The organism is uncultured Xanthomonas sp. (assembly GCF_964278005.1).
Lineage (GTDB): Bacteria > Pseudomonadota > Gammaproteobacteria > Xanthomonadales > Xanthomonadaceae > Xanthomonas_A > Xanthomonas_A sontii.
This window is the reverse complement of sequence record NZ_CAXYKF010000006.1, coordinates 1-112,841: the sequence shown is the minus strand read 5'-3', so window position 1 is coordinate 112,841 and position 112,841 is coordinate 1. Positions and strand designations below refer to the sequence as shown.

The window sequence follows — 112,841 nt, the reverse complement described above, 5'->3', positions numbered from 1 at the left end:
ATCTGCGAGCGGAACATTTCCGACGGGCCGCCACGCAACTGCTTGAGGAAACCGACGGTGCCGTGGCCCTTGCCCTCGACCGCAAAATCGCCGAAGCGTGCGCGGCGCAGCGTGCCGCTGTGGATCGCGTCGAAGCGCAGCGTCCAGCCCTGGTCGCTGGGCGGCGGTGGCGGGATCATCTCCTCGACGCGGTCCATCTCGCCGATCACGTTCACCGCCTCCATCCACGGCAGGCGCACTTCGCGATGCAGCAGCGGCAGCAACGCGATGCGCGCGCTGGCGCGGTCGGCGCGCACCTGCCAGACGTTGCGCTGCACGTGGCCGCGCATGCGCACGTTCCAGGCGGTGATGAAGCCGGGCAGCACGGTGACGGCCGGCCCGGTGTGCATGCGGAACTTCTCCGGCTTGCGGTTGGTGGCCAGGTCGAACAGCGGCGTGTTGAGGAACACGTTGCCGGCCAGCAGATACAGCAGGTAGGCGATCAGCAGGCCGCGCAGGAGCAGGCGCCAGCCGCGCGGCAGACGCCGGTAGCGAGCATGGACGGCGGTCAGTGGGCGGGCGGAGAGCGGCACCGCCGCACTATCGCCGTGGCGCGGCGTGGAACGCGTGAAAGCGACGGTGGCACGTACACGGCACTGCATGCGCGCTGCGTCCTGTCATCACAAGGCAGACCCACCAGGAGAAGGGAGAAGCCAGAGCCCCTCTCCCACCGGGAGAGGGGTTGGGGAGAGGGGTTGGGGTGAGGGTCCGGCGCGCGAAGCGCCGCACACATCGCACAGACCGTGGCGAACATCCTCATCGCTGCGTCCGTTGCGCCCGCATGCGCCGCCACGCGACAGGCGCAAAAAGTGGGGACGCGCCTCAACGCGGGCCTCGGCCCGATCCGCGATAATTGCCATCCCCTTCCCACGCCATGGTCGCCGCATGTCCGCCGAACGTATCCTCCATCCCCGCCTGCGCGAACGCATCGTCAGCGCCGAGGCCGCGGCGGCGTTGATCCAGCCCGGCGAGACGGTGGCGATGAGCGGCTTCACCGGCTCCGGCTATCCCAAGGCGGTGCCGATGGCGCTGGCGCAGCGTATCGAGGCGGCGCACCTGCAGGGCCAGTCGTTCAAGATCCAATTGCTGACCGGCGCCTCCACCGCGCCGGAGCTGGACGGCGCCCTGGCCAAGGCCGACGGCATCGCCCTGCGCATGCCGTTCCAGTCCGACCCGGACGCGCGCCAGCGCATCAACGCCGGCACGCTGGACTACATCGACATCCACCTCAGCCACGTCGCCCAGCACGTGTGGTTCGGCTTCTACGGGCAGATCGACACCGCGGTGGTAGAGGTAGCCGGCATCCGCGAGGACGGCAGCCTGATTCCGTCGACCTCGGTCGGCAACAACAAGACCTGGCTGGACCTGGCGAAGAAGGTGATCGTCGAGGTCAACGACTGGCAGCCGGCCGGCATCGACGGCATGCACGACGTGTACTACGGCACGGCGTTGCCGCCGCACCGCAAGCCGATCCCGCTGCTGCATGCCGACGACCGCATCGGCGAGCCGTCGCTGCGCTGCGACCCGGACAAGATCGTGGCGGTGGTGCGCACCCACGGCCCCGACCGCAACAGCCCGTTCACGCCCGCAGATGCCACCAGCCAGCGCATCGCCGAGCACCTGATCGCGTTCTTCCAGCACGAGGTCGGCAAGGGCCGGCTGCCGCCGAACCTGCTGCCGCTGCAGTCCGGCGTGGGCAACATTCCCAACGCGGTGCTGGCCGGCCTGGCCAGCAGCGGCTTCCGCGACCTCAGCGCCTTCACCGAAGTGATCCAGGACGGCATGCTCGACCTGTTGCGCAGCGGCGTGCTCAAGGTCGCTTCGTGCACCGGCTTCGCGCTGAGCCCGGAGGCCAACGAGGAGTTCAAGCGCAACATCGACTTCTACCGCGAGCGCATCATCCTGCGCACGCAGGAGATCTCCAACCATCCGGAACTGGTGCGGCGGCTGGGCTGCATCGGCATGAACGGCATGATCGAGGCCGACCTGTACGGCAACGTCAATTCCACCCACGTGATGGGCAGCCGCATCATGAACGGCATCGGCGGCTCCGGCGACTTCGCGCGCAACGGCTTCCTGTCGATCTTCCTCAGCCCCAGCACGGCGAAGCACGGCAGCATCTCCTCGATCGTGCCGATGGTCAGCCACGTGGACCACACCGAGCACGACGTCTCGATCATCGTCACCGAGCACGGCCTGGCCGACCTGCGCGGCCTGCCGCCGCGGCAGCGCGCGCAACAGTTGCTCGCGCACTGCGTGGACCCGAGCTACCGCGCGCAGTTGCAGGACTATTTCGACCGCGCCCTGCACGCCAGCTACGGCAAGCACACCCCGCACCTGCTGCCCGAGGCGCTGTCCTGGCACCAGCGCTGGCTGGATACAGGGACGATGCACGCGGGCGGCTGAGCGGCGCCGGCAGCGGGTATGCTGCGCCGATGCTGACCACCCTGGCGGTTTCCTCCTATCGTTCCCTGCGCGAGCTGGTGCTGCCGCTGGCGGGGCTGACCCTGATCACCGGCGCCAACGGCAGCGGCAAGTCCAACGTCTACCGGGCGCTGCGCCTGCTCGCCGACACCGCCCAGGGCGGGGTGATCGCCGCACTGGCCCGCGAAGGCGGCTTGCCGTCGGCGCTGTGGGCCGGCCCGGAGACGCTGAGCCGCGCGGTCCGGCGCGGCGAGCATCCGGTCGAGGGCACGGTGCGGCAACAGGCCATCGGCCTGAAGTTGGGCTACGCCAGCGACGCATTCGGCTACGCCATCGACCTGGGCCTGCCGACGCCGTCGGCGTCGGCCTTCGGGCTGGATCCGCAGATCAAGCGCGAATGCATCTGGGCCGGCCCCTGGCTGCGCCAGTCCAACCTGCTGGTGGAGCGCAACGGGCCGGCGGTGCGCCTGCGGACCCAGGACGACGGCTGGACCGATGCCGGTGCCGGCATCGCCAGTTTCGACAGCGTGCTGGCGCAGTTCTCCGATCCGCGCGCGGCACCGGAGATGCATGAGGTCCGCGAGAACATCCGTCGCTGGCGCTTCTACGACCACTTCCGCACCGATGCCGCGGCACCGGCACGCATGGCGCAGATTGGCACGCACACGCCGGTGCTGAGCAACGACGGCGCCGACCTCGCCGCTGCCCTGCAGACCATCCTGGAGATCGGCGACGCCGACGGCCTGCATGCGGCGGTGGACGATGCCTTCCCCGGCGCGCGGTTGACGATCGAGGTGCATGCCGGGCGCTTCGATTTGGCGATGCACCAGCATGGCCTGCTGCGGCCGCTGTCGGCGGCCGAGCTGTCCGACGGCACCTTGCGCTACCTGCTGTGGATCGCCGCCCTGCTGAGCCCGCGCCCGCCGGAACTGCTGGTGCTCAACGAACCGGAAGCGAGCCTGCATCCGGACCTGCTGCCGGCGCTGGCGCGGCTGATCGGCAGCGCCGCGCGGCAGGCGCAGATCATCGTGGTCTCGCATGCCAGCCGGCTGATCGCGGCGCTGGAGCAGCAGCCCGATTGCCTGCACCACCTGCTGATCAAGGAACACGGCCAGACCGACGTCGCCGGCCTGCGCGCGTTGGATCGGCCGGCGTGGCATTGGCCCAATCGCTGAGGCGGGGTGTGCATCGGGTGTGTCTGCTGCGTACAGCGGCATGCCCGATGGAGCGGTTGTCGCGTCGTTCGGGTTCGTCGCGTCGGGACTGAAGTCCCTCCCACAGTGCAGTCCTCTTGCATCCGAAATCCGCGCGAATGTGCAGCATCGTCGTAGGAGCGGCTTCAGCCGCGACGGGCTTGCCATGGGTCGCGCTTGAAAGCGCTCCTACAACGGCTGGCAGTGGTCCTGTTGGGGGCTCGCCGAGCAGTTGCGGGACAGCGCGTCGGGACTGAAGTCCCTCCCACAGTGCAGTCCTCTTGCGTCCAAAATCCGCGCGAATGTGCGGCATCTTCGTAGGAGCGGCTTCAGCCGCGACGGGCTTTACCGGTCACGCCTGACGCTGCTGAAGCCACTTCTACAACACCCCTGCGGATTCGGCGGTCGCTTGAAGGTTGTCGGCGTCAGATGCGGTCTCGGGCGCGGTCAGGAACGCCAGCTTGCGGCCGCGCGGCAACTGCTTGAGCACGTACTCGGCGCGCGAGGCGGCGGCACGGTCGGGGTAGGCGCGACTGGCCAGCAGGCGCAGCGGCGGGTTGGCGCGGGTGTACTTGGCACCGGCGCCGCGCAGGTGCGCCTGGAAGCGTGCCTGCAGGTCCGGGGTGATGCCGGCATAGTAGCTGCCGTTGCGGCATTCGAGCAGGTACAGGAACCAGGGCGAGTCGGCGGCCATGCAGCATTATCGACACGGTGGCCGGTTTCGCCAGCCACAGCCTCCGCCCAAGCGCTCATGCGACACGTCCGTTGCCTGCTGGCCAGACCATGTCGCGCTTGCACCTGGCGCGCATGAAAAAGGCGGTCACCGCTGCGTCCCGACGCTCGGCAATCCGCTCCGGAAGCGCGCCTCCAACGTCTGCTCCTCGCGTTCGTACTGAACAGGCGACAACACGCTTTAACGCACTGCGAACACCTTGCCAGCCGCTGCCACACACCGGCATACCGTGGTCACCGGATGGGCGGATAACGTCATCACCGGCACGCAGCCGTCGATACCGAAGCTCTCTCCCTTCGCATTCGGCGGCGCGTCCGGCCCCTCTTCCGGGCCTCCCCCGCCCCCACGCACGCAGCCGGTCAGGCTGCGTACGTTTCTCCCAGCAGCCCCCTCAGGCCGCCTGCGCCACGCGCGCCTGGCGCCGTGCGCGCACCGCCTGCGCCAGCCGCTCGAGCACCTGCACCGAGCTGTCCCAGTCGATGCAGCCGTCGGTGATGCTCTGACCGTAGACCAGCGGCTGGCCCGCGACCAGCTCCTGGCGGCCGCCACGCAGGTGGCTCTCCACCATCGCGCCGACGATGCGGGACTGCCCAGCCTCGAGCTGGCGCGCGATGTCCTCGATCACCTTGGGCTGGTTGTCCGGGTTCTTGCCGCTGTTGGCATGGCTGGCGTCGACCATCAGCCGCGCCGGCAGGCCGGCCTTCTCCAGCACCTGCGCCGCCGCGGCGACGCTGTCGGCATCGTAGTTGGGCTGGGTGCCGCCGCGCAGGATAACGTGGCAGTCCGGGTTGCCGGCGGTGGCCGCCACCGCGGTCTGCCCGTCCTTGGTCACCGCCAGGAAATGGTGCGGATGCGAGGCTGCGCCGACCGCATCGACCGCGATCTTGACGTCGCCGCTGGTGCCGTTCTTGAAGCCCACCGGGCACGACAGGCCCGAGGCCATCTCGCGGTGCACCTGGCTCTCGGTGGTGCGCGCGCCGATCGCGCCCCAGGCCACCAGGTCGGCGATGTACTGCGGCGAGATGATGTCGAGGAACTCCACGCCGGCCGGCAGACCGAGGCGGTTGATGTCGCGCAGCAGGCCGCGCGCCAGGCGCAGGCCCTTGTTGATGTCGAAGCTGCCGTCGAGGTTGGGGTCGTTGATCAGGCCCTTCCAGCCGACCGTGGTGCGCGGCTTCTCGAAGTACACCCGCATCACGATCTCCAGCGCATCGCCGTAGGTCTCGCGCAGCGGGCGCAGGCGCTGCGCGTACTCCATCGCCGCGACGGGGTCGTGGATCGAGCAAGGACCGATCACCACCGCCAGGCGGTCGTCGCGGCCGTGCAGGATCTCGTGCAGCGCCGCGCGCGCGGCGGCGACGGTCTGCGAGGCCTCCTCGTCGCAGGGCAGCAGCGCCTGCAGTTGGGAGGGCGGGGTCAGCGGTTCGATCTTGCGGATGCGCAGATCGTCGGTGTGCGGGGCCATGTGCGTGTCTCGTCGGGGGGCTGGGTGGGGGCCAGATCCGGCGGCATGAAAAAAGCCGCCAGGTTCGCTGGCGGCTTTCGGGATTGCGGCTGAAGTGTCCTTCAGGGTGAACGCGATCCTTCCTCCGCCAGCGGCATCGGAAAACCGTAATACCAAAAGTAAAAGCTGCGGCAGGAAGCGTTCATGGGACGTAGTGATAGCACAGGGTTTGCGGCAGCGCCACAGTTGCATCAGCAACTTGTGGCGCCGGGAAATGGGAACCGGGAATGGGGAATCGGAAAAGCGGTTCAACGCGGCGGTAGGGCCATGATGTCGCCGTCATCGCGTAGGAGCCTTTGACGCGTGGGTTCTTACGTGGCGCTGCGCGCTCCGGACCCTCACCCCAACCCCTCTCCCGGAGGGAGAGGGGCTAGTGCGCATCCCGAATCCCCACTCCCGAATCCCGGCCTCTCAGAAATCCAGCACATATTCCATCGCCACCTCGCGGCCGATCGCGTCGTACAGGGTGGTGTTGTAGAACTGGTAGCCGTAGTAGCGCTCCTTGTTGTCGTAGCCGACGGTATCGAGCACGTTGTTGATGTACAGGTTGACCTTCATCTTCGGGGCGATGCGGTAGCCGGCGGTGAGGTTCCAGTACAGCGCCGGGCCGACGCGACCGAAGTAACGCGTGGTGCTCTCGCCGAAGTGGCGGTTGCCGCTGTCGGTGACGCGGCAGGCGTCGGAGGGGCTGGGCTGGTAGCCGTCGTCGAAGCGGGTGCAGGTGCCCCAGTTCACCGCCTGGGTGGAGCCGAAACGCTTGGCATAGAGAGTGAGATCCAGCGGACCGCCGTTCTCCCAGTGCACGCTGCCGCGCAGCTTGCTGCGGATCTTCTGGTCGCGCAGGTTCTTGTCGTCGTCGGTGCGATAGGTCTGCTCGTGGTAGCCGATCAGGTTGTTGTAATCCAGGGCGAAGCTGAAGTTGCCCCAGCGCGCGGTGTTGAGGCGGTACTTCAGCGAGGCGTCGACGCCGGACACGTGCATCTGCGCGATGTTGATCGGCCCCTGCTCGATGCCGGTGACGCGGCCGGCGGCATCGCGCGCCACGCGCGAAAGGATGCGCGCGCAGTACTCGGCACCGCCGGGATTGACCCACACGCCGCCGGCGGTGGTCAGGCCGGTGCGGCAGCCTGCTTCGGCGCTGAGCACCTCGTCGCGGTTGAGATCCTTGATCATGTCCTGCAGCCGGATCTTGTAGTAGTCCGCGGTCAGCGACAGGCCCTCGGCGATGTCCCAGACGAAGCCGGCGGTGACCGAGCGGCCATGCTCCGATTCCAGGTCCGGGGTGCCGCGGCGATTGACCTGCATCAGGTAGAACACGTCGCTGTTCTCGGCACTGCAGCCGCCGGTGAGGTAGTAGCCCTTCTGGATGCAGCGGTACTGGTCGATCACGGTCTGCTGGGTGGAACTGGGTTCGCCGAGCACGTAGTGCATGTCCGGGGCGCGGAAACTGGTGGCGACGCTGCCGCGCAGCAGCAGCGTGCTCAGCGGCCGCCATTCCAGGCCGGCGCTCCAGGTGGTGTCGCGCTGGGTGCCGATCGCCGCGCCCAGGTCGCTGCCATAGGCACGGTAGTCGCCGTAGCGGTCGTGACGCGCGGCCAGGCTGGCGTTGAGCGTGGACAGCAGCGGCACGTCGAACTCGATGCCGCCGGAGTAGCGCAGGCGCTCGCCGCCGCCGTAGTCGACCACGTCCAGCGGATAGCAGGTGTTGGCACAGGGATCGGGCGACAGCCGATAGCCCTGCTTGGCCACTTCGCCGACCGCGGCGAACTTGATCGGCCCGGCCCAGCCCTGCAGCAGCTCGCCGGTGATGTTGGCGCTGGCCTGGTTGACCCAGGAATCGGCACGGTTGTGCGCCTTCACTGCCAGGTCGTTGTACTGCGCGCCGGTCAGCGGCTGGTACCAGCGTGACTCGTCGAGATCGTAGATCGGCGTGCCGTCGGCGGTGCTGCCCAGTTGCGGGCCGAGGAAATAGGCGGTGGCCTTCTGCGTGTCCACGGTGCGCACGTATTCGTCGACGGTGTAGCGTGCGCGGCCCACCGCCAGTTCCCAGTCGAAGCGATCGGCGAGGCGGCCCTTGAGGCCGGCGCTCAGGTCCCAGGACAGTTCCCTGGTGGTGTTGGCCAGGTTCTTCCAGCCGCCGGATTCGTAGCGGGTGAGCTGGCGGATCGCGTACAGGTCGCGGTCGCTGCCGGTGTCGTGGAACGGGCCGAGGTAGACGTAGGGCGGGTCGTAGGTCCAGTAGCCGACGCTCTTGGTCGTGGACAGCGTGCTCCAGGCCTGCACATCGTTGTCGAAGTCGAAGGTGCCGTACAGATACGCCGAGCCGCTGTCGCCGCCGCTGGCGGCCAGCCAGTCGGCGTAGTCGTGGGCCATGCCGCAGTAACCGCCGAGGTTGCGCACGGTGTCGCTGTTGTAGTCGTAGCTCAGCCGCTGCGCGTCGACGAACTGGCCGCCGAAGCGCGCACAGGTGCCGCTGGGCGGCGCCAGGCGCGTGTTGTTGCCGGCGTCGACCAGGCTCAGGCCGGTGAATGGATTGAAGCCGTACTTGCGCGCCTGCGCGGTCCAGTTGCTGTAGGACTCGTCGTCCTGGTCGTCCATCTTCGGCCGCTCGCCGACCGAGAGCGGATCGCGCCGGGTCCACTGCAGCGCGTAGGTCAGGTTCCACTTGTCGCCGCTGCGCCCGCCGACCCAGGACAGGTCGACCACGTCGCGCCCGCCGGCGGTGGCGGTGCCGCCGCGCAGGCGCCCCTGGTTGCCTTCGTAGCCTTGCTTGAGGATCACGTTGATCACGCCGGCGACCGCGTCCGAACCGTAGATGGCCGAGGCGCCGCCGGTGAGGATCTCGATGCGCTCCACCGCCGCGGAGGGGATGTTGGCGTAGTTGGCGAAGTTGCTCTCGCCGGCGTAGGGCTGCGGGTAATCGGCGACGCGGTGGCCGTTGACCAGCAGCAGGGTACGCCCGGGGCCGAGGTCGCGCAGGCTCACCGGCGAGGCGTTGGGCGTGTGCGAGCCGTACTTGGTGTCGGCTTCGACGCTGCCCTGCTGGTTGAGCGTGCTGAGCACGTCGTAGACGGTGAGGAAACCTTCCTGCTGGATCTGCTGCGCGCTGATCGTCAGCACCGGCTCGGCGCCCTCCACTTCCGAGCGCTTGATCCGCGAGCCGGTGACCACGACCTGACCGAGGTCGGTGGTGGCGGCCTTTGGCGTGGCGGTGTCGGCGTCCTGCGCGCGCGCCTCGCTGGCGCCGTACAGCGCCAGCACGATGCCGAACGCGAGGGTGGTGGATGAGCGAAGTGGCATGCGGTGTCCCCGGCAGCGGATGGAAGCAGCGCCGTGCGAACACGACCTGCGGCGCCCTCTTCGCTGCGCCGCGCCCACGACCGTGCTGCGCATGCCGCAGGCACGCGCCACCCTGCGCCGGCCGCGGCGCAAACAAAAGGACGAACATGCGGGCGTGCAGATCCCCTGCGCCCGTGAGTTTCTAACCTGCATGGCGCTGACAACACTGTCAACACGCTGCCATGCATCGCTCGTAGACGTTTTTTGGTTGTGCGCGATTCGTTGCAATGCACGCGGATTCCCGCCGCATCGTCGCAGCGGGACCGCGTGTGGCGCCGCTCAGCTGGACGGCAGCGCCAGCGCCGCCTGGCGGCCGCTGGCGAACGGACCATGCACCGCCAGCACCGTGTCCGACTCGTCGCTGTTGTCGGTGACCACGATGCGGTACTGCGCGCCGCCCGGCTCGACCCGTATCACGACGTGGCCATTGGTGCTGGTCATCTCGCGGATACGCTTGTTGGCGACCACGTTCTCCGGCTTCATCGCAGTGGCGTAGATGTCGCGCGGGCCCGGGTACAACCGCTCGCTGAGCATGTTCTCCAGCGGCGACACCGATGGGTGGGCCGAGTCGTTGGTGAGGATGACGAACGCGCGCGCACGCAGCGCGCGCACGCAGGCCGGGCCCATCGCATCCGCATACGCATGATGGTTGGCCACCGCCACGTCGACCGAGCCGACCATCTGCGCCACCGGAGTTTCCACGTCGCGCCAGGGATCGTCGCCGTAGTAGTTGATGCTGTTGGAGAGGTCGCCGCCGCTGTAGTAGGTGAAGGCGCCGTAGTGCAGGCGCAGCGCGGCCGAGCACTGGTTCTCGGTCGGCACGGCGCCTGGCGGGAACAGTGCGCGCGTGCGTTCGCCATCGCCGGTCCACAGCTCGCCATTGACCACCAGGTTGCGGATGGCGAAGTCCGGGTACGCGGCGGCATCGCGACGCAACCGCAACTGGTCGGCGGCGCCGGCACGGAAGCGTTCGACCCGTGCGCCATGCCCGCGCTGCTGCTCGATGAAGGCGCGGTAGTTGCGCTGGTTGGGATCGTCCAGCGCTTGCGGATACGCATAGTCCGGGTAGCCGCGATCCAGATAGCGGCGGATCGGCAGCCACTGCGCCACGTCGGTCACGCCGGTCAAGGCGTAGTGCCCGCCCGGCGCCAGCGGCGTGTCCGGCAGGCACTCGCCCATGTGGTCGCGGTGAAAGTGGGTGAGCACGAAGTCGTCGAGTTCGTGGCGGCCGGCCTGCGCCAGATGGCGGTGGGCATAGCGGCCGACCCACTCGCCCGGGCGGCGGCTGGCGTTGGGCAACTCGTCGATCAGGTACTTGTCCAGGCCGTCGATGGCGCCGGCGTCGATCATCATCGCGGTGCCGTCGGGGCACACGATCAGGGTCGCGTTGCCGCGGCCGGTGCCGATGTGGTGGATGTCGAGCATGCCCGGGGTCCAGCCGCCGAGCGGTTCGCGGATGCGATCGACGGATGCGGCAGGGGCGGCCGCGGCGCGCTGCGCCCACCCCGGCAGTGGCAACATGCCGGCGGCGAGCGCCGTGCCGAGGCCACCGAGGAAGCGGCGGCGCGTAAGGTGCGAAGAAGGCATCGAAGGGTCCTGGCAGATCAAGGAAAGCGGCAGGCGTGACGTCGCCGCGCGCTGGCGGCGACGCACGCATGGCGCACGGCGTGGTTCACCAGGCCCATTGCAGCGAGGCGACGTAGCTGCGGCCGAAGATCGGCCGACCCACGGTCGCGTCCGCTTGCACCAGGTCGCCGGACACGCCGGGCGCGCGCGCATTGCCTTCGGTGAGACCATGCGCATCGGTGACGTTGGTGCACAGCAGTTGCGCACTGAGGTTGGCGTCGAGCTGCAGATGCAGGCCCAGGTCCAGCGTGCGATAGGCCGGCAGCACGCTGGCGTTGGTGAAGTCCTGGAAGCGTCGACCGATGCCGAACCAGGTAGCGTAGGCGCGCGCTTCCACCTCGCCGACCTGGAAGCGGTAGCTCGGCTGCAGCGACCAGCTGTACTTGGGCACGCGCGGGATCTCGTTGTCGACCAGGGAAGCGCCGGACAGCCCGCTGAAGGTGTCGGCGCCGCTGATGCGCGGGTCCTGCAGCGTCACCGAACCGGTCAACTCGACGCCGTCGAGCGGCCGCCACGTACCCTCGAATTCCACGCCCTTGGTGCGCGTGTCGATCAGCAGCGGTACGTTGACCAGCAGGCCACTGGCATTGGCGACGTAGGTGCTGGAATTGAGCGACTTGAAGTCGCTGTAGAAGCCGATCAACACCAGCTCCAGCGGCCGCGAGGCGTACTTCACCCCGAGTTCGGCCTGGCGGATCGGCGTCACCGGCGTGGCGCGGCCGTCGGGCATGCGTCCACCGATGCCGGCGACCACGTTGCCCCATTGCTCGCTCAGCCGCGGGAAGCTGAAGCTCTCGGTGTAGCGGGCGAAGGCATTGACCGGGTCGGCGATCTTGTAGGAGGCGCCGAGCGTCCACGAGGTGCCGGGCATGTCCTTGCTGTAGGGCACGCTGCCGACCAGGCCGGTGACCGTGCGCGCGGCCAGCGGGCCGCTGCCAGCGATGGTCTGGGTGCCGATCACACCGCGGTTGCCTTCCTCGCGCCGCCACACCCGGCGGATACCGGCGTCCACCTGCCAGGCGTCGTCCAGCTTCCAGGTATCGGCCGCGTACAGCGCGGTGGCGGTGCCGTGGCTGTCGCCGATCAGGTCGCCGCTGCCGTACGCGGTGAAGCCGTTCTCGGTCAGGCTGCCCAGCACCTGCCCGGCGGCGTTCAGCGCCTGGATGTCCAGCGCGTCGGGATTGCTCTTCACGTCGGTCAGCAGTGCGTTGCCGAGTTGCGCCTGGCGCAGCGTGAAGCGGCTGACGCTCAGGCCCATGGTGATGTCGTGGCTGCCGCCGCCGGCCAGGTCGAACAGCCGGCCCAGGCGCAGGTCGTTGACGAGGTCGCTGTAGTGGGTCTGCGTGCTGGACCAGGTGTTGATCATCGCCAGGCCGGCGGTGGAGGCCGGATCGAACGGCGTGTTGCTGCCGGCCAGCACGTAGCGCAGCGACGCAGTGCCCGGGAAGGCCGCGCGCGCCGCGCCCAGCCGCGAGGCGAGCAGCGCCGCCGCATCGGTCGGCGCGCCGTTGAACAGCGCATTGAAACCGACGTCGCCGTTGACGTAGCGCGCCCTGTCGCTGAGTCGCCAGCCGTTGGCGAATTCGGTGTCGCCGCCGATGGTCAGGGTGCGCGTGACCGGATGCACGCCATCGGCCAGGTCGCGCGTCTCCACGCCGTTGCCGCCAGCGCCGTCGAGGGTGCGGAAGGCGACGTGGCGGAAGCTGGCGCTGTTGAGCGTGCCGGTGCCCGGATCGATCAGCGCGCTCAGCGACTGGCCATTGCGGGGGTCGGCAAGCGGGATCGCGCTGTAGAACACGCCGCGGTCGTTGAGATACTTGAAGTCGGCGAAGATCTTTCCGAAATCGAACTTGTAGGTGCCGCCGACCTTGAACTGCACGCCCTGGTTGCCGTTGCCGAAGCCCGGATCGCGCAGGCCGTCGCCCTGTCGGTAGAAGCCGCTGACCGCGTACTGCAGCGCGTCGTTGCCCTTGACCGGACCGGAGGCCACGCCGTCGATGCGGGCCAGCGCATCGGCGCCGCCGGTCAGCTTGACCGCGCCGCTGGGCGTGTCGGTGCCGTGGTTGGTGATGAAATTGAGCACGCCGCCGGATGCATTGTTGCTGTAGATCGGCGCGGTACCGCCCCGCACCACTTCGGCATCGGTGGTGCCCAGGTCGAGTCGGTAGACCTCGTCGATCTGCAGTTGCCGCTCGTAGTTGGATTCGAACAGCGGCAGGCCGTCCTCGAGCACGTCGAGCAGACGGAAGCCGGACCACGGCAGGCCGCGGATCACCACGTTCTCGCCACCGGCCTCGCCGCCGGAATTCTCCACGGTCACGCCCGGCACCGAGCGCAGCAGGTCGACCACGCTGCGCGGCGCCTGCCGCGCGATCGCCTCGGCGCCGACCGTGGACACCGCGTACGGCGCCAGGAACTTCGGCTGCTGGGTGGCGGTGCCGGTGACCACCACCCGGTCCAGGTCGATCGCATCGGCGACGGCGGGCGCGGGTGCGGCGACGCTGGCCGCGGGCATCGCGGTGGCCTGCACGATCACTGTGTCGCCGTCCAGGCGGAAGCCCAGGTCGGTGCCGCGCAGCAGGCCGCTGAGCGCCTGCCGCGGGTCGCCGGCGACGCTGCCGCCGGGGCTGCGCTTGTCGCGCAGCAGCGCCGGATCGGCGATCACCTGCAGGCCCGTGGCGCGCGAGAACGCGGCGAGGGTGGCGCCGAGGTCGCCGGGCGGCAGGGTCGCGGCGGCCGGCGTCGCGGCGGCGGCCGACGGTGCGATGGCGGGCAGCGCCACCAGCGCCGCCAGGGCAGCGGCCAGCGCGGTGGCGCGCGGAGAACGGAGGGCACTACGGAAGGAGCGGCGGGGCGGCATGAGCAAGGTCGTCGTCGGGTCGCCAACGTGGCGTGGCAAAGGACAAAGACGCCGCGACGCGCCGATCCCGACAGGGGATTGCATGAATTTTTTGTGACGCGTCGCAGCACCGCACGGTCGCGTGCCCGGCGAACCGGCCGCGAGGACAGGCGCCGCGCGCCGTCGCGTGCAGCATCGCGTTGCCCTGACGACGCCGGCGCCGGCAGCCAGACCCGGCACGTCGCGCCTGCCCGCGCGCGCGACGCCGCGACGGCAACGGCAACGGCAACTACTGTGGCGCGGCGGCGCGTTCCACGCGGATGCCGTCGGCGCGCCGCTGCAGCTGCAGCGGATACAGCTGCGCCAGATGCATAAGGGTCTGCTCCGGCCGGTCCAGGCGGAAACGCCCGGACACCTGCAGCGCACCCAGCGCGGGATCGGCGAGCACGATCGGCTGCGGCGAGCGCCGGTTGAGCCGCTCGATCAGCCGCGCCAGCGGAATGCCGGCGGTCTGCAGCCAGCCCTCGCGCCAGTCGCCGGCCTGCGGATCAAACCGCGTCAACGCGCCCAGGCCGGTGCCGGCCGTGTCGATGCGCATGCCGGCCGCCAGCACCTGGTGCGCGGCGCCGTTGTCGATCTCCACCCGCCCCGAATACACCGACAGCTCGCTGGTGGCGCCATCGCGCGCCAGGTTGAAGACGGTGCCCAGCACCTGCACCCGCGCCGGGCCCAGATTCACCTGGAACGGGCGCTGCGGATCGTGGGCGACGTCGAAGAACACCTCGCCGCGCTCCAGCGCCACCTCGCGCCGCTGCGCGCGCAGTTGCACCCGGACCCGGCTGGCACCGTTGAGGGTGAGCACGCTGCCATCGTCCAGGCGCAGCACCCGGGTCTGTCCGGGCGCGGTCGTGGCCACGATCGGCGCCGGATCCGGGTGCAGCCGCGGCCACAACAGCACCGCCAGCAGCGCCAGGCCGGCCGCCCATGCCGCCAGCGGCCGCCAGCCGCGACGGCGCGGACGCTGTGCCGCGGGCACCGGCGCAGCGCCGGCAGACGCTGCCACCGCGCGTGAAGCGGGCACGCGGGCGGCGGCCGGCGCAACGGTGGCCACGGCCGGCGCGTCCGTCGGCGCGGCGTAGGCGGCAAGCGCCTCCAGCAGCGCCGCATCGTGGGCCAGCGCCCACAGCGCATCGAAGGCGGCGCGGTGCGCCGGATCGGCCGCCAGCCACTCGGCCAGGCCCGCTGGATCGCCGCCCGCCGTGGCCAGGGCGCGCGCGACCCAGTCAGCCGCGGCATCCTGCACCGCGTCATCGGCGGCGGCGTTGCCCTGCCTCATGCCGCATCCTCCGGGCCACGCCGACCCGCCGCGGGCGGCGGCACCGCGTCGCCACGCGCCACCGTCTCCTGCAGCCAGCGCAGGCCGCGGCTGACATGCTTCTCCACCGCCGCCTCGCTCAGGCCCAGCGCCTCGCCGATCTCGCGATAGCTCTGCCCGCGCAGGCGGCTGCGCACGAACACCTCGCGGCGCAGCGGCGGCATGCCCTGCAGCGCGCGGGCGAAGGTCTCCACGCGTTGCCGCTGCATCGCCGCCTCCTCCACGCCCGGAGCCGGGCTGGGCACTTCGTCGTCGATGGGCTCGGTGCGCTGGCGCTGGCGCCGGCGCAGGTGGTCGTGCAGCAGGTTCAGGGCGATCGCCCTGGCCAGCGCGGCCAGGTCGGTCACCGCGTGGTCGCGTGCGTACACGACCACGCGCAGGAAGGTCTCCTGCACCAGGTCCTCGGCCAGCGACCAGTCGCCGGTGCGGCGGAACAGGAAGCGCTGCAACGCCGGCCGGTGCTGGTCCAGCCGATGCGGATCGAGTTGGCAGACCGGGGCGACCATGACCGCTCGCAGAGGCTGGGCGAGCGCAGCTTATAGCGCATCGGCATGCCACCGCGATGACCGGCATGCGGTGCGGCCGCCGCCGGCGCGCGCGTAAAACGCGCACAAAAAAAAAGAGCCCCGCATCGCTGCGGGGCTCCTTTCGACTGCGTGGAACGGGTCGACCGAGGCCGGCTGGATCAGAAATCCATGCCGCCCATGCCGCCCATGCCGCCGCCCATGCCGCCCGGAGCGGCCGGCTCTTCCTTCTTCGGGGCCTCGGCCACCATCGCTTCGGTGGTGATCATCAGGCCGGCGATCGAGGCGGCGTTCTGCAGCGCCGAACGGGTCACCTTGGTCGGATCCAGGATGCCGAACTCGACCATGTCGCCGAACTCGCCGTTGGCGGCGTTGTAGCCGAAGTTGCCGCTGCCTTCCTTGACCTTGTTGAGGATCACGGACGGCTCTTCGCCGGCGTTGGTGACGATCTCGCGCAGCGGCGCTTCCATCGCGCGCAGCGCGATCTGGATGCCGTGGGTCTGATCTTCATTGGCGCCCTTCAGCTCGCCGATCGCGCTCAGCGCGCGCACCAGCGCCACGCCGCCGCCCGGGACCACGCCTTCTTCCACCGCCGCACGGGTCGCGTGCAGGGCGTCTTCGACGCGCGCCTTCTTTTCCTTCATCTCGATCTCGGTCGAGGCACCGACCTTGATCACCGCCACGCCGCCGGCCAGCTTGGCCACGCGCTCCTGCAGCTTCTCGCGGTCGTAGTCCGACGAGGTCTCTTCGATCTGCGCCTTGATCTGCTTGATGCGCGACTCGATCGCCGAGGTGTCGCCGGCGCCGTCGATGATGGTGGTGTTCTCCTTGGAGACCTGCACCTTCTTGGCGCGGCCCAGGTCCTTGATGGTCGCCTTCTCCAGCGCCAGACCCACTTCCTCGGAGATCACGGTGCCGCCGGTCAGCACGGCCATGTCTTCCAGCATCGCCTTGCGACGGTCGCCGAAGCCCGGGGCCTTGACCGCCACGACCTTGACGATGCCGCGGATGGTGTTGACCACCAGGGTCGCCAGCGCCTCGCCTTCCACTTCCTCGGCGACGATCAGCAGCGGCTTGCCGGCCTTGGCCACGCCTTCCAGCACCGGCAGCAGGTCACGCACGTTGGAGATCTTCTTGTCGTGCAGCAGCACGAACGGGTCGTCCAGGTCGGCCTGCTGGCTCTGCTGGTTGTTGATGAAGTACGGCGACAGGTAGCCGCGGTCGAACTGCATGCCCTCGACCACGTCCAGCTCGTTCTCCAGGCCCGAGCCTTCCTCGACCGTGATCACGCCTTCCTTGCCGACCTTCTTCATCGCGTCGGCGATGATGTTGCCGATCGACTCGTCGGAGTTGGCGGAGATGGTGCCGACCTGGGCGATGGCCTTGTCGTCGGCGGTGGGCTTGCTGATCTTCTTCAGCTCGGCCACGGCGGCCACGACGGCCTTGTCGATGCCGCGCTTGAGGTCCATCGGGTTCATGCCGGCGGCGACCGCCTTGGAACCTTCGCGGATCAGCGCCTGCGCCAGCACGGTGGCGGTGGTGGTGCCGTCGCCGGCGTTGTCGGAGGTCTTGGAAGCGACTTCCTTCACCATCTGCGCGCCCATGTTCTCGAACTTGTCGGCCAGTTCGATTTCCTTGGCGACGGAAACGCCGTCCTTGGTGATGGTCGGGGCGCCGAAGCTCTTCTCGAGCACGACGTTGCGGCCCTTCGGGCCCAGGGTGGCCTTGACGGCATTGGCGAGGATGTTGACGCCGCGCACCATGCGCGAACGGGCGTCTTCACCGAAACGGATATCTTTGGCAGCCATGTTGAGTTACCTCGGGAATAGGGAATGGAGAACAGGGAATAGGCAGATCAAGAGCGGGCGGTCGGGACGGGACGGAAATCGCGGGCGACGAAGGCGCCTGACCGATTCCCGATTCACCATTCCCGATTCCCGCGATCGGCGGCGCTCTTAGCCGACGATCGCCAGAACGTCGTCTTCGCGCAGCACCTTGTACTCGACGCCTTCGGCCTTGTAGCTGGAACCGGCGTACTGGCCGTAGATGACCTTGTCGCCGACCTTCAGCGCCGGGGCGCGGACGCTGCCGTTGTCCAGCGGCTTGCCGGCGCCGACGGCCACGACTTCACCCTTGGTGGACTTTTCCTTGGCCGAATCCGGGATCACGATGCCGCCGGCGGAGATTTCGTCGGCTTCGATCGGCTTGACTACGACGCGGTCGTGAAGCGGCTTGATGCTCATTGAGTGAGACCTCTTAAGTGATTGATTGGTCTAGGAAAGGCCGGCGATGTTAGCACTCGCCCATGACGACTGCCAGCAACGCTCGCGAAAAAACCCGGTAGCGCCGGGATGCGCCTGATGTAGTGCCGCGGCCAGGGCTTTCAAGGGCGGGAGGCAAAAAATTTTTGCCAGGAACGTGCATTCGGTGGCAAGCAGTGACCGAATCCCGTCACAGTGTCACAGAGGCAGGCTAGGCTGAGCGCGGACCCAGGGGGGGATCCGTCACCAAAAGGAGTTGTCGATGAAGCCATCCGCCGTTGCGCTGCCGCTGGCCTGCCTGCTCGCCCTTGCCGGGCCGGCCCAGGCCGCCGTATTCATCAATGAATTGCATTACGACGATGCCACCGCCGCCGGCGACACCGGCGAAGGCGTGGAGATCGTCGCCACCGCCGGGGAGAGCCTGAGCGGCTACCGCGTCTACCTGTACAACGGCAGCAACCCGGGGTCGGCCACCGTCTACGCCAACAGCGCGGTGCCGGCCGGCAACCTGGTCAGCTGCGGCGGGCAGGTGCGCATCGCCACCGTCAGCTACGCCAGCAACGGCATCCAGAACGGGCCCAACGACGGCCTGGCGCTGGTCGACGGCAACGGCAAGGTGGTGCAGTTCCTCAGCTACGAGGGCGCCATCACCGGCGGCGGCGGCCCCGCCGCGGGCATGACCAGCCAGAACCTGCCGGTCAGCGAGAGCAACAGCACCCCGGCCGGCACCTCGCTGCAGCTGCGCGGCAACGGCAGCGCCGCGGCCGACTTCAGCTGGAGCGACAGCGCCACCAGCACCTTCGGCGCCTGCAACAACGGCCAGACCTTCGCCGGCGGCGGCGGCGGCAACGCCGCGCCGACCGTGACCGCCACCACCCCGACCCAGGGCGCCACCGACTTCCCCGCCGCCGGCGACCTGGCGGTGACCTTCAGCGAGACGGTGAGCCTGGCCAGCGGCGCGTTCGGCCTGAGCTGCCAGCAGTCCGGCAGCGTGGCGCTGACCTATCCCAGCAGCGGCACCCAGTTCGCGCTGTCCACCAACACCGCGCTGAAGGCCGGCGAGAGCTGCACCCTGAGCATCGTCGCCGCACGCGTGAGCGATGCCGACGGCGCGCATCCGGCGCAGGATCGCAGCGTCGCCTTCAACGTCGCCAGCGGTTCGGGCGGCGGCGGCAATGGCGCCGGCACCTACTATTCGCGGGTCAACACCTCCAGCCCCAGCCAGTTGCGCTGCTCGCTGCACGAGACGATCAAGGGCCACACCGTCTATCCGTACAGCAGCAGCTCCGGCACCGATACCTGGGCCATCCTGGAGATCGCCGACGAGGATCCGAACAACGGCCAGCGCGTGCTCGACGCCTACCGCAACCGCAGCTATGCCAAGGGCACCGACCGTGCCGGCAGCGGCAGCGGCCTGAAGTACAACCGCGAGCACAGCTGGCCGAACTCGCTGGGCTTCGGCACCGCCACCGGCAACAAGGGCCTGCCCTACGCGCCGTACACCGACACCCACATGCTGTACCTGACCGACGCCACCTGGAACGCCGACCGCGGCAACAAGCCCTACGCCAAGTGCGACAGCAACTGCGGCGAGCGCGCCACCGAGGCCAACGCCGGCTTCGGCGGCGGCAGCGGCCGCTACCCGGGCAATTCCAACTGGGTGCGCACCCCGGACGGCAACAGCGGCACCTTCGAGGTGTGGGACCACCGCAAGGGCGACATGGCGCGTGCGGTGATGTACATGGCGATCCGCTATGAGGGTGGCGTGGATGCCAAGACCGGGCAGTCCGAGCCGGACCTGGAGCTGACCGACGACCGCAGCAAGATCGTCAAGACCTCGTCCTCGCCGGCCTACATGGGCCTGCTGTCGACCCTGATCGCGTGGAGCCAGCAGGATCCGCCGGACGATGCCGAGCGCGCCCGCAACGAGGTGATCTACAGCTTCCAGGGCAACCGCAACCCGTTCATCGACCACCCGGAGTGGGCGACCTCGTCGCTGTTCACTTCCGCCAAGCCGGCCAGTTGCCAGTTGCTCAACTGAGCCGTGGTGCCTCGCCCGCTGCATTTGCAGCGGGCGGGGATGATCAGCCATTCGACTGCTGAAAAACCCGGGATTCGGGATTGGAGATTCAGAGCGGCGCCGGCTTTCCCCGCGGGCGCCGCCAAAGCGCGGCCGGCATCCCTATACTGTCGGCCGCATGTCCGCGCCCGCCCTCCGCTTGCTGCTCAGCACCTGCCCCGATCCGGCCAGCGCCGCGCGGGTCGCCCAGGCGCTGGTCGACGAACGCCTGGCCGCCTGCGTCAGCGGCCTGCCCGGCGTGCAGTCCACCTATCGCTGGCAAGGCGAGGTGGAACAGGGCGAGGAGGTGCTGCTGCTGATCAAGACCGCCGCCGACCGCCTGCCCGCGTTGCGGCAGCGGCTGTGCGCGTTGCACCCCTACGAGGTCCCCGAACTGGTCGAACTCGAGGTGACAGGCGGCCTGCCGGCCTACCTGCAGTGGGTGCATGCCGAAACCCGTGAGGAACCGTAAGCCGATGACCCTGCTGCACCGCCTCGCCGCCCTGTGCCTGCTGGCCGTGGCCGCCTTCCCCGCCCTGGCGATCAGCGAAAAGGACCTGCTGCCGGTGGACCAGGCCTTCGCGCTGAGCGCACAGGCACCCGAACGCGGCCGCATCGCGCTGCACTGGGACATCGCCAAGGGCTACTACCTGTACCGGCACCGCATCGCGGTGAAGGTGATCGGCGGCTTCAAGCCCAACCCGACCCTGCAGTTGCCGGCCGGCCACAAGAAGACCGACCCGTACTTCGGCGAGGTGGAGACCTACCGCGACGAACTAAACGCGGTGCAGAGCGGCGTCGCCGATCCCGGCACCAGCCGCGTGCAGCTGGAGGTGCGCTACCAGGGCTGTGCCGATGCCGGCGTGTGCTATCCGCCGCAGAAGCGCCTGCTCGAGGTGACCCTGCCGGCCGCCACGGCCGCCACCGATCCCGCACCGGCACTGCCGCCGCCGGCCGCGACGGGCGGGCTGCCGGGCAGCGGCCCGGGCGCGGGCAACGGCGCCAAGCCGCTGTTCGGTCCCGGCCCCGGCACCGCGGCGGTGCAGGGCCTGCCGCTGCCCTCGGACCAGGCATTCCAGTTCGAAGCCATCGTCGGCGACGGCAATACCCTGCTGCTGCGCTTCACCCCGGCGCCCGGCTATTACCTGTATCGCGACCGCACCGCGCTGGCGCTGGAGGGCGCGCCCGGCATCCGCACCGGCATGCCGCGCTGGCCCAAGGGTAGCTCGCACCAGGACGAACACTTCGGCAACGTGGTGGTGTACTTCGACCAGACCGAGGTCACCGTGCCGCTGCAGCGCCAGCGCGCCGACGCCACCACCGCGACCCTGGTGGCGACCTTCCAGGGCTGCCAGACCGACGGCATCTGCTACCCGCCGATGACCCGGCGGGTGAAGCTGGCGCTGCCCAAGGGCACCGTCACCCCGGCCGACCAGGCCGAGGTCAGCCCGCTGCTGGTGACGCCGCTGGACAGCCGCCAGACCGACGCCAACGACGCGGCCGCGGCCACGGCCGCCGATGCCCTGCCGGCGACGCCGGACGCCTCGGCGCACAACGCCGCGCGCAGCGCCGCACCGCCGCCGGCCACGCAGAACCTGCTGTGGATCCTGCTGCTGGCGCTCGGCGGCGGCCTGCTGCTGAACCTGCTGCCGTGCGTGCTGCCGATCCTGTCGCTGAAGGTGCTGGGCCTGGCGCAGAGCGGCGAGAGCCGCGGCCGCGCCCGCAGCCATGCGCTGTGGTACACGCTGGGCGTGCTCGCCTCCTTCGCCGTGGTCGGCGGCATCGCCGTGGCCGCGCGCCTGCTGTGGGGCTTCCAACTGCAGCGCCCGGGCTTCGTCGCGGTGCTGGTGTACCTGATGTTCGTGGTCGGGCTGAGCCTGTCGGGCGTGTTCACCCTCAGCGCCAACCTCGGTGGCGTCGGCCAATCGCTGTCCACGCGCAGCGGCCCGGTCGGCGACTTCTTCACCGGCGTGCTGGCCTGCGTGGTGTCCAGCGCCTGCATCGGCCCGTTCATGGGCCCGGCGCTGGGCTATGCGCTGACCGCGCCGCCGGCGATGGCGATGCTGGTGTTCCTGACCCTGGGCCTGGGCCTGGCGCTGCCGTTCCTGCTGATCGGCTTCGTGCCGTCGCTGGCCAGGCGCCTGCCCAAGCCGGGCGCGTGGATGGAGACGCTCAAGCAGGTGCTGGCGTTCCCGATGTACCTGAGCGCGATCTGGCTGCTGTGGGTGCTGGGCAAGCAGCGCGGCGTGGACGCGGTGGCGCTGCTGCTGATCGGCGCCACCCTGCTGGCGCTGGGCCTGTGGTGGTTCGAGCGCGCGCGCTGGCGCGACCACAAAACCGGCATGCGCCTGGCCGCCGTGCTGCTGCTGGCCGCGCTGGTGCCGGCCTGGGGCGTGACCCGGCTGCCGCCGCCCAGCGCCAGCGTCGAGCGCAACACCGTGGCCTATTCGCCGCAGATGCTCGACCGCCTGCGCACCGACAACCGCGTGGTGTTCGTCAACATGACCGCCGACTGGTGCGTCACCTGCAAGGCCAACGAACGCAACGTGTTCGACAGCGACGCGTTCCGCGACACCATCAAGCGGGTGGACGCGGTGTACATGAAGGGCGACTGGACCAACGAGGATCCGCGCATCAGCGCCTTCCTCGCCGAGCACAAGGCGGTGGGCGTGCCGCTGTACGTGGTCTATGGCCCTGGCGCGCCGCCGACGGTACTGCCGCCGGTGCTGAGCCAGGCGGTGGTCGAGGACGCCCTGCTGCGCGCGGCGCGATGACCCCCGCCAGCGCGCGCCTGCTGGCGGTCGCCGCGGTGGCGGCGGTGCTCGGCGTGGCGGCGGCGCACTGGTGGGAACGGCGGACGCCGGCGCTGGCCCCGGCAACGTCCGCCACGGCCAGCGGCCATGCGGGCGCGCCGCCGGTCGCCGCGGCGCGCCCGGGCGATCCCGCCCCGGCGCTGCGCCTGCCCACGCTCGACGGCGGCCACCTGACCCTGGCGCAGTTCCGCGGCCGGCCGCTGCTGGTCAACGTCTGGGCGAGCTGGTGCGAACCCTGCGTGCGCGAGATGCCGGAACTGGACCGGCTGGCCCGCGCGCAGCCGGCCGACGGCCTGCAGGTGCTGGGCATCGCCCTGGACCGTGCCGAAGACGCGCGCGACTTCCTGCAGCGGGTGCCGATCGGCTACCCGATCACGCTGGAGACGCCCGGCCCGGCCGACGCCAGCGTGCGCCTGGGCGACACCCAGGGCCTGCTGCCGTACAGCGTGCTGATCGACGCCGACGGCCGCATCGTCAGGCAGAAGCTCGGCCCGTTCGCGCCGGGCGAAGTGGAGGGCTGGGTGGGCGGCGGCGCGCAGCCGTCACGCTAGCCGGCGAACGCTGGACGCGCTCGCGCAGGAGCGGCTTCAGCCGCGACCAGGCATTACCGGTAACGCCCGGTCGCGGCTGAAGCCGCTCCTACGCGGGCAGTGCGGGCAGCGCACGCGTGCGGATCCGGCACTAGAACGCCAGCCGCTGCGGCGCATCGCCACTGGCGCCACCATCGGCGGTCCGCGCCTGCGCCAGCGTCGCCAGTTCCTCGGCCAGGCGCTGCGCGGCGGCGCGCAGTTCCGGCACCGCGGTGATTTCCCACAGGCCGCCGCGCAGCAGCGGCCCCAGGCAGTACAGGCCAGCGACCGGCGTCGCGTACCCGCAGCCGCGGATCGACGACCACCCCCAGGCCCAGCGGATCGGCCTGCAGCAGGCCGGCCTCGCGCAGCGCCGCGACCAGCGGATGGCTGGTGCGGGCGACATCGGTATCCAGCCCGGTGGCGCGGATCAGCACGTCGAACTGTTCGGTGCGCGCGCCGCGGTCGGCGCGGTCGCGGATCACCGCCTCCACCGCGTCCTCGCCCAGGCGCGCGCGCAGCAGGCGGCCGGCGCGGATCCGCAACTGCCCCTGCTGCTGCATCTGCGCCAGCGCGGTGGCTGCGGCCGGCGCCAGGCGGTGCCGCGCCACCTCCCAGTACGGCCGCAGGTGGCGCAGGAAGCGCGCGCGTGCCGCCGGCGCCAGGCCGCTCCAGAACGGCTGCAGATGCGGACGCAGCGCATCCACCACGCAGCGCCAGTCCTCCACCACCGTGGTCAGTTGCCGCAGGCTGCGCACCAGGCCGCGCAGGTCATGGCCGCGCAGCGCCTGCACCACGCTGGGCGGCAGGCTCACCGGCGCGCCCGGCTGAAGCAGATGCGCCTGCGGCGCCAGGCCGCGCCGCGACAGGGCGGTGATCGCGCCGCGGTGGCCGCGCCGGCGCAGGGTCAGGGCCACGTCGGCCATGGTCAGGCCGGTACCGACCAGCAGCAGCCGCGCCTGCGGCGGCACCGTGTCGAGCACGCCGTCCTGCCACGGCCAGCCGATGTAGCGCCGGTGCACCGCCAGGCGCGGGCCCACGCCCGGCAGCGCCGCCGGCGGCAGTGCGCCGATCGCCAGCACCACCACGTCGCTGACGAAATCCTCGCCATTGGCCAGGAACACGCGGAAGCCGTGCGGATCGCGCTCCAGCGCCACCGCCTCCTGCGCCAGCGGCACCACCTCGGCGGCCGAGTCGGCCAGGGCGGCCGCCAGGTGCTGCTCCAGGTACTGGCCGTACTGCAGCCGCGACAGGAACGCCATGCCCTGCGCCGCATCCAGGTGCAGCGCCGCGGCGAAGCCGCCGGGATCCTGCGGATCCACGCCCAGGTCCTTGGCGCGCACGTTCAACAGGTGCTCCGGCCGCGCCGCGCCATAGGCGACGCCGCGGCCGAAGGTGTCGGCCATGCCGACCAGGGTGATGCGGCTGGCGGTGCCCTGGCGGGCCAACGCGGCGGCCAGCACGTTGCCGCAGAATCCTGCGCCGATGATCGCAATTCGCATGGCACGCACCTTGGCCGCTCGGGGCATCCTTTGTGCCTGGGATGCGGCGCGCGGGTGTAAATCGCAGGTTAATGCGTGCGCTGTGCGGCATGGCGATCGGGCATCAGCACATGGGCGATGCCCATGAGCGAGCCGGGACACCGGCGCGCGGACCGCGCCGATCCGCCGCGGCCCGCCGTCTCGCTCGCTAGCGCGCCGGCGGGCTTTCCACCAGGCCGGGCGCATCGGCGATGAAGGTATCCAGCACGCCGTCGGCGACCTTGACCGGGCCGCCGAAGCGGGTCGCGCCGGGAATGGAGGGAATCGCCTCCGCTTGCGCGGCGAGCTGCCTGGCCGCAGCGAAGGCCTGCCCGGCCGCCGGATCGGAGGCCAGTGCCTGGTTCAGCCCGTCCACGCTCCGGCGCAGCGCGCGGCCCCACAGCGCGGTCGCGTCCAGCCATGGCGCTGCCTCGGCCACGAACGCGCCGGTGGTGGTGCCGGCACGGATGCGCTGCGGTGCCGCCACCAGGTCGTCGGCGGCGCGGCCCAGCGCGGCCAGCGCCGCACTGCGGGCGGCCGGATCGCCGTCGGCCAGCGCGTCGCGGGCGGCGTCGATCAACGCCTTGAGCCGCGGCGCCTGCGGCTGCCAGGGCAGATGGCCGAAGGTCGGTGCCAGGTGCTGGGTGTCGAAGAAGGTCAGCAGCGCGTCGGCGACCTGCACATCGCCGCCGGCCAGGTCGCGCGCGGCCGCGCGCCAGGTGCGCGGCGCGTCGTAGCCGCGGTCGTTCCAGGCGAAGGCGAGCAGCCCGGCCACCGCCGGCCGGCTGGCCACTTCCTGGTTCATCGGGTTGGACACGATGCCGCTCAGCTCCGTCGACAGCCCGGCCTGGCGGCGGTCGTACGGCGCCAGCAGCAGGCGCCCGGCGGTCTCGGCGAAGTCGTTGACCGGATAGTTGTCCCACAGCAGGGTCTTGCGCCCGAACGCCTTGGTGGCGTTCTTCGCGTCGCTCACCGAGATCGACGCCGGAACCACGTCGGTTCCGGTCCACTGCACCACCACGCGCGGATCCAGCGCCTTGCGCAGCGTCGCCTTATACGGCGACTCGGTGACGTTGAAGTACTCGGTCGGCACCATGATCAGCGCGCCGTGGCCGGCCGCGGCGATGTCCGCCTGCACCGCGTTGAGCAACCGCGCCTGCGCGGTAGCCGCGGCCTGCTCGCCGGCCGGGCCGAATGCGGTGGCGTCGCCGGGGCAGTTCCACTTGGTGTATTCGATGTCGTCGAAGGCGATGTAGAAGCTGCGCACGCCGCGCGCGCGCAGCGCGGCGAACTTGCGCCGGATCGCCTGCAGGTCGGCCGCATCGCTGTAGCAGATCGACGGCCCCGGCGAGAGCGCGTAGACGAAGTTGATGTGCTCGCGGTTGGCGACCGCGGCCAGCTTGCCCAGCGCCGCCAGCGTGGCCGCCGGGTAAGGCGCGCGCCAGCGGTCGCGCGCGAACACGTCGTCCTTGGGACTGTAGATGTAGGTATTGGCCTTGAACCGCGCCAGGAACGCCAGGTGCGCGGCGCGCTCGTCCATGCTCCAGGGCTTGCCGTAAAAACCCTCGATCGTGCCGCGCACCGGCATCGCCGGCGCGTCGGTCACCGCCACCGCGGCGATGCGCCCGGGCGCGACCAGTTGCCGGAAGGTCTGCGCCGCGTGGTACAGGCCGGCGCCGTCGCGGCCGGCCAGCACGATCCGCGTGCCACCGCCGCTGGCCACGCTGCCCAACGCATAGCCTTCCGCGCGTTCCGGCACGTCCAGGTCGACGGCGGCCAGCGCATCGCGCACCGGCGCCGCGTCGACGGTGCCGAGCACCACCGACACCGCCTGCGGGTCGTGCGGCAGCGTGCTGGCGCGGCGGATGCGGGAAACCCCGGCCTCGCGCAACACCGCGCGCACCAGCGCGTCGGTGGCCGGGTCGGCCTTGCCGGCCTGCACCAGCACCACCGATGGCCCCAGCGGCAATTCCGGCCCGAGCAGGCGCAGCGCGGTCGGCGCCGGGTACACCGCCGGCAGCGTCGCCGGCACCGCCGCCAGCGCGGGTGCGGTCGCCCCGGCCAGCAGCGCGAACGCCAGGATGTGGCGGCCAAGGCCGCAACGGCCAATACGCTCGGTTCGCATGCGCCTACCCTCGACTGGTATTTCAGTGATTTTGAAATGGTATATACCACTTCCACCGGCGCGTCGACGCGCGGTGGCGATGGCGCTGCACTGTGGCCGTCCCATGCTGCAGCGACACTTGCATGGTCCGCGCAAGATGCGACATAACCGCAGGCAGTGGCGCGGCCCGTTGTCCGCACGCCATGCCCGGCCGACGCGACGCAGGCCGGCGAAAAATCAAACATTTGTTTAAAACACCCGCAACTTCGCCGAACTGGACAGCAATGCCGGCTTCGCGCAGACTGCCGCCCTTTCCGCTGCTTTGTTCCCGATGGCGCGACTGCTGCTGCTGCATGGCCCCAACCTCAACCTGCTCGGCACCCGCGAGCCGGGCGTATACGGCCATGCCACCCTGGCGCAGATCGATGCCGCGCTGCTGGCCCAGGCCAGCGCCGCCGGTCACGCGCTGGAGAGCCTGCAGTCCAACGCCGAGCACGTGCTGGTGGACCGGGTGCAGGCCGCGCGCGGCGACGGCACCGCCTTCATCCTGATCAACCCGGCGGCCTTCACCCATACCTCGGTGGCGCTGCGCGACGCGCTGGCGGCGGTGGCGATCCCGTTCATCGAGATCCACCTGTCCAACCCGCACAGCCGCGAGCCGTTCCGCCACCACAGCTATTTCAGCGACCACGCGGTCGGCGTGGTCTGCGGCTTCGGCGCCGACAGCTACCGCTATGCGATGGACGCGGCGCTGACCCGCCTGGGAGCGGCCGCATGAGCCGCGCCCACGCCCGACCGGCACCGCATACCCCCGTCTGAGTCCCCGGGCCGCGCGCCCGGTCTTTTTCAAAGTCACCTCACGAGGCCGTTATGGATCTCCGCAAAATCAAGAAACTGATCGACCTGCTGGAAGAATCGAATCTCGCCGAGATCGAGATCAAGGAAGGCGAGGAAAGCGTGCGCCTGGCGCGCACCCCCAAGGGCATGACCGCCAGCGCGCCGCAGTACGTGGCCGCCGCCCCCGCGGCCGCGCCGGCCGCCGCCGCGCCGATGCCGATGAGCTCGCCCACCGAAGCTTCCACCGGCGGCAGCGCCAAGCCCGGCAACGCCCTGCCCGAGGGCCACGTGCTGCGCGCGCCGATGGTCGGCACCTTCTACACCTCGCCGGCCCCGGACAAGCCGGCCTTCGTCAGCGTCGGCCAGGCGGTCAAGGCCGGCGAGACCCTGGCGATCATCGAGGCGATGAAGATGTTCAACCCGATCGAAGCCGACGTCTCCGGCACCATCGTCGCGATCCTGGGCGAAAGCGGCCAGCCGGTGGAGTTCGACCAGCCGTTGTTTGTGATTGGCTGAGACGCCGGGAATCGGGAGTGGAGAATGGGGAATCGTCAAAGCGACCGCACGAGCGGCTCGACGTCTGGCGCGACTCCATGGATCTGGTGGAAATGATCTATCGCCTCTCCGAGACGTTTCCGGCGACGGAACGTTTCGGGCTGACGGCGCAACTGCGCCGTGCAGCGGTCAGCATCCCCGCCAACATCGCCGAAGGCGCGGCGCTCCACTCCCGAATACCTGCGTTTTCTGTCGATCGCACGTGGCTCGCTGTCCGAGGCCAGCACGCACCTGCAGATCGCGCGCCGACTCGACTACACCCCCGACATCGCGGCACTCGACGGATTGATCGATACGATCTTCGCCAAACTGACCGCATTGATGAATGTTCTGAGCAAGCGCGGAGATTGACGATGCACGCCGTCCTCCATTCCCGATTCTCCATTCCCAATTCCCGGCCTTCCCATGCTCGATAAAGTCGTCATCGCCAATCGCGGCGAAATCGCGCTGCGCATCCTGCGCGCGTGCCATACGCTCGGCATCCGCACGGTCGCGGTGCATTCCACCGTGGACCGCAACCTCAAGCACGTGGCCATGGCCGACGAGTCGGTGTGCATCGGCCCGGCGCCCTCCTCGGAGAGCTACCTCAACATCCCGGCGCTGATCGCCGCGGCCGAGGTCACCGACGCCCAGGCCATCCACCCCGGCTACGGCTTCCTGTCGGAGAACGCCGACTTCGCCGAGCGCGTGGAGCAGTCCGGCTTCATCTTCATCGGGCCCAAGGCCGACACCATCCGCCTGATGGGCGACAAGGTCGAGGCGATCCGCGCGATGAAGGCCGCCGGCGTGCCGTGCGTGCCCGGCTCGGGCGGCCCGCTGGGCGAGGACATCGTCGCCAACACCAAGATCGCCCGCGAGATCGGCTACCCGGTGATCATCAAGGCCGCCGGCGGCGGCGGCGGCCGCGGCATGCGCGTGGTGCATTCGGAGGCCGCGCTGAAGGCCGCCATCGAGACCACCAAGTCCGAGGCCAAGGCCGCCTTCAGCAACGACCAGGTGTACATGGAGAAGTTCCTGGAGAACCCGCGCCACGTGGAGATCCAGGTGCTGGCCGACGGCCAGGGCGGCGCCATCCACCTGGGCGAGCGCGACTGCTCGATGCAGCGCCGCCACCAGAAGGTGGTGGAGGAAGCGCCGGCGCCGGGCATCACCGAGGAACTGCGCAACGAGATCGGCAAGGTCTGCGTGGACGCCTGCATCCGCATCGGCTACCGCGGCGCCGGCACCTTCGAGTTCCTGTTCGAGAACGGGCGCTTCTATTTCATCGAAATGAACACGCGCATCCAGGTGGAGCACCCGGTCACCGAGCGCATCACCGGCATCGACCTGGTCTGCGAGCAGCTGCGCATCGCCGCCGGGCACAAGCTCAGCATCAAGCAGAAGGACATCGTCCTGCGCGGCCATGCGATCGAGTGCCGCATCAACGCCGAGGACCCGGAAACCTTCATGCCCAACCCGGGCCTGATCACCGGCTTCCACCCGCCCGGCGGTCCCGGCGTGCGCGTGGACACGCACATCTACAGCGGCTACAAGGTGCCGCCGAACTACGACTCGATGATCGGCAAGCTGATCGTGCACGGCCCCGACCGCGAGACCGCGATCGCGCGCATGCGCGTGGCGCTGAGCGAGATGGTGGTGGACGGCATCAAGACCAACATCCCGCTGCAGCAGCGCATCATGCGCGACAAGGGCTTCCAGGCCGGCGGCCAGAACATCCACTACCTGGAAAAGCGTCTGGCCGAGCGCAAGAACAAGTCGATTGCGTTGGTTTGACAGCCGGGAATGGAGAAACGGGAATCGGGAATCGGCAGTGCCGGCTCCCGATTTTCGACGGAGAAGGCCGCGACCTCGCCGCAGGATCGGGACGGAACGAATAGGTCCCGGGAGCGAATGGGCTTCGATGCAGCGCGTCGGCGCCCGTCGCCGACATCGTTGCGACAACCACCGCGCAGTGCAATGAGGGGCCGGGAACCCGCTCTTGCGATTCCCCATTCCCGGTTCCCCACTCCCGGCTACTTCCCCTGCTGGGTTCCCGCCACCGGCTCCGCGCCCAGGCTCGAGGTCGGGCTGACGATCATCACCGTTTCGGTGGAGCCGTCCGGCCAGACGATCTGGAAGGTGCTGCCCGGGGCCAGGGTGGAGAACGGCATGCCGCTGTTGGCGCGGTAGATCGCCGCCACCTGCGCGGCGCCGGCGCGGCGCACGTCCGGCGCGGCGTGCGCGGTGGTCAGTTCGACCTTGGACAGGCCGCGGTAGCGCTGCTCGGCGGTGTCGATCAGCAACAGGCCCGCCGCCGCCGCCGAATAGGCGACGAAGGCCAGGACCCAGAACCAGAATTTGGCGCCGTGCAGCCATCGCCGGTAATTCATGAGCCTGCTCCCTTGCTGTCCACCAGTCGATTGACCATGTCGTTCATCGTGTCCGTGCCTTGCCGCGGCACCGCGGCGTCGTAAACAAAACTGCTGAAGTCCTGGGTGGGATCGCGCGAGCAGATCCCGCCGTTGGCGCAATAGCGGGTCATCAACTCGCTGTCCGGGCCGCAATCCAATCCCAGCCTGCAGGCGGCCAACTGCCAGGCCAATTCGGAAAACTGGGTGCCGGCCACGCTGCCGCCCAGGCTGTCGTCGCCGCTGGCGGCCAGGCCCATCGCCGGCGCCAACGCCACGTAGGCATCGGGATCGCCGGAGGCGCGCACCCGCGCGACCAGGTCGCGCTTGTACTCGGCACCGGCATGCAGCGGCTGGCCCAGCGCCAGCAGCGCCGCTTCGGCGGCCAGGTTGCCGCCGCGCGCGGCCTGCACGCGCTGGGCGACGATGGCCTGGCGGGTCAGGCCGTCGCCGGGCGCGAAGCCGGCGCAGCGGCGGCCGACGCGGGCGCGCGCCTGCACCATCTGCGCCGAGGTCGGCAGGCGCGCGTCGGCGATGGCGCGGGTATCGGCCCCGTAGCCGACCGGGTCCATCGCATAGCCGGCGCAGTAGTCGTAGATGCGGCTGAGCCGCCAGGACGCCTCGGGGTCGCCGTGCGCGGCGGCGATCGACAGTTGCTGCGCGGCACGGTAGAGGTCGGCGCCGCGTTCGCCCTCGGCGTCCCCACGCAGGCGCGCCGGCGTGGACGCCGGCAGCGACGCGGTGGCCGACGCGACGGGCGCAGGGGCGGCAGCGGCCACCACCGCGGTCGCCGGCACGGACGCCGCCGGTGCAGCCGGCAGCGACAGCACGCGATAGGCGACCACGCCCAGCAACAGCGCGGCGGGCGCCAGCAACAGCCAGGTTGGACGGGACACGACGGGCATGCGCGAAAGAGCCGGACCACGGGCGGAAGCGCAGCCGGACCCCCTGTCGCCCGGCCGCTGCGAGCCGGCAGTCTACCCCAGGCCACGGCCGCGGCATGCGCCAAATGCGTGCCGCGATCCCGGCGCATGGACGTGCGGACCGGCGGCACGGACGAACGGCACGACGCCACGGGCGGCGCGGTGCAGATCGCAGTGCCGGTGCTGGCCCGGCAGCGTCCGGACGCATTGCTGGGCCCGGCGCGGCCAGCGCGACGCCGCGTACCGCCGTCGCGTGTCGCATTCCGAACGGCGCCGGCTGGACGTGGTTCGCAACCGGCCGAAATGCGTGCCGTACCCCGCTCCGCCGCAAGACAGTCTCCAGCGCGACGCCCGCCGCCCGTCTAAGATGCGCGCTTCCCCTTCTTGCCCCGCCGACCGATGCCGTTCCTCGAACTGACCCTGCGCTGCACCGATGCCACCCAGCCCCGCTACGAGACCGCGCTGGAGGATGTCGGCGCGCTGGCGGTGACCCTGCTCGATGCCGACGCCGACACCAGCAACGAACGCGCGATCCTGGAACCGGGCGTGGGCGAAACCCCGCTGTGGGGCACGCTGGTGCTCACCGCGCTGTTCCCCGAGGAGCAGGATGCGCTGGTGCTGCTGGCCGCGCTGGAGGCCTTCGACCCCGGGCTGGACTGGACCCAGGCCACCTTCCGCAAGGTCGACGACCAGGACTGGGAACGGGCGTGGCTGGACCAGTTCCAGCCGATGCGCTTCGGCGCGCGCACCTTCATCGTGCCGTGGAACCACGAGCTGCCCGAAGACGCCAGCGGCGCCGATGCCGCCGTGGTGCGCCTGGACCCGGGCCTGGCGTTCGGCTCCGGCACCCACTCGACCACCGCGCTGTGCCTGCGCTGGCTGGATGCGCTGGCCACCGACGGCGTCCTGGCGCAGGCGCGCGTGCTCGATTTCGGCTGCGGCTCGGGAATCCTGGCGCTGGCCGCGCTGAAGCTGGGCGCCGCCGCCGCGGTGGGCGTGGACAACGACCCGCAGGCGCTGCTGGCCAGCCACGACAACGCCGAGCGCAATGCGGTGGGCGAGCGCCTGGCCGTGTACCTGCCTGCCGACGAACCGGCGGCCACCTATCCGGTGGTGGTGGCCAACATCCTCGCCTCGGCGCTGGATGCGCTGGCGCCGACCCTGGCCGCGCGCGTGGCGCCGGGCGGGCGCATCGCCCTGTCCGGCATCCTGCATGGCCAGGAACAGGAGCTGCTGCAGCGCTACGCACCGTGGTTCACCCAACTGCGCACCGAACAGGACGGCGACTGGATGCGCATCGACGGCGTGCGCCGCGACTGAACCGGGGCACGGCCACGCCGGGGCGTGGCCCACCTCAAGGCCAGCCGGCCCATTGCGCCAGGGACAGTATCGCTAACATTTCACTGATGGATAGCGCTGCGAACCAAGCGCGGCGGCCGGCGCGGCTATATCTCGCCTCCCCTGCGGAGGTGCGTGTGAACAGCAAGCTGTACGAACGGGTGCGCGAAGCGCGCAAGCTCACCGGCCTCACCCAGGAGGCCCTGGCGCTGGACCTGGGCGTGACCCGCAGCGCCGTGGCGCAGTGGGAAATGGCCGAAGGCACCGCGCCAGCGCTGGAGCACCTGATCGCCCTGGCCCGCCGCAGCGGGCTGCATTTCGAGTACCTGGCCACCGGCCGTGGCGAGCGCGTGTTCGGCGAACCGATGGCGGTGGACGCCGCGGCCATCGGCGAGCTGCCCAGCCACTACCAGTTCACCGACCAGCAACTGCGCCTGCTGGAGCGCTTCGACAGCCTGAGCCCGCGTCAGCGCGCCGGCTTGCTGGACCTGCTCGACACCCGCAAGTCGCGCTGAGTACGCCGCGGGCCCCTCGCTCCGTAGAGCGTCCAGCGCTGAGAAAGGCCGCGATCCGCCGGCAGCGCACTGCAGATCCCGCCGGCGCGTGCTTGAATACGGCTCTCGCCGTCGTCGCCCGCGCGCATGCCCGATCGCACTCCGCCCCGCCCCAGCCTCGCCACCTTGCTGCGTCAGCCCGATCCGTCCGCCACACAGGGCGACACCCCGGTCGCGCCGGCGGCGGGCGGTGACACGTCGGCACCCGCGACGCCGCTGACCGACACTGCAGCGCCGCCCGTGGCGTCGAGCGTCTCACCAGCGCCTGCGAACGTGAAGCCGGCCGAGGAAGAGACCGCCGCACGCGACGCAGCACCTGACGCGGGCGACCTGGAAGCGCTGCCGCCAGCGCCCGCGTCGGCGAGGGATCCGGCACCGGCACCGGCCACGGTCGCGACTCCCGCGATAGCCCCCACCTCGCCAGTGTCCGCCGCCGCGCCCAGCTTCCTGCATGGCCCGCGCGAACGCCGCCCGGTGCTGCGTGCCGCGCCCTGGCAGTGGATCGCGCTGGCCGGGCTGGGCCTGCTGCTGGCGCTGCAGATCCTCATCGCCGATCGCCAGCGCCTGGGCGCCGACCCGCGCTGGCGGCCGTGGGTGGCCGGGGTCTGCCAGGTCCTGCGCTGCAGCGTGCCGGCCTGGCGCGAGCCGGCCGCCTTCACCATGCTCAGCCGCGAGGTGCGGCCGCTGCCCGGCCATGCCGGCACCCTGCAGGTGCAGGCGACCTTCCGCAACGACGCGCGCTGGGCGCAGGCCTGGCCGCTGCTGCAGCTGTCGCTGGCCGACGCCGACGGCCGCACCATCGGCAGCCGCGTGCTGCGCCCGCAGGAGTACCTGGGCCGCGCGCGTCCGGACAGCGTCACGCTGGCACCGGGACAGAGCGCGCAAATCGCCTTCCAGGTGCGCGAACCGGCGGCCGAGACTGCGGCATTCAGTTTCGACTTCCACTGAGAACGCTGCGTTCGGGCACTGCGCCATGGCAGCGGCGCAGGCCACGCGCTAGACTCGTCCCCCCGCGCCGGCCCTCCTGCCGTCCGGCGCCGCTGTCATCCGGGGATCCGTCGAACTTGAACGCCGCCACCACTCGTCCTGACTCCAGTCGCGGCGCGCCGAAGCCGCCGCTGCGCGAACACGTGGCGCAATCGGTCCGCCGCTACCTGCGCGACCTCGACGGCTGCGACGCCGACGACGTGTACGAGATCGTGCTGCGCGAGATGGAGATCCCGTTGTTCGTGGAAGTGCTCAACCATTGCGAAGGCAACCAGAGCCGCGCCGCCGCGCTGCTGGGCATCCACCGCGCCACCCTGCGCAAGAAGCTCAAGGAATACGGACTGGCTTGAGTGAAGCCGGGAATCGGGAATCGGGAATCGGGATCCAGCATGCTGTCCTGCATGACTCGACTGTCAAGCGATCCGACACGGCAACCCAGCTTGTAGCGCCGGTGCATCGCCCTCGTAGGAGCGGCTTCAGCCGCGACGCCTGAAACCTACCAGGCGATCGAACGCATTACCGCGGCGAAGAAAAACACCGAACGCCGAACCGCGCGCCTCGCCATTGTGGGAGGGGCTTCAGCCCCGACGCGACATCGTCTGAAGATGCGGGTGCGGACGCCATGCTGTCCTCCTGCTGCGCGATCGGCCGCGATGCGCGCTCGGTAAAGCATCGCGGCTGAAGCCGCTCCCACGCAGGCGCAACACTCGCACCGCGCGACGCTCCAACCAGTCCCCAATCCCACCATCCCCACTCCCCGCCCTCACACCCACCCATAGCGGATCAGGTGGAAGAACACCGGTGCCGCGAAGCACACCGAGTCCAATCGGTCGAGCACACCGCCGTGGCCTTCGATCATGTGGCCCCAGTCCTTGATGCCGCGGTCGCGCTTGATCGCCGACATCACCAGGCCGCCGAAGAAGCCCATCAGGTTGGCGACCAGCGCCAGCGCGAACGCCTGCAGCGGCGAGAACGGGGTGATCCACCACAGCGCCGCGCCGAGCAGGCTGGCCGAGAGGATGCCGCCGACGAAACCTTCCACGGTCTTGGACGGCGACAGCCTGGGCGCGATCAGGTGCCGGCCCAGCAGCTTGCCCCACACGTACTGCAGCACGTCCGAGGACTGCACCACGATCACCAGGAACGCGAACAGCAGCAGGTTGCGGTCCTCGTAGCCGGGAATGCGCAAGTTGAGCAGCGCCGGCACGTGCGAGATGCAGAACACGCTGATCATCAGCCCCCACTGCACCTTGGCGGTGCGCTCCAGGTAGCGCGTGGTGTCGCCGCCGATGGTGGACAGGATCGGCAGCACCAGGAACGCGTAGACCGGGATCAGCAGCGTGTACAGGCCGTACCAGTCGCTCCACACCAGCCAGTACTGCCATGGCAGCACCACGTAGAACGCGGCCAGCAGCGCGTAGTAATCGCCGCGCCGGGTGGGAGTGAGGGTGATGAACTCGCGCAGCGCGAACAGCGACACCAGCGCGAACAGCACGATCACGCCCAACCGTCCGAAGGCGAACGCCAGCGCCACGACCGTCGCCATCACCCACCAGGCGCGGATCCGCGCCACCAGGTTGTCCAGCACCGCACTGGGCCGTTCGCGCGCGCGCCAGCGCAGGGTCTCGGCGATCAGCGTGGCCACCACCAGCACCGTGGCGATGCCCAGGAACAGCCATACCGTCTGTTGCCGCAGCGAGGATTGCTGCAGGTGTTCGCTCAGCGCGATCGGATTCATCGGGCGGCCTCCGCCTGCTCCGGCGCCAACGCCAACAAGGCCGCGCGCGCGCGATCGAGGAAGGCCTGCTTGTCCTCGCCGGCGCCCAGCCGCAGCGGTTCGCCGAAGGTGGTGGTGCACAGCAACGGCAACGGCAGCCACTTGCCCTTGGGCATCACCCGCTTGAGGTTGTCGATCCACACCGGCACGAACTCCAGTTCCGGGCGCTGCCGTGCCAGGTGATAGAGACCGCTCTTGAACGGCAGCAGCCCCTCCTCGGTATTGCGCGTGCCTTCCGGGAACAGGATCAGCGAGCCGCCGCCGTCGACAGCCTCGCACAGGCAGGCGATCGGATCGCGCTGGCGCTGCTGCGGATCGCGCTCGATCAACACGCCGTTGAACACCGCGTGGATCAGGTAGCGGCGCAACGCGTCGCGCTGCCAGTAGTCGGCCGCCGCCACCGGCCGCACCTCGCGTCGCAGCGCTGCCGGCAACGACGACCAGATCAGCACGAAATCGCCGTGGCTGGCGTGGTTGCCGTAGTACACGCGGCGCTCGCTGGACGGCATGCAGCCGCGCCACAGCGCACGTGCGCCGGTGAGCAGACGGATCGCGGCACTGCAGCCGCGGGCGATCAGACGGGCGATCATTTCCACTCCAGTTCGCGCACGATGGCGCGCACGCGAATCACGATGGTCAGGGCGGCGGCGGCGATCAGCAGCGCCAGCGCCACGGCAAGAAGCATGTAGGCCAGTGTGGCGTGTTGCAGCAGCAATGCAGCGGCCGCCGCCAACGCGGCCAGCGACAGCCAATGCATGCGCTGCACGCGCGCCATCGGCCCCTGCAACGGTTCGCGCACCGCGCAGGCCAGGCCGAGCATGCGCACGTAGGCGGTGCCCACGCACACCAGCGCAGCGGCCCAGCCCAGCTCCGCACCGACGCCCAGCACCGGCTGCAGGCCATAGCCCACGCCCAGGCACACCGCCACGTCCGACAACCGGTCCGGCGCCTCGTTGTACACCGCCCCGGCACGGCCGATCATCTGCGCCTGCTGCGCCAGCAGCCCGTCCAGGCGGTTGCACAGCAGCCGCGCCTGCAGCGCCAGCGCCGCCAGCACCAGCAGCGCGGCGGCGTTGGCCGGCGGCTCGCGCCAGGCCAGGGCGAACATCAGCGCCGCCAGCACCGCGCACGCCAGTCCGGTCCAGGACACGCCGTTGGGCGTGGCTCCGCGCGCGCTTAGCGCCAGCGCCAGCCGCGTACGCCATTGCGCGCGCCGCGCCTGCCAGGTCGAACGCGCCATCAGTCGCCGCCTCCACAGCCGCCGCAGCCACCGCCGCCGCAACTGCTGCCGCCCCCATCGCTGCTGCCGCCACCGCCACCGCAACTGCTGGTCGAAGCGCTACAGCCAGCACCGTTGGGCAGCGGCGAACGCAAGGCGTGGTAATCGGCCCAGGGCGTGGTCATCAGCACGCTGGTCCCGGCCAGGGCCAGCGGCAGCGCCAGGTGCGAACCGGGCGCCAGCGATGGCGCGGCCACGCCATCGCGCCAGGCCGCATCGCGCTCGGCCAGCAGCGCGTCGCCGGCGACGCTGCGCCGCGGCGGCGTGAGCAGGAAGCCGAGCGCAACGACCGCGACCACCACCATCGCCGCCACCAGAAAGCCGATCGGGCGCTGCAACTGCAGGCCGATGCGCAGCTTCAGCAGACCCACCATCCACAGCGCCAGCAACGGCGCGGCGCCGAACAGGCGGGCGCACAGCGCCTGCCCGTGGCCCAGCCACAGCCCCTTGGCGACCAGCGACCGACGCAGCGGCGCGGCGTCGCGCCGCAATGCGGCGAGCGCCTGCTGCAGCTGCGGCTGCGCACGCACGGTCGCCAGCGCACGCTGCAGCGCCGGCGGTGCGGCGACGCGGGTGTGCTCCAGCCGCGCGTGGCGGCGCACATGCGGATCGGGCTGCAGGCGCAATGCGCCGGCCGCCAGCAGCAGGGCCAGTTGCTGATCGGCAACGCGCTCGCTGCCACCGGCCAGATACGCCAGTTCGGCCGGGTCCAGCAGCGCCTGGGTGTCAGCGCCGCGCAGTCCGCGCACGGCCAGGCGCAGGCGCGCGCCCAGGCTCCAGGCCAGGCCGATGCCGGCCAGGAACAGCAGCAGGAACGGCGGTCCGGGCCAGTGCAGCGGCGAGCGTGGGCCGTTGCCCTGCCATAGCACCGCGAACAGCAGCGCCACGCCCAGCATCCAGCCCCACAGGGCGCCGCCGCCGCGCGCGCGGACGACGCGGCGCGTACCGGCCTGGCGCGGTGCCGGCGCATTCGGCGCGCCGGCTGGCGCCGGCCAGCACGCCAAGGGCGGCTCGCCGAAGTGATGCCAGTAGTACCCCAGCGTGGCCTTGTACTGCGCCTGGAAGCGCTCGGCGTCGGCCGGGTCGCCGCGCCCGGGTTGATGATGCAGGGTGATCCGCAACACCTGCGGGCAGAACCGTTGCCAGTACTCGCGGGTATCGGTGAGGTGGGTGTGCCAGACCTGGTCAACCAGGGCGCTGGGCGTCACCTCCTCGCCGGCCACGCAGGCCAGGAAGCAGAAGCGCCGGTATTCCTCGACCGCGTGCGCGGCCAGCGCCTGCGACACGTTGGCTTCCTTGGCCACGCGGCGCACGAACGCCGGCAACGCCGCTTCGCCCTCGCCGAAGCGGTAGGCCTGCAGGCGCTGCCACAGCGCGTGCCGCGCCGCATCCACGTCGGAGCGCAAGGTCGCTGCGGGTTCGTCGGTCATGGCGCCTGCGTCCTCATGCAAACTGCGCCGTGCATAGCGCCAGCAGCAATGCCAGCAGCAATGCCAGCAGCTGCGCCGCGAGCGCGATCAACTGCCGCCGCAACAGGCGGCGCATGCCCTGCCAGCGCGCCAGCCAATCGCGCGGCGGCGGCAGCGTGCGCAGCAGGCCCAATCTGTGCAGGACCGCATCCAGGTCGGCACCGGCGCGCGCTGGTTCCGCTTCGGCGAGCACCGCCTCGAGCAGATCCACATCCAACCCGACCCGTGCCGCCCAGTAGCGCTGCAGCAGGCCGGCCAGCGCCGAGCCTGCGCACAGCGCCGCGGCGAGCACGGCGCCGGTGCCGGCATACCAGGCGACCAGCAGCAGGGCCGTGGCCAGCAACACCAGTGACAACCGGTCCAGCGGCGCACCCTGGCGCAACACCGCCGCCATCGTGCGCAGTTCCAGCGGCGTGCTCATGCCGGCACCTCCCGCGCCTGCTGCGGCGCCGGTGGCGCGGTGCAGGCGGCGGCGATGGCGGCACGCTGCGCCGGCCCCAGCACGATCCGCGGCGCGTGCGCTCGCAACAGCGCCAGCGCCTCGTCCACGCTGGCAGCGCGGCCACTGCGCAGCAGCCAGGTGGCCACTGCTGCCGCGCTGCGCGAATAGCCCAGCGCGCAGCAGGCCAGCACCTGGCCGTGCATGCGCGCCGCTTCGATCGCGTCGGCGGCCGTGCGCAAGGCCGCGGCCGGCGGCGCCACCAGGTCCAGCATCGGCACCACGCGGTCGTGCGCCTGCGCCTGGCGCAACGACAGTTCCGCACTGACATCGACCACCGCGGCGAAGCGCGCGCGCTCGCCACGGCCGGGGAGGCGCCCGAGCCAGACGCCGTCGACGATCGCGCGCGGCGCCGGATCGCGCCAGGTCCAGGCGCGCGAGTTGAGCCAGGCAGCGGCCAGGTACGGCGCGTACAGCCAGCGCGCGGCCAGGCTCAGGCGGCCGTCGTCACGTTTCTGCAGGCCCAGCGGGCCGAGCAGCGCATAACTGAGCGCGACCAGCAGCAGCGACATCGCCGGCCACAACAGCCACCAGCCGGCGCCGCCGAGCGCGCGTGCGGCGGCCACGCAGGCCGCGCTGCCGAGCAGGTACAGCGCGGCCAGGCGCCAGCGCCGCGGATCGCGCGCCGGTGCCGCGGCGCGCCACGGCGCGGCGATGCGCTCCGGCCACAGCCACACGCACAGCCAGCCGGCGGCCAGGCCGGTGGGCACGTCGAGGAAGTGATGCTGGTAGGTGGTCAGCACCGACAGCCCGATCAGCGCGAACCAGCCGTGCAGGGCCAGCCGCGCCAGCCCGTGCAGGTGCTGCGCATAGCGCACCCACAGCACCACCAGCAGCACGATGTGCAGCGACGGCGCCTGGTTGAACGGCTTGTCGAAACCGAGCAGCACCGCGAACAGCCAGCCGAACACGCCCTCGGTCGGCGGCCGCTCGAAACTGAAGCGCAACGGCCACAGCAGGAAGCAGCCCACCGCCAGCAGTTGCGCGGTGAGCAGACGCCGCGCATGCGTGTCCAGTTCGACACGCGTGCGGCAGACGAAGAACGAGATCACGTAGAACAGGTCGATCGACCAGTACGGGACGATGGTCCACGGCCAGAACGGGATCTGGGTTTCCCAGGCGAACGGCAGCGACGGCACGGCGGCGCGACGCGCGGCCAGCGTGTTGGCCAGGCCGTAGCTGAGGAAGAAGAACGGCCCCAGCAGCGCCAGCCAGGCCAGCGCCCACCGCCACGGCCGCGCGGCCGCGGCGCTCATGGCGCGATCCGCTGCGCCAGCGACACGGTGAAGATGCCCCACTCGTCGATGCGCTGCTCCAGCTTGCGGAAGCCGGCCGTGCGCACCAGTTCGTCCATCTCCTGCTGGGTGCGGCGGCGCATCACCCAGGCCGCGCCGCCGCGGTGGCTGGTCAGCGCGCGGGCGATGAACTCCAGCTGCGGATGCCAGGGCTGGCCGGTATAGGCCAGGTAGCCGCCCGGTTCCACCGCCGCGGCCACGCCCTGCAGCGAGCGCAGCACCTGGTCGTTGTCCGGGAACAGTTCGTACAGGCCCGACACCACCGCCAGCGTCGGCCGCGGCTGTAGCGCGGCCAGCGCATCGCGGTCGAAGGCATCGCCCTGCTCGAAGCGGGCGATGTCGGTGGCGCCGAGCGTGGCGATCAGCGCACGGCCCTGCTCTACGTTCAACGGGCTGAAATCGCGCAACAGGATCGCGTCGGCGCGCTGGCTGCCGCCGGCCAGCGCTTCGAGCACGTAGCGGCCGTGGCCGGCGGCGATGTCCAGCGCGCGCACCGGCAGGCCCGCGGCGCGCAGCCGCTGCATCGCCAGGCCCAGCAGTTCGTGCAGGTGCTGGCGGCGCACGCGGATGCCGCGCCAGCCGATCGCATCCAGGTAGTTGCGGTCGATCATCCGCCCCAGCGGGCCGCGCCCGGCCGCCTGGTCGCGGTAGATGTAGTCCAGCGTGCTGCCGGAATCGAAACCGGTCTGCAGGCCGAGGGCGATGCCTTCGGAGAGCTGCCCGCCCAGGCGCAGGCCGGCGCGCACGCCGCGCCAGCGCAGGTCCTGCAGGCTGTACCGTTCCGGCGGCCAGGCCAGGCGCTCGGCTTCCTCGAAGGTCGGCCCGCGGCGGTGCGCCTGGCGCAGGCTGGGCAATGCCGGTTCCTCGGCGAAGCGCTCGCGCACGAAGCGACGGATCTGCGCCAGCGCCGGCGCGCGGTCGCGCTCGCCCAGCGTGTCGTGGAAGAAACCGGGCAGCAGGTGGCGCTCCTTCACCGGCGAGGACAGGAGCTCGTAGAAGCGGTCCTGTGGGCCGCGGTGCACCACGAAATCGCTGCCGGACACCAGCAGTTGCACCGGCACGGTGATCGCCTGCGCATCGCCGACCACGCGGTCGGCCGCCGCGTACAGCCCCAGCAACACCCGCACCGAGATCGGCCGGGTGATCAGCGGATCGTTGCGATAGCTCTCGACCCGCGCCGGATCGTGGGTCAGCCACTGCGGCTTGACGTAGCTGTTGACGAAGAAGTTGCCGCGCAGCTTCTGCATCAGGGCCAGCCCGGGCCGCGCGAACGGCACGTACAGCTTGACCTTGAACGCCGGCGAGGCCAGCACCAGCGCGCGCAGCGGCGGCGCGTAGTCGTGCACCCAGGTGCTGGCGACCACCGCGCCCACGCTCTGCGCCACCACCACGATGTCCTGCACGGCGATGCCGTGGACCTCGCCGATGTGCGCGACGAAGCGGTCCAGGTCGCGCACCAGCGCCGGGAAACCGGGCGCGTCGCCGCGCGCGCCGGGCGAGCGGCCGTTGCCGCGCGCATCCCAGGCGAACAGCGCGCACTCGTCCAGGCCCAGTTCCTCGGCCAGGTGCATGACCCGCCCGGAATGCTCGTGGCCACGGTGCAGCAGCACCACCGCCCGCGGCGGCGCCGCCGGCGTCGTGGCCGGCCAGTGCCGGTAGAACAGCCGTGTGCCATCGAAACTGGCGAATTCGCTTTCGTTGACCTGCCGCATCCGTTGCCGACTCCCTGTCTGATCTGACATCACCCGTGTTCCGATCCGCACATGCCGCCGCACTCAGTCTGCCGCGTCCGCCTCGCGCAACCCGGCCGCGACACGGCGCACCGCCGTCGACACGCACAGGAACGCCACCACCCCAGCGAAGCCGTTGACCGCTGCGGCACCGGGCAAGCCGCAGGCCAGCAGCAGCCCCAGCACCCCGACGGCGAAGGCACGGTCGCTCTTGCCCATCGGCCCATCGTAGCGGCGGCTGGCGCCGACCATCAGCCCAAGCACGCCGGCATACTCGGTCAAGGCCGCGGTCAGCACCATCAGCCAGACCCAGCCAGCCATCACACCGGGCACGCCGAGCAGGCTCAGGTACAGCGCCGCATCCGCGACCACGTCGCACAGTTCGTTGAGGTAGGCGCCCAGCCGCGACTGCTGGCCGAACTCGCGCGCCAGCATGCCGTCCACCGCGTTCAAGGCCATCCGCAGCAGCATCCACAGCGGCAGCAGCGCGTACCACAGCGGCTGCGCCGCGCCTTGCGTGTAGACCACCGCGGCGACCAGCAGCGACAGCAGCGCCGCAGCCGCCGTCACCTGGTTGGCGGTGACGCCGAGCCGGTACAGCACCCGCACGCCGGGCCGCAGCAGGTTCTGGAAACGTCCTTTGAGGGCATAGATCGACACGCGCGTGGTCCTGACGGCGAGGGCGGGGCGGCGACAGCCTAATGCATCGCAGCGGCTGCGCGCGCGGCCGAAGCCACGGCGCAGGTGTTCTGCACGGCCCGCACGCACCGCGCGCGCGGCTCCACGGCGAGGCGCGCACACCGTGTGCCGGCGCCGCCGCACACGCGATCCGCAGGCCCGTGGGCCCGGCCGGCCGGGCGTCGGCGGGCCTCAGCGCCTACAATGGCGGCCCGTTCCGCTGCCCCCGCCCTGCCCCATGTCCTCCGATTTCCTGCCCGTGCGCCGGGCGCTGCTGTCCGTTTCCGACAAGACCGGCCTGATCGACCTGGCCCGCGCGCTGGCCGCGCGCAACGTCGAACTGCTGTCCACCGGCGGCACCGCCAAGGCCCTGCGCGAGGCCGGGCTGGCGGTGAAGGACGTGTCCGAACTGACCGGCTTCCCGGAAATGATGGACGGCCGGGTCAAGACCCTGCACCCGCTGGTGCACGGCGGCCTGCTCGGCCGCGCCGGCACCGACGATGCGGTGATGGCCGAGCACGGCATCGCCGCGATCGACCTGCTGGTGCTCAACCTGTATCCGTTCGAAGCGGTCACCGCCAAGGCCGACTGCACGCTCGCCGACGCGGTGGAAAACATCGATATCGGTGGCCCGGCGATGCTGCGCTCGGCGGCCAAGAACTTCGCCCGCGTGGCGGTGGCCACCGACCCGGCGCAGTACGCCGAGCTGCTGGCCGAGCTCGAGGCCAACGATGGTCGGCTGTCGGCGGCCAAGCGCTTCGCCCTGTCGGTGGCCGCGTTCAACCGCGTCGCCCAGTACGACGCGGCGATCAGCAACTACCTGTCCGCGGTCACCGCCAGCGACGCCGCCGTGCCCACGCGCAGCGCGTTCCCGGCGCAGATGAACTCCAGCTTCGTCAAGGTGATGGAACTGCGCTACGGCGAGAACCCGCACCAGCAGGCCGCGTTCTACCGCGACCTCTTCCCCACGCCCGGCACCCTGGCCACCTTCACCCAGCTGCAGGGCAAGGAGCTGTCCTACAACAACATCGCCGACAGCGATGCGGCCTGGGAATGCGTGCGCCAGTTCGACGCGCCGGCCTGCGTCATCGTCAAGCACGCCAACCCGTGCGGCGTGGCGGTCGGCGCCGGCTGCGGCGACGCCTACGAACTGGCCTACGCCACCGACCCGACCAGCGCCTTCGGCGGCATCATCGCCTTCAACCGGCGCCTGGATGCGGCCACCGCGCAGGCGATCCTGGACCGCCAGTTCGTCGAGGTGCTGATCGCCCCCGACTACGACGACGCCGCGCTGGAGTACGCCAAGAAGAAGGCCAACGTGCGCGTGCTGCGCATCCCCGCCGGCGACGGCGCCTACGGCATCGACAGCAAGCGCGTCGGCTCCGGCATCCTGCTGCAGACCAGCGACGCGCACGTGGTGCCGCGCGATGCGCTGAAGGTGGTGACCCGGCTGGCGCCGACCGAGGCGCAGTTCGCCGACCTGCTGTTCGCGTGGAAGGTGGCCAAGTACGTCAAATCCAACGCCATCGTCTACGCCAAGGACCACCGCACCATCGGCGTCGGCGCCGGGCAGATGAGCCGGGTGTACTCGGCGCGCATCGCCGGGATCAAGGCCACCGACGCCGGCCTGGCCGTGGAAGGCTCGGTGATGGCCTCCGATGCGTTCTTCCCGTTCCGCGACGGCATCGACGCCGCCGCCGCGGCCGGCATCAAGGCGGTGATCCAGCCCGGCGGTTCGATGCGCGACGCCGAGGTCATCGCCGCGGCCGACGAGCACGGCATCGCCATGGTGTTCACCGGCGTGCGGCATTTCCGCCACTGAGGTCTGCAGCGATGCGCATGTCCGCTGTCGCGCCGCGTCCGTTCGCCGTGCTGGCCCTGGCCGGCGCCCTCGTGCTGGGCGGCTGCAAGCCGGCCGCGACGCCCGCACCCAGCGCGGCACCTGCGTCGGCCCACGCCAGCGCGGCGGCCCAGCCCCACGTCAGCCGCACCGCGCGGCTGCAGGCGTTCCTGCAGCAACGCTACGGCAGCGCCGCGACGCTGGTCGGGCATTGGCCGGGGCAATGGACCCAGGGGGGCGAGAGTCATGCGGTGGACTGGCAGGTCTGCGCCGAACAGCCGGTGGTCACCGGCGACGGCTGGCAGCAGTTGCTGGCGGTGTGCGGCGCGCTGCGCGATGCCGGCCATCCCGAACCGGGCACCATCGACTTCTACGTGCTGCGCCCCGAGGGCCAGGGCTTCGCCGTCGCCGCCGAGCGCACCGGCGGCACCTACGGCAGCCAGGGCCAACCCGGCGAGGTCGGCATCGTCCGCGCCGGCAGCGATTTCTACGGGTTCCGCGTCGAGGACGGCTGGTTCGGCCAGGGCTATGCGCTGCAATCGCAGACCCTGATCCTGCCCGGCCCCAAGGGCCTGGTCGACGCCGGCAGCGTGCGCAGCCACATCGACAACAGCGCCGCCGCCGACTGCGATGCCGCCGATGCGGCCGCGGACTGCAAGGCTGGTCAGTTCGCCATCGACTTCGCCCTGCGCTTCGACGACCGCGACCACGCCGCCCGCGTCTGGCCGCTGCTGATCGAGGAAACCGGCACGGAGTGCGGCCAGCGGCCGGTGCAGCGCAGCCACCGCTTCGCCCTGGACGCGAAGACCTGGACCTACCATTTCCCCGAGGCGCTGCAGCGCGAAGGCTGCACGTGAGGCACGCGCGCCCGGCGCACCCGCTCCCCTTTTCCCTGCAATCTGGAATTCCGCGATGAAACTGCTCGTCATCGGCTCCGGCGGCCGCGAACACGCCCTGGCCTGGAAGCTGGCCCAGTCCCCCCGTGTCGACGAAGTGCTGGTGGCGCCCGGCAATGCCGGCACCGCCGGCGAGGCCAAATGCCGCAACGTGCCGGTCAAGGTCAACGACCTCGACGGGCTGCTGGCGCTGGCCCGGGACGAAGGCGTGGCGCTGACCGTGGTCGGCCCGGAAGTGCCGTTGGTGCTGGGCGTGGTCGACCGCTTCCGCGCCGCCGGGTTGCGCATCTTCGGCCCCAGCGCCGCCGCCGCGCAGCTGGAAGGCAGCAAGGCCTACGCCAAGGATTTCCTGCAGCGCCATGGCATTCCCACCGCGTTCTACGCCGTGCACACCGAGGTCGAGGCCGCGCTGGCCTATGTCCGCGACAAGGGCGCGCCGATCGTGATCAAGGCCGACGGCCTGGCCGCCGGCAAGGGCGTGATCGTGGCGATGTCGCTGGACGAGGCCGAGGCCGCGGTGCGCGACATGCTGTCCGGCAACGCCTTCGGCGACGCCGGCGCGCGCGTGGTGATCGAGGAATTCCTCGACGGCGAGGAAGCCAGCTTCATTTCCATGGTCGACGGCCACACCGCGCTGCCGATGGCCACCAGCCAGGACCACAAGCGCGTCGGCGACGGCGACACCGGCCCCAACACCGGCGGCATGGGCGCGTACTCGCCGGCGCCGGTGGTGACGCCCGAGGTGCACGCGCGGGTGATGCGCGAGGTGGTCGAGCCGACCGTGCGCGGCATGCGCGACGACGGCGTGCCGTTCACCGGCTTCCTCTACGCCGGGCTGATGATCGACGCCAGCGGCGCGCCCAAGGTGATCGAGTTCAACGTGCGCTTCGGCGACCCGGAAACGCAGCCGGTGATGCTGCGTCTGCAGTCGGACCTGCTCGACCTGCTCGAGGCCGCGCTCGACGAACGCCTGCACGCCACCGAGGCGCAGTGGGATCCGCGCCCGTCGCTGGGCGTGGTGCTGGCGGCGGCGCCGTATCCGGAAACCCCGGTCACCGGCGAAGCGATCACCGGCCTGGACGCGGTGCCGGGCAACGCCAAGGTGTTCCATGCCGGCACCACGCTGGACGCGCAGGGCCGCGTGCTCAGCGCCGGCGGCCGCGTGCTGTGCGTGGCGGCGCTGGGCGACAGCGTGGCCGAGGCGCAGCGGCATGCCTACGCCGGCGTGGCGCAGATTCGCTGGGCCAGCGAGTTCCACCGCCACGACATCGGCTGGCGCGCGATCGCGCGCGAGCAGGGGGCGTAACACGTCGCCACGGGCAGGAGCGGCTTCAGCCGCGACGAGCGAAGCCCGAAGCACGGCTGACACCCTCGCTCGTCGGGACTGAAGTCCCTCCCACAAGGCACCCGGACATCGCACCCGTAGTAGCGGCTTCAGCCGCGACAGGGGCATGACCGGGAACGCCGGTCGCGGCTGAAGCCGCTCCTGCGAATGCGCCCACGCACTCTCCATCGGGCCTGCGCTAGCCTGGATCCTCTACCGCTTCGCGCATGCCCATGGCCCTCTCCCCCACCCTCCGCACCCGCTTCCGCGCGCTCGCCGCGCAGACCGATGGCATCGACACCGCGGCCTACGCCGCCTGCGGCAAGGATCCGCTCGACCCCATCATCGGCCTGGGCCGCCGCGATGCGAAGGTGTGCATCCTCGGCCGCGACCCGGGCCGCAGCGAGGTCGAGCACGGCGCGCCCTTTGTCGGCAGCGGCGGCCAACTGGTGCGCAAGGCGCTGTACCGGCACCTGCACCTCGGCGAGGAGATGCCCGACTTCGCGGCCGGGCTCGAGGCCGGCCGCGTCGCCTTCTGGCTCAACACCGTGCCGTACAAGCCGGTGGGCAACAAGGCGTGGTCGATGGCGGTGAAGCGGCGCTTCCACCCGCTGATGCGGCGCCTGCTGCTTGAGCAGTGGCGCGGCGATGCCATCCTCACCCTCGGGCGCGAAGCCTTCCTGTGGTTCGGCATCGACCAGCCGCGCGAGGTGCGTGCGGCGCTGGAGGCGTTGTGGGCGCGTGAGGACCGCTTCCAGGCGCAGACCGAGGTGAAGCTGCACAGCGAGGACGGCCGCCGCAGCCGCCGCGTGGTGCTGCATCCGCTGCCGCATCCCTCGCCACTCAACCAGACCTGGTACAAGCGCTTCCCGGCACTGCTGGACGCCCGGCTGCGGCACCTGGAGGTCTGAGCGCCCGCGTGCATCCACCCTCCCGAGGGGGATCGCATACAGCGACGGTGCGCTATCGTGTCGCCGTGCCGACTCCCTCGATCGAAACCCGCCTCAGCCGCCTGTGGGCCCACGAAAAGGCCAGCTACGGGCTGCGCGTGTTCATCGCGCTGGCTGTGGCCATGGGCGTGTGCTGGCACCTGCAGCAACTGGAGGCGGTGCCGGCGATCTTCCTGGGCACCATCGCCAGCGCCATCGCCGAAACCGACGACAACTGGCTGGGCCGGATCAAGTCGGTGCTGCTGTCACTGCTGTGTTTCGCCGCCGCCGCGGCCGCGGTGGTGCTGCTGTTCCCGTATCCGTGGCCGTTCGCGGCCGGCCTGGCGCTGTCCACCTTCGCCCTGACCCTGCTCGGCGCGCTCGGCGAACGCTACGCCTCCATCGCCCAGGCCACGGTGGCGCTGGCGATCTACGCGATGATCGGCCTGGACCACGGCACCCAGAACGGCCATGTCGGCGGCAACGCCTGGCACGGCGTGGCCTTGCTGCTGCTCGGCGCCGGCTGGTACGCGGTGCTGTCGGTGCTGTGGACGGTGCTGTTCGCCAACCGGCCGGTGCGCGAGCGGTTGTCGCGGCTGTACCTGGAGTTGGGCCGCTACCTGCGGCTCAAGGCGGCCCTGTTCGAGCCGGTGCGGCAGAGCGACCTGCACGCGCGGCGGCTGGCGCTGGCCGAGCAGAACGCGCAGGTGGTGGCCGCACTCAACGCGGCCAAGACCGCGATCATCAGCCGCTTCGGCCGCTCCGGCCGGCCCGGCGTGCAGTCGGGCCTGTATTTCCGCCTGTACTACATGGCGCAGGACTTCCACGAGCGCGCCAGTTCCTCGCACTACCCGTACGAGGCGCTGACCGACGCGTTCTTCCACAGCGACGTGCTGTACCGCTGCCAGCGCCTGCTGGCCCTGCAGGGCAAGGCCTGCGCGGCGCTGGGCGAGGCGATCCGGCTGCGCCAGCCGTTCGACTACGGCGAGCAGACCCAGCAGGCCACCACCGACCTGCGCGAGTCGCTGGATTTCCTGCACGCCCGCGCCGACCCACGGCAGGCGCGCCTGCTCGGCTCGCTGGAATTGCTGGTGACCAACCTGCACAGCATCGAGCGGCGCCTGGCCGAGGCCGCGCAATCGGACACCACCAGCGACACCCTCGACACCCGCCTGCGCGACTCGTCGCCGCACACCCTGCGCGAGATGCTGCGGCGCCTGGGCCAGCAGCTCACGCCCGGCTCGGTGCTGTTCCGGCACGGCCTGCGCATGGCGATCGCGCTGGTGGTGGGCTACGCCATCATGCAGTCGATCCACGCCAGCAACGGCTACTGGATCCTGCTGACCACCGCCTTCGTGTGCCGGCCCAACTACGGCGCCACCCGCCTGCGCCTGGCCCAGCGCATCGCCGGCACCCTGATCGGCCTGGGCGCGGCGTGGGCGCTGATGCAGCTGTTCCCGGGCACCGAGCTGCAGTTGCTTTTCGCCCTGCTCGGCACGCTGGTGTTCTTCGTCACCCGCACCGACCGCTACATGCTCGCCACCGCGGCGATCACGGTGATGGCGCTGTTCTGCTTCAACCTGATCGGCGACGGCTTCATGCTGATCTGGCCGCGCCTGCTCGACACCCTGATCGGCTGCGCGATCGCCGCCGCCGCCTCGTTCCTGATCCTGCCGGACTGGCAGGGCCGTCGCCTCAACCAGGTGCTGGCGACGGTGCTGTCCAGCAGCGCGCGCTACCTGGCGCAGGTGCTGGAGCAGTACCGCAGCGGCATGCGCGACGACCTGCCCTACCGCATCGCCCGCCGCGACATGCACAACGCCGACGCCGCGCTGTCGGTGGCGCTGTCGAACATGCTGCGCGAGCCCGGCCGCTACCGCCGCAACCTGGATGCCGGCTTCCGCTTCCTGGCCCTGTCCAACACCCTGCTCGGCTATCTGTCGGCGCTGGGCGCGCACCGTGCGGCGCTGGCCGGCGAGACCGATCCGGACATCGCCCGCGCCGGCGACTACCTGCCGCAGGCGCTGGGCGCGCTGGCCGACGCACTGGCCGAACGACGTGCGCTGCCGGCCGCCGACGAGCCGGCCGAGATCGCCCTGGCCGAGGCGCTGGAACGCGAGGACGGCATCGACGAGGCCAAGCGCCGGCTGGTGCGCAACCAGCTCGCGCTGACCCTGCGCCTGCTGCCCAAGCTGCGCGACGCCGCGCAGGCGGTCACTGCCGCGACGGTGCCGCCGGCGCCTGCGCCGGCGCTTGCCGCCCCGGCCGCACGCTGAGGCCCATCCACAGCAGCGCCACCACCGCCAGCGCCGCACCGCCGAGCGCCACCCCGCGCCAACCGGCGTAGGCATAGGCCGCGGTGCCGAGGCTGGACCCGATCGCACCGCCGATGAAGTAGCAGGTGACGTAGGCCGAGGTGATGCGGTTGCGCGCGGCCGGATCCAGTTGGTAGATCACGCTCTGGTTGCCGATGTGCACGCCCTGCACCGCCACGTCCAGCAGCACCACCCCGGCGATCAGCAGCCACAGCGAGTGCGGCGCGCCGAGCAACAGCAACCACGACAGCAGCAGCATGACCAGGCCGCCCCAGCCGACCAGATGGCCGGCGCCGCGGTCGGACAGCTTGCCGGACAGGTTGGCGGCGAACGCGCCGGCCGCGCCGATCAGCCCGAACAGGCCGATGGTCGCGGTGCCGTAACGGTAATCCGGGCCGGACAGCAGGAACGCCAGGGTGGTCCAGAACATGCTGAAGCCGGCGAACAGCAATCCGCCCAGCACCGAGCGCGCGCGCAGCACCGGCTCGTCGCGCAGCAGCGCCAGCACCGAACCGATCAGGTGCGGATAGGACAGGTGCGGGTTGCCCGGGTGCCGCGGCAGGCCGCGCCACAGCAGCCCCGAGGCCACCAGGATCAGCACCGCCGCGACCCAGTACACGGTGTGCCAGCCGCCGATCCCGGCCAGCAGGCCGGAGGCCGTGCGCGCCAGCAAGATGCCCAGCAGCAAGCCGCTCATCACCGTGCCGATGACCCGGCCGCGCTCGTGCGGCGCGGCCAGGGTCGCGGCGAACGGCACCAGGATCTGCGCCGCCACCGAACTCAGGCCGGTGATCAAGGTGCCGAGCAGCAGCAGCGCGAAGCTGTGCGCCATCGCGCTGACCAGCAGGCCGACCGCGCTGAGCGCGTACAGGCCGACGATCAGGCTGCGGCGCTCGAAACCATCGCCCAGCGGTACCAGGAACAGCAGGCCGGCGGCGTAGGCCAACTGCGCGGTGGTGACCACCGCACCGGCGCGGCGCACGTCGATGGCGAAGGTCTGCGCCAGCACCTCCAGCAGCGGCTGCGCGTAGTAGTTGCTGGCCACCGCCAGGCCGGTGGCGGTGGCCATCAGCAGCACCAGGCCGCGGCGCATCGGCGGATGCGAAGTCGTTTCCATGGACGGACACCGGATCGTGGGGAGGGGCGCAGTCTGTGGCGGTGGCAGCGATCGTTCAAACGCATTTTTTTCACCACTGCCATCTGTTTTCGAGATAGTGTGATTCCCGCACCGACAGGCCGGCCTGTTTGCCAGGGCCGCCGCCTCGGACGCAGGCGGCGTCCGGACTGGAGCGCCGCCCCACCACCGCCCCCGCGCCGAAGGAACCCGCACCATGCCCAGCACCGATATCGCCGAGGCGCTGCAGCAGCACGGGTATGCGGTGGTCCGCGGCTTCCTGGGCGACGGCGACATTCCCGACAGCCTGCTGCGCTTCCTGGAAGGCGCCGAGAAGTTCCACGACGGCGTGATCGGCGACCTGCCGGCGGCGGACATGCAGCGCATCCAGGCCCGCATCGCCGCCACCGTGCCGGCGGTGGCCGCGGCCATGGGCCTGGCGATCGCCGTCGACCGCTTCGGCTACTGCGCCATCCGCATCCGCGAAAGCCATGCCGCGCCAAGCCTGCGTCTGCCGTTCGACCAGCACCGCGATCCGAAGACCGCGCCGGGCGGCGCGCTCAACTGGCACCTGGACCACTTCAGCTATTTCCTGCATGGCGACCACCGCAACTACCTGATCTGCTACATGCCGGTGCGCAAGCCCGATGCCGGCCTGGCCAACGTGGCCATCGTCGCCGACGACATGGTCGCGCGGCTGGATCCGCAGCTGCACCAGCGCATCCAGGGCCGCGGCGCGCTGCGCTTCCGCTGCGTGGAGGCCGACACGCTGGACTGGTTCCGGCTGCGCTTTCCTGGCGAGGCCCTGGCCATCGGCGACTGGTACGCGATCGAGGATCTGTACGACGCCAGCCCCGGCTGGAAGATCGGCTTCGACCTGGAAGCGCACAAGGTGGTGCCGCGCCTCGCGGTCGGCGACCTGCTGATCATGCGTGCCGACGTCATCCACCGCACCCACGACGCCGGCTGTGACCGCATCTCGGTGCGCTGCGACGCCCTGCCCGCGCAGGCGCCGCGGCTGGACACGCTGCGCGGCCTGCTCGGCATCACCCTGCGCTACCCGTTCATGAGCCGCAAGCGCCGCTACAACATCCGCCTGTGGCTGCGTCAGCAATGGCGCAAGCGGCTCGGGCGCACAGCATGAGGCGTGCACTGCGACAGACGCCGCGTGGCGCATGCAGCCCCGGCGCGGATCGGCTGCGGCATCGCCACCGTGCGCGCCAGGCAGCGCCATGCTGACCCTGCGCCAGCTCGAATTCGCCGTCGCCGTCGCCGAGGAAGGCAGCTTCACCGCGGCCGCGCGCCGCTGCCACACCGTGCAGTCGGCGCTGAGCCACCAGATCGCCAAGATCGAGCAGGCGCTGGGCGCGCGCCTGTTCGAACGCGGGGCGCGCCACGTGCGCGCCACCGCCGCCGGCGAGGTGTTCCTGCACAACGCGCGCGCCACCCTGCGCGCCGCCGAACGCCTGCACGAGGAAATGGCGCAGACCCTGGGCACGGTGCGCGGCCGCCTGCAGATCGGGCAGATCTCCTCGTTGAACGCGGTGCAGGTGCCGGCGGTGCTGCGCCGCTTCCGCGAGGCACACAGCGCGGTGGACGTGCACCTGCGCACCGGCATGAGCGATGCGCTGCTGCTGGAACTGGGCGAAGGCCGGCTCGACGTGGCCCTGGTCGGGGTCGGCCCGCACGTGGCGCTGCCGCCGCAACACCTGCTGCTGCACGAGGAACCGCTGGCGCTGATCGCCGCACCCGGCAACCGCTTCGCCGCGCGCCGCCAGGTCTCCCTGCGCGACCTGGAAGACGCGCCGATGGCCGGGCTGATCCCCGGCGCCGGCGTGCGCGGCATCATCGACCGCGCCTTCGCCGCCGCCGGCCTGCGCCAGCGCCTGCAGTACGAGGTCACCCACGCCGACCTGCAGCGGCAACTGGTGGCCGAGGACCTGGGCCTGGCGGTGGTGCCGCAGACCATGGCCACCGGCATGCACGGTGTGGCGACGGTCGCATTGCGCGAGCGCTTCCGCTTCCTCACCTATGCCGTGTGGCGGCCGGATCCGACCCCTGCCGCACGCGCCTTCATCGCCCTGCTGCGCGCCCAGCGCGACGCCCTGCAGGCCGCCGCCGACAGCGCCAGCACCGGCCGCCGCGCGCCGCGCCTGCGCGCGCGGTGAACCTGCTAGGCTGCGCGCGTTCGCAAAGGAGCCTGCATGTCCGCCCACAGCCAGTTCGCCCTGTTGCGGCAACGCCGCTTTCTGCCGTTCTTCGTGGTCCAGTCGCTGGGCGCGTTCAACGACAACGTGTACCGGCAGGCGATCATCGGCCTGCTGTTCTATCTGGGCGTGACCCCGGAGCAGCGCACGCTGTACACCAACCTGGCGCCGGCACTGTTCATCCTGCCGTACTTCCTGTTCTCCTCGCTGGCCGGGCAGATCGCCGAGAAGCTGGAAAAGTCGCGGCTGGTGGTCATCACCACCACGATGGAGATCGGCATCATGTCGCTGGCCGCGGTCGGCTTCCTGACCGAGAACATGGCGGTGCTGCTGGTGGCGCTGTTCTGCACCGGCCTGCAGTCGACCCTGTTCGGGCCGGTGAAGTACTCGATACTGCCGTCGGTGCTCAAGCCGGAGGAACTGACCGGCGGCAACGGCCTGGTCGAGATGGGCACCTCGATCTCGATCCTGTGCGGCATGATCCTGGGTGGGCTGATCTTCCAGATCGCCGGCAGCCACGGGCCGGTGGCCGCCGCCACCGCGGTGGTCGCGCTGGCGGTCACCGGCAACCTGATGGCGCGCTGCATCCCCAAGGTCGACGCCGGCGCACCCGAGCTGAAGATCAACTGGAACCCGCTGCCGGAATCGCTGGCGATCATGCGCCTGACCCGGCGCCAACTGGCGGTGCGCAACGCCGTGCTCGGCGTGTCCTGGTTCTGGTTCGTCGGCACCGTGCTCACCGCGCAGTTGCCGACCTACGCCGAACTCAACCTGGGCGGCGCGCAGGACCTGTACATCTTCGCGCTGGCGCTGTTCTCGATCGGCACCGGCACCGGCTCGTTGCTGTGCGAGAAGCTGTCCGGGCGCACCGTTGAGATCGGCCTGGTGCCGCTGGGCGCGTTCGGCATCAGCGCCTTCATGCTCGACCTGTACTTCGCCCGCCCTGGCGCCGCGCTGCAGACCGGCCTGGGCATCGGCCAGTTCGTCCACCAGGCCGGCAGCTGGCGAATCATGCTCGACCTGGTCGGCATCGGCCTGTGCACCGGCCTGTTCGTGGTGCCGCTGTTCGCGCTGATCCAGAGCCGCACGCCGAAGGCGGAACTGTCGCGCGTCATCGCCGGGCTCAACATCCAGAACTCGCTGTTCATCGTGCTGGCCGCGATGATCGGCATCGCCCTGCAGATGCAGCAGTTGCACCTGTTCGGCGTGCGCATCCCGATGCCCGGGCTGAGCATCCCGCAGGTGTTCCTGGCGCTGGCCATCGCCAACGCGGTGGTGGCGATCTGGATCTTCAGCATCGTGCCCGAGTTCCTGATGCGCTTCCTCAGCTGGGTGATGGTGCGCACCCTGTACCGGCTGCGTCTGCACGGTGTCGAACGCCACGTGCCCGACGAGGGCGCGGCGCTGATCGTGTGCAACCACGTCAGCTACATGGACGCGCTGGTGCTGGCCGCGGCGATCCCGCGACCGGTGCGCTTCGTCATGTACTACCGCATCTTCAACATTCCGGTGATGCGCTGGATCTTCCGCACCGCCAAGGCGATTCCGATCGCCGGGGCGCGCGAGGATCCCGAGCTGATGCAGCGCGCGTTCGACGCCATCGACGCCGCGCTGGCCGAGGGCGAGCTGGTGTGCATCTTCCCCGAAGGCGCGCTGACCAAGGACGGCGAGATCGCCGCGTTCAAGTCCGGCGTGGAGAAGATCCTGGCCCGGCGCGCGGTGCCGGTGGTACCGATGGCGCTGCGCAACATGTGGACCAGCATGTGGAGCAAGCGCGATTCGCGACTGCGGCGCATGCGCGTGCCGCGGCGCTTCCGCGCCCACATCGAGGTGATCGCCGATGCGCCGGTGCCCGGGGCCCAGGCCACCGCCGAGACGCTGGAGGCGCAGGTGAGAAGGCTGCGTGGCGATGCCGCCTGAGTGCGGCGCAGGTGCCCTGGGCACGCGCTTCGGGTAAATTAACCGCAGGGGAGACGCCACAGGCCGTGGCGTCCAGTGCGAAGGACCGAGCGGACAGTGAACCAGCCCGAACCACCAGCAGCGCCCAACGTGGGCGTCTATGTGCCCAACAACATGGTCTGGGCGATCCTGTCCACGCTGTTCTGCTGCCTGCCGCTGGGCATCGTGTCCATCGTCTACGCCGCGCAGGTGGATGGCCGCCGCGCTGCCGGCGACATCGAGGGCGCGCGCGCCGCCGCACGCAAGGCCGGCTGGTGGGCACTCGCGTCGCCGATCCTGGTCGTCGTGTGGATCTTCGTGGCCATCCTGCTGGAGGCGATCGGCAGCCTGGCCGGCAACTGACCCCCACCGTTTCCCGTTCCACCACCCAACCACCGGAGTAACACGGATGAATACCACCGCACCGCAAGTGTCCAACAACCTCGTCTGGGCGATCCTGACCACGCTGTTCTGCTGTCTGCCGCTGGGCATCGTGTCCATCGTCTACGCCTCGCAGGTCAACACCAAGCTCGCCGCGGGCGATGTGGCCGGTGCGCGCGATTCGTCGGACAAGGCCAAGAAGTGGGCGATCTACTCGGCGGCGACCTCGGTGGTGCTGATCGTGCTGTACCTGATCTTCATCTTCGCCCTGGGCGGCCTGGGCATGATGCAGCAGTCGTCCATGTCCTGAGCGCCGCGGCCGCCGTCGCCTGCGACGGCGGCCGACCACGCGATCGTCCGCCTGCCATGTCCCTTCAGCGCCTGCAGTCCCTGCCCCGCTGGTTGCCGCTGGTCGCACTGAGCGGCGCCGCAGTGGTGGCCACCGTGGTGCTGCGTCGGATCGATCCGAATGTCCCCGGCAATCCGCTGCCGGGCTGCCCGTTTCGCGCCCTCACCGGCCTGTATTGCCCCGGCTGCGGCAGTACCCGCTGCCTGCACGCGCTGGTGCACCTGGACCTGGCCCATGCCTGGACCAGCAATCCCCTGCTGGTGGTGGCACTGCCGCTGCTGGCGATCATGGCGCTCAACGCCGCCGGCCTGCGCCTGCGCTCGCTCGCGCCGCTGCTGAAGATCCTCGCCGACCCGCGATTATGGCTATGGGTGCTGCTCGGCTATGCGCTGCTGCGCAATCTGCCCTGGTATCCCTTCACACTGCTCGCGCCGCACTGACGGCCCGCCACCTCCGCACCGCAGCGACTCGTCTAGACTCACCGACTGCCGTGCACCACCCATCCAGGAGATCCACATGAGTACCGTCAGCCCCGTCGCGCCCCCGCCGCCTCCCGCCTCCGGCGTCCCCGGTCCGGTTCCCAACCACCTGGCCTGGGCGATCATCTCGACGGTGCTCGGCTTCTGCCTGTGCTGCCCGGCGCTGATCACCGGCATCGTCGCCATCGTGTTCTCCAGCAAGGTCAACGGCCTGCTCAACCAGGGCGACCTGGAAGGCGCGCGCCGCGCCTCCAACACCGCCAAGACCTGGTGCTGGGTGACCACCGCACTGGCCATCATCGGTCTGCTGATCAATGCCGTCATGGTCGCCACCGGCGGCATGCAGAGCTACATGGACTACATGCAGCAGATCCAGCACGCGAGCTGATCGGCGTGCGCGCCTGGCAACAACGGGCGTGCCTGGGCGCCGCCGCCGCATTCGCGGCCGGCGGCGCCACGCTGCTGTACCGCTTCGATCCCAATGCCGCGAACAACCCGTTCGCACCGTGCATGTTCCATGCGCTCACCGGCTATTACTGCCCGGGCTGCGGCATGACCCGCGCCCTGCATGCGCTGGTGCACCTGGACCCGGTCGGCGCGTTCGCGATGAATCCCGGCGCGATGCTGGGCCTGGCCCTGTTGCCGGGCCTGATCGCCTGGAAGGCCGGCTGGCGCGCGGCCTGGTTTGCGCCAGTCGTGAGCATGGTCTCGCGGCCGAATTTCTGGCTGGTCGCGCTGCCGGGCTACTGGATCGCGCGTAACCTGCCGTGGTTTCCGTTCACCCTGCTGGCGCCGCACTAGCCGGACGCAACACCTTGCGATTCGCACCGGGCACGAGCAAGCGCCTGCGTATAGGCGATCTCGGCGCCTGGCTCAGCTGACCCAGCCGGCGATCACCAGCAGCGCCAGCAGCACCAGCCACAGCAGCAGCACCCGCCACACCTGGCTCATCGCATCGCGCAGCTCGGGCAGGCGCCGCAGCGCCGGCACCACCATGCCCGCGTCGCTGTAGTCGTGCGCCTCGGCATCGAGTTCGCCGCGCACGCTGGCGCAGGCCACCGGCCCGAGAAAGCCGGTGTCCAGTTGCCACCGCTTGCCGCCGGCGGCGCGCCAGGCGCCGAACACCGCTTCGAAATTGCCGACCAGGGCCAGCGAGAAGGTCATCAGGTGCGCCACCGGCCATTCCAGCGCCGCCAGCAACGCGCGCGCGCCGGCGGCGGTCGCCGGCGGCAGCCGCGCGGCATAGGGGCCGACCGCGGCCAGCGCCAGCAGCCGATAACCCAGCGCGCCGAACGGCCCCAGCAACAGGAACCAGAACAGCACCGCGAACCAGCGCCGCAGCGCGCTGACCGCCACCGCCTCGACCAGCCCGGCCGGATCCTCACGCAGCGGCCCGCCATCGGCCTGCAGTTGCGCCACCGCCAGGCGCCGCGCGCTGGCGTCATCGGCGTCGATGATCGCCTCGACGTCGGTGTCCAAGTCGCGCGGGCCCCAGCTGAAGGCCAGCACCACGATCCCGAACAGCAGGATCAGCAGGCCCAGGTGCGGCGCGGCCAGCAGCCACTGCAGCAGGCCGACCAGCAGCAGCGGCGGCAGCAGCGCCAGCGCGATGCCGAAGCGGCCGCGCCAGGCGCCGCCCTCGCCGGCATGCGTGTCCAGCCAGCTCAGCCAGTCGCCGAAGGCGTCGAAGCGGCGCAACGAGGCCACCATGCCGGGCGCGACATGGCCCAGCACCAGGGCGACGATCACAGCGACGAGGGTCGTGAACATGCAGGTCCTCCGGGACCGTTCTGAAGCGGGTGCGCGGAACGTGCCGGCGCGGTCAGGCCGGCGCGCCGTGCCGGTACCAATCCTCGATCAGCGCGCGGGCGATGGAGATGCGTGGCGGCAGACGCAGGCCGTGGCCATCGTCGGCACTGTCGCCCTGCGCCGCCAGGCGCGCCAGCGCGGCGCCGACCTCCTCGCGCTCGAACCAGCGCGCGTGTTCCAGTTCGCCGTCGACCTGCGGCGTGTCCGCCTCCGCCTGCGCACTGAAGCCCAGCATCAGCGCGCCAGGAAACGGCCACGGCTGCGCGCCGTAGTAACGGCAGCTGCCCGGCCGCACCCGCACCTGGGTCTCTTCGGCCACCTCGCGCGCCACCGTCTGTTCCAGCGATTCGCCGGGCTCGACGAAGCCGGCGATCACCGAGTAGCGCCGCGCCGGCCAGCTCGCCTGGCGCCCCAGCAGCAGGCGCCGGCCATCGCTGACCGCGACGATCACCGCCGGATCCACCCGCGGATAGTGTTCGCTGGCGCACTGCGTGCAGACGCCGAGGAAGCCGCCGCGCTGCAACGCGATGGTGCCGCCGCACACGCCGCAGAAGCGGGTGCGCGATTGCCAGTGCAGCATCGCGCGGGCGTAGGCGAACAGGCCCGCCTCCGGCGCCGGCCACTCGGCCGCGGCGCGGCGCAGGTCGATGCGCTGCGGCGGCGCCAGCGCCTGCGGCAGCGCGTCGGCGGCCAGCGCGAACCAGGCCTGATCCTGGTCCAGGCCAAGGAAGATGGCCTGCTCTGCCAGCGCGCCCAGGGCGGCGGCGCTGGCGATCAGCGGGCGTCCGTCGGCATCGGCATGCGCCTGGCCATCGGCTTCCAGCACCAGCACCCTGGCCTGTTCCCAGGCCTGGCGCAGCGCGGCCGGGTCGTTGCGTACGGCATCGGCACGGTCGATCGCAGGACCGGCGAAGGCGAAAGAGGCAGGCGTCGGATCGGACATGCGCCGCAGGGTGCAGGCAAACCGTGCGTCCCGCAAGCCGCAGCGTGTCTACACGCTGAAGCTGCTGCCGCACCCGCAGGTGGTCTTGGCGTTGGGATTGCGGATCACGAACTGCGCCCCGTGCAGGCCTTCGCTGTAATCCACTTCCGCGCCCATCAGGTATTGCAGGCTGAGCGGGTCGACCAGCAGGGTGACCTGGTCGGTCTGCACCGCCAGGTCGTCCTCGGCGCGGTTCTCGTCGAACTCGAAGCCGTACTGGAAGCCGGAACAGCCGCCGCCCTGGATGTAGACGCGCAGCGCCAGCGCGTCGTTGCCTTCCTCGCGGATCAGCTCGCGCACCTTGGCCGCGGCGGCCGCGGTGAAGTTCAACGGCCGGTCCAGGGACTGGTAATCGGGCGTGGGCGCGGCGCCGGGCAGGGAGACGAGAGTGCTCATGGCGGGAGAATGGGGACGGCGGACGGCCGAATCAAGCCTCGGCGGTGAGCGCGCGCGGCGGCTCGGCGTCGCCGGCTGCCTCGCGGTGCGCTTCCGGCGGCGCCAGCGCGGCCAGGCTGCCGGCGTGGATCAGGCGGCCGGTCAGCTGCGCGCCGGCGTTCATCTCCACCACCTGGTAGTGCACGTTGCCCTGCACCCGCGCCTTGGACGCCAGTTCCACGCGCTCGGCGGCATGCACGTCGCCGATCAGCTGGCCGTTGATGATCACCACCGGCGCGCGCACCTCGCCCTCGATGCTGCCGTGCTCGGACAGGGTCAACGTGGCCGGCGCGCCATCTTCGGCCACGACCTTGCCGAGGATGCGCCCTTCCACGTAGAGGCCACCGCTGAACACCAGGTCGCCGCGGATCACCACCTGCGCGCCGATCAGCGTATCGACCACGGTCTGGCCGCTGTTGCGGCTGTTCTTGTTCCCAAACATAGGCTGATTATTCCCCTTTGCCGTTACCGGCCAATGTCCAATCGAAGGTCTGGCTGACCGGCGCCCCGCCGCCGCTCAATGCCACCCGCACCCGTTGCGGGGTGAAGCCCTTGGGCAGGATCACGCTGCCGTCCAGTTGCTGGAAGTAGCGGAACGAGTAGTCCTGCCCGGGCACACCGGTCTTCTGGTGCAGTTCGTCCCAGCCGACGCTGGTCAGTTTGCCGCCGCGCACGCCTTCCACGGTCAGCCGCAGCTGCCCCTGGCTGATCGCGCCGCGGTTGAGGTTCTGGGTCAGCACCACGTTGTAGCGCCAGGTGCCGCCGGCCTCGGCGGAGAACTCCACCGAATGCACGCTCAGGCCCTTGCGCTGGCTGGTCGCGCCGACCAGGCGCTCGTAGAACGCCACGTCGGCACGCAGCCCGGCGATCTCCTCGTCGCGCTCTGCCAGCGAACTCTGCACCTCGTTGTTGGCGGCGCGGCTGATCTGGTCGGAACGGGCCAGGGTCGCCTGGCGCTGGTTGAGCGTCTCGATCTGCCGCTGCTGCGCCTGCAGGTTGCGCTCGGCCTCGCGCAACTGCGCGCTGACCGCACCGAGTCGCGGCGCGGCCTGGCGGCTGGCCAGCCACCAGGTCAGCGCCAGCGACAGCAGCCACAGCCCGGCCAGCAGCAACCACAGCCCGCGGCCGCGGCGGGGCGCGGCGCCATTGGGCACGATCTGGAAACGGGGAACGGGTCGGTTCATGCGCGCTGCCGCGCCACCGAGGCGGCGTCGGCGTCGATCCTCGCGGGTCGGCCTGCTGGGCCACCTAGTGTAAGCCACCCTCCTGAGCGCCGCCGGACTGCGCGGCCGGCCCGCGCCGCGGGCTGGCCTTCGTGGCGGGCTTGGCCGATAGTGGCCGGCATCCGTGCAGTTGCAGGAGCGCCTGCCATGACCGACGCCCATCTCTTCGTAATCGGCATCCTGCTGGCCTGGCTGGCCGGCATCCGCGTCTACCTGACCGTGTTCGGCATCGGCCTGGCCGGCCTGCTCGGCTGGCTGGAGCTGCCGCCGGCGCTGCAGGCAACGCAGTCGTGGTGGGTGCTCGGCACCTCCGGCGCGCTGGCGCTGGCCGAGTTCTTCGCCGACAAGATCCCCGGCGTGGATTCGGTGTGGGACCTGCTGCAGACCCTGACCCGGATTCCGGCCGGCGCCTTCCTGGCCGCGGCCACGCTTTCGCCCGACGGCCAGCTGAGCGCCGGCGCGCTGGCCACCGGCGCGGGCGTGGCGCTGACCAGCCACGCGCTCAAGGCCGGCACCCGCGCCCTGCTCAACACCTCGCCGGAACCGGCCAGCAACTGGATCGCCTCGCTGGCCGAGGATTCGGTGGTGATCGCCGCGCTGGCCCTGGCCCTCGCGCACCCGTGGCTGGCACTGACCGTCGTGCTGGCGGCGAGCGCGCTCGGCGCGTTGCTGGTGTGGTGGACATGGCGCCTGCTGTGGCGGGGCATGCGCCGCCTGCTGGCCTCGCCGACGGCACCGGCCGGCAACGTCTCGCACCCCGGCGCACAGCCATCGTGAACTTCGTCGCATAATTGGACGCGCCCCAGGAACCAGACGCGATGCCCGCCAACGACACCGCTCCGCTTTCCCCTCGCGAGGACGCGCGCGCGCGCCATGTCCGCGCCGAGACCCCGCCGCCGCACTACTGGCGGCGCTGGGTCGGCGACGCGGAGCGCGCGGCGCCCGCCGACCCTGTCGCCGGTGACGGCGTGGCCGCTCCGGTGCCCACCGAACTGGCGGCAGCCGCCACGCCACTGGCCGCAAGCGAGCACGACGACGGCACCGCCGACGCCAACGCGGCCGCCTTCGTCGTCGCCGACGCCGCCCCCGATCCCGCCGCACCGGCCGCGGCCGCGCCGTACCGCGTGCTGATCGTCGAGGACGACCGCGCGCAGGCGCTGTTCGCGCAGAGCGTGCTGCATGGCGCCGGCATGCATGCGCAGGTGCAGATGCAGGCCGAAGGCGTGCAGCAGGCCATCGTCGACTACCGGCCGGACCTGATCCTGATGGACCTGCACATGCCGGGACTGGACGGCATGCGCCTGACCGCGCTGATCCGCCAGCAGCCGCAGCACCAGCTGCTGCCGATCGTGTTCCTGTCCGGCGACGCCGATCCGGAACTGGAATACGAAGTGCTCGACAGCGGCGCCGACGACTTCCTGACCAAGCCGATCCGGCCGCGGCACCTGATCGCCGCGGTCTCCAACCGCATCCGCCGCGCCCGCCAGCAGGCCCAGCAAGGCCACGCCGAGGCGGTGCCGCTGAACAATCCCGAGACCGGCCTGCCGACCCGCGCCCACGTGCTGCAGTTGCTGGACACGACGCTGCGCGCGCGCCGCCCCGGCAGCCTGTACTTCATCGAGATCGCCAGCGCGCTCGGCCTGCGCGAACGCTATGGCTACGCTGCGTTCGAGCGGCTGATGGTGCAGGCCGGGCGCCGCCTGGCCGGCATCACCGCGCCGCAGCCGCTGGCGCGGCTCAACGACAACAGCTTCCTGTTGCTGGCCGACGACGCCGATGCCGACGCGCAGCGGCAACGCGCGCAGAGCCTGCGCGACACCCTGTCCGGCCACGCCTTCCCGTTGCGCGAGGACGAGGCGCTGCACCTGCGCTGCGCGATCGGCTACGCCGACTTCGGCCACGGCTTCGAGGACGCCGGCAGCGCGCTCGAAGCGGTCGAACGCACCGCACTGCAGGCGCGGCTGCATCCGCAGAGCATCGCCGCCTACGTGCCGCCGCGCACGGACGAGGACCTGCAGCGCATCGCGATGCTGGAGGGACAACTGGAACCGGCCTACCAGCCGATCGTCGCCGTCGCCGGCGGCGACATCGCCCAGTACCAGGTCCTGCTGCGCCTGCGCCAGCGCGACGGCAGCCTGCTCTCGGCCGGCCAGGTGCTGCCGGCCGCCGAGGCCGGCGGACGCCTCGCCGACCTCGACCAGCAGGTGCTGGACCACGCGCTGGGCCTGCTGCATCTGTACCAGCACGCCACCCCGCCGCTGCGCCTGTTCGTCTCGCAGTCCACGCGCACGCTGGCGCGCACCGCCTTCGCGGAATGGCTGATCGACACCATCGGCCGGCGCGGCGTCACCGGCACCTCGCTGGTGATCGACCTGCGCCTGGACGATGCGCTGGTCCACACCGCCACGCTGCAGCAGTTCTGCGCGCGGCTGATGCCGCTGGGCGTGCAGTTCTGCATCAGCCAGTTCGAACCGGGCGCCGAGGCCGAAGCGCTACTGGCGCATCTGCCGCTGGGTTATCTGCGCCTGTCGGCACGCTTCGCCGGCGCGCATGCCGATCCCGAACTGCGCGACCAGCTGCGCGCCACCATCGACCTGGCGCACCGCGCCGGCCTGCTGATCATCGGCCAGCAGATCGAACAGGCGCAGGCCGCGGCCGCGATGTGGATGGGCGGGGTCGACTTCATCCAGGGCAACCTGGTGCAGTCGGTCGGCGACCAGCTGAACTTCGACTTCCAGAACGCGGTGCTCTAGCTATGTCCGTCCGCAGACGTCGGCCCGTTCCGCGGCCGGCGACCTTCGCCGCGGCGCTCGCCGTCGCCGGCACCTTGCTGGCACTGCCGCCGCTGGCGCTGCCGTTGCCGCCGCTGTGGCATTGGCTGGCGCCGCTATGCATGGCCGCCGCCGCGGCGCTGGCCACCCTGGCTGGCTGCCGCGCGCGCCATCAGATCGAACGCCTGGATGCGGCGCTGGCGCGTGCCGCGCTGGCCGAGTCCGAGCGCAACGCCCTGCAGCACGACGTGCACGTGCGCGAGCGGCTGGAACAGGAACTGCTGCAGGCCAAGCAGGCCGCCGAGGCCGCCGTGCTGGCCAAGGGCGAGTTCCTGGCGACGATGAGCCACGAGATCCGCACCCCGCTCAACGGCATCATCCCGATGCTGGAACTGATCGGGCGCGGCCCGCTCGGCCTGGACCAGCGCGAGATGCTGCGCGCGGCCAACACCTCCTCGCTGCAACTGCTGCGCATCGTCGACGACATCCTGGACTACTCCAAGCTGGAAGCGAACCGGCTGGAGCTGGAGATCACCACCTTCAACCTGCGCGAACTGCTCGACGGCGTGCTGGAGCTGATGCAGCGCGCGGCCGAGGCCAAGGGCCTGCGCATGGCGCTGCAACTGGACGCGGCGGTACGCCTGCCGGTGCGCGGCGACCCGGTGCGCCTGCGCCAGGTGCTGAGCAACCTGCTCGGCAACGCGGTCAAGTTCACCGCGCGCGGCGGCATCGACCTGGGCGTGCGCCGGCTCGGCGAGACCCCGGCACAGCACCTGCTGCGCTTCGAGGTGCGCGACACCGGCATCGGCATCAGCGCTGAGCGCCAGGAGCACCTGTTCCAGGCCTTCACCCAGGCCGACGCCTCCACCACCCGCCTGTACGGCGGCACCGGGCTGGGCCTGACCATCTGCAAGCGCATCGTCGAACTGATGGGCGGGCGCATCGGCGTGGCGTCGCGGCAGGGCCAGGGCGCCACGTTCTGGTTCGAGATCCCGCTGCTGAAGGTGATCGGCGACCTGCCGCAGAATCCGGGCGGCCTGCCGCGGCTGCATGCGCTGCTGGTCGGCGCCGACCAGCGCCTGCAGCAGCGCCTGAGCGTGCTGCTGCCGAACTGGGGCGTGCAGGTGAGCAAGGTCGATTCGACCCAGGAGGCGCTGGAGCGGCTGCGCGGCAACGGCAGTGGCGGTAGCGTGCGCCCGACCTACGATCTGGTGATCGGCGACCTGGACGGGCTGCGGCAGAGCGCGCGCGCCCTGCAACGGGCGGTGGCGCGCCTGCCGGCGCCACAGACCGCACGGCTGATCTGGCTGTACGGCGAGGCCGACATTCCCGAGGAAATCCGCGCGCACGGCGCGCTGCTGTCGCGGCAGGCGGCGGACATCGACCTGCGCAGCATGCTGGCGCTGGCACCGGCGACGCCGAGCCTGGCCAGCGAGACCGCTGGCGATGGCGCCGACACCGCCGACGCGTTCTACCACGACGCCTTCGCGACGGACCTCATGGACGCCCCCGCGCCGGCCCGCGCCGCGGAACCGACGACCGTCGTGGCCGACGCGCCGCCGCCGCGCAGCGGCTACCGCCTGCTGCTGGTCGAGGACAATCCGGTCAACCTGATGGTGGCGCGGCGGCTGCTGGAATCGCTCGGCCACCACGCCGACAGCGTCGAGGACGGCGCCGCCGCATTGGCGCAGTTGTCGCGGCAGCCGTACGACCTGGTGATGATGGACTGCCAGATGCCGGTGCTGGACGGCTACGCCGCTACCCGGCAGTGGCGCCAGCGCGAGGCCGATGCGTCGCGGCCGCGCCTGCCGATCGTGGCGATGACCGCCAACGCAATGGCCGGCGACCGCCAGCGCTGCCTCGATGCCGGCATGGACGATTACCTGTCCAAGCCGCTCGACCGCGCGCGGCTGGAGGACTGCCTGCAGCGCTGGCTGCCGCCGCAGCCGGCAGTCGCGCCGGAGGCGGATGCAGCCGCGGACCGGTCCGCGGCGATCGCCAGCGGGCCAGCGGCGGATGCGCTCGCCGACGCGATGCACGTCGAACCGCAGGACAGCCCCCACACCACCCTGCACACGGCGGACGCCGCCACGGCGTCCAGCCCCACCACCACGTCGACCGCCTCGCTGCCATCGCCCGATCACGCCACGCTCGACGTCCCCCCGGCAGCGCCTGCGCTGGACCAGGACCTGGCATCGCGCGGCGCCACCGCAACGTCGACGCCGCCGCTCGCCGCGCCGGAAGCAGACGATCCGGAACCGCCATCAGCGGTGCCGGCGCCGGTGCTGGAGATCGCCGTGCTCGACGAGTTACGCGAGGTCATCGGCTCGGTCAGCGTGGCGCAGATCGTCGAGCTGTTCCTGGCCGATGCGCCGCTGCTGATCCAGCGCCTGGAGCAGGCTGCGGCGACGGCGCAGAGCGACGTGCTGCGCGAGGCCGCGCACACGCTGAAGTCCTCGGCCGCCAACCTCGGCGCGCTGGCGCTGTCGGCGGCGGCGCTGCGCATCGAGTCGGGCGTGCGCACCGGCACGCTGGAGCGCCCCGCGGTCGCGGTCGCGCTGGTGATCGCCGAGTTCGCGCGTGCGCGCCTGGCGCTGAACGGCTACCGCGCCAGCGTCCGCGATGCCGCCGAGCCCGCCGAACCCTAGCGCGGTATCGCGCTACGGCGCGTCTGCAGGCGACACGATCGCCCGCAAGACCCGGCCACAGTGCATCGAAGACGCAGACGCACGGCCTTCTGCTTTTCTCGTAGGAGCGGCAGAGGCGCTGTGCATGGAGGCGTCATGGTGCAGCATGACCTTCGCCAGAGCGCATGCTCCGCCTGCGATCACGCGCACAGGACGCCAGGAGATTCAGCAGCAAAGTATTGCGGTTGGTACGCACAGGATGGTCTCGCTGCGCTTGCGCGGTACCGCCGCAGTCGCTGCCTGCCGGTGTGTGCAGTAACCGCTTCAGCCGCGACGATTACCATCAACGCGTCGCGGCTGAAGCCGCTCCCACAGGAGAGCGAGGTGGTGCGATGCCGATGCCATGTCGGCCGCATGGATTCGCGCAGGAGCGGCACGTGCCGCTGTTCGGGATCAGCGGCGACTTTCGGCCTGCAACGCGTCGCGGCGGAAGCCGTTCCAACAGAAAGGGCAACGCCGCACGATGCGGGTGCCATGTCGTCACCATGGGGGCGCGCAGAAGCAGCATGCGCCGCTGCGCGGGATCAGCGGCGACCTTCCGCCCGCCACGCGTCGCGGCTGAGGCCGCTCCTACACGTGCATGGCAGTGCAGTCCCGGAGCGCAGAGCGAACAAGATCCTGCGCGGCGCGGATACAGGCCAGCGCCGCGGCGTCATGCGTCGACGACTCAGTCGTCGAGCTTGGTCAGCAAGTAGTTCGGCTCGCCGATCCGGTCGATCAGGTCGAGCTGGGTTTCCAGCCAGTCGATGTGCTCTTCTTCCGATTCCAGGATGTCGGCCAGGAGCTGGCGGCTGACGTAGTCCTGGATCGATTCGGCGTAGGCGATGCCTTCGCGCAGGGTGACCGTGCCGTCCTGCTCCAGCGCCAGGTCGCACTCGAGGATTTCCTTGGGGTTCTCGCCGATGCGCAGCTTGCCCAGCGCCTGGAAGTTGGGGAGCCCCTCGAGGAACAGGATGCGGTCCGCCAGCTTGTCGGCGTGCTTCATCTCGTCGATGGATTCCTTGTACTCGTGCTCGGCCAGTTCCTTCAGGCCCCAGTTCTTCAGCATCTTGGCATGCAGGAAGTACTGGTTGATCGCGGTCAGCTCGTTGTAGAGGACCTTGTTGAGGAACTCGATGACTTTGCTGTCGCCCTTCATTGCATCGCTCGCGTAAGCCGGAAAGCGCAGACTCTAGCGAATCGCGCTGCGAGGTGAAGGAACGCGAATCGTGATCATCCCGCGCTGCAGCGCGGCGACGGCCTCAGGCGGCGCGAGCCAGGCCGCCGAGCACCGGCAGGGGCAGCTCGCGGCTCAGCGCGCGCTCCAGCAGGTCGCCCGCCATGTCCAGGCAGGAGCCGCAGGTGGCGCCGCAGCCCGTGCGCATGGTCAGTTCGGACACGCTGCGGCAGCCGGCTTCGGCGGCTTCGCGGATCTGGCGATCGGTGACCCCATTGCAGATGCAGACGTACACGGCGGGCTTGGCGGCGGACGGCGCGGACTGCGCCTGGCGCCCATTCAAACCAAAGTGAGAATGGTTGTCAATTCCGCCCGTTAATCGTTATTAATCCGCGCCGCCCAGGGTCCGCCGCGCTTGCGCGGACGCTTGCGCGGCCGCTCGTGGCCCGCCGTATTGCCCGGCAGCCAGGCCTCCTGGGCCAGGGTCGGCATGGCGCGGATGCCGGCGCCGGCGATGGTCTGCGCCAGCGGCGCCAGGTGGCGCAGCGCCCGCGCATAGACCCCGCGCTTGAACAGCACCACGTGCTCCACCGGGTACCAGAAATCGACCCAGCGCCAGTGGTCGAACTCCGGCGTCTCGGTCAGTTCCAGGTTCAGCTGGCTCTCGTCGCACTGCATCCGCAACAGAAACCAGACCTGCTTCTGGCCGATGCAGACCTGGCGCTCGTTGCGGCGGATGGCCCGGCTGGGCAGGCGATAGCGCAGCCAACCGGGAGTGGCGCCGAGCACTTCCACATGCTCGGGCAACAGCCCGGTTTCTTCGCGCAACTCGCGGTACATGGCCTCCACCGGGGTCTCGTCGGTGTTCATGCCGCCTTGCGGGAACTGCCAGCCGTCCCGGCGCACACGGCGTGCCCAGAACACCTGACCATCCGGCCGCATCAGCACGATGCCTACGTTCGGTCGATAGCCGTCCGGATCGATCACGATGCGGACTCCTGAAAAATCTACTGGCTCCGACTCTGCCATGGCTGCGGCCGGGCCACAAGCAGCGCAGAAACCCGTTGACAGCCGCCCGCTTCTCCATAAGAATTGGCGGTTCACCAGGGCTATGTAGCTCAGCCGGTTAGAGCACAGCACTCATAATGCTGGGGTCGGTGGTTCGAGTCCACCCATAGCCACCATGGTGTGTACGCCCAAGGCGTGCGATACTTGCAGTCCACATTGCCCCGTCGCCAAGCGGTAAGGCACCTGACTCTGACTCAGGCATTCGGTGGTTCGAATCCATCCGGGGCAGCCAAACACACAAAAAAGGCCGATCTTTCGATCGGCCTTTTTTGTGTGTTTGGCTGCGGGTTCGCGCAGGCGCAAAGCGCCTGCGCCCCACACCTTGCTGCGCAAGGTGCGGGCCCCGGCCTTCCGCCCCCACATCCCCGCGCCTGTCGGCGCGCCCCCTTGGACTCCAAGGGGGCTACTCCACCAGATGGAATGCGGATCGTTGGAAGCAGGCGCGAGCCTATGAACTTCATCGGAAGCATTTCGGCAGCAGGGCGCGCGACCTCAAGCGTGAGGCAGGAAACCTCCCAGCGACCCCGGACCTCCAATCAGGCCGGCGATCGCCCAAGCCCGTGAGCAGATCCAACGAGGCAGAGCCTCGACGACCACCACTGCACCTGCCAGCACAAACCACAACCCTAGAACGACAAAAGCCCGGCCGAAGCCGGGCTTTTGCTTGGTCCCCAGCAGGCTCCCGAGGGAGCCCACGCCAGGCGCGATGGATCAGCGCTTGGAGAACTGGGTGGCGCGACGGGCCTTGTGCAGACCGACCTTCTTACGCTCGACTTCGCGGGCGTCGCGGGTCATGAAGCCGGCCTTGCGCAGCTCGGTCTTCAGGGTTTCGTCGTACTCCACCAGCGCACGGGCGATGCCCAGGCGGATCGCACCGGCCTGGCCGGTGGTGCCGCCGCCGGTGGCGGTGACCAGGATGTCGAAGCTTTCGGTGTTCTTGGTCAGCTCCAGCGGCTGGCGCACGATCATGCGCGCGGTCTCGCGGCCGAAGAACTCGTCCAGCGGACGGCCGTTGACGGAGATGTTGCCGGTGCCCTTGCGCAGGAACACGCGAGCGGTGGAGGACTTGCGGCGGCCAGTGCCGTAGTTTTGCGAAATCGCCATGATTAGATATCCAGAACCTGCGGCTGCTGAGCGGCGTGCGGATGCTCCGCACCGGAATAGACCTTGAGCTTGCGGTACATCGCGCGGCCCAGCGGGCCCTTGGGCAGCATGCCCTTGACCGCGATTTCGATCACGCGCTCCGGGTGGCGCTCCAGCGCCTGCTCCAGGCTCTCGGTCTTCAGGTTGCCGATGTAGCCGGTGAAGCGGTGGTACTTCTTGTCCTTGAGCTTGTTGCCGGTGACGACGATCTTCTCGGCGTTGATCACCACCAGGTAATCGCCGGTATCGACGTGCGGGGTGTAGACCGGCTTGTGCTTGCCGCGCAGGCGGCGGGCCAGTTCGGTGGAAAGCCGGCCCAGCGTTTTGCCGGCGGCGTCGACGAGATACCAGTCGCGCTGGACGGTCTCGGACTTAGCAGTGAAGGTGCTCATGATCAGACTCGGTTGGTCGGGCGGATTCCTGCAGCGAACGGCAGGAACTTTGCCACGCGTTGTGAATTGCAAAAACGCAAGAGGCGGAATTCTACGTGGCCCGGCCGCCGCGCGCAAGTGCGCCCCAGACCTGCGGTGCCAGGGTCGGTGCCGCGCTTGGCAGCACACCGGCCGGCGGCGAAAATCGAAGGCCCACCGCTTCCGGGCTTCCCCATGACCGCCAGCCGCCAGCATTCCCCGCTCGATCGCGCCCTGGTCGAGGCCCAGCGCGCGCTGGAAACCGTGTTCGGCGACCCGCCGGCGCAGCGCCCCTACCCGGCCGCGGCCACCACCGACGTGGTGCTGGCGCCGGACGAGCGCCGCCACGCCGCCGGCCTGATGCGCATCAACCACGTCGGCGAGGTCTGCGCGCAGGGCCTGTATTTCGGCCAGGCCGCGGTCGCGCGCGATCCGGCCACCCGTGCGCACCTGCTGGAGGCGGCGCAGGAAGAGACCGACCACCTGGCCTGGTGCGCGGCGCGGCTGCGCGAACTGGACAGCCGCCCCAGCCTGTTCAATCCGCTGTGGTACGCCGGCAGCTACGCGATCGGCACCCTGGCCGGGCTGCGCGGCGACGGCTGGAACCTGGGCTTCGTGGTCGAGACCGAGCGCCAGGTCGAGGCGCACCTGGACGAACACCTGCAGACCCTGCCGCCGGCGGACCTGCGCAGCCGCGACGTGCTGACAGTGATGAAGGCCGACGAGGCCCGCCACGCCGAGCATGCCGAACAGGCCGGGGCGCGGCGCCTGCCGCCGCCGATCCCCACGGTCATGGCCGCCGCCTCGCGGCTGATGAAGGCCGTCGCCTATCGGCTGTAGCCGCCCGCCGGTCGGGCCGATGCCGCCCCGGCTGGCATTGCCGGCCCGATCGCGTTAAAGTGAACGAACGCTGACTGATTCCACGTCGGCGCCCGCCGTTCCGGCTGCGGTATCGCCATGTGCCGCAGCCACCGATGTACCCGTGCCGAGCCGCGCCCGTGTGCGCTCCGCCTGCAGACTGTCATGCCCGCATCCTCGCCCCATCTGCCATCGCCCCGGACCCGCTGGTTGTCGCGCCTGCTGTTCGCGACCCTGTTCGCGATCGGCGGCGGCGCCCTGCTGCATCACCTGCTCGGCGACTACCGCCAGGCCAGCGCGATCCTGCGCGACCATTCGGTCGCCACCGTCCCGGTGATCGCCGACGGCGCCTTCGGCGTGCAGACCGAGCCACTGGTGCGCTACCGCTTCCACTATGTGTTCGAGAGCAAGGGCCGCCTGCACAGCGGCGCCTTCGAGGCCAGCGGCGCGGAGGCCGCGCCGTTGCTGCTGGACGGCGCCACGGTCGAGATCGCCTACGCCAATGCCGATCCCGCACGCTTCGGGCGCCTGGACCAGCTGCAGCACGCCGGCAACCTCGGCAGCGTGTTCACCCGCGCGCTGATCGCGCTGTCGATCGCCGCCCTGCTGGCGGTGGTCGCGCACCGGCTGCTGATCGGCCGGGTGCTGACCCGGCGCCGCATCGCCGCCGCCTGAGGCCCACGCGCGCGCGGGCTGCGCTCAGTGCCCGACCAGCTTCAGGCCGATCACCCCGACCACGATCAGGCCGATGCAGGCCAACCGCGCCGGCGAAGCGCTGTCGCCGAACAGGGCGATGCCGAGCACCGCCGTGCCCAGCGCACCGATCCCGGTCCAGATCGCATAGGCGGTGCCCAGCGGGATGTGCTTGAGCGCCTGGGTCAGCAGCCACAGGCTCAGGCCCGCACCGGCCAGGGTGGCCACGGTCGGCCACGGCCGGGTGAAGCCTTCGCTGTACTTCAGGCCGAGGGCGAAGCCGATCTCGAACAGACCGGCGAGCAGCAGGTAGATCCAGGGCATTGTCTTTCTCCGTAGACAAATGAAAACGAAAACGGCCCGATGTCTGCACATCGGGCCGCCGTCGGCAGGGGTCGCAGCGCGTGCTGCGGGCGGGCCGTCCCGCCGGTGTGGAGCGTTTACTCGGACAGGTTGCGCCCGTGGAACAGCTCCTCGATCTCGCGCTTGAGCAGCGCCTCGATGCGCATGCGCTCCTTGAACGAGAGATTCTTGGCCTTTTCCTCGAACAGGTACTGGTCCAGGTCGAAGTCCTTCAGGTGCATCTTGGTGTGGAAGATGTTCTCCTGATAGACGTTGACGTCGAACATTTCGTAGCGCGACTTGACGTTCTTGGCCAGGAAGTTCTGGATCGAGTTGATCTTGTGGTCGATGTAGTGCTTCTTGCCCTTCACGTCGCGGGTGAAGCCGCGCACGCGGTAATCCATGATCACGATGTCCGATTCCAGGCTCTCGATCAGGTAATTGAGGGCCTTCAGCGGCGAAATCACGCCGCAGGTGGCGACATCGATGTCGGCGCGGAACGTGGCGATACCGTGCTGCGGATGGGTTTCCGGGTAGGTATGGACGGTGATGTGGCTCTTGTCCATGTGCGCGACCACGGCATCGGAAATGATCTCCTTGCCCGCCGCCTTCTTGTCGATGACCGGCTCCTCGGAGATCAGGATCGTCACCGAGGCGCCCTGCGGATCGTAGTCCTGGCGCGCGATGTTGAGGATGTTGGCGCCGATGATCTCGGCCACATCGGTGAGGATCTGGGTCAGGCGATCGGCGTCGTACTGCTCGTCGATGTACTCGATGTAGCGCTGGCGCTCCTCTTCGGAGATCGCGTAGCAGACGTCGTAGATGTTGAAGCTCAACGCCTTGGTGAGGTTGTTGAAACCTTGCAGCCTCAGGCGAGGCAACGGCTTGACCACGGCGTGGATCCTCTGGAAGTGGGTCGGGGGGAAAGCCAATCAATTATGAGCCAAATGGCCGCGCTGCGAAACGTGGCGTCCGTCTCTTGTTTGCCGCCGCGAACGCGTCCCGTTAAGCTTCGGGAATTACGCCGTAGCGAAGCCGCCATGAGCCCCGGAAACACATCCACTGCAGCACCTGTGCGCATCGCTCCAAGTCCTTTGACGTTGGACACCGCCACCATCGACCGCTTCCTGGCCCACAGCCACCGTCGCCGCTATCCGGCGCGGACTGACGTGTTCAGGCCAGGCGATCCGGCCGGCACCCTGTACTACGTGGTCAGCGGCTCGGTCAGCATCATCGCCGAGGAAGATGACGACCGCGAGTTGGTGCTGGGCTATTTCGGCAGCGGCGAGTTCGTCGGCGAGATGGGCCTGTTCATCGAGTCCGACCAGCGCGAGGTGATCCTGCGCACCCGTACGCCCTGCGAACTGGCCGAGATCAGCTACGAGCGCCTGCACCAGTTGTTCCTGGGCTCGCTGTCGTCCGATGCGCCGCGGGTGCTGTACGCGATCGGCGTGCAGCTGTCCAAGCGCCTGCTGGACACCTCGCGCAAGGCCAGCCGCCTGGCGTTCCTGGACGTCACCGATCGCATCGTGCGCACCCTGCACGACCTGGCCCAGGAGCCGGAGGCGATGAGCCATCCGCAGGGCATGCAGTTGCGCGTGTCGCGGCAGGAACTGGCGCGGCTGGTCGGCTGCTCGCGCGAGATGGCCGGCCGGGTGCTGAAGAAGCTGCAGGTCGACGGCATCCTGCATGCCCGCGGCAAGACCGTGGTGCTGTACGGCGCGCGCTGACCGCCATGGGTCGATAGGCCCGGCACGATGGTGCTGAGCGAGACCTTCTACTGGTTCGTGCTGGTCGGCCTGGCCGCCCAGCTGGTGGACGGCGCGCTGGGCATGGCTTTCGGCCTGGTCTCGTCCTCGGTCCTGCTGAGCCTGGGCCTGCCGCCGGCGGTGGTCAGCGCCAGCGTGCACAGCGCCGAGGTGTTCACCACCGGCGCGTCGGGCCTGTCGCACCTGGCCCTGGGCAACGTCGACAAGCGGCTGTTCCTGCGCCTGGCGCTGCCGGGCATGGTCGGCGGGGTCGCCGGCGCCTACGTGCTGACCCGGTTGCCGGGCGAGCTGATCCGCCCCTTCGTCTATCTGTATCTGCTGGCCCTGGCGGTGCTGATCCTGCTGCGCGCGGCTGGCCGTGCGCTGCCGCGCCGCGAGGTGCGGCGGGTGCCGCTGCTGGGTTTCGTCGCCGGCCTGCTGGACGCCAGCGGCGGTGGCGGCTGGGGCCCGGTGGCGACCTCGACCCTGCTCGCCCACGGCGGCCAGGCCCGCACCACCATCGGCACGGTCAACGCCGCCGAGTTCCTGGTGACGCTGTCGATCTCGCTGACCTTCCTGCTGACCATGGGCGTGCAGCACCTGGACATCGTGCTCGGCCTGCTGGTCGGCGGCATGCTCGCCGCGCCGCTGGCGGCGCTGCTGGTCAAGCGCGTGCGCGAGCGCTGGGTGCTGGTGGCGGTGGGCCTGCTGGTGCTGGGCATCAGCCTGTATCAGGTGGGTGGGGCGTTGTATCGGTGGTTGGGGTGAGGCCCGGGATTTGGGAGTCGGGATTGGGGATTCGCAAAGGCGGTCTCCGCGGCGCTGAAGCCGTTGCGCTGGTGACCCGATCTGCGGTCAGGCCGCGTTCGCTTTTGCCGGGGTGGGCCGCGCGATGATCGCGGCCGGGACGCCGCCGCCGATGGCCGCGCGTCTCGCCTCTCCCCTGCCCCGCGAGACCGCCATGCGCCGTGCCCTTCCGCTGTTCCTGGCCTTGCTGTGCCTGGTGCTGCCGGCGCCGCGCGCGCAGGCCGACGACGCTTTCGCCCGGCTCGGGCGCGGGGTCAACATCCTCGGCTACGACCCGCTGTGGGACGATCCGGCGAAGGCGCGCTTCCGCCCGCCGCTGTACCGCACGATCCGCGACGGCGGCTTCCGCACGGTGCGGGTCAACCTGCAGGCGTTCGCACACATGGACGCGGACAACCGGCTCGACCCGACCTGGCTGAAGACGCTGGACACGGTGGTCGACCAGGCCACCGCGGCCGGCCTGAACGTGATCCTGGACGAACACGACTTCCACCCCTGCGCGGCCGACGCGGCGGTGTGCCGGACCAGGCTGCTGGCGTTCTGGAGCCAGGTCGCCCCGCGCTACCGCCATGCGCCGCCGTCGGTGCTGTTCGAGATCCTCAACGAGCCCAACGGCCAGATGACCAGCGCGGTGTGGAACGACCTGCTGCGCGATGCGCTGCAGATCATCCGCCGCGACAACCCGACCCGCACGGTGGTGGTGGGCCCGGGCAACAGCAATTCCTTCACCGCGCTCGACAGCCTGCGCCTGCCCGAGGACGATGCGCACCTGCTGGTCACCGTGCACTACTACAACCCGTTCCGCTTCACCCACCAGGGCGCGCCGTGGGCCCCGGCGGACATCCGCGACCGCACCGGCGTGAGCTGGGGCAGCGCAGCCGACCGGACCAAGCTGTACGGCGAGTTCGACCGCATCGCGGCCTGGGCCAAGGCGCATCACCGGCAGGTACTGCTGGGCGAGTTCGGTGCCTACGAGCAGGCGCCGCCGGCCGATCGCCTGGCCTGGACGGTGGCGGTGGTCAACGCCGCCGAGAAACGCCATTTCGCCTGGGCGTATTGGGAGTTCGAGGGCAGCTTCGGCGCCTACGACATCGACCGCGGGCAATGGGTCGCGCCGCTGCACCATGCGCTGGTGGGCAGCGACAGCGCTTACCGCGGGGCTGCCGGCGGCTGACGCCGGCCTTCCCCGCCGCGGCGCGCGCTAGCGGGAACCGCCAGCGTCGCCGGCGCGGTCGCGGCAGCCCCAGTTGAGGATCGGCGTGCCGGACGGCAGCAGCCGGCGGAACACCGCCACCGCGCCGTGCTTGGGATTGACCACCACCGGCGCGGCCGCGGCCTGCAGCAGCGGCAGATCGGCGGTGCTGTCGGAATAGGCCATGGCGATCTCGCCGTAGCCCAGTTCGCGCAGCATGCGCATCTTTTCCTCGTTGTGGCAGTGGCGGGTGGCGGTGACCGCGCCCAGGCGCGGGCCGATCAGGCTGCCGACCACCGGCACGTCCTGGTGCGCGACGAAGCCGAGGATGGCGCGCGCCAGTTCCGGCGGCGCGCCGGTGGCGACCACCACGCGATCGCCGGCGGCGCGGTGCCGGGCGAACACCTCCAGCGCCTGCGGCAGCAGCCGCTGGCGGATCTGCGCCTGATGCTGCAGCACGTACTGGTCGATGATGCGGTTGAACTCGCGCGCGCGGCGCAGGCCGAAGCTGGCGATCCAGACGTAGCCGGAGATGCCGGTGCGGCGGGTCGGCAGCATCGCCACCAGCGGCCCCAGCAACGGGGTGGCCAGCACCGCGGCGGCCAGGCGCAGCGGATTGCGCTTGATCAGCCAGGCGAACAGGTGGCTGCCGGAGTCGCCGTCGTACAGCGTGTGGTCGAAATCGAACACCACCAGCGGCGCATCGGCGCGCGGCAGCGGGTACGGACTGGCGTCCTGCCCGCTCATGCCGCGAAGAACAGCTGGCGCAGCGCTTCGCCCGGCTCCTCGGCGCGCATGAACGCCTCGCCGACCAGGAACGCGTGCACGCCGGCGCCGCGCATCAGCGCCACATCGCCCGGGCCGAGGATGCCGCTTTCGGTGACCAGCAGGCGATCGCGCGGCACCGCGTCCTGCATCGACAAGGTGGTCTGCAGCGACACCTCGAAGGTGCGCAGGTTGCGGTTGTTGATGCCGATCAGCGGCGCCGGCACCTGCAGCGCGCGCTCCAGTTCGTCGATGTCGTGCACTTCCACCAGCACGTCCATGCCCAGCTGCAGGGCAAGCGACGACAGCTCGGCCAGTTGCAGGTCGTCCAGCGCGGCCACGATCAGCAGGATGCAGTCGGCGCCGAGCGTGCGCGCCTCGTACACCTGGTACGGATCGATGGTGAAATCCTTGCGCAGCACCGGCAGCGTGCAGGCATCGCGCGCCTGCTGCAGATAGCGGTCGTGGCCCTGGAAGAAGTCCTCGTCGGTCAGCACCGACAGGCAGGCCGCGCCGCCGAACTCGTAGCTGACCGCGATGTCGGCCGGGTGGAAGTCCGGGCGGATGACGCCCTTGGACGGGCTGGCCTTCTTGACCTCGGCAATCACCGCCGGGTCGCCGTTGGCGATGGCCGCCTGCAACGCGCGGGCGAAGCCGCGGGTGGGCGGCATGGCCTCCGCGCGGGCGACCAGCTCGGCCAGCGGCACGCGCGCGCTGCGCTCGGCGATCTCGTCGGCCTTGCGCGCGAGGATGGTGCGGAGAATGTCGCTGCTCATGCGGTGGGAATCCTGGGGGATGGCCGGATTATCGGCGATGTGGGGTAAAGAAGGGATCGGGACCCGGGACCCGGGACCCGCAACAGCCTGGGCCGCCATGCAAGTAGTGCAACCGACGACATGCCCGAGTCGAGACGAGGGGCCGCAGATCGGCGACGCCCTGCGCTTACCGGGTCCCGGGTTCCGGGTCCCGGGCCCCGACCAGACCCTGCGTACACGCCACATACGCCTCCAGCTTCGCCCGCGCACGCCCATCGGCGATGGCCGCACGCGCCAGGGCGATGCCGGCGCCGATGTCTTCGGCCAGGCCGGCCACATACAGTGCCGCGCCGGCGTTGAAGGCGACGATGTCCAGGGCCGGGCCGGGCACGTTGTCGAGCACGGCGCGCAGCATCGCCATCGATTCGCCGGCGTCGGCGACCTTGAGGTTGCGGCTGGCCGACATGGCGATGCCGAAGTCCTCCGGGTGCACTTCGTACTCGCGGACCTGGCCGTCGCGCAGTTCGCCGACCAGGGTGCCGGCGCCGAGCGAGAGTTCGTCCATGTCGTCGCGGCCCCACACCACCAGCGCGCGTTCGGCGCCCAGTTCCTGCAGCACGCGCGCCTGGATGCCGACCAGGTCGGAGTGGAACACGCCCATCAGGATGTTCGGCGCGCCGGCCGGGTTGGTCAGCGGGCCGAGGATGTTGAAGATGGTGCGCACGCCCATCTCGCGCCGCACCGGCGCCACCACCTTCATCGCCGGGTGGTGCACCGGGGCGTACATGAAGCCGATGCCGGTCGCCGCCAACGCCTGCGCCACCTGCTCAGGCTGCAGTTCGATCGCCGCACCCAGCGCCTCCAGCGCGTCGGCGCTGCCGGACTTGGAGGAGACGCTGCGGTTGCCGTGCTTGGCGACCTTGGCGCCGGCCGCCGCGGCCACGAACATCGCGCAGGTGGAAATGTTGAAGGTGTGCGAGCCGTCGCCGCCGGTACCGACGATGTCGACCATGTGGGTGCGGTCGACGACCGGCACGGTGCGCGAGAACTCGCGCATCACCACCGCCGCACCGGCGATCTCGCCGACCGTTTCCTTCTTGACCCGCAGCCCGGTGAGGATGGCCGCGGTCATCATCGGCGACACCTCCCCGCGCATGATCTGCCGCATCAGCCCCACCATCTCGTCGTGGAAGATCTCGCGGTGCTCGATGGTGCGTTGCAGGGCTTGCTGGGGGGTGATGGTCATGGGAGAGGAGCTGCTCGTAGCTGGGGAAGAAGTAGATCTTTTCGGGTTTCCCAGGGGCGTTTATCTTCTTCGCTCATGGGGTAAAGAGGGTGTCCAATGCCATATTCCGAAATGACTACCTTGACTTTATGGCCTGGATAAAAATGCACTTGAATATCCCCGCCTTGGCTTGGATATTGGGGTAGATCAACAATTGCTTCTTGCGGCGATGGGGGCTGCGGGCCATTTTGCGTGGTGTCATAGGCCCATTGGATCTTGACCTTCATTCCCGGATGCCAATGCCTTGGAATGGACGCACAACATGCCCCCCCCACCACCCCCTTCCTCAGGCGAAAGGTTGGGTCCACTTGCGCCGTCGACTGTAAATCTCTCGATGCTCCAATCGCTCATGTGATTGTAGCCAGTCACAGATGCGGGCAAGCGATCATTGCCGCAACCACTTAATGAGATGCAGGCGACAAGCATGGACAATGAATTCCAGTACTGGATGCGTTTTTTTGTTTTTCTGTTTTGCATGTGATGGGCTCAGCGCGCCTGCGTCGGCCGCGACTTGCGCAGGCGCCCTTGCGCCAGCACCTCGAAGTAGTCGGCCGGGCCGCCGGCGCGCAGCAGGGTGGCGACCGCGGCCGGGTCGTAGATGCCGTCGTGCAGGGCGTGCTCGGCGATGTGCACGCCGATCACCTCGCCCAGCACCAGCCAGGTCTGGATCGGCTCGCCGCGTGCGCTCTGCAGCGGCAGCAACTGGCTGAGCCGGCATTCGAAGCTGACCGGGCTGGCGGCCACCCGCGGCGCGCCGATCAGGCGCGACGGCGCGGCGGTCAGGCCGGCCAGCGCGAACTCGTCGACCTCCGGTGCCACCGCGGCGGAACTGGCGTTCATCGCCTCGGCCAGCGGCCGCGTCGCCAGGTTCCAGGTGAACTCGCCCGTGGCCTCGATGTTGCGCACGCTGTCCTTCCAGCCGATGCTGGCGAAGCCGACGATCGGCGGCACGTAGTTGAAGGCGTTGAAGAAGCTGTAGGGCGCCAGGTTGGCGACGCCGTCGGCGCCGCGCGAACCGATCCAGCCGATCGGCCGCGGCCCGACGATGGCGTTGAACGGGTCGTGCGGCAAGCCGTGGCCGTTGGCCGGTTCGTAGAAATGGAAGGCGTCGGTGCGCTCGTGCATCGGCAGGGTCCGGCAGTGACGGGAAGTGGGCGACGCCGGCGCGGCGCGCTCAGCGCTCCAGGAAGTTCTTCAGCAAGGCGTGGCCATGCTCGGTGAGGATGGACTCGGGATGGAACTGCACGCCCTCGACCGGGAACTGGCGATGGCGCAGGCCCATGATCTCCTCCACCGTGCCGTCGTCGTGTTCGGTCCAGGCCGTCACTTCCAGGCAGTCGGGCAGCGTGGCCTTCTCCACCACCAGCGAGTGGTAGCGGGTGGCCTCGTAGCGGTCCGGCAGGCCGGCGAACACGCCGCGGCCTTCGTGACGGATGCGCGAAGTCTTGCCGTGCATGATGGTGCCGGCACGCACCACCTGCCCGCCATAGACCTGGCCGATGCTCTGGTGACCCAGGCACACGCCCAGGATCGGCGTGCGCTGGCCCAGCCGCTCGATCAGTTGCAGCGACACGCCCGCCTCGTTCGGCGTGCACGGCCCCGGCGAGATGACGATGCGCTCGGGCGCCAGGCGCTCGATCTCGTCCACGCTGAGCGCATCGTTGCGCACCACCTTGACCTCGGCGCCGAGCGCCTGCAGGTACTGCACGAGGTTGTAGGTAAAGCTGTCGTAGTTATCCAGCATCAGCAGCATGGCGAAGGACTCATTGCGCGATCAGGAAGACCGCATAGACGTTTTCGGAAAGGGTGAGGGTGCCGGCTTCCAGGGAGTCGACGATCGCGCCAACGTCGCTGGCTGGCGCCGGCGGCTCTGGAGAGGACACAAAGCCGGCGCGGACGTTGCGCACGGCTGGCCAGGTGCCGGCCTGGATGCCATAGGAAAAGCTAGGCGCGACATCGGAGATGGTGTAAAGCCCCTGGATACGAACGCCATAGGCCTTGGCAAGCCCCTCTGCCGAAACACGGGTCTGCTCGGCGGCTTCCCGCTTGAGTTGCATACGTATCTCGTCCTCCTTGCTGTACGAAGTCTGGATTCCAGACAATTCGACCTCACGGCTGGTCTTGAATCCGCTTAGGAACTGGCGCGCATCGTCGAGCGACCGGAACGTGGCACCAATGCTACGCTTGACCTCGGTACCCTCGAACTCCTGAGTTCCCCCTTGCGGCGAGAAGCGATACGAGGGTTGGATCTGCAAAGAGGAGGCCATGATGCTGTCCTGCAAGGCACGATTCCTTTTGAGTGCTGAAAGAATCTGCTCCGCCGATGCCTGGATTCGCTTGCGAGCAAGGTCGGGCTGCATATCCACAGCGCGCAGGTTGATGCGTAGCGAGAACCTGTCCGGCACCACCTCGCGCTGCGCCTCCCCCTTCACCAACAAATGCGGCTGCGACGGCAGGCTGTTGACCTGCGCGCTGGCGACGGCCGGCAAGACCAGCACCGCGGCAAAGGCCCAGGCAACGAGCGTACGGACTTTCATCTTCCTCTCCTTGGCGGAATGTCAGCCGGCCGCACGCGGCGTGCCGGAGTGGATCAGCGCGGCGAAATCCGCGATCAACGTGTCGACCGCATCGGCCTGCGTCGCCCACGAGGTGACGAAGCGGATCACCCAGCGGCCGTCGCCCAGCACCTGCCAGCGCTCGAAGTCGTAGCGCTGTGCCAGGGTCTCGACCGCGGCGGCGGGCAGGATCACGAACAGCTGGTTGGTCGGCGAATCCGAGGCGAACTGCGCACCGGCCGCGGCCAGTCCCTCGCGCAGCCGCGCGGCCATGCGGTTGGCGTGCGCGGCAAGTTCGTAGAACAGTCCGTCCTCGAACAGCGCGGCGAACTGGGTGCCCAGTACCATGCCCTTGGCCAGCAGCGCGCCGCGCTGCTTGAGCAGATAGCGGAAATCCGCTTTCAACACCGGATTGAGGATCACCAGCGCCTCGCCGAGCAAGGCACCATTCTTGGTGCCGCCGATGTAGAACGCGTCGGTCAGCGCGGCGACGTCGGCCATGCGCAGATCGTTGCCCTCGGCGGTGAGCGCGCTGCCGATGCGCGCGCCGTCCAGGAACAGCAGCAGGCCATGCGCGTCGCAGAACGTGCGCAAGGCCTGCAGTTCGTGCTTGCGGTAGATCGTGCCGACCTCGGTGGTGTTGGACACATAGACCAGCCGTGGCTGCACCATGTGCTCGTTGCCGTGCTCGGCCAGCAGCGGCGCGATCCGCTCCGGCGTGAGCCGGCCGTCGGCCGCCTCAACGGTGAGCACCTTGTGCCCGGTGGCCTCGATCGCGCCGGTCTCGTGGGTGGCGATGTGGCCGCAAGCCGCGGCGATCACCGCCTGGTGCGGGCGCAGGAACGCGGCGATGGCGGTGAGGTTGGTCTGGGTGCCGCCCACCAGCAGGTGCACGTCGGCGTCGGCGCAGCCGATCTCGGCACGGAGCAGCTGCGCGGCGCGCGCGCTGTGCCGGTCCAGGCCATAGCCGGCGTTCTGCTCGACACTGGCGGCGGCCAGCGCGGCCAGCACGCGCGGATGCGCCCCTTCGCTGTAGTCGTTGCGGAAGCCGATCCGCGGCGATGCGGCGGCGTTCACAGCCCCTTCGCCGCTTCGGCGACCGCACGGAACAGCGCGCGGCCCTTGTTCATCGTCTCGTCCCATTCGGTCTGCGGATCGGAGTCGTAGACGATGCCGGCGCCGGCCTGCACGTGCAGGCGGCCGTGCTTGATCACCGCGGTGCGGATGGCGATGGCGGTATCGGCGTCGCCGTGCCAGCCGAGGTAGCCGATGCTGCCGGCGTAGACGTTGCGCTTGATCGGCTCCAGCTCGCGGATGACTTCCAGCGCGCGGATCTTCGGCGCGCCGCTGACGGTGCCGGCAGGGAAAGTGGCGCGCAGCACGTCGGCGTAGCTGAGGCCGGGCAGCAAGGTCCCGGTGACTTCGCTGACGATGTGCATGACATGGCTGTAGCGCTCGATCACGAAGCGCTCGCCGACGGCGACGCTGCCGGCCTGCGAGACCCGGCCGGCATCGTTGCGGCCGAGGTCGATCAGCATCAGGTGCTCGGCGCGCTCCTTCGGATCGGCCAGCAGTTCCGCTTCCAGCGCCTGGTCCTCTTCCGGGGTCTTGCCGCGCGGACGGGTGCCGGCGATCGGGCGCACCGTGACCTGGCCGTTCTCCAGCCGCACCAGGATCTCCGGCGAGGAGCCGACCACCTGGGTGTCGCCGACGTCGAGGAAATACATGTACGGCGAGGGGTTCAACGCGCGCAGCGCCCGATACACATCCACCGGGCGCGCGGCGAACGGCACGCTCAGGCGCTGGCTCAGCACCACCTGGAAGATGTCGCCGGCACGGATGTAGTCCTTGGATTTCTCCACCGCGGCGATGAAGCCCTCGCGGGTGAAGCCGGAAACGAAGTCGCTCTCGTCCAGCACGTCGCGGGCCAGCGGCGCGGGGTAGCCGGCGCCGGGCTGGCGCAGGGTGGTGGTGAGCGCATCCAGGCGCGCCTGCGCGCGCTCCCAGGCGTCGGCCTCGGCCGGGTCGGCATGCACGATCAGGTACAGGCGGCCCTTGAGGTTGTCGAACACCGCCACTTCCTCGGACAGCATCAGCAGGATGTCCGGCGTGTCCAGCTCGTCGCGGGCGACGGCGCCGGCCAGGCGCGGCTCGATGTAGCCGATGCACTCGAAGCCGAACCAGCCGACCAGGCCGCCGGTGAAGCCGGGCACGCCCGCCAGCTTGGGCACGACATGCTGGGCGCGCAGCGCCTCGACCTCGGCAAAGGGATCGGCCACCTCGCGGCGCTCGATCAGTTCGCCATGGTCGCGCACCTCCAGGGTGTGCCCGCGGAAGGTGTACACCCGGCGCACCGGCAGGCCGATGATCGAGTAGCGGCCGAAGCGCTCGCCGCCTTCGACCGATTCGAACAGGTAGGTATGCGGGGCGTCGGCGAGCTTGAGATAGACCGACAGCGGCGTGTCCAGGTCGGACAGCACTTCGCGGACGACGGGGATGCGGGTGTGACCTTCAGCGGCGTAGCGCTGGAACTGCTCGCGGGTAATCAAGACGGCTTTCCTTCCGGGACTCGGTGACAGGGCGGACGACGGCTGCAGGCCACCATCGCCACGCACGGCGAGCGGAAGTGAAGGAAAGCGGGGTCGTCAGGCTGGACACGGCGGCTACTTTACCGCAACTGCGGCGACTGGCAACGGTTGCAGGCGCGACCAATCGAGTGCGGTGCGGAAGCGGTCGGCGAGGGCGTCGCGTCGGGACTGAAGTCCCTCCCGCAGGAGGCGGCGCATGACTTCGGGCGCGCTTTTCGGCGCGCATCGCACCCATCCGTGATCCGTCGTGTTCGTCCTGCCACGGCGCGACCGAGCGCGGTATTGCGGAGATCGGTAAGGACAGCGCGTCGGGACTGAAGTCCCTCCCACATGGGCGCCGGGCTTCGGGCTGGCCCTCGACCTGCGGTTAGCGCTCTGGCGCCTGCAGCAGCGGCGAGTCCGGCGGCAGATGCATGCGCAGGCGCCCGGGCACGCAGTCGATGCGGAAGTGGCGCGAGGTTTCCGGCTCGCCGTCCAGGTTCAGGGTCAGCGGCTGCGCCGCTTCGATCCGCAGCCACGGCAGGCGCGCGCGCACCGCCACCCGCTCCAGCGCGGCCTGCTTGCCGGACGTGACCAGGGTGCCCAGGGTCGCGGCGACCTCGCCGGTCAGCTCCGGCACCAGGGTCAGGTCGAGCAGGCCGTCGTCGAGCAGCGCGTCCGGGCACAGCACCTGGCCACCGCCGGCCTGGCGGCCGTTGCCCAGGCCGAGCGCGATGAAATCGCCTTCCCAGGCAAAGTCCGGCCCTTCGAAGCGGGCCCGGATCGGATCGATCCGGCCCAGCCGGCTCATGCCAGTGACCAGGTAGGCCAGCCCACCGAGCATCTTTTTCAGGCCTTCGTCGGTCTCCACCGTGACCTGGGTGCCGAAGCCGCCGCTGGCGACATTGGCGCACCAGTGCGGGCCGTGCTCGGCCTCGATGCGCAGCAGGTCGATCGGCAGCGCCGGCGTGCGGGCGATCAGTTCCAGTGCTTCCAGCGGCGGCAGCGGGATACCGGTCGCGGTGGCGAAATCATTGGCCGTGCCCAGCGCCACCAGCCCCAGGGCCGGCAGCGCGTCGCCCGGTTCCTGGCGATGCGCCAGCGCCGTGGCGACCTCGCTCAGGGTGCCGTCGCCACCGGCGGCGACGATGCACTCAGCACCATCGGCCACCGCTTCGGCCACGTAGCGCTCGGCATCGCCCTGCTCCCAGGTCACCCGCACCTGCAGCGCCACGCCGCGCGTACGCATGGCCATGACCGCCTCGCGCAACGCCTCGTCGCCAGCCGACTTGCCGTTGAGGATCAGACGCCAATGCGCTGCAGCCATGCGAACCATCCCGGGGTGAGACGCCCACGCTAACGGGCGCGGCATGCGCGATGCGTGAATCCAGGCGGGTGCGCTGTCATACGCACGTCACCGTGCGTCCGGAACATGGAAGGCCATAGCAAGGAAGACGGATGGAGGCAGGATCAGCCTCCGATTTCTCTCCCAGGGGCCGCACCGGCGACGGTGCGGTTCTTTTCTTTTGGCCGTCCGGCGCCGCTCAGCCGGCCGCGAACCTGGCCAGCGCCTCGCCCTGCAGGCGATAGACGGTCCACTCGTCCTGCGCGCGGGCGCCGACCGCTTCGTAGAAGTCGATCGCCGGCTGGTTCCAGTCCAGCACCGACCATTCGAAGCGGCCGCAGCCCTCGGCCACCGCCTGCCGCGCCAGGTGCTGCAGCAGCGCCTTGCCGGCGCCGACGCCGCGGTGCGCCGGGTCCACATACAGGTCTTCCAGGTACAGGCCGTTGCGGCCGAGCCAGGTGGAGTAGTTGTAGAAGTACACCGCGTAGCCGATCGGCTGGCCGTCGGCCTCGCAGATCAGCGCCTGCGCGCGGGCATCGGCGCCGAACAGGGTCGCGCGCAGGCCGGCCTCGTCGGTCTGCACCGCGTCCTCGGCGCGCTCGTAGCGGGCCAGGTCGCGGATCAGGCGCAGGATCAGCGCCGCATCGTCGGCCACCGCCGGGCGGATGTGCAGCGCCGCCATCTCAGCGCCCCGCCACCGCGGCGCGCATCTGCGTGATCACCTCGGCGTAGTCCGGCGCGTTGAAGATGGCCGAGCCGGCAACGAAGGTGTCGGCGCCGGCGGCGGCGATCGCGGCGATGTTGTCCGGCTTGACCCCGCCGTCGATCTCCAGCCGGATCGGCTTGCCGCTGGCGTCGATGCGGGCACGGATCGCGCGCAGCTTGTCCAGCGCCGAGGGAATGAAGGCCTGGCCGCCGAAACCCGGGTTGACCGACATCACCAGCACCAGGTCCAGGTCGTCCAGCACCCAGTCGAGGATGTCCACCGGGGTGGCCGGGTTGAGCACCAGGCCGGCCTTGCAGCCGTGCGACTTGATCAGCTGGATGCTGCGGTGCACGTGGCGGCTGGCCTCGGGATGGAAGCTGATGATGCTGGCGCCGGCCTCGGCGAAATCCGGGATCAGCCGGTCCACCGGTTCCACCATCAGGTGCACGTCGATCGGCGCGGTGACGCCGTGCTTGCGCAGCGCCTGGCAGACCATCGGGCCGATGGTGAGGTTCGGCACGTAATGGTTGTCCATCACGTCGAAGTGGATCCAGTCGGCGCCGGCGCGCAGCACGGCATCCACTTCCTCGCCGAGGCGGGCGAAATCGGCGGACAGGATGGACGGGGAGATGATGCAGTCGGACATGGCGGGATCTCAGCGCTTGCGCAGGGTGCGGATACGGTCGTAGGCGGTGTTGAGCTGGCTGGCCTTCTTCTCGGCGCGGGCGCGCAACTCGGGGCTGGCGCTGGCGACCTTGTCGGGGTGGTACTGGGACATCAGCCGGCGATAGGCCAATTCGATCTCGGCGTCGGTGGCGTCGCGGGTCAGGCCCAGTTCCCGGTAGGGATCCTCGCGCTGGGACAGCTTGAACCAGTCGGCGTCGAAGGCGTGCCCGATCAGCAGCCCGATCAACGCGCCCAGCACCGGCGTGGGCCGCAGCAGCAGGGCCCCGGCGATGGCGCCGAGCAGTTTTCCGTACCAGGGCATGGGGCAAGGGCGGGCGCGGCGTCAGGGCCGGCCATTTTACGGCACAGCGGGGCATTCCGGCCGTACACTACGCGGCCCGCCGTCCGCCGCGGGCCCGCCGGGTCCCGGGACGGTCGCCATTGCGAAGTCCGTAGGAGTGCCTGTGTCCACCACGCTGTTGCAATCCGATCTGCCCGGCCTGCCCTTGCGCCACCGCGGCAAAGTCCGCGACGTGTTCGATATTCCCCGCGAGCGCCTGCCGGCCGACGCGCCGCCCGGCGACTACCTGCTGATGGTCGCCACCGACCGTCTCTCCGCCTTCGACGTGGTGCTGCCCGACCCGATCCCGGGCAAGGGCGAGATGCTGTGCCAGGTCTCCAACTTCTGGTTCAAGAAGACCGAGCACCTGATGCCCAACCACCTCACCGGCATCGACGTGGCCGCGGTGCTGCCCGAGGGCGTGGACAAGGCCCTGTACGCCAAGCGCGCGGTGGTGACCCGCAAGCTCAAGCCGGTGCCGGTGGAGGCCATCGCCCGCGGCTACCTGATCGGCAGCGGCTGGAAGGACTACCAGCGCACCGGCAAGGTCAGCGGCATCGAACTGCCCGACGGCCTGCGCCAGGCCGAGAAGCTGGCCGAACCGATCTTCACCCCGTCGACCAAGGCCGCCGTCGGCGACCACGACGAGAACATCGACTTCGACGCCATGGTCAAGACCGTGGGCGCGGAACTGGCCGAGCGCGTGCGCGACGCCACCCTGCGCATCTACCGCTTCGCCGCCGACTTCGCCGCCGAACGCGGCATCCTGCTGGCCGACACCAAGTTCGAGTTCGGCACCGACGCCGACGGGCGCCTGTACATCATGGACGAGATGCTGACCCCGGACTCCTCGCGCTACTGGCCGGCCGAGCAGTACGAAGTCGGGACCAGCCCGCCGAGCTACGACAAGCAGTTCGTGCGCGACTACCTGGAGACGCTGGACTGGGGCAAGGCCGCGCCCGGTCCGCGCCTGCCGCAGGAGGTGATCGACCGCACCCGCGCCAAGTACGCCGAAGCGCTGCAGCGGCTGGCGGGGATTTCGGTCGACTGAGTGCGGGGCAGCGCGCCGGATGCCCGGCGCGTCACGGGTGGTCGCGGAAGGCGGCCACCTTGCGGGCACCGACCGCCATGCCCGCCGCTTCACGACCTGGAGCATCCTGGCCGGCTAGACTCCGGCAGCCGCGCGAGCGCTCGTGCGTGCGACTTGATCAGGAGGATCCGTTGGCTAGTGCACGCCCCATTCTGACTTCACTGGCCCTTGCCGCCACCCTGCTCGCCTGCAACGGGCCCTCCACCGGCTCCGCGCCTGCTGCAATGGCGCCAGCGACGCCATCGGCCCCTGCAGCCGCAGCAGCGCCGCGCTGCCAGGATGTCGATTTCGACGCTTTCCTCAAGCGCTTCAGCGCCGACATCGCAGTCCAGGAAAAGGCCACCGCCGACCCGTTGACGATGATCCACCTCGACTCGGACGCGCAGCCGGAGCCGGCACCGGTCACCCGCAATGTGCCGCTGGCCGAAGTCGAATGGCCGGTGATTCCCAATCTGGAGGCCGCCCGCAAGGGTGGGCGCGAAGTCGTGGTGACGCAGAACGCCCAGGGCAGGCAGGTCATGGTGCGCACCCCCGATACCAGTGATCAACAGGTCTACCAGTTCACGCAGAAGCCGTGCTGGACACTGGTGAAAGTGGACGATCAGGCGCTGTAATCAGCGCACTCTGGCCACACGGCACGGGCACTCTCTCAGTCCTCTTTTCCTTCACCAAGCTGTATCCCACCCGCGCCACATTTCCGTAACCCGCTCCCACGTGAGGTAAAGATGCGCTCATCCCGCCCTTCCCGCCGCCCTGGCAATCGCGTTGTGTGGCCCGCCGTTTCGGTGTTGCTACTCGCATTGAGCGCATGCAGCAACGGCCAATCCGCTGCCCCTGCCGACGTGGCCGCAGCCGCCCCGGCGCCCGCCAAGCAAGCGCCTCCCGCCGTAGCTCCACCTGCAGACGCCGCGTCGAACGATCCAGTGCAACAGTTGCTGCAGTCGAGCGGCGTGCAGTGCGAAGACGGCAAGACGGCACGGAACTGTACAGCGGGCAATCTGGACGCAGGCGACTACTACGACGTCGAACTGACCGCAGACTGTGGCGCGCAGGGATTTTTCGCAGGCGTTGCAGACGCCAAGGGTACGCCTGCGCTGAATGCCGTGCCGACCACGGGAAGCCATGCCACACCGCGGGCTACCCTCTCGCAAGGCCAGCTCGTCTGCGTCCAGGGCATCGCCCGCGCCGGCCAGAACCCCATGTACTACTACGTCGTCGCGATTCCGGCCGACACCGTGGCGAAGTGCAAGGGCAATGCGCTGTGCAAGCAGTATGGGGACCGTCCGATCCAGTGGACTTCCCCCGCAAACGGCGACGCCTGCCATGTCGCTGCCCCTGGTCGCTATGCCGGAAACTGCGCCCAGGGCTGGGTCAGCGCCAGCGCGCTGGACGTGTTCTCGGACGGAATGTAGCCAACGTTTCCACAAGCACGCGTGCTTGTTCAATCGCAAGGAGAGCAAGGTATGTCGGACCCCAAGATCACTCGACTCGTCAGCAGCGTCGGCACCACGCGCACGGTAGAGATGGACGATGGAAGTACCGTCAGCCGATCAGGCGGATCGGTGTCGTGGCGCAACAACAATCCCGGCAACCTCAAGTTCGAGTTCGCCGGCAGCGCGGACAAGACGGTGAACAACCCGCGCACACGCGAGCAGGCACTGGAGTCGGCGCAGGACCGGTATCGCGGCGTCGTTGGTCTCGACCAGTGGGGCAACGCCGTTTTCGAGAGCTACGAGGCAGGCCGTGCTGCCAAGATCCAGCTGCTGGAGCGCCGCTTCGGCAACGACACGGTCGAACAGATGCTGCCGCGCTACTCGAAGGCCGATTACAGCGGCACCACGCATCATCGCGAACAGGCCGCCACCATTTTCGCGGAGGGCGACCGCCAAGGCGTGGACCTGCGCAATAAAACGGTCGCACAGATGAGCGAGCGCGAACGCGAGGCGCTGGCCGACGGCATCAGGCGCTTCGAGGGGTGGCGGGCGGGCGAGGTCACGGTACAGACACCCGCCCGGACCGCGGCGCAAGCCCCAGCGCAACCGCAGTCCTCTGCTGCACCCGCCGCAGCAAGCCCTGCCCCCGCTACCGCCGCATCCGACAGACCCAGCGCGGCGGTCTACAACGAGGCGTACCAGCACTTCTTCAACGAGGGCCGGCGCTACGAATACGGTCGTCCGGACCACCCCAGGCCGGGGCGCGACAGCAGCCGCCTGGAGCGCGACGGCGACGGCGACGGTCGCCTTGGCGTGGACTGTTCGGCCTTCGTATGGCGCGGACTCAAGAACGCCGGCTACGACGTGCCGGGCGAGAACGCCGCAGGATTCACCACCGCCAAGCTCTTCAATGGCGCGCAGGTGACACCGTATGCGCGCGAGCATTTCGATGTCACCTCCGCGGCGGAGGCACGCAAACCCAATGGCTCGTTGCACCAGGGCGATCTGCTGATGTTTTCTTCGCCGAACGGGCAGCACATCGGCATCTTCAAGGGGTACGACAAGGCCGGAAACATCCAGTTCATCGGCTCGCAGGGCAGCACCGGCCCGGCAGAGGTCACGATTCGCCCGGGTGGCTACTGGGATGGAGGCAGCACCCGCATCGTCGGCGCGTTGACCCCCAAACCGGAATTTCAGGTTCGTGCCCCAGTGCATGGCAATGGCGACGTTCCTGCACGGCAGACATCCCCAGCACCAGCAGAAACACACAGCGCCAAGAGTGCGGCCATGGCCGATGGCCTGCTCAAGCAGGGCGAGCGCGGCAATGACGTCGAAGCATTGCAGCGCCAGCTCAACCGCATGGGCGTGCGCGACGCGCAAGGCAAGGCATTGGCCGAGGATGGACGCTTCGGCGAGCATACCCGCGAGGCGGTCGTTGCCTTTCAGAAACAACGCGGCCTCACCCAGGACGGCATCGTCGGCCGCGATACCCGGGCCGGGCTGGCGGCCGCCGAGCAGGCCCAGAAAGGCCCGCAGCTCGGCGAGCCGGGACATCCGGATACGCCGCTGTACGACAAGATGCGCACGGAGGCCGATCGCGCCGCCAAGCAGGCCGATCCGCAACACGCCAAGCTGTCGAACGAAGCCGTGGCCAACCTCACCCTGCAGGCCAAGCAGGCCGGGATCGACCACCCGGACAAGCTGAAGGAAGTCAGCATGCGTGGTGAAACGGCCTTCGTCGCCGGGACCACGCCGGGCTTCCGTGCGGTGGTGGATCTGCAGCAGCAAGCACCGCCGCTGGAGCAGACCAGCGCACAACTGGCTCGCCAGTCCGCGCAGCAGCAGGAGTCGGTGCAGCGGGAGCAGCAGCAGGAGACGAACAAGAGCATGGCGCGCGCCTGAGCCGCCAAGCCGTGGCGGGGCGATCGTGCCGACAGCGCGATCGCCCCCGATCGGCGACGCCACCGCGTGCCTGCGCTGACCGGTCGTGCGGCGTCCAACGCATCTCAGACGCCGTTCGTCGAAACGAAGCAAGCACCTCTCATCCCCTGCATCCGGCACGATCGAACCGGATGCACGTTGCCTTGTGGGAGCGACGGGATGTTCCCGGCAAAGCCCGTCGCGGCTGAAGCCGCTCCCACAGGACATTTCCCAACGTTCCTGGAGGCTCCGAAAGGTCGCTCCGCTGGGCACGACCTCATCTGCGCTGCGCTGGGCGAGGACATGGACGACGTTGGGCGCGACCAGCAAGCGGGCAAGGCGCCCGTGCTGCGGGCAATCGCTGCCTGCGTTGCCGGATCCACGGCGCGGTGTCTCCGCATCGCGCCGGCGATGGCGCTATGCTGGGCCGGTTCCTGGGAGGGAAGATGGATACCACCGCCTACGCGCGCCCGATCGACCGCTATTTCGCCAGCTATTCCGACGATCACCGCAATGCCGCCAACCAGCGCATCCACGTGGTCGCGGTGCCGGCGATCCTGTGGTCGGTGGTGGCCCTGCTGTGGTGCATCCCGGTCGGCGGCACCTGGTTCCAGAGCGGGCTGTGGGCGGCGCTGGGCATGTTCGCGGCATGGATGTATTACAACCGCCTGTCGCGCCCGCTGGGCTACGGCATGCTGGCGGCGTTCTTCTTCTGCGGCTGCCTGTGCCGGCTGCTGGAAGCGCACCTGGGCCTGCAGGGGCTGCTGTGGCTGGCGATCGGCGTGTTCGTGGTGGCCTGGATCGCGCAGTTCATCGGACATGCGCTGGAAGGCCACCGACCCAGCTTCCTCACCGATCTGACCTATCTGCTGATCGGCCCGGCCTGGGTGCTGGCCAAGCTGTACCGGCGCATGCACTGGCGCTACTGAGCGCGGCCAGCAACACCACCGCGCATCGCCAGGCGGACGCAGGCGCTGCCGGGATTCCTCGACCCGCCGCGCCTACGCGCTGTTCGCATCGCGCCAGCGGGGACGCGACGCCGTGTCAGCCGTGCTGCGCCGTGTCCCCGGCCTCCAGGCCCAACATCGCCGCATCCGGGGCGAAGGCGCGCGGCGCGTAGCCGAAATCCTGCTGCGCCGGTTGCAGGTCGAATGCCAGGTCCTCGCGCATGCGCTGCAGCGCGGCGCGGTTCATGCCCTGCAGGCGGCCGCAGGCGTGGGCCAGCGTCAGCGCCAACGCGAACGCTGCATGTGGCAGCGATAGCAGCCGCGCCGGCGGCCGCAGCGCGGCCAGCACCCGCCGCACCATCTCACGGTAGCTGAGCGTCTCGCCGCCACCGAGGGCGTAGCTGCGCCCGTGCGTGGCCGGGTGCGCCAGCACCGCCAGCGCCGCGTCGGCCAGGTCCTGCACGTGCACCGGCTGGCGCAGGCCGCTGGCGCTGCGCGGCAGCACGAACCAGCCGGTGCGCCGCGCCAGTGCCGCGATCGCGCTGAGGGTGCGGTCGCGGCCGGCGCCGTAGACCAGGGTCGGCCGCAACACCGTCGCCGCCGCGCCGCGTTCGGCGGCCACCGCAAACACGATGGCTTCGGCCTCGCGCAGGCGCCGGGCGACGTCGCGTTCGGCGGCGTCCAGCGAGTCGCGCTTGACCTCCAGGCTGGTGGAGCCGAAGGCGACCACGCGCGAAGCGGCGACGGGCGCGCGCCGATACCAGTCGGCGAAAGCGTCCAGCGGCCCGCAACTGAACACCACCTCCGCCGCCACCGGTGGCGCCTGCAGCGCGCTGAGTTCGCCGGCATGCCAGTGCAGGCCGGGGTGCGCCGCGCGCGCCTGCCGGGAGTAGGCGTGCACCTCCCACCCGTCGGCCAGCAGGCGGTGCAGCAGGCGCTCGCCGATCTGGCCGCTGCCGCCGAACACCAGTGCGATGCGCGGTGGCGCGACGGTCGTCGGAGAAGCGGAGGCAGCGGCGAGCGAATCGGTCATCGGCACAGGATAGTGCGTGCGTCGCCGTTTGCGGCTGGAATCACTCGGCATCCGCACGCTGCACGGCATGCGACGGCCGGTGGCGGCGGACAAGGCGACGCGTGGCACGGACACACGCAGCCGCCAACGATCGCCAAGCGCACCGACGACCTGGCACGGGCCGCACGCACCAGCACCCGGATGGAGAGCGACGCGCGACGCGCTGCAGAACGCGCTCACCCACGGCGATGCTTGCGCCACACGCGAGCGCGCGCCGCGCATGGCGTGTGGCGCATCGCGCAGCGCCAGCGTTCGATCACTCCCCGCCCCGCCCGCGCTCGCAAGCGCATCACCTGCGCACCGCTACGCTGTCGGCATGACCGTGCACGCCTTCCGTTCCCGCGCCGGCCACCGCCGTGACGCGCCTGTTACACTCGGGCTCCTGCTCGCGAATCTCGTATTCCCTGCATGATCCCCGCCCTCGACATCCTGCTGGCCTTGCCGTTTCTGATGGCGGCGGCCGTCGTCGCCCTGCGCCACCGCTCGCGCGCCACCCTGGCCTGGGCCGCGGCGCTGGCGCCGTTGGCGGGCCTGGCGGTGCTCGGCGCGCTGACGCCCACGGTGCTCGACGGCGGCATCGTCCGTGCCGACCACGCCTGGCTGCCGCAGATCGGCCTGCAGTTCTCGCTGCGCCTGGACGGCCTGGCCTGGATGTTCGCCGGCCTGGTGCTGGCGATCGGCGCGCTGGTGGTGATGTACGCGCACTACTACCTGAGTGCACGCGAGAACGCGGCGCGCTTCTATGCCTGCCTGCTGCTGTTCATGGGCGCGATGCTGGGCATGGTGATCGCCGGCAACCTGTTGCTGCTGATGGTGTTCTGGGAGCTGACCAGCATCAGTTCGTTCCTGCTGATCGGCTTCTGGTCGCACCGGCAGGACGCGCGCGACGGCGCGCGCATGGCCCTGGTGATCACCGGCGGCGGTGGCCTGGCGCTGCTCGGCGGCGTGCTGCTGCTGGGGCGCATCGTCGGCAGCTACCAGCTCGACGCGGTGCTCGCCGCCGGCGACGTGATCCGCGCCAGCCCGCTGTATCCGTGGGCGCTGGGGCTGATCCTGCTCGGCATCTTCACCAAGAGCGCGCAGTTTCCATTCCATTTCTGGCTGCCGCACGCGATGGCCGCGCCCACCCCGGTGTCGGCGTACCTGCACTCGGCGACGATGGTGAAGGCCGGCGTATTCCTGCTGGCGCGGCTGCATCCGGCGCTGGCCGGCAGCGACCTGTTCTTCTACACGGTCAGCGGCATCGGTGCGGTCACGCTGGTCACCGGTGCCTGGTTCGCGATCTTCCAGCACGACCTGAAGGGCCTGCTGGCGTATTCGACGATCTCGCACCTGGGCCTGATCACCATGCTGTTCGGGCTGTCCACGCCGATGGCGGTGGTGGCCGGCGTGTTCCACATCCTCAACCACGCGGTGTTCAAGGCCTCGCTGTTCATGGCCGCCGGCATCATCGACCACGAGACCCACACCCGCGACATGCGCCGGCTCGGCAACCTGCGCCGCTGGATGCCGATCACCAGCGCGCTGGCGATCACCGCCTCGCTGTCGATGGCCGGCATCCCGCTGCTCAACGGCTTCCTGTCCAAGGAGATGTTCTTCGCCGAGGCGCTGGGCGCCGACGGCCCGGCCGCGATGCGGGTGTTCACCGCGACTTCGGCGTTGCTGGCCGGTGTGTTCGGCGTGGCCTACAGCCTGCGCTTCGTCTATGAGACCTTCTTCGGCCGCGGCCCGCGCGACCTGGACACGATGCCGCACGAGCCGCCGCGCTGGATGAAGATTCCGGTGGATATCCTGGTGCTGGTGTGCGTGGCGGTCGGCATCGTGCCGGCGCTGACCGTGGCGCCGGTGCTGCGCGCCGCCGCCGGCGCGATCCTCGGCGACGCCCTGCCCGACTACAGCCTGGCGGTGTGGCATGGCTGGAACGCACCGCTGGCGATGAGCATCGCCGGCGTGGTCGGCGGCGTGGCGCTGTATTTCGGCCTGCGCCGGCTGACCGCGCTGTACACCGAGGTGCGCCGCTCGCTGGGCAAGCGCGTGTTCCACTGGCACGTGCAGACCCTGTTCGGCGTGGCCGCACGCTTCACCCGCCTGCTCGCCAACGGCCGCCTGCAGCGCAGCCTGCGCTGGCTGGTGCTGGCCGCGGTGGTCGTCGTGGCCGCGCCGCTGCTGCACGCGCCGCCGCTGTGGCAGCAGTGGCCGGTGCCGCAGGGGATGCCGCTGCTGGGTTGGGGGCTGTGGCTGCTGATCGTCAGTTGCGCGCTGTCCACGCTGTTCCTGTACCGGCAGCGGCTGCTGGCGGTGCTGGTGCTGGGCGGCAGCGGCCTGGGCGTAAGCCTGGTGTTCGTGTTCCTGTCGGCGCCGGACCTGGCGCTGACCCAGTTGCTGGTGGAGATGGTGACCCTGGTGCTGATGCTGCTGGGCATGAACTACCTGCCCAAGGCCTCGCCGCCGGAACCGCGGCGCTGGCGGCGCTGGCGCGATGCGGCCCTGGCGATCGTCGCCGGCGGCGGCATGGCGCTGCTGGCGTATTCGGTGATGACCCGGCCGGCGACGACGATGGCCGGCGAGCTGCTGCAGCGCGCGCTGCCCGAAGCCTACGGCCGCAACGTGGTCAACGTGATCCTGGTGGACTTCCGCGGCTTCGATACCTTCGGCGAGATCACCGTGTTCGGCATCGCCGCGCTGGTGGTGCATGCGCTACTGCGGCGCGCGCGGATGGCGCCGGAGAAGGTGATGCCCGGGCCGCCGATCAAGCTGCCGGTGCCGGCCGACCTGGCGCAGCTGATGTTCCCGCTGACCCTGACCGTGTCGATCTTCCTGTTCCTGCGCGGCCACAACGCGCCCGGCGGCGGCTTCATCGCCGGGCTGGTGCTGGCGGTGCCGCTGCTGATGCAGTACGTGATCCAGGGCGCAGCCTCGGTGGAGTCGCGCTTCGGCTTCGACTACATCCGCTGCATCGGCCTGGGTCTGCTGCTGGCCACGCTCGGCGGCATGGCCTCGATGCTGTTCGGGGTGCCGTTCCTGACCAGCGGCCATCTGGATCTGCAGTTGCCGCTGATCGGCACGGTCCCGCTGGCCAGCGCGCTGGTCTTCGATACCGGCGTGTATCTGGTGGTGTTCGGCGGCACCATGCTGACGCTGTCGATGATGGGCACGATCAAGCCCTCGCGCACCCGCGATTCGCAGCGCGGGCAGATCGACCCGACGCGGCGTTCGCCCATCACCGGGGAGATGCACTGATGGAACTGGCACTGGCGAGCGCGATCGGGGTGCTGACCGCGGTGGGCGTGTACCTGCTGCTGCGCGCGCGCAGCTTCGACGTGATCCTGGGCATGACCGTGCTGTCCTACGCCACCAACCTGCTGATCTTCGCCGGCGGCCGGCTGGTGCAGGGCAAGGCGCCGGTGCTGCGCGACGGCATCGCCCCGACCCTGGCCGAGCACGCCGATCCGCTGCCGCAGGCGCTGGTGCTGACCGCGATCGTCATCGCCTTCGCGATGACCGCGGTGAGCATCGTGCTGGCGATGCGCAGCCGCGGCGACAACCACAGCGACCACGTCGATGCGCGCCCGGACCCCGATCCCGCCGACGGGGAGGCGCCATGACCCATCTGCTGATCCTGCCGATCCTGATCCCGTTGCTCGGCGCGGCGCTGTCGCTGTTCGCCGAGCACCGCCGCTACGGCCGCAAGGTGCGCCGCGCGGTGGCGTGGACCGCGATGACGGCGCTGGCCGCGGCGGTGCTGGCGCTGTGCGTGCAGGTGAGCGACGGCCAGGTCCATGCCTACCTGCTCGGCGACTGGCCCTCGCGGCTGGGCATCGTGCTGATGGCCGATCGCCTGTCGGCATGGATGCTGGCGACCACCACCCTGCTCGCCGGCGCCTGCCTGCTGCACGCCTGCGCCGGCTGGGACCGGCGTGCGCCGCATTTCCATGCGCTGTTCCAGTTCCAGCTGGTCGGCCTCAACGGCGCGTTCCTGACCGGCGACGTGTTCAACCTGTTCGTGTTCTTCGAGGTGATGCTGATCGCCTCCTACGGCCTGCTGCTCAGCGGCGGGCGCAGCCTGCGCCTGCGCGTGGGCTTCCACTACGTGGTGTTCAACGTCACCTCCTCCACCGTGTTCCTGATCGCGCTGGGCCTGCTGTACGCGCTGCTCGGTTCGTTGAACATGGCCGAGCTGTCGCAGCGCGTGGCGCAGGCGCCGCCGCAGAACGTGGCGCTGATCAAGGCCGCGTTCGGCCTGTTGCTGCTGGTGTTCTGCGCCAAGGCCGCGCTGCTGCCGCTGTACCTGTGGCTGCCGGAAACCTATGCGCGCGCGCCGGCGGCGGTGGCGGCGCTGTTCGTGATCATGACCAAGGTCGGCCTGTACGCGGTGCTGCGGGTGAGCACGCTGATCCTCGGCAGCCAGGCGCAGGCGCTGGACGGTTACGGCCGCGACTGGCTGCTGTGGCTGGGCCTGGCGACGCTGCTGCTGGCCGCACTGGGCGTGCTGGCGGCGGTGCGCCTGCGGGTGCTGATCGGCTACCTGGTGATCGTGTCGGCGGCGACGCTGTTCGTGGCCTTCGCGCTGGACTCAGCCGGCACGCTCGGCGCCGGGTTGTATTACCTGGCGCACAGCAGCTTCGTCGCCGCGGCGCTGTTCATGATCGCCGACCTGATCCGGCGTCGCCGCGGCGGCGCCAGCGACCGCAAGGAGATCATCGCGCCGCTGCCGGGCAAGACCGTGCCCGGCGTGCTGTTCCTGATCGCGGCGATCTCGGTGGCCGGGCTGCCGCCGCTGTCCGGCTTCCTGGCCAAGGTGGCGATCCTGAGCGCGACGCCGGGCGGGCTGACCGCGCCGGTGTGGGCCGCGGTGCTGCTCAGCAGCCTGATGGTGATCATGGGCCTGACCCGCGGCGGCGTGCGCCTGTTCTGGCGCGTGCCCGGCGACCAGGACACGGCCGAGGACGGCACCGTGGAATTGCCGCGCCCGGCGCCGCGCAAGGCGCCGGCACGGCCGCTGGAAACCGCCGCCACCGTGCTGCTGCTCGGCTACGGCGTGGCGATGACCGTGGCGGCCGGGCCGCTGCTGCGCTACAGCGAGGCCGCCGCCGCACAACTGCTGCACCCGGCCGACTACACCACCCAGCTGCGCGGCACCGCGCCGATCCTGCGGGAGCCCTGACATGTCCGCCCGTCCCTGGTCGCGCCGTCTGTTCCCGTCCTGGCCGCTGAGCCTGACGGTCACCGCGTTCTGGCTGCTGATGAGCGACAGCTTCAGTCTCGGCCAGGTGCTGCTGGGCGCGGTGCTGGGCGTGGCGGTGCCGCTGTTCGCCGCGCGCCTGGACCGCGAGTTCGCGCGCATCGGCTCGCTGCGCCCGGTGCCGAAGATGCTGTGCGTGGCGGCCTGGGACATCGTGCGCTCCAACGTGGTGGTGGCGCTGCAGGTGCTCGGTCCGGAAAAACGCATCCACCCCGGCTTCATCTGGGTGCCGCTGGACATCGCCAACATCCACGGCATCGCCGCGCTGACCAGCATGATCACCCTGACCCCGGGCACGGTGTCGGCGGCGCTGTCGGACGACCGCAAGTACCTGCTGGTGCACGTGCTGCACCTGGACGATGCCGAGACCGTGATCCGGCAGATCAAGACGCGCTACGAAGCGCCGCTGATGGAGATCTTCCCATGACCAGCCACATGTTCATCGAGACCACGATCGTCGTGTGCATGCACGTGGTGGCGCTGGCGATGCTGCTGGCGCTGTGGCGGCTGCTGCGCGGGCCGACCGTGCCCGACCGCATCCTGGCGCTGGACACGCTGTCGGTGACCGCGATCGCCGAATTGATGCTGTTCGGCATGTACCTGGATTCGCCGGTGTATTTCGAGGCGGCGCTGATCATCGCCATGCTCGGCTTCGGCAGCACCGTGGTGCTGAGCAAGTTCGTGCTGCGCCGGGACATCGTCGAATGATCGGCGTGCTGCAGGTCGGGCTGTCGCTGCTGCTGATCGTCGGCTGCTTCTTCATCCTGGTCGGCGCGCTGGGGCTGGTGAAGCTGTCGGACTTCTTCAAGCGCCTGCACGCGCCGACCAAGGCCAGCACCCTGGGCGTGGGCTGCGTGCTGCTGGCCTCGGTCGGCTACCACCTGTTCCTGGGCCAGGATCCGCAGCCGCGCGAACTGCTGATCACCGCGTTCCTGTTCATCACCGCGCCGATCAGCGCGCACATGATGGCCAAGGCCGCGCTTTCGCTGATGCTGGAACAGCGCCCGCAGGTGCCGGGCAGCGACCACGCCGAGCAGGAAGGGCTGCCGCCGCCGGAGCAGCCGGAGGAGCGCTGAGCGCGCGGGTCTGCGTAGGAGCGGCTTTTCCGATTCCCGATTCCCGATTCCCCACTCTCGGCACTCACGCCACCAACGCCAACTCCAGTCCCACCCACGCCAGGAACGCCACCAGCAGCACCGCCCCCTCGCCGCGGCTCAGGCGCATGTCGCCGCGCAGCATCGGGTACAGCACCACTGCCAGCGCGATCGCCGCCGGCAGTTCCAGGCGCACGAACGAGGCCGGCAACGGCAGCGGCCGCAGCGCCGCCATGCCGCCGATCACCACCAGCAGGTTGAACAGGCTCGAGCCCAGCACGTGGCCGACCACCATGTCGCCCTGGCCACGGCGCGCGGCGGCCACCGCGGCGGCGGCTTCCGGCAGCGCGGTGCCGATCGCCACCGGCAGCAGGCCGACCAGCAACGGCGACAGGCCCCAGGCCGCACCCAGCCGCGGGGCGTGCTCCACCACCAGGTTGGCGCCGGCGTTCAACAGCACGAGGGCGATCAGCAGGCGCAGCAGGTTCAGCACCAGCCCGGTGCGGGTCACCGCGTAGCCGGACACGCCGAGCTGGCGTGCGGCCGGTTCATGCCGCGCGCGCAGCAGCAGGAAGGCGACCACGCCGACGAAGGCCAGCAGCAGCGCCACGCCCTCAGCGCGCGAGATCGCGCCATCCAGGCCGAAGCCGATCAGCGCCAGCGTCGCCAGGGTCAGCAGCACCAGCAGTGGCGGCAGCAGGCGCGTGCGCAGCAGCAGCGGCGCCGCCAGCGCGGCCAGGCCCAGGGTCAGGCCGAGATTGGCCAGGTTGCTGCCGATCGCGTTGCCCAACGCCAGGTCCTGCGCGCCGGCGGCGTAGGCGCGCGCGTTGACCGCCAGTTCCGGCAGCGAGGTGCCGAAGGCCACCAGCAGCAAGCCGGCCACGAACGGCGAGGCGCCGCAGCGCTGCGCCAGGCCGGAGGCCGCCTTCACGATCGAGTCCCCGCCCAGCGCCAGGAACGCCAGCCCCAACAGCACCAATCCGATCGCACCGGCCATCGCCGACTCCCTGCCCGCAAGATGCGGCGATTCTATGCGCAGCGCCGATGACGCCGCCGTGGTCGTGCCTGCCCGGCCATGGCACGCTGCGGCGGCCAGTCCCGCGCACAACCCGCCGCCACTGCACTGCGTTCATGCCCGACCGTGTCTGCTAGCGCCTGCCGCGCGCCCGACCGCGTCCCTCCCCTCGCCTTCGCCACAGGAGCCGCCCATGTCCCGTCCCGATCCCACGCCGCCGCCGCGGCGGCCCTGGCTGGCGCTGGCCGGCATCGCCGCGATCGCCGCGGCACTCGCCGCCGCCTTCGCCTGGAGCGCCGGCTGGCTCGGCGGCCCGCAACGGCTGACCGCGCAGCGCATGACCGACGCCATCGAAGCCGGCGGCCCGCCGCATCCGGGCTTCCGCCGTGCGCACAGCAAGGGCGTGTGCGTCAGCGGCCATTTCGAGGGCAACGGCCAGGGCAGCGTGCTGTCCTCGGCACGGGTGTTCGCGCAATCCTCGGTGCCGGTGCTGGGCCGCCTGTCGATCGGCGGCGGCGACCCGCACGGCGCCGACGGCGCCGCCCGCGTGCGCAGCATGGCGCTGCAGTTGCGCAGCGACGACGGCCAGGAATGGCGCACGGCGATGAACAGCTTCCCGTTCTTCGTGGTCGCCAGCACCGAGGGCTTCATGGCGCAGACGCTGGCCGCGCGGCCGGATCCGGCCACCGGCAAGCCGGACCCGGCGAAGATGGCGGCATTCCTGCAGCGCTACCCGGAAGCGAAGAAGTTCCAGGAGTGGGCCAAGACCGCACCATGGTCCAACAGCTGGGCCAACACCCAGTACAACGGCGTCAACGCGTTCCGCTTCACCGCCGCCGACGGCAGCACGCATGCGGTGCGCTGGTCGATGCGCCCGCAGACCCCGTTCGCACCGCTGTCGGCCGAGCAACGCGCCAAGGCCGACGCCGACTTCCTCAGCGAAGACCTGCAGGCGCGGCTGGCGCGCGGTCCGCTACGCTGGGATCTGGTACTGACCGTGGCCGCGCCCGGCGACCCGGTCGACGATCCGTCGCAGCCGTGGCCGCAGGACCGCCAGCAGGTGGTCGCCGGCACCCTGGTGCTGGACCATGCCGAGCCGCAGGCCACCGGGCCGTGCCGCGACCTCAACTACGATCCGCTGATCCTGCCGCACGGCATCGCCGGCTCCGACGATCCGATCCTGGCCGCGCGCTCGGCGGTGTACTCGCAGTCCTTCAACCGCCGCGAGCGCGAGATCGCCCACGGCCAGGCGCCCGATGCGACCGGTAAGCCGCACGGAGGTGCGCAATGAACCGCGACGACCGTTCCGCGCACTTCAACCTGCTCGCGCGCGTCCTGCACTGGCTGATGGCGGCGATGATCCTGACCATGCTGTTCGTCGGCGTGGGCATGGTCGCCTCGGTGTCGCAGCGGCCCTGGCTGCTGAACCTGCACCGCCCGCTCGGGATCGCCATCCTGGTGCTGGTGCTGGTGCGCCTGGGCAACCGCCTGCGGCACCGGCCGCCGCCGCTGCCGGCCGACCTGCCGCGCTGGCAAAAGGCCGCCGCGCATGCCTCGCACTGGCTGCTGTACGCGCTGATGCTGGCGATGCCGCTGCTGGGCTGGTCGATGCTCTCGGCCGGCGGCTACCCGATCGTGCTGTGGCCGGGCGTGCAATTGCCGCCGATCGCGCCGCACAGCCCGGCGCTGTATGCCTGGCTGCGCAGCGCGCACGGCTGGCTGGCCTACCTGCTGTTCGCCACGGTGCTGGCGCACCTGTGCGCGGCGCTGTTCCATGCCTGGGTACGCCGCGATGGCGTGTTCTCGAGCATGGCGCGCGGCCCGGCGACGCCTGCAGCGCCGCGCGACAAGGCGTAGTCCACCCGACGACGCGACACGCGGGGCGCAACGCGTGCGTCCCGCGCTGCGCACGCTAGCGCCGTCACGCGCATGTCGATCGGCCAGTGTGTGCGGCCTGCCTCCCGGGCGACGCCACGCGTTTGTGTCGCTCCCGACATGGTCCCGGCCCCGGCCCGCCGTTACACTTGTCGGCGGACGGGCGCGCTCGTCCGCCCCTGTTCTTCCCGCGCGCCGGTCGTTCCCCTGGGAATCCGGCGCCGCGGTCGCGCCAGCCAGTGCCGTTGTTCCGCAGCCCGCCACGTCGGCCTGCGAGTCCGCGCGCCAAGCCAGCTCACCCTCGATCGTCGTCCGGCGCCGCATCCGCGCCGGCGATGGCCCTGCCTGCTGCCTTGGAGTCCGCGATGTCCTGTGTTGCCCCCACCCGCCGTTTTCCGCGCCGTTCGGCCCTGGCCGCGGCCTGCCTGCTGGCTGCCATGCCGGCCTTCGCGGCGACACCGGCCGCGTCTGCTGCCGACAGCGCCGAGGACACCGAACGCGACGTCACCACCCTCGACAAGATCAGCGTCAAGGGCGAGCGCGCCGAGGGCTACAGCGTGCGCAAGACCAGCGCCGGCACCCGCTTCGAACTGGCGCCGCGGGAGATCCCGCAGTCGGTGAGCATCATCAGCCACCAGCGCATCGAGGATCAGGGCCTGGACGACATCATCGACGTGCTGGAGAACACCACCGGCGTGTCCAGCACGCGCTCGGACAGCGAACGCTTCGAGTTCTACGCGCGCGGCTTCTACATCGACAACTACCAGTTCGACGGCATCCCGACCACGATGGTGCAGAACTGGAGCTACGGCGATTCGGCGCTGGACCTGGCCCTGTACGACCGCGTGGAAGTGGTGCGCGGCGCCACCGGCCTGCTCACCGGCGCCGGCAACCCCTCGGCCTCGGTCAACCTGATCCGCAAGCACGCCGACAGCGCCGAACTCACCGGCAGCGTCACCGTCAGCGCCGGCAGCTGGGGCCGCACGCGCTCCACGGTCGACGTCACCACCCCGCTCAACGCCAGCGGCACGGTCCGCGCCCGGGTGATCGGCAGCTACCTGGACACCGATTCGTACGTGCAGCGCTACAGCCAGCGCAAGTCGCTGGGCTATGCGGTGATCGATGCCGACCTGACCCCGGACACGCAGCTGAGCGTGGGCTACGACTACCAGAACAAGCAGTCCGACGGCGTCACCTGGGGCGGCTTCCCGCTGTGGTACGCCGACGGCAGCCGCACCGACTATCCGCGCTGGTTCAACCCGGCCGCGGACTGGACGTTCTGGGACACCACCAGCAAGCGCGCCTTCGCCACCCTGCAGCACGCCTTCGGCAACGGTTGGCAGCTCAGGCTCAACGCCACCCACGACCAGACCGACGTCACCGACAAGCTGTTCTACCCGTACTACACGATCTATGGCTTCGACCGGCAGACCGGCGCCGGCGTGGTGCCGTATTCGGGCTACTACATCACCGGGCGCAAGGTCGACGGCCTGGACGCCTACGCCGAAGGCCCGTTCCAGCTGGGTGGGCGCGAGCACGAATTGATGGCCGGGCTCAGCTACAACCGCCGCCGCTACGTGAACACCGGCGCCTTCGACTTCCCCGGGCCGCTGCCGAGCTACCTGGGCTGGACCGGCGCCTATCCGGAACCGGCCTGGTCGCCGCTCAGCGAGTTCAGCCGCGGCACCGTCACCCAGAAGGCCGGCTATGCGGCGGCACGGCTGTCGCTGGCCGATCCGCTGAAGCTGATCGTGGGCGCGCGCTACACCGACTGGAAGGTGGACGGTGCCGAGAGCGGGGTGGGCTACGTGCTGCACCAGGAGAAAACCACGCCCTACGCCGGCCTGGTGTACACGCTCGACGACGTCTGGTCGGTCTATGCCAGCTACACCGACATCTTCCAGCCGCAGACCGCGCGCACCGCCAGCGGCGCCTACCTGGACCCGGTGATCGGCAAGAGCTACGAGGCCGGCATCAAGGGCGCCTGGTTCGACGACCGCCTCAACGCCGCACTGTCGGTGTTCCGCATCGACCAGGACAACGTCGCCCAAGCCACCAGCGGGTTCGTGCAGGGTACCACCGAAACCGCCTATGTCGCCGCGCAGGGCACGGTCAGCCGCGGTTTCGAACTGGAACTCAACGGCGAGCTGGCGCCGGGCTGGAACGCCACCTTCGGCGCCTCGCGCTACGTGGCCAAGGACGTCGCCGGCGCCGACATCAACAGCCAGTTGCCGCAGACCACGCTCAAGCTCTACAGCAGCTACACCCCGCGCAGCCTGGGCGAACTGACCGTCGGCGGCGGCGTCAACTGGCAGAACCGCATCTACTACGTCGATGCCACCTACGGCCGCTTCGCGCAGAGCGGCTACGCGCTGGTCAGCGCTTTCGCGCGCTACCGCCTGTCGCCGGCCTTCTCGGTGCAGCTCAACCTCAACAACCTGCTGGACAAGCGTTACTACGCGCAGATCTACGGCTACGGCGCCTGGGGCGAACCGCGCAACGGCACGCTGAGCTTCAGCTGGTCGTTCTGAGCCGGCAGGCCGCGCGCGGGTGCTGACGCTGGCACGGCCGCGGGCGCAGGCGCGCGACCGCAGCACTGCATGCACGGGATGGAGGCGGCCTAGGCCTCGGCGATGCGCAGCGGTGCGTCGCCAGCGGCAGCGACCCGGTTGCGGCCGCTGCGCTTGCCGCGGTACAGCGCCGCATCCGCGCAGCGCAGCAGCTCCTCGGTGCTGCGGCCGTGGTCCGGATAGGCGGCCACGCCGATCGACACGGTCACCGGCGGCAGCGCCTGACCCTGGTGCTGCACCTGCAGGTTCGCCACCGCGGCGCGGATCTGCTCGGCGCGGCGCTGCGCCACGTCGGCGGCGGCGCCCGGCAGGATCACCGTGAACTCCTCGCCGCCGTAGCGGCAGGCGATGTCCTCCGGCCGCACCAGCCCGGCCAGCAACTGGCCGAACGCGGCCAGCAAGGCATCACCGCCGGCGTGGCCGAGGCGGTCGTTGAGCGCCTTGAAGTGGTCCAGGTCCAGCATCATCAGCGCCAGCGGCTGGTCGCGCCGCTCGCAGCGCGCCAGTTCGCGCAACAGCGACTCTTCCAGGTAGCGGCGGTTGTACAGCCCGGTCAGCGGATCGCGGATCGACTGCAGGCGCAGACGCTGGCGCAGCTGCAGGTTGTGCAGCGCCATCGCCAGTTGTTCCGCCACCACCTCGACCAGGGGCAGGCGCTCGAGCAGGATCGGATCGCGGCTGGACAGATGGATCAGCCCCAGCGGCTCGCCCTGCACCATCATCGGCACGCAGGTGCCATGGCGTGCCACGCCGGCGGCGTGCGCGCAGGCCGGCGCGGCGCCGGGCCGCTGGATCTGGGTGGCGCGGCTGCGCAGGCCTTCGCAGCCGCTCAGCGACAGCGACGGCGCGCACACCGCATCCTCGCCCCAGTGCGCGACACAGACCGCCTGCTCGCCCGCCGCGTCGGTGCAGTACACGCTGCAGCCGGCATCGCCGAGCAGGCGCTCCAGCGCCTGCCGCGCGACCTCCACCGCCTCGTCCTGCTGCACGCAGCTCTGCAGTCCGCGGCTGCAGCGGTTGAGCGTGCGCAGATCCTGTTCGGTGCGCTGCATCTGCTGCACGGTGCCCACCAGCAGCGCATTGGCATGGTGACCGCGCTGCTCGGCCTGGCTGCGGCGGCCGATCTCGCGGCGCAGCAGCAGGTACAGGCCCAGGGTCAGCGCACACACCGTGGGGATGCCGATCACCGCCAGCCGGCGCAGCAGGTCGGCGTTGGCGGCGGTGGAGCGGGCGCTGCTGGCCAGCGCCGCGCGCTCGCTGCGCACCAGGCTGTCGGTGTTGCGCCGGATCGCCTGCGACAGCACGCGGCCCTGGCGCGCACGCTCCGGGTCCGGCCTGAGCATGCCCGGGCCGCCGCCGCGCTCGAAACGGGCCACGGCCCGCGCGCTGTCGCGCATGCGCGTCTGCACCTGCGCCTGCACCAGGCGCAGGCGCTGCTGCTGGGCGGGGTCGTGCCGTACCAGTGCTGCCAGCTGCTCCAGCCGCGCCGGCAGCGTCTGCTGGCAGCCGCGGAAGTCGGCCAGATGCTCGCGGCTGCCCAGCAGCAGGAAGCCGCGTAACGAAGCATCGCAGTCGGCGAGGTTGAGCTGCAGGCCGTTGATTTCGGCAATGACCCGGTGGCTGCGCTGCACCGCGGCCGCATCGGCGAGAAAGCGCTCGCTGCCCACCAGCACGCCGCCACTGATGCCCAACAGCAGCAGCAGGGCCAGCGGCACGCCATAGCGGTTGATCGTGGTGGAGGGCATGGCGTCGGCCAATGGGAGGAAGGAAGGCCGCGCGCGCCCTGCACTGCGCCGCGCAGTCAAGCGCAGGGAGCCAAGCAAGTTTCAGGCCGAACCGCGCGCCGCGTCACAGCCAGCCCTTCTGCCGCGCCAGCCGCGCCGCCTCGATGCGGTTGCCGACCCCGAGCTTGCCGATCGCCTCGGACAGGTAGTTGCGCACCGTGCCCGACGACAGCCCCAACTGCGTGGCGATGTCGCCCGCCGAGGCGCCCTCGCCGGCCAGGCGCAGCACCTGGCGCTCGCGGTCGTTGAGCGGGTCGGCCTCGGACCAGGCTTCCAGCGCCAGTTCCGGGTCGATCGCGCGGCCGCCGCGGTGCACCTGGCGGATCGCCTCGATCAGCCGCTGCGGCGGCGCATCCTTGAGCAGGTAGCCGCCGACCCCGGCGTCCAGGGCGCGGCGCAGGAAGCCGGGGCGGGCGAAAGTGGTGACGATGATGACGCGCACCGGCAGTTGCTGGCGCTGGATGCGCTGGGCCAGCTCCAGGCCGCTGAGGCCGGGCATCTCGATGTCGGTGACCAGCAGGTCCGGCGCATGCGCCTGCAGCGCGCGCCAGGCGGCTTCGCCGTCGGCCGCGCTGGCGACCAGGTCGAGATCCGCTTCCAGGCCCAGCAGTGCGCCCAGCGCACCGCGCACCATTGCCTGGTCCTCCGCCAGCACTAAACGAATCACGGCACCCCCCGGTCCTTGTCGGCCCATTGTAGTGCCCGGGCCGGGCCGGCGCTCAGCCGAGCGCGGCGTCCTGGTCCACCGGGGACTGCATCCGCGCCGCCGGCGCGGCATCCGCCATCGCCGCCTCGACCCGCGGCAACGGCGCGGCGGCGACCAGGCAGGTGCCCAGGCCGCGCTCGGAGGCGATGCGCAGGCTGCCGCCCACCGCCTCCAGCCGCTCGCGCATGCTGCTCAGCCCGGTGCCCGGCTGCAGCGCGCCGCCACGGCCGTCGTCGCGCAGTTCCAGCAGGGCCTGGCCGCGCTCGCACCACAGCCGCAACTGCGCGTGGCTGGCACGCGCGTGGCGCTGGATGTTGGTGGCGGCCTCGCGCAGCACCAGCGCGAACACCGTCTCCAGCTGTGGGCACGGCGGCAAGGCCTCGACCTGGTAGCGGAAGGTCACCCCCGACGACTCCAGCAGCAGCTTGGCCGAGGCGATCTCCGCCGCCAGCTGCGCCGCGCGGATGCCGCTGACCGCACGCCGCACCTGGCCCAGCGCCTCGCGTGCGACCTGGCCCACTTCCTCCATCTCGCGCTGCGCCGCGGCGGCGTCGTGCGCGAGCAGGCGCGTGGCCAGGTCCGACTTCAGCGCCACCAGCGACAACGTGTGGCCGAGCAGGTCGTGCAGGTCGCGACCGATGCGCTCGCGCTCGGCCACCGCCGCCAGGCGCCGCACTTCCTCGTGGCTCAGGCGCAGCTGCGCCTCGCCGCGCGCACGGCGCTCGAAGCTGATGTTCATCAGCCCCACCGACAGGCCGACCACCATCGCGCTGACCATGTACAGCGGCGACCAGCCGCGCATCGTCCAGGCCAATGCGAACGAGGCCAGCACCAGCAGCATCGCCGCCACCGCCCGCTTCGGCTCGAAGCAGAACGCCAGGAAGGCGCAGGCATAGATGATGTAGCACTGCGCGCCGGGGTTGTACGGCAGCACCACGAACGCCAGCGCCGCCATGCCGGCCACGCACCAGGGCAGGTAGCGCCGGTGGCGGTAGTAGGCCACGTAGTACAAGGCCAGGAACATCAGATAGCTGGCCAGCGTCGGCGGGAACCAGTTGCGGAAGTAGTACGGTTCGTAGAGCGGAGTGACGAACAGCCAGATCGACCACACCAGCGACAGCCACACGAACCAGTGGGTGCTGGACTTGGCCGAGCTCCAGCCGATGCGGCGGGCGATCAGCGAGTCGGGCGAGGCGTGCAGCAAGGCGATCACGTCGGGCTCCCAGGGCGGCACGGCCGCCGCAGCGCATAGCTTAGCGAAGGCACCGGCGCGCGAAACCGCGCGGCGACGCCGGGATCGGCACGGCGCACCATCAGCCGCGACGCAGGCGCCGCTGCGCCAGTGCGTAGAACACCACCGTCACCGCCAGCAGCGCGATGACATGGCCGGCACTGCCGTGGCCGTCGCCCTGCCCGACCACGCGCAGCGCCAGCTGGCCCAGGTGATAGGACGGCCACAGCGGCGCCAGCGTGGTCAGCCACGCCGGCAGCAGCTGCAGCGGGATCCACAGCCCCGACAGGAACGCCATCGGCAGGTAGATCAGGTTGACCAGCGCCGGTGCGCCGCTGCCGCCGGCATAGGCGCCCAGCGCCAGACCGATCGCGCAGAACGGCAGCGTGCCCAGCACGTCCACCAGCAGCAGCCCGATCCGCTGCGCCGGCGTCAGCATCACCCCGCCGAGCAGCGCGGCCAGCGCCTGCAGCAATATGCCGATCGCCAGCGCGAAGGCCATCGCCAGCGCGGTGCGCGCCAGCAGCAGGGCCAGCGGCGGCACCGGCATCGCCCGCTTCAGCGCGAGCAGGCCGCGATCGCGGTCCAGGGCCAGGCCTACGCCGAACCCGAACAGGGCCGGCGCCATCACCCCGAACACGCTGTAGCTGGCCATCAGGTACACCGCCGCGTCGTGGCGCCCATGATTGAGCAGCACCCCGAACAGCAGGTAGAACAACGGCGGGAACAGCAGCGTCGGCAAGGCGAACGACGGCATGCGCAGCCAGCGCAGCACCTCGTAGCGGATCTCGCGCAGCAGCAGGGCGCTCTGGTCGCGCAACGACCAGGCGGCCGCCGGGGAAGCAACGGACAGATCGATCGGATTCATGCGGCCTCCGCACGGGTGATGGCGAGAAAGGCGTCGGCGAGGCCGGCACGGCGCACTTCCAGCGCCGTCAGCGCCGGATCGCTGGCGAGCAGCCGCGCCACCACCGGCTCGGCCGGCTCGGCGACCACCTCCAGCACCCCGTCGCGACTCTCGGCGCGACGCACCTGCGGCCACTGCGCCACCTGCGCCGCCGGCAGCGCGCTGCGGCAGCGGATGGTGCATTGTTCGAAGCGCGCACGCAGTTCGGCGACGCTGCCCTCGGCGATCAGCGTGCCGCGCTGCAGCACCGCCACCCGGTCGGCCAGCGCCTCGGCCTCTTCCAGATAGTGCGTGGTCAGCAGCACCGCGCAGCCGTCGGCGACCAGCTCGCGGATCGCCCGCCACAGGCCCTGCCGCGCCTCGATGTCCAGGCCGGTGCTGGGCTCGTCCAGGAACAGCACCCGCGGCCGCCCGCAGATCGCCATCGCGAATTGCACGCGGCGCTGCTGGCCGCCGGACAGTTGGCCGTAGCGGCGTGCCATCAACCCGTCCAACCCGGCCAGCGCCACGCAGTCGGCGACGCTGCGCGGCTGCGGGTAATAACCGCGCGCCTGCAGCAGCAGTTCGCCCACGCGCAGGGTGTCCGGCAGCCCGGCGGTCTGCAGCATCGCCCCGGCCTGGCGGCGTGCGGCCAGCGCCCGCGGATCCTGCCCGCACAGGCGCACGCTGCCGGCGTCGGGCGTCTGCAGCCCGAGCAGCAGGCTCACCGCGGTGCTCTTGCCGGCGCCGTTGGCGCCCAGCAGCGCCAGCAACTGGCCGGGCCGCAGCTGCAGGTCGACGCCGTCGAGCGCGACCAGCGTCCCGTAGCGCTTGTGGACGCCGCTGAGCTGCGCCAGCGGCAACGCATCGTGATCGGGCATGGGACACTCCGGTGGTGGCAGGGAGTGCCTAGGCTGCGCCGCGGCGGAGTCGCCGCCCAGTGCGGCGCGTCAGCTGCAGTGGATGACATCTGTCACTGGCAGCCCCCGCACGATTGCCGCATGCTGCGATCCACGCCGAGGGGCGGCGTTCTCCCGCTACAGCGCATCGCAGAAAGTGACTTCCGGCCATGCCCACAGCGGCCGGTGGCTCGCACACTGCAGCGCGCCGACCGTTTCGTTCAAGGACACGATGAGTACTTCCTCCGACCTGCTCAAGGAACTCCGTATCGACCGCAAGGCGCCGCCGAGCGAGCCGCCGTCGCGGCGCGGGCTGTGGATCGCCGTGGTGCTGCTGGTGGTGCTGCTCGCCCTGGGCGCCGGCGGCTGGTGGCTGTTCGGCCGCAGCAAGCCGCTGGAGGTGCGCACCGCTGCGGTGGTGGCGATCGCCCCCGGCAGCAGCAGCGCCTCGGTGCTGGACGCCAGCGGCTACGTGGTGGCGCGGCGCATGGCCACGGTCTCGGCCAAGATCACCGGCAAGGTCCGCGAGGTGCGCATCGAGGAAGGCATGCGCGTGGAGGAAGGCCAGGTGATGGCGACGCTGGATCCGATCGACGCCAACGCGCAACGGGTGCTGTCGGCCTCGCAGCTGGAGGCGGCGCGCAGCCTGGTCGCCAACATGCAGGCGCAGGTGCGCCAAGCCGATGCCGACGCGCAGCGGCTGCAGACCCTGGCCGGCCAGCAACTGGTCTCGCGCTCGCAGTACGAGCAGGCGGTGGCGCAGCGCGATGCCCTGCGTGCGCAGTTGCAGAATGCGCAGCGCAACGTGGCGGTGGCCGGCAACCAATTGTCGATCTCCGATCTCAACGTGGACAACACCATCGTGCGTGCGCCGTTCTCCGGCGTGGTCACCGCCAAGGCGGCGCAGCCGGGCGAGATCGTCTCGCCGCTGTCGGCCGGCGGCGGCTTCACCCGCACCGGCATCGGCACCATCGTCGACATGGATTCGCTGGAGATCGAGGTCGAGGTGGGCGAGTCCTACATCGGCCGGGTCAAGCCGGGCATGCCGGTGGAGGCCACGCTCAACGCGTATCCGGACTGGAAGATCCCGGCCGAGGTGATCGCGATCATCCCCTCCGCCGACCGCGGCAAGGCGACGGTGAAGGTGCGCGTGGCGCTGAAGCAGAAGGACGCGCGGATCGTGCCGGAGATGGGCGTGCGGGTCAGTTTCCTGGAGGCGCCGCAACCGCAGACGCAGCACACGCCGCAGGGCGTGCGGGTGCCGGGCGCGGCGATCGTCAAGCGCGCCGGCCAGGACGTGGCGTTCGCGGTCAAGGAGGACAACACGGTCGAGCAGCGCGCGCTGAAGACCGGCATCGCCCTGGGCGACGACCGCCAGGTGCTGTCCGGCCTGGCCGCCGGCGACACGGTGGTGCTGGATCCGCCAGAGGCCTTGCGTGCCGGCATGCAGGTGAAGACGGCGGAGGCCGCTGCGCAGTAGCGCAACAAACAAGCACGCGCTGCGCACTGCACCAGCGCCTCGACGTCGCAGCTTTCCGATGTAGGTCAGTTTCAGCTGCGCCTGCCGCAGCCGAATCGATCAAGCTCCAGTTGTTGCTGTTGCTGTGCTTTACCGCTGTTGCGGTTGCTTTTGCTCTACAGGGTTCCCTTCCGCAGCGGCGGATGGACCGGGGAAAAACCCGAAGGGCGGCGTACATGGATGTACGCCGTTCGCGGCAGGGGCAGGATGCCCCTTCCGCGAATCCCCGGTGCATCCGCGGACCCGGA

Annotated in this window: 103 protein-coding genes, 2 tRNA genes and 2 pseudogenes (1 of these 107 running past the window's edge); 52 read left to right on the top strand and 55 right to left on the bottom strand. The window is 70.4% G+C overall.

Annotated features, from left to right (window positions below; genetic code table 11):
• On the bottom strand, positions 1-551 hold the beginning of the coding sequence (locus ACHWVH_RS02895) for a hypothetical protein (protein ID WP_394686807.1). It extends 1,642 nt beyond the left edge of the window; the window shows 551 of its 2,193 coding nt (coding positions 1-551); it begins with the start codon at positions 549-551; its stop codon lies off the left edge, out of view.
• 373 nt (positions 552-924) lie between these two features.
• On the opposite strand from ACHWVH_RS02895, the gene ACHWVH_RS02890 reads away from it, so the two are divergent.
• On the top strand, positions 925-2,445 hold the full coding sequence (locus ACHWVH_RS02890; protein ID WP_209244914.1) for an acetyl-CoA hydrolase/transferase family protein: 1,521 nt from the start codon (positions 925-927) through the stop codon (positions 2,443-2,445).
• Positions 2,446-2,474: 29 nt separating this feature from the next.
• Positions 2,475-3,638 carry an AAA family ATPase gene (locus ACHWVH_RS02885; RefSeq protein WP_267123054.1) on the top strand — a complete coding sequence of 388 codons (1,164 nt, stop codon included), beginning with the start codon at positions 2,475-2,477 and terminating at the stop codon, positions 3,636-3,638.
• Positions 3,639-4,035: 397 nt separating this feature from the next.
• Here ACHWVH_RS02885 and ACHWVH_RS02880 read toward each other — a convergent pair whose 3' ends face one another.
• The 9 genes from ACHWVH_RS02880 to ACHWVH_RS02840 all read right to left on the bottom strand — a co-directional run bounded on the left by ACHWVH_RS02880 (position 4,036) and on the right by ACHWVH_RS02840 (position 17,839).
• Entirely contained in the window at positions 4,036-4,350 is a 315-nt protein-coding gene (locus ACHWVH_RS02880; RefSeq protein WP_394686636.1) for a GIY-YIG nuclease family protein, read from the bottom strand.
• Positions 4,351-4,780: 430 nt separating this feature from the next.
• On the bottom strand, positions 4,781-5,854 hold the full coding sequence (locus tag ACHWVH_RS02875) for a 3-deoxy-7-phosphoheptulonate synthase (protein ID WP_295927322.1): 1,074 nt from the start codon (positions 5,852-5,854) through the stop codon (positions 4,781-4,783).
• A 450-nt stretch (positions 5,855-6,304) separates the two neighbouring features.
• The gene (locus tag ACHWVH_RS02870; protein ID WP_394686635.1) at positions 6,305-9,193 is read right to left on the bottom strand and encodes a TonB-dependent receptor plug domain-containing protein; all 2,889 of its coding nucleotides are present in this window, start codon (positions 9,191-9,193) and stop codon (positions 6,305-6,307) included.
• 318 nt (positions 9,194-9,511) lie between these two features.
• The gene (locus ACHWVH_RS02865) at positions 9,512-10,819 is read right to left on the bottom strand and encodes a ComEC/Rec2 family competence protein (RefSeq protein WP_394686634.1); all 1,308 of its coding nucleotides are present in this window, start codon (positions 10,817-10,819) and stop codon (positions 9,512-9,514) included.
• Between the two features lie 85 nt (positions 10,820-10,904).
• Positions 10,905-13,718: a TonB-dependent receptor domain-containing protein gene (locus ACHWVH_RS02860; protein WP_394686633.1), complete on the bottom strand. Its 2,814-nt coding sequence runs from the start codon at positions 13,716-13,718 to the stop codon at positions 10,905-10,907.
• Between the two features lie 268 nt (positions 13,719-13,986).
• Complete coding sequence (locus ACHWVH_RS02855; RefSeq protein ID WP_295927317.1) at positions 13,987-15,033, bottom strand: FecR family protein; 1,047 nt, start codon at positions 15,031-15,033, stop codon at positions 13,987-13,989.
• Positions 15,030-15,578, bottom strand: a complete 549-nt coding sequence (locus ACHWVH_RS02850) for an RNA polymerase sigma factor (protein WP_152236718.1) — start codon at positions 15,576-15,578, stop codon at positions 15,030-15,032. Before ACHWVH_RS02850 ends, ACHWVH_RS02855 begins: the two co-directional genes overlap by 4 nt.
• 179 nt (positions 15,579-15,757) lie before the next feature.
• Positions 15,758-17,404, bottom strand: coding sequence for a chaperonin GroEL (groL, locus tag ACHWVH_RS02845; protein ID WP_010340980.1), 1,647 nt, complete (start codon positions 17,402-17,404; stop codon positions 15,758-15,760).
• 147 nt (positions 17,405-17,551) lie between these two features.
• Positions 17,552-17,839, bottom strand: a complete 288-nt coding sequence (locus tag ACHWVH_RS02840) for a co-chaperone GroES (protein WP_010340979.1) — start codon at positions 17,837-17,839, stop codon at positions 17,552-17,554.
• A gap of 280 nt (positions 17,840-18,119) precedes the next feature.
• On the opposite strand from ACHWVH_RS02840, the gene ACHWVH_RS02835 reads away from it, so the two are divergent.
• From ACHWVH_RS02835 to ACHWVH_RS02820, 4 genes are all read left to right on the top strand, one after another.
• Positions 18,120-19,898, top strand: coding sequence for an endonuclease (locus tag ACHWVH_RS02835; RefSeq protein WP_152236719.1), 1,779 nt, complete (start codon positions 18,120-18,122; stop codon positions 19,896-19,898).
• 157 nt (positions 19,899-20,055) lie between these two features.
• Complete coding sequence (cutA, locus tag ACHWVH_RS02830; RefSeq protein ID WP_394686632.1) at positions 20,056-20,388, top strand: divalent-cation tolerance protein CutA; 333 nt, start codon at positions 20,056-20,058, stop codon at positions 20,386-20,388.
• A gap of 4 nt (positions 20,389-20,392) precedes the next feature.
• Positions 20,393-22,690 (top strand): protein-disulfide reductase DsbD family protein, encoded by a 2,298-nt coding sequence (locus tag ACHWVH_RS02825; protein ID WP_394686631.1) that lies wholly within the window; start codon positions 20,393-20,395, stop codon positions 22,688-22,690.
• Positions 22,687-23,280 (top strand): TlpA family protein disulfide reductase, encoded by a 594-nt coding sequence (locus ACHWVH_RS02820; protein ID WP_394686630.1) that lies wholly within the window; start codon positions 22,687-22,689, stop codon positions 23,278-23,280. Before ACHWVH_RS02825 ends, ACHWVH_RS02820 begins: the two co-directional genes overlap by 4 nt.
• A 130-nt stretch (positions 23,281-23,410) precedes the next feature.
• Here ACHWVH_RS02820 and ACHWVH_RS02815 read toward each other — a convergent pair.
• A pseudogene (locus ACHWVH_RS02815) lies at positions 23,411-24,800 on the bottom strand (FAD/NAD(P)-binding protein).
• Positions 24,801-24,987: 187 nt separating this feature from the next.
• Complete coding sequence (locus tag ACHWVH_RS02810; RefSeq protein WP_394686629.1) at positions 24,988-26,943, bottom strand: beta-N-acetylglucosaminidase domain-containing protein; 1,956 nt, start codon at positions 26,941-26,943, stop codon at positions 24,988-24,990.
• A gap of 310 nt (positions 26,944-27,253) precedes the next feature.
• On the opposite strand from ACHWVH_RS02810, the gene aroQ reads away from it, so the two are divergent.
• The 4 genes and pseudogenes from aroQ (at position 27,254) to accC (ending at position 30,087) form a co-directional block, all read left to right on the top strand.
• Complete coding sequence (gene aroQ, locus ACHWVH_RS02805) at positions 27,254-27,700, top strand: type II 3-dehydroquinate dehydratase (RefSeq protein ID WP_019801847.1); 447 nt, start codon at positions 27,254-27,256, stop codon at positions 27,698-27,700.
• A gap of 92 nt (positions 27,701-27,792) precedes the next feature.
• Complete coding sequence (gene accB, locus ACHWVH_RS02800) at positions 27,793-28,275, top strand: acetyl-CoA carboxylase biotin carboxyl carrier protein (protein WP_148827977.1); 483 nt, start codon at positions 27,793-27,795, stop codon at positions 28,273-28,275.
• Between the two features lie 77 nt (positions 28,276-28,352).
• Positions 28,353-28,665 (top strand): annotated as a pseudogene (locus tag ACHWVH_RS02795) (four helix bundle protein).
• Positions 28,666-28,719: 54 nt separating this feature from the next.
• Positions 28,720-30,087, top strand: coding sequence for an acetyl-CoA carboxylase biotin carboxylase subunit (gene accC, locus ACHWVH_RS02790; RefSeq protein ID WP_017911501.1), 1,368 nt, complete (start codon positions 28,720-28,722; stop codon positions 30,085-30,087).
• Between the two features lie 239 nt (positions 30,088-30,326).
• Here the strand turns inward: accC and ACHWVH_RS02785 are convergent, their stop codons facing one another.
• Positions 30,327-30,683: a hypothetical protein gene (locus tag ACHWVH_RS02785; RefSeq protein WP_152236725.1), complete on the bottom strand. Its 357-nt coding sequence runs from the start codon at positions 30,681-30,683 to the stop codon at positions 30,327-30,329.
• Positions 30,680-31,606: a hypothetical protein gene (locus tag ACHWVH_RS02780; protein ID WP_394686628.1), complete on the bottom strand. Its 927-nt coding sequence runs from the start codon at positions 31,604-31,606 to the stop codon at positions 30,680-30,682. The genes ACHWVH_RS02785 and ACHWVH_RS02780 overlap by 4 nt, the downstream gene beginning before the upstream one ends.
• Before the next feature lie 417 nt (positions 31,607-32,023).
• Between ACHWVH_RS02780 and prmA the strand changes: the two genes are divergently transcribed.
• The 4 genes from prmA to fis all read left to right on the top strand — a co-directional run bounded on the left by prmA (position 32,024) and on the right by fis (position 34,853).
• The gene (gene prmA / locus ACHWVH_RS02775; protein ID WP_295924592.1) at positions 32,024-32,944 is read left to right on the top strand and encodes a 50S ribosomal protein L11 methyltransferase; all 921 of its coding nucleotides are present in this window, start codon (positions 32,024-32,026) and stop codon (positions 32,942-32,944) included.
• Between the two features lie 86 nt (positions 32,945-33,030).
• The gene (locus tag ACHWVH_RS02770; RefSeq protein WP_394686627.1) at positions 33,031-33,477 is read left to right on the top strand and encodes a helix-turn-helix transcriptional regulator; all 447 of its coding nucleotides are present in this window, start codon (positions 33,031-33,033) and stop codon (positions 33,475-33,477) included.
• 462 nt (positions 33,478-33,939) lie between these two features.
• The gene (locus ACHWVH_RS02765) at positions 33,940-34,464 is read left to right on the top strand and encodes a DUF3426 domain-containing protein (protein ID WP_156117242.1); all 525 of its coding nucleotides are present in this window, start codon (positions 33,940-33,942) and stop codon (positions 34,462-34,464) included.
• Positions 34,465-34,580: 116 nt separating this feature from the next.
• The gene (gene fis / locus ACHWVH_RS02760; RefSeq protein ID WP_010343856.1) at positions 34,581-34,853 is read left to right on the top strand and encodes a DNA-binding transcriptional regulator Fis; all 273 of its coding nucleotides are present in this window, start codon (positions 34,581-34,583) and stop codon (positions 34,851-34,853) included.
• Positions 34,854-35,266: 413 nt separating this feature from the next.
• Here the strand turns inward: fis and ACHWVH_RS02755 are convergent, their stop codons facing one another.
• The 8 genes from ACHWVH_RS02755 to ACHWVH_RS02720 form a co-directional block, all read right to left on the bottom strand.
• The gene (locus ACHWVH_RS02755) at positions 35,267-36,241 is read right to left on the bottom strand and encodes a phosphatidate cytidylyltransferase (protein WP_017916454.1); all 975 of its coding nucleotides are present in this window, start codon (positions 36,239-36,241) and stop codon (positions 35,267-35,269) included.
• A complete protein-coding gene (locus tag ACHWVH_RS02750) occupies positions 36,238-36,870 on the bottom strand; it encodes a 1-acyl-sn-glycerol-3-phosphate acyltransferase (protein WP_017909397.1) in 633 nt (210 codons plus the stop codon). The genes ACHWVH_RS02755 and ACHWVH_RS02750 overlap by 4 nt, the downstream gene beginning before the upstream one ends.
• Positions 36,867-37,520: a CDP-alcohol phosphatidyltransferase family protein gene (locus ACHWVH_RS02745; RefSeq protein ID WP_394686626.1), complete on the bottom strand. Its 654-nt coding sequence runs from the start codon at positions 37,518-37,520 to the stop codon at positions 36,867-36,869. Before ACHWVH_RS02745 ends, ACHWVH_RS02750 begins: the two co-directional genes overlap by 4 nt.
• Positions 37,520-38,989: a TIGR04222 domain-containing membrane protein gene (locus ACHWVH_RS02740; RefSeq protein WP_295924584.1), complete on the bottom strand. Its 1,470-nt coding sequence runs from the start codon at positions 38,987-38,989 to the stop codon at positions 37,520-37,522. Before ACHWVH_RS02740 ends, ACHWVH_RS02745 begins: the two co-directional genes overlap by 1 nt.
• A gap of 13 nt (positions 38,990-39,002) precedes the next feature.
• Positions 39,003-39,449, bottom strand: a complete 447-nt coding sequence (locus tag ACHWVH_RS02735) for a hypothetical protein (protein WP_394686625.1) — start codon at positions 39,447-39,449, stop codon at positions 39,003-39,005.
• Entirely contained in the window at positions 39,446-40,783 is a 1,338-nt protein-coding gene (locus tag ACHWVH_RS02730; protein ID WP_295924577.1) for a phosphatase PAP2/dual specificity phosphatase family protein, read from the bottom strand. The genes ACHWVH_RS02735 and ACHWVH_RS02730 overlap by 4 nt, the downstream gene beginning before the upstream one ends.
• The gene (locus ACHWVH_RS02725) at positions 40,780-42,534 is read right to left on the bottom strand and encodes a bifunctional alpha/beta hydrolase/class I SAM-dependent methyltransferase (protein WP_394686806.1); all 1,755 of its coding nucleotides are present in this window, start codon (positions 42,532-42,534) and stop codon (positions 40,780-40,782) included. The genes ACHWVH_RS02730 and ACHWVH_RS02725 overlap by 4 nt, the downstream gene beginning before the upstream one ends.
• A 63-nt stretch (positions 42,535-42,597) precedes the next feature.
• On the bottom strand, positions 42,598-43,212 hold the full coding sequence (locus tag ACHWVH_RS02720; RefSeq protein WP_394686624.1) for a CDP-alcohol phosphatidyltransferase family protein: 615 nt from the start codon (positions 43,210-43,212) through the stop codon (positions 42,598-42,600).
• A gap of 256 nt (positions 43,213-43,468) precedes the next feature.
• Here ACHWVH_RS02720 and purH point away from each other — a divergent pair, with 256 nt between their 5' ends.
• The 5 genes from purH (at position 43,469) to yccS (ending at position 50,495) form a co-directional block, all read left to right on the top strand.
• Positions 43,469-45,052, top strand: a complete 1,584-nt coding sequence (purH, locus tag ACHWVH_RS02715; RefSeq protein ID WP_017916541.1) for a bifunctional phosphoribosylaminoimidazolecarboxamide formyltransferase/IMP cyclohydrolase — start codon at positions 43,469-43,471, stop codon at positions 45,050-45,052.
• Positions 45,053-45,069: 17 nt separating this feature from the next.
• A complete protein-coding gene (locus tag ACHWVH_RS02710) occupies positions 45,070-45,927 on the top strand; it encodes a hypothetical protein (RefSeq protein WP_295924570.1) in 858 nt (285 codons plus the stop codon).
• 55 nt (positions 45,928-45,982) lie between these two features.
• Positions 45,983-47,272 carry a phosphoribosylamine--glycine ligase gene (gene purD, locus ACHWVH_RS02705; RefSeq protein WP_394686623.1) on the top strand — a complete coding sequence of 430 codons (1,290 nt, stop codon included), beginning with the start codon at positions 45,983-45,985 and terminating at the stop codon, positions 47,270-47,272.
• 245 nt (positions 47,273-47,517) lie between these two features.
• Positions 47,518-48,201 carry a uracil-DNA glycosylase family protein gene (locus ACHWVH_RS02700; protein WP_394686622.1) on the top strand — a complete coding sequence of 228 codons (684 nt, stop codon included), beginning with the start codon at positions 47,518-47,520 and terminating at the stop codon, positions 48,199-48,201.
• Positions 48,202-48,266: 65 nt separating this feature from the next.
• Positions 48,267-50,495 (top strand): YccS family putative transporter, encoded by a 2,229-nt coding sequence (yccS, locus tag ACHWVH_RS02695; RefSeq protein ID WP_267114836.1) that lies wholly within the window; start codon positions 48,267-48,269, stop codon positions 50,493-50,495.
• On the opposite strand, the gene ACHWVH_RS02690 is transcribed toward yccS, so the two are convergent.
• On the bottom strand, positions 50,434-51,651 hold the full coding sequence (locus tag ACHWVH_RS02690; RefSeq protein ID WP_394686621.1) for an MFS transporter: 1,218 nt from the start codon (positions 51,649-51,651) through the stop codon (positions 50,434-50,436). The two genes, yccS and ACHWVH_RS02690, sit on opposite strands and share 62 nt — an antisense overlap.
• A gap of 214 nt (positions 51,652-51,865) precedes the next feature.
• Here ACHWVH_RS02690 and ACHWVH_RS02685 point away from each other — a divergent pair, with 214 nt between their 5' ends.
• From ACHWVH_RS02685 to ACHWVH_RS02650, 8 genes are all read left to right on the top strand, one after another.
• Positions 51,866-52,792 carry a hypothetical protein gene (locus ACHWVH_RS02685; RefSeq protein WP_394686620.1) on the top strand — a complete coding sequence of 309 codons (927 nt, stop codon included), beginning with the start codon at positions 51,866-51,868 and terminating at the stop codon, positions 52,790-52,792.
• Positions 52,793-52,880: 88 nt separating this feature from the next.
• A complete protein-coding gene (locus tag ACHWVH_RS02680; RefSeq protein WP_394686619.1) occupies positions 52,881-53,816 on the top strand; it encodes a LysR family transcriptional regulator in 936 nt (311 codons plus the stop codon).
• Positions 53,817-53,852: 36 nt separating this feature from the next.
• The gene (locus tag ACHWVH_RS02675) at positions 53,853-55,775 is read left to right on the top strand and encodes an MFS transporter (protein ID WP_043093561.1); all 1,923 of its coding nucleotides are present in this window, start codon (positions 53,853-53,855) and stop codon (positions 55,773-55,775) included.
• Between the two features lie 96 nt (positions 55,776-55,871).
• On the top strand, positions 55,872-56,156 hold the full coding sequence (locus ACHWVH_RS02670; RefSeq protein WP_394686618.1) for a CD225/dispanin family protein: 285 nt from the start codon (positions 55,872-55,874) through the stop codon (positions 56,154-56,156).
• A gap of 46 nt (positions 56,157-56,202) precedes the next feature.
• Positions 56,203-56,484 carry a CD225/dispanin family protein gene (locus ACHWVH_RS02665; RefSeq protein ID WP_043093563.1) on the top strand — a complete coding sequence of 94 codons (282 nt, stop codon included), beginning with the start codon at positions 56,203-56,205 and terminating at the stop codon, positions 56,482-56,484.
• Between the two features lie 56 nt (positions 56,485-56,540).
• A complete protein-coding gene (locus ACHWVH_RS02660; protein WP_295924550.1) occupies positions 56,541-56,963 on the top strand; it encodes a DUF2752 domain-containing protein in 423 nt (140 codons plus the stop codon).
• Positions 56,964-57,039: 76 nt separating this feature from the next.
• Positions 57,040-57,390, top strand: coding sequence for a CD225/dispanin family protein (locus ACHWVH_RS02655; protein WP_017912540.1), 351 nt, complete (start codon positions 57,040-57,042; stop codon positions 57,388-57,390).
• Between the two features lie 5 nt (positions 57,391-57,395).
• Positions 57,396-57,803 carry a DUF2752 domain-containing protein gene (locus ACHWVH_RS02650; RefSeq protein WP_267103611.1) on the top strand — a complete coding sequence of 136 codons (408 nt, stop codon included), beginning with the start codon at positions 57,396-57,398 and terminating at the stop codon, positions 57,801-57,803.
• Between the two features lie 72 nt (positions 57,804-57,875).
• Here the strand turns inward: ACHWVH_RS02650 and ACHWVH_RS02645 are convergent, their stop codons facing one another.
• The 5 genes from ACHWVH_RS02645 to ACHWVH_RS02625 are packed head-to-tail and all read right to left on the bottom strand — an operon-like array spanning position 57,876 to position 61,412.
• A complete protein-coding gene (locus ACHWVH_RS02645; protein WP_267098766.1) occupies positions 57,876-58,772 on the bottom strand; it encodes a hypothetical protein in 897 nt (298 codons plus the stop codon).
• A gap of 52 nt (positions 58,773-58,824) precedes the next feature.
• Entirely contained in the window at positions 58,825-59,754 is a 930-nt protein-coding gene (gene nudC / locus ACHWVH_RS02640) for an NAD(+) diphosphatase (RefSeq protein ID WP_394686617.1), read from the bottom strand.
• 48 nt (positions 59,755-59,802) lie between these two features.
• Positions 59,803-60,189, bottom strand: a complete 387-nt coding sequence (gene erpA / locus ACHWVH_RS02635; RefSeq protein ID WP_017908990.1) for an iron-sulfur cluster insertion protein ErpA — start codon at positions 60,187-60,189, stop codon at positions 59,803-59,805.
• A 31-nt stretch (positions 60,190-60,220) separates the two neighbouring features.
• Positions 60,221-60,670 carry a polymer-forming cytoskeletal protein gene (locus tag ACHWVH_RS02630; protein ID WP_017908989.1) on the bottom strand — a complete coding sequence of 150 codons (450 nt, stop codon included), beginning with the start codon at positions 60,668-60,670 and terminating at the stop codon, positions 60,221-60,223.
• A gap of 7 nt (positions 60,671-60,677) precedes the next feature.
• Positions 60,678-61,412, bottom strand: a complete 735-nt coding sequence (locus ACHWVH_RS02625; RefSeq protein ID WP_017912460.1) for a DUF6776 family protein — start codon at positions 61,410-61,412, stop codon at positions 60,678-60,680.
• Positions 61,413-61,598: 186 nt separating this feature from the next.
• On the opposite strand from ACHWVH_RS02625, the gene ACHWVH_RS02620 reads away from it, so the two are divergent.
• The 3 genes from ACHWVH_RS02620 to ACHWVH_RS02610 are packed head-to-tail and all read left to right on the top strand — an operon-like array spanning position 61,599 to position 66,870.
• Entirely contained in the window at positions 61,599-62,228 is a 630-nt protein-coding gene (locus ACHWVH_RS02620) for a DUF4126 domain-containing protein (protein ID WP_043093569.1), read from the top strand.
• A 41-nt stretch (positions 62,229-62,269) separates the two neighbouring features.
• Positions 62,270-64,204, top strand: coding sequence for an EAL domain-containing protein (locus ACHWVH_RS02615; protein ID WP_394686616.1), 1,935 nt, complete (start codon positions 62,270-62,272; stop codon positions 64,202-64,204).
• Positions 64,205-64,206: 2 nt separating this feature from the next.
• Positions 64,207-66,870: an ATP-binding protein gene (locus ACHWVH_RS02610; RefSeq protein ID WP_394686615.1), complete on the top strand. Its 2,664-nt coding sequence runs from the start codon at positions 64,207-64,209 to the stop codon at positions 66,868-66,870.
• Between the two features lie 706 nt (positions 66,871-67,576).
• Here ACHWVH_RS02610 and bfr read toward each other — a convergent pair.
• The 3 genes from bfr to ACHWVH_RS02595 form a co-directional block, all read right to left on the bottom strand.
• Entirely contained in the window at positions 67,577-68,047 is a 471-nt protein-coding gene (bfr, locus tag ACHWVH_RS02605; RefSeq protein ID WP_017910327.1) for a bacterioferritin, read from the bottom strand.
• A 103-nt stretch (positions 68,048-68,150) separates the two neighbouring features.
• Positions 68,151-68,360 carry a bacterioferritin-associated ferredoxin gene (locus ACHWVH_RS02600; RefSeq protein ID WP_017912292.1) on the bottom strand — a complete coding sequence of 70 codons (210 nt, stop codon included), beginning with the start codon at positions 68,358-68,360 and terminating at the stop codon, positions 68,151-68,153.
• 80 nt (positions 68,361-68,440) lie between these two features.
• On the bottom strand, positions 68,441-69,052 hold the full coding sequence (locus ACHWVH_RS02595) for an RNA pyrophosphohydrolase (RefSeq protein WP_010341422.1): 612 nt from the start codon (positions 69,050-69,052) through the stop codon (positions 68,441-68,443).
• A 120-nt stretch (positions 69,053-69,172) separates the two neighbouring features.
• On the opposite strand from ACHWVH_RS02595, the gene ACHWVH_RS02590 reads away from it, so the two are divergent.
• Together ACHWVH_RS02590 and ACHWVH_RS02585 are read left to right on the top strand one after the other, a co-directional pair.
• A tRNA-Met gene (locus tag ACHWVH_RS02590) sits at positions 69,173-69,249 on the top strand.
• A 41-nt stretch (positions 69,250-69,290) separates the two neighbouring features.
• A tRNA-Gln gene (locus tag ACHWVH_RS02585) sits at positions 69,291-69,365 on the top strand.
• A 479-nt stretch (positions 69,366-69,844) separates the two neighbouring features.
• Here the strand turns inward: ACHWVH_RS02585 and rpsI are convergent.
• Both rpsI and rplM read right to left on the bottom strand, forming a co-directional pair.
• Positions 69,845-70,237, bottom strand: a complete 393-nt coding sequence (rpsI, locus tag ACHWVH_RS02580; RefSeq protein WP_010341421.1) for a 30S ribosomal protein S9 — start codon at positions 70,235-70,237, stop codon at positions 69,845-69,847.
• Between the two features lie 2 nt (positions 70,238-70,239).
• Positions 70,240-70,668, bottom strand: a complete 429-nt coding sequence (gene rplM, locus ACHWVH_RS02575) for a 50S ribosomal protein L13 (protein ID WP_010341420.1) — start codon at positions 70,666-70,668, stop codon at positions 70,240-70,242.
• A 213-nt stretch (positions 70,669-70,881) separates the two neighbouring features.
• On the opposite strand from rplM, the gene coq7 reads away from it, so the two are divergent.
• Together coq7 and ACHWVH_RS02565 are read left to right on the top strand one after the other, a co-directional pair.
• On the top strand, positions 70,882-71,526 hold the full coding sequence (gene coq7, locus ACHWVH_RS02570; RefSeq protein ID WP_394686614.1) for a 2-polyprenyl-3-methyl-6-methoxy-1,4-benzoquinone monooxygenase: 645 nt from the start codon (positions 70,882-70,884) through the stop codon (positions 71,524-71,526).
• A gap of 228 nt (positions 71,527-71,754) precedes the next feature.
• Positions 71,755-72,219 carry a hypothetical protein gene (locus tag ACHWVH_RS02565; protein ID WP_017910330.1) on the top strand — a complete coding sequence of 155 codons (465 nt, stop codon included), beginning with the start codon at positions 71,755-71,757 and terminating at the stop codon, positions 72,217-72,219.
• 24 nt (positions 72,220-72,243) lie between these two features.
• On the opposite strand, the gene ACHWVH_RS02560 is transcribed toward ACHWVH_RS02565, so the two are convergent.
• Together ACHWVH_RS02560 and speD are read right to left on the bottom strand one after the other, a co-directional pair.
• Positions 72,244-72,561: a multidrug efflux SMR transporter gene (locus ACHWVH_RS02560; RefSeq protein ID WP_017910331.1), complete on the bottom strand. Its 318-nt coding sequence runs from the start codon at positions 72,559-72,561 to the stop codon at positions 72,244-72,246.
• A gap of 116 nt (positions 72,562-72,677) precedes the next feature.
• Positions 72,678-73,472 carry an adenosylmethionine decarboxylase gene (gene speD / locus ACHWVH_RS02555; RefSeq protein ID WP_017910332.1) on the bottom strand — a complete coding sequence of 265 codons (795 nt, stop codon included), beginning with the start codon at positions 73,470-73,472 and terminating at the stop codon, positions 72,678-72,680.
• A gap of 147 nt (positions 73,473-73,619) precedes the next feature.
• Between speD and crp the strand changes: the two genes are divergently transcribed.
• The 3 genes from crp to ACHWVH_RS02540 all read left to right on the top strand — a co-directional run bounded on the left by crp (position 73,620) and on the right by ACHWVH_RS02540 (position 76,308).
• Positions 73,620-74,309: a cAMP-activated global transcriptional regulator CRP gene (gene crp / locus ACHWVH_RS02550; protein ID WP_010341415.1), complete on the top strand. Its 690-nt coding sequence runs from the start codon at positions 73,620-73,622 to the stop codon at positions 74,307-74,309.
• Positions 74,310-74,336: 27 nt separating this feature from the next.
• The gene (locus ACHWVH_RS02545) at positions 74,337-75,095 is read left to right on the top strand and encodes a sulfite exporter TauE/SafE family protein (RefSeq protein ID WP_152237831.1); all 759 of its coding nucleotides are present in this window, start codon (positions 74,337-74,339) and stop codon (positions 75,093-75,095) included.
• A gap of 193 nt (positions 75,096-75,288) precedes the next feature.
• Entirely contained in the window at positions 75,289-76,308 is a 1,020-nt protein-coding gene (locus tag ACHWVH_RS02540) for a glycoside hydrolase family 5 protein (RefSeq protein WP_394686613.1), read from the top strand.
• 27 nt (positions 76,309-76,335) lie between these two features.
• Here the strand turns inward: ACHWVH_RS02540 and ACHWVH_RS02535 are convergent, their stop codons facing one another.
• From ACHWVH_RS02535 to ACHWVH_RS02475, 13 genes are all read right to left on the bottom strand, one after another.
• On the bottom strand, positions 76,336-77,073 hold the full coding sequence (locus ACHWVH_RS02535; RefSeq protein ID WP_267093045.1) for a haloacid dehalogenase-like hydrolase: 738 nt from the start codon (positions 77,071-77,073) through the stop codon (positions 76,336-76,338).
• Complete coding sequence (gene trpC / locus ACHWVH_RS02530) at positions 77,070-77,867, bottom strand: indole-3-glycerol phosphate synthase TrpC (RefSeq protein WP_394686612.1); 798 nt, start codon at positions 77,865-77,867, stop codon at positions 77,070-77,072. Before trpC ends, ACHWVH_RS02535 begins: the two co-directional genes overlap by 4 nt.
• Before the next feature lie 166 nt (positions 77,868-78,033).
• Positions 78,034-79,092, bottom strand: a complete 1,059-nt coding sequence (gene trpD, locus ACHWVH_RS02525; protein WP_394686611.1) for an anthranilate phosphoribosyltransferase — start codon at positions 79,090-79,092, stop codon at positions 78,034-78,036.
• The gene (locus ACHWVH_RS02520; protein ID WP_394686805.1) at positions 79,089-79,406 is read right to left on the bottom strand and encodes a DUF3304 domain-containing protein; all 318 of its coding nucleotides are present in this window, start codon (positions 79,404-79,406) and stop codon (positions 79,089-79,091) included. Before ACHWVH_RS02520 ends, trpD begins: the two co-directional genes overlap by 4 nt.
• A gap of 211 nt (positions 79,407-79,617) precedes the next feature.
• Complete coding sequence (locus tag ACHWVH_RS02515; RefSeq protein ID WP_394686610.1) at positions 79,618-80,256, bottom strand: flavin reductase family protein; 639 nt, start codon at positions 80,254-80,256, stop codon at positions 79,618-79,620.
• A gap of 49 nt (positions 80,257-80,305) precedes the next feature.
• Positions 80,306-80,884, bottom strand: coding sequence for an aminodeoxychorismate/anthranilate synthase component II (locus tag ACHWVH_RS02510; RefSeq protein WP_152236621.1), 579 nt, complete (start codon positions 80,882-80,884; stop codon positions 80,306-80,308).
• Positions 80,885-80,894: 10 nt separating this feature from the next.
• Positions 80,895-81,668 (bottom strand): SIMPL domain-containing protein, encoded by a 774-nt coding sequence (locus ACHWVH_RS02505; RefSeq protein ID WP_394686609.1) that lies wholly within the window; start codon positions 81,666-81,668, stop codon positions 80,895-80,897.
• A 21-nt stretch (positions 81,669-81,689) separates the two neighbouring features.
• Entirely contained in the window at positions 81,690-82,763 is a 1,074-nt protein-coding gene (locus tag ACHWVH_RS02500; protein WP_394686608.1) for a threonine aldolase family protein, read from the bottom strand.
• Positions 82,760-84,235 (bottom strand): anthranilate synthase component I, encoded by a 1,476-nt coding sequence (trpE, locus tag ACHWVH_RS02495; RefSeq protein ID WP_295942848.1) that lies wholly within the window; start codon positions 84,233-84,235, stop codon positions 82,760-82,762. Before trpE ends, ACHWVH_RS02500 begins: the two co-directional genes overlap by 4 nt.
• 406 nt (positions 84,236-84,641) lie before the next feature.
• On the bottom strand, positions 84,642-85,580 hold the full coding sequence (gene yegS, locus ACHWVH_RS02490; protein ID WP_394686607.1) for a lipid kinase YegS: 939 nt from the start codon (positions 85,578-85,580) through the stop codon (positions 84,642-84,644).
• 217 nt (positions 85,581-85,797) lie between these two features.
• Positions 85,798-86,280 carry a GNAT family N-acetyltransferase gene (locus tag ACHWVH_RS02485; RefSeq protein ID WP_017913951.1) on the bottom strand — a complete coding sequence of 161 codons (483 nt, stop codon included), beginning with the start codon at positions 86,278-86,280 and terminating at the stop codon, positions 85,798-85,800.
• 1 nt (position 86,281) lies between these two features.
• Positions 86,282-86,950, bottom strand: coding sequence for a ribulose-phosphate 3-epimerase (rpe, locus tag ACHWVH_RS02480; RefSeq protein ID WP_017910179.1), 669 nt, complete (start codon positions 86,948-86,950; stop codon positions 86,282-86,284).
• Between the two features lie 9 nt (positions 86,951-86,959).
• Positions 86,960-87,292, bottom strand: coding sequence for a DnaJ family molecular chaperone (locus ACHWVH_RS02475; protein ID WP_010341396.1), 333 nt, complete (start codon positions 87,290-87,292; stop codon positions 86,960-86,962).
• Between the two features lie 142 nt (positions 87,293-87,434).
• Between ACHWVH_RS02475 and ACHWVH_RS02470 the strand changes: the two genes are divergently transcribed.
• The 5 genes from ACHWVH_RS02470 (at position 87,435) to ACHWVH_RS02450 (ending at position 92,682) form a co-directional block, all read left to right on the top strand.
• Positions 87,435-88,361: a phosphoribosylaminoimidazolesuccinocarboxamide synthase gene (locus ACHWVH_RS02470; RefSeq protein ID WP_394686606.1), complete on the top strand. Its 927-nt coding sequence runs from the start codon at positions 87,435-87,437 to the stop codon at positions 88,359-88,361.
• A gap of 170 nt (positions 88,362-88,531) precedes the next feature.
• Positions 88,532-89,014 (top strand): hypothetical protein, encoded by a 483-nt coding sequence (locus tag ACHWVH_RS02465; protein WP_394686605.1) that lies wholly within the window; start codon positions 88,532-88,534, stop codon positions 89,012-89,014.
• Between the two features lie 309 nt (positions 89,015-89,323).
• Complete coding sequence (locus ACHWVH_RS02460; RefSeq protein WP_394686604.1) at positions 89,324-89,812, top strand: hypothetical protein; 489 nt, start codon at positions 89,324-89,326, stop codon at positions 89,810-89,812.
• A 51-nt stretch (positions 89,813-89,863) separates the two neighbouring features.
• Positions 89,864-91,735: a peptidoglycan-binding protein gene (locus tag ACHWVH_RS02455; protein WP_394686603.1), complete on the top strand. Its 1,872-nt coding sequence runs from the start codon at positions 89,864-89,866 to the stop codon at positions 91,733-91,735.
• A gap of 464 nt (positions 91,736-92,199) precedes the next feature.
• Positions 92,200-92,682 carry a DUF962 domain-containing protein gene (locus ACHWVH_RS02450; protein ID WP_152236627.1) on the top strand — a complete coding sequence of 161 codons (483 nt, stop codon included), beginning with the start codon at positions 92,200-92,202 and terminating at the stop codon, positions 92,680-92,682.
• A gap of 115 nt (positions 92,683-92,797) precedes the next feature.
• On the opposite strand, the gene ACHWVH_RS02445 is transcribed toward ACHWVH_RS02450, so the two are convergent.
• On the bottom strand, positions 92,798-93,733 hold the full coding sequence (locus tag ACHWVH_RS02445) for an NAD(P)-dependent oxidoreductase (protein ID WP_295910041.1): 936 nt from the start codon (positions 93,731-93,733) through the stop codon (positions 92,798-92,800).
• A 447-nt stretch (positions 93,734-94,180) separates the two neighbouring features.
• Between ACHWVH_RS02445 and ACHWVH_RS02440 the strand changes: the two genes are divergently transcribed.
• Genes ACHWVH_RS02440 through ACHWVH_RS02415 form a run of 6 tightly spaced genes read left to right on the top strand, consistent with a single transcriptional unit; the run spans position 94,181 to position 100,090 of the window.
• Complete coding sequence (locus ACHWVH_RS02440) at positions 94,181-97,012, top strand: monovalent cation/H+ antiporter subunit A (RefSeq protein ID WP_394686602.1); 2,832 nt, start codon at positions 94,181-94,183, stop codon at positions 97,010-97,012.
• Entirely contained in the window at positions 97,012-97,377 is a 366-nt protein-coding gene (locus ACHWVH_RS02435; RefSeq protein WP_017908199.1) for a Na+/H+ antiporter subunit C, read from the top strand. The genes ACHWVH_RS02440 and ACHWVH_RS02435 overlap by 1 nt, the downstream gene beginning before the upstream one ends.
• Entirely contained in the window at positions 97,374-98,936 is a 1,563-nt protein-coding gene (locus ACHWVH_RS02430; protein WP_267106403.1) for a monovalent cation/H+ antiporter subunit D, read from the top strand. Before ACHWVH_RS02435 ends, ACHWVH_RS02430 begins: the two co-directional genes overlap by 4 nt.
• Position 98,937: 1 nt before the next feature.
• Entirely contained in the window at positions 98,938-99,441 is a 504-nt protein-coding gene (locus tag ACHWVH_RS02425) for a Na+/H+ antiporter subunit E (RefSeq protein WP_010341382.1), read from the top strand.
• Positions 99,438-99,722 (top strand): K+/H+ antiporter subunit F, encoded by a 285-nt coding sequence (locus ACHWVH_RS02420; protein WP_017908201.1) that lies wholly within the window; start codon positions 99,438-99,440, stop codon positions 99,720-99,722. The genes ACHWVH_RS02425 and ACHWVH_RS02420 overlap by 4 nt, the downstream gene beginning before the upstream one ends.
• Positions 99,719-100,090: a Na+/H+ antiporter subunit G gene (locus ACHWVH_RS02415; protein ID WP_017908202.1), complete on the top strand. Its 372-nt coding sequence runs from the start codon at positions 99,719-99,721 to the stop codon at positions 100,088-100,090. The genes ACHWVH_RS02420 and ACHWVH_RS02415 overlap by 4 nt, the downstream gene beginning before the upstream one ends.
• Positions 100,091-100,154: 64 nt before the next feature.
• Here the strand turns inward: ACHWVH_RS02415 and ACHWVH_RS02410 are convergent, their stop codons facing one another.
• A complete protein-coding gene (locus ACHWVH_RS02410) occupies positions 100,155-101,105 on the bottom strand; it encodes a calcium/sodium antiporter (RefSeq protein ID WP_267103558.1) in 951 nt (316 codons plus the stop codon).
• Positions 101,106-101,316: 211 nt separating this feature from the next.
• Between ACHWVH_RS02410 and ACHWVH_RS02405 the strand changes: the two genes are divergently transcribed.
• The 3 genes from ACHWVH_RS02405 (at position 101,317) to fhuE (ending at position 105,529) form a co-directional block, all read left to right on the top strand.
• Entirely contained in the window at positions 101,317-102,414 is a 1,098-nt protein-coding gene (locus ACHWVH_RS02405) for a catalase family peroxidase (protein WP_295924504.1), read from the top strand.
• A complete protein-coding gene (locus tag ACHWVH_RS02400) occupies positions 102,411-102,980 on the top strand; it encodes a cytochrome b (RefSeq protein WP_394686601.1) in 570 nt (189 codons plus the stop codon). Before ACHWVH_RS02405 ends, ACHWVH_RS02400 begins: the two co-directional genes overlap by 4 nt.
• A 383-nt stretch (positions 102,981-103,363) precedes the next feature.
• Positions 103,364-105,529 carry a ferric-rhodotorulic acid/ferric-coprogen receptor FhuE gene (gene fhuE / locus ACHWVH_RS02395; RefSeq protein ID WP_394686600.1) on the top strand — a complete coding sequence of 722 codons (2,166 nt, stop codon included), beginning with the start codon at positions 103,364-103,366 and terminating at the stop codon, positions 105,527-105,529.
• 89 nt (positions 105,530-105,618) lie between these two features.
• Here fhuE and ACHWVH_RS02390 read toward each other — a convergent pair whose 3' ends face one another.
• The 5 genes from ACHWVH_RS02390 to ACHWVH_RS02370 form a co-directional block, all read right to left on the bottom strand.
• Positions 105,619-107,313, bottom strand: coding sequence for a diguanylate cyclase (locus tag ACHWVH_RS02390; protein WP_394686599.1), 1,695 nt, complete (start codon positions 107,311-107,313; stop codon positions 105,619-105,621).
• Between the two features lie 103 nt (positions 107,314-107,416).
• The gene (locus ACHWVH_RS02385; protein WP_026143841.1) at positions 107,417-108,019 is read right to left on the bottom strand and encodes a response regulator transcription factor; all 603 of its coding nucleotides are present in this window, start codon (positions 108,017-108,019) and stop codon (positions 107,417-107,419) included.
• 52 nt (positions 108,020-108,071) lie between these two features.
• Entirely contained in the window at positions 108,072-109,271 is a 1,200-nt protein-coding gene (locus ACHWVH_RS02380; protein WP_284467916.1) for a sensor histidine kinase, read from the bottom strand.
• A gap of 100 nt (positions 109,272-109,371) precedes the next feature.
• Complete coding sequence (locus ACHWVH_RS02375) at positions 109,372-110,157, bottom strand: ABC transporter permease (RefSeq protein ID WP_394686598.1); 786 nt, start codon at positions 110,155-110,157, stop codon at positions 109,372-109,374.
• A complete protein-coding gene (locus ACHWVH_RS02370; protein WP_394686597.1) occupies positions 110,154-111,056 on the bottom strand; it encodes an ABC transporter ATP-binding protein in 903 nt (300 codons plus the stop codon). The genes ACHWVH_RS02375 and ACHWVH_RS02370 overlap by 4 nt, the downstream gene beginning before the upstream one ends.
• Before the next feature lie 250 nt (positions 111,057-111,306).
• On the opposite strand from ACHWVH_RS02370, the gene ACHWVH_RS02365 reads away from it, so the two are divergent.
• Positions 111,307-112,554, top strand: coding sequence for an efflux RND transporter periplasmic adaptor subunit (locus ACHWVH_RS02365; RefSeq protein ID WP_295924491.1), 1,248 nt, complete (start codon positions 111,307-111,309; stop codon positions 112,552-112,554).
• Positions 112,555-112,841 lie beyond the last annotated feature (287 nt).

Coding starts and splice junctions, on each gene's coding strand:
- ACHWVH_RS02890 (WP_209244914.1), top strand. CDS start 925: ATGTCCGCCGAACGTATCCTCCATCCCCGCCTGCGCGAACGCATCGTC.
- ACHWVH_RS02885 (WP_267123054.1), top strand. CDS start 2,475: ATGCTGACCACCCTGGCGGTTTCCTCCTATCGTTCCCTGCGCGAGCTG.
- ACHWVH_RS02880 (WP_394686636.1), bottom strand. CDS start 4,350: ATGGCCGCCGACTCGCCCTGGTTCCTGTACCTGCTCGAATGCCGCAAC.
- ACHWVH_RS02875 (WP_295927322.1), bottom strand. CDS start 5,854: ATGGCCCCGCACACCGACGATCTGCGCATCCGCAAGATCGAACCGCTG.
- ACHWVH_RS02870 (WP_394686635.1), bottom strand. CDS start 9,193: ATGCCACTTCGCTCATCCACCACCCTCGCGTTCGGCATCGTGCTGGCG.
- ACHWVH_RS02865 (WP_394686634.1), bottom strand. CDS start 10,819: ATGCCTTCTTCGCACCTTACGCGCCGCCGCTTCCTCGGTGGCCTCGGC.
- ACHWVH_RS02860 (WP_394686633.1), bottom strand. CDS start 13,718: ATGCCGCCCCGCCGCTCCTTCCGTAGTGCCCTCCGTTCTCCGCGCGCC.
- ACHWVH_RS02855 (WP_295927317.1), bottom strand. CDS start 15,033: ATGAGGCAGGGCAACGCCGCCGCCGATGACGCGGTGCAGGATGCCGCG.
- ACHWVH_RS02850 (WP_152236718.1), bottom strand. CDS start 15,578: ATGGTCGCCCCGGTCTGCCAACTCGATCCGCATCGGCTGGACCAGCAC.
- groL (WP_010340980.1), bottom strand. CDS start 17,404: ATGGCTGCCAAAGATATCCGTTTCGGTGAAGACGCCCGTTCGCGCATG.
- ACHWVH_RS02840 (WP_010340979.1), bottom strand. CDS start 17,839: ATGAGCATCAAGCCGCTTCACGACCGCGTCGTAGTCAAGCCGATCGAA.
- ACHWVH_RS02835 (WP_152236719.1), top strand. CDS start 18,120: ATGAAGCCATCCGCCGTTGCGCTGCCGCTGGCCTGCCTGCTCGCCCTT.
- cutA (WP_394686632.1), top strand. CDS start 20,056: ATGTCCGCGCCCGCCCTCCGCTTGCTGCTCAGCACCTGCCCCGATCCG.
- ACHWVH_RS02825 (WP_394686631.1), top strand. CDS start 20,393: ATGACCCTGCTGCACCGCCTCGCCGCCCTGTGCCTGCTGGCCGTGGCC.
- ACHWVH_RS02820 (WP_394686630.1), top strand. CDS start 22,687: ATGACCCCCGCCAGCGCGCGCCTGCTGGCGGTCGCCGCGGTGGCGGCG.
- ACHWVH_RS02810 (WP_394686629.1), bottom strand. CDS start 26,943: ATGCGAACCGAGCGTATTGGCCGTTGCGGCCTTGGCCGCCACATCCTG.
- aroQ (WP_019801847.1), top strand. CDS start 27,254: ATGGCGCGACTGCTGCTGCTGCATGGCCCCAACCTCAACCTGCTCGGC.
- accB (WP_148827977.1), top strand. CDS start 27,793: ATGGATCTCCGCAAAATCAAGAAACTGATCGACCTGCTGGAAGAATCG.
- accC (WP_017911501.1), top strand. CDS start 28,720: ATGCTCGATAAAGTCGTCATCGCCAATCGCGGCGAAATCGCGCTGCGC.
- ACHWVH_RS02785 (WP_152236725.1), bottom strand. CDS start 30,683: ATGAATTACCGGCGATGGCTGCACGGCGCCAAATTCTGGTTCTGGGTC.
- ACHWVH_RS02780 (WP_394686628.1), bottom strand. CDS start 31,606: ATGCCCGTCGTGTCCCGTCCAACCTGGCTGTTGCTGGCGCCCGCCGCG.
- prmA (WP_295924592.1), top strand. CDS start 32,024: ATGCCGTTCCTCGAACTGACCCTGCGCTGCACCGATGCCACCCAGCCC.
- ACHWVH_RS02770 (WP_394686627.1), top strand. CDS start 33,031: ATGGATAGCGCTGCGAACCAAGCGCGGCGGCCGGCGCGGCTATATCTC.
- ACHWVH_RS02755 (WP_017916454.1), bottom strand. CDS start 36,241: ATGAATCCGATCGCGCTGAGCGAACACCTGCAGCAATCCTCGCTGCGG.
- ACHWVH_RS02750 (WP_017909397.1), bottom strand. CDS start 36,870: ATGATCGCCCGTCTGATCGCCCGCGGCTGCAGTGCCGCGATCCGTCTG.
- ACHWVH_RS02745 (WP_394686626.1), bottom strand. CDS start 37,520: ATGGCGCGTTCGACCTGGCAGGCGCGGCGCGCGCAATGGCGTACGCGG.
- ACHWVH_RS02740 (WP_295924584.1), bottom strand. CDS start 38,989: ATGACCGACGAACCCGCAGCGACCTTGCGCTCCGACGTGGATGCGGCG.
- ACHWVH_RS02735 (WP_394686625.1), bottom strand. CDS start 39,449: ATGAGCACGCCGCTGGAACTGCGCACGATGGCGGCGGTGTTGCGCCAG.
- ACHWVH_RS02730 (WP_295924577.1), bottom strand. CDS start 40,783: ATGAGCGCCGCGGCCGCGCGGCCGTGGCGGTGGGCGCTGGCCTGGCTG.
- ACHWVH_RS02725 (WP_394686806.1), bottom strand. CDS start 42,534: ATGCGGCAGGTCAACGAAAGCGAATTCGCCAGTTTCGATGGCACACGG.
- purH (WP_017916541.1), top strand. CDS start 43,469: ATGTCCTCCGATTTCCTGCCCGTGCGCCGGGCGCTGCTGTCCGTTTCC.
- ACHWVH_RS02710 (WP_295924570.1), top strand. CDS start 45,070: ATGTCCGCTGTCGCGCCGCGTCCGTTCGCCGTGCTGGCCCTGGCCGGC.
- purD (WP_394686623.1), top strand. CDS start 45,983: ATGAAACTGCTCGTCATCGGCTCCGGCGGCCGCGAACACGCCCTGGCC.
- ACHWVH_RS02700 (WP_394686622.1), top strand. CDS start 47,518: ATGCCCATGGCCCTCTCCCCCACCCTCCGCACCCGCTTCCGCGCGCTC.
- ACHWVH_RS02690 (WP_394686621.1), bottom strand. CDS start 51,651: ATGGAAACGACTTCGCATCCGCCGATGCGCCGCGGCCTGGTGCTGCTG.
- ACHWVH_RS02685 (WP_394686620.1), top strand. CDS start 51,866: ATGCCCAGCACCGATATCGCCGAGGCGCTGCAGCAGCACGGGTATGCG.
- ACHWVH_RS02680 (WP_394686619.1), top strand. CDS start 52,881: ATGCTGACCCTGCGCCAGCTCGAATTCGCCGTCGCCGTCGCCGAGGAA.
- ACHWVH_RS02675 (WP_043093561.1), top strand. CDS start 53,853: ATGTCCGCCCACAGCCAGTTCGCCCTGTTGCGGCAACGCCGCTTTCTG.
- ACHWVH_RS02665 (WP_043093563.1), top strand. CDS start 56,203: ATGAATACCACCGCACCGCAAGTGTCCAACAACCTCGTCTGGGCGATC.
- ACHWVH_RS02660 (WP_295924550.1), top strand. CDS start 56,541: ATGTCCCTTCAGCGCCTGCAGTCCCTGCCCCGCTGGTTGCCGCTGGTC.
- ACHWVH_RS02655 (WP_017912540.1), top strand. CDS start 57,040: ATGAGTACCGTCAGCCCCGTCGCGCCCCCGCCGCCTCCCGCCTCCGGC.
- ACHWVH_RS02645 (WP_267098766.1), bottom strand. CDS start 58,772: ATGTTCACGACCCTCGTCGCTGTGATCGTCGCCCTGGTGCTGGGCCAT.
- nudC (WP_394686617.1), bottom strand. CDS start 59,754: ATGTCCGATCCGACGCCTGCCTCTTTCGCCTTCGCCGGTCCTGCGATC.
- erpA (WP_017908990.1), bottom strand. CDS start 60,189: ATGAGCACTCTCGTCTCCCTGCCCGGCGCCGCGCCCACGCCCGATTAC.
- ACHWVH_RS02630 (WP_017908989.1), bottom strand. CDS start 60,670: ATGTTTGGGAACAAGAACAGCCGCAACAGCGGCCAGACCGTGGTCGAT.
- ACHWVH_RS02625 (WP_017912460.1), bottom strand. CDS start 61,412: ATGAACCGACCCGTTCCCCGTTTCCAGATCGTGCCCAATGGCGCCGCG.
- ACHWVH_RS02620 (WP_043093569.1), top strand. CDS start 61,599: ATGACCGACGCCCATCTCTTCGTAATCGGCATCCTGCTGGCCTGGCTG.
- ACHWVH_RS02615 (WP_394686616.1), top strand. CDS start 62,270: ATGCCCGCCAACGACACCGCTCCGCTTTCCCCTCGCGAGGACGCGCGC.
- ACHWVH_RS02610 (WP_394686615.1), top strand. CDS start 64,207: ATGTCCGTCCGCAGACGTCGGCCCGTTCCGCGGCCGGCGACCTTCGCC.
- bfr (WP_017910327.1), bottom strand. CDS start 68,047: ATGAAGGGCGACAGCAAAGTCATCGAGTTCCTCAACAAGGTCCTCTAC.
- rpsI (WP_010341421.1), bottom strand. CDS start 70,237: ATGGCGATTTCGCAAAACTACGGCACTGGCCGCCGCAAGTCCTCCACC.
- rplM (WP_010341420.1), bottom strand. CDS start 70,668: ATGAGCACCTTCACTGCTAAGTCCGAGACCGTCCAGCGCGACTGGTAT.
- coq7 (WP_394686614.1), top strand. CDS start 70,882: ATGACCGCCAGCCGCCAGCATTCCCCGCTCGATCGCGCCCTGGTCGAG.
- ACHWVH_RS02560 (WP_017910331.1), bottom strand. CDS start 72,561: ATGCCCTGGATCTACCTGCTGCTCGCCGGTCTGTTCGAGATCGGCTTC.
- crp (WP_010341415.1), top strand. CDS start 73,620: ATGAGCCCCGGAAACACATCCACTGCAGCACCTGTGCGCATCGCTCCA.
- ACHWVH_RS02545 (WP_152237831.1), top strand. CDS start 74,337: ATGGTGCTGAGCGAGACCTTCTACTGGTTCGTGCTGGTCGGCCTGGCC.
- ACHWVH_RS02540 (WP_394686613.1), top strand. CDS start 75,289: ATGCGCCGTGCCCTTCCGCTGTTCCTGGCCTTGCTGTGCCTGGTGCTG.
- ACHWVH_RS02535 (WP_267093045.1), bottom strand. CDS start 77,073: ATGAGCGGGCAGGACGCCAGTCCGTACCCGCTGCCGCGCGCCGATGCG.
- trpC (WP_394686612.1), bottom strand. CDS start 77,867: ATGAGCAGCGACATTCTCCGCACCATCCTCGCGCGCAAGGCCGACGAG.
- trpD (WP_394686611.1), bottom strand. CDS start 79,092: ATGACCATCACCCCCCAGCAAGCCCTGCAACGCACCATCGAGCACCGC.
- ACHWVH_RS02515 (WP_394686610.1), bottom strand. CDS start 80,256: ATGCACGAGCGCACCGACGCCTTCCATTTCTACGAACCGGCCAACGGC.
- ACHWVH_RS02510 (WP_152236621.1), bottom strand. CDS start 80,884: ATGCTGCTGATGCTGGATAACTACGACAGCTTTACCTACAACCTCGTG.
- ACHWVH_RS02505 (WP_394686609.1), bottom strand. CDS start 81,668: ATGAAAGTCCGTACGCTCGTTGCCTGGGCCTTTGCCGCGGTGCTGGTC.
- yegS (WP_394686607.1), bottom strand. CDS start 85,580: ATGGCTGCAGCGCATTGGCGTCTGATCCTCAACGGCAAGTCGGCTGGC.
- ACHWVH_RS02485 (WP_017913951.1), bottom strand. CDS start 86,280: ATGGCGGCGCTGCACATCCGCCCGGCGGTGGCCGACGATGCGGCGCTG.
- rpe (WP_017910179.1), bottom strand. CDS start 86,950: ATGTCCGACTGCATCATCTCCCCGTCCATCCTGTCCGCCGATTTCGCC.
- ACHWVH_RS02475 (WP_010341396.1), bottom strand. CDS start 87,292: ATGCCCTGGTACGGAAAACTGCTCGGCGCCATCGCCGGGGCCCTGCTG.
- ACHWVH_RS02455 (WP_394686603.1), top strand. CDS start 89,864: ATGTCGGACCCCAAGATCACTCGACTCGTCAGCAGCGTCGGCACCACG.
- ACHWVH_RS02450 (WP_152236627.1), top strand. CDS start 92,200: ATGGATACCACCGCCTACGCGCGCCCGATCGACCGCTATTTCGCCAGC.
- ACHWVH_RS02445 (WP_295910041.1), bottom strand. CDS start 93,733: ATGACCGATTCGCTCGCCGCTGCCTCCGCTTCTCCGACGACCGTCGCG.
- ACHWVH_RS02440 (WP_394686602.1), top strand. CDS start 94,181: ATGATCCCCGCCCTCGACATCCTGCTGGCCTTGCCGTTTCTGATGGCG.
- ACHWVH_RS02435 (WP_017908199.1), top strand. CDS start 97,012: ATGGAACTGGCACTGGCGAGCGCGATCGGGGTGCTGACCGCGGTGGGC.
- ACHWVH_RS02430 (WP_267106403.1), top strand. CDS start 97,374: ATGACCCATCTGCTGATCCTGCCGATCCTGATCCCGTTGCTCGGCGCG.
- ACHWVH_RS02425 (WP_010341382.1), top strand. CDS start 98,938: ATGTCCGCCCGTCCCTGGTCGCGCCGTCTGTTCCCGTCCTGGCCGCTG.
- ACHWVH_RS02420 (WP_017908201.1), top strand. CDS start 99,438: ATGACCAGCCACATGTTCATCGAGACCACGATCGTCGTGTGCATGCAC.
- ACHWVH_RS02415 (WP_017908202.1), top strand. CDS start 99,719: ATGATCGGCGTGCTGCAGGTCGGGCTGTCGCTGCTGCTGATCGTCGGC.
- ACHWVH_RS02410 (WP_267103558.1), bottom strand. CDS start 101,105: ATGGCCGGTGCGATCGGATTGGTGCTGTTGGGGCTGGCGTTCCTGGCG.
- ACHWVH_RS02405 (WP_295924504.1), top strand. CDS start 101,317: ATGTCCCGTCCCGATCCCACGCCGCCGCCGCGGCGGCCCTGGCTGGCG.
- ACHWVH_RS02400 (WP_394686601.1), top strand. CDS start 102,411: ATGAACCGCGACGACCGTTCCGCGCACTTCAACCTGCTCGCGCGCGTC.
- fhuE (WP_394686600.1), top strand. CDS start 103,364: ATGTCCTGTGTTGCCCCCACCCGCCGTTTTCCGCGCCGTTCGGCCCTG.
- ACHWVH_RS02390 (WP_394686599.1), bottom strand. CDS start 107,313: ATGCCCTCCACCACGATCAACCGCTATGGCGTGCCGCTGGCCCTGCTG.
- ACHWVH_RS02375 (WP_394686598.1), bottom strand. CDS start 110,157: ATGAATCCGATCGATCTGTCCGTTGCTTCCCCGGCGGCCGCCTGGTCG.
- ACHWVH_RS02370 (WP_394686597.1), bottom strand. CDS start 111,056: ATGCCCGATCACGATGCGTTGCCGCTGGCGCAGCTCAGCGGCGTCCAC.
- ACHWVH_RS02365 (WP_295924491.1), top strand. CDS start 111,307: ATGAGTACTTCCTCCGACCTGCTCAAGGAACTCCGTATCGACCGCAAG.